Source organism: Candidatus Mancarchaeum acidiphilum, from assembly GCF_002214165.1.
GTDB lineage: Archaea > Micrarchaeota > Micrarchaeia > Micrarchaeales > Micrarchaeaceae > Mancarchaeum > Mancarchaeum acidiphilum.
The window spans coordinates 1-112,569 of sequence record NZ_CP019964.1 but is presented as its reverse complement, the minus strand read 5'-3'; the positions used below and the strand labels follow the sequence as shown (position 1 = coordinate 112,569).

General features: G+C 39.9%; 131 protein-coding genes, 7 tRNA genes and 2 pseudogenes (1 of these 140 only partly in view). 37 read left to right on the top strand and 103 right to left on the bottom strand.

Going from position 1 to position 112,569, the window contains the following annotated elements:
* From serS to Mia14_RS00680, 4 genes are all read right to left on the bottom strand, one after another.
* Positions 1-422: the 5' end (the start) of a serine--tRNA ligase gene (serS, locus tag Mia14_RS00695; protein WP_088819647.1), read on the bottom strand. 880 nt of this gene lie to the left of the window's left edge; only the first 422 of its 1,302 coding nucleotides appear in the window; its start codon is at positions 420-422; its stop codon lies off the left edge, out of view.
* Positions 423-477: 55 nt separating this feature from the next.
* Positions 478-978, bottom strand: coding sequence for a hypothetical protein (locus tag Mia14_RS00690; protein WP_088819646.1), 501 nt, complete (start codon positions 976-978; stop codon positions 478-480).
* A gap of 8 nt (positions 979-986) precedes the next feature.
* The gene (locus Mia14_RS00685; RefSeq protein WP_088819645.1) at positions 987-1,919 is read right to left on the bottom strand and encodes an AAA family ATPase; all 933 of its coding nucleotides are present in this window, start codon (positions 1,917-1,919) and stop codon (positions 987-989) included.
* A gap of 171 nt (positions 1,920-2,090) precedes the next feature.
* Positions 2,091-4,982: an S-layer protein gene (locus tag Mia14_RS00680; protein WP_088819644.1), complete on the bottom strand. Its 2,892-nt coding sequence runs from the start codon at positions 4,980-4,982 to the stop codon at positions 2,091-2,093.
* Positions 4,983-5,223: 241 nt separating this feature from the next.
* On the opposite strand from Mia14_RS00680, the gene Mia14_RS00675 reads away from it, so the two are divergent.
* Both Mia14_RS00675 and Mia14_RS00670 read left to right on the top strand, forming a co-directional pair.
* A tRNA-Leu gene (locus tag Mia14_RS00675) sits at positions 5,224-5,308 on the top strand.
* Between the two features lie 84 nt (positions 5,309-5,392).
* Positions 5,393-5,629, top strand: coding sequence for a hypothetical protein (locus Mia14_RS00670; RefSeq protein ID WP_088819643.1), 237 nt, complete (start codon positions 5,393-5,395; stop codon positions 5,627-5,629).
* Positions 5,630-5,681: 52 nt separating this feature from the next.
* On the opposite strand, the gene Mia14_RS00665 is transcribed toward Mia14_RS00670, so the two are convergent.
* From Mia14_RS00665 to Mia14_RS00655, 3 genes are all read right to left on the bottom strand, one after another.
* Positions 5,682-6,455, bottom strand: a complete 774-nt coding sequence (locus Mia14_RS00665) for a CCDC25 family protein (protein WP_088819642.1) — start codon at positions 6,453-6,455, stop codon at positions 5,682-5,684.
* Between the two features lie 40 nt (positions 6,456-6,495).
* Complete coding sequence (locus Mia14_RS00660) at positions 6,496-6,693, bottom strand: protein translocase SEC61 complex subunit gamma (RefSeq protein WP_088819641.1); 198 nt, start codon at positions 6,691-6,693, stop codon at positions 6,496-6,498.
* 183 nt (positions 6,694-6,876) lie between these two features.
* On the bottom strand, positions 6,877-7,428 hold the full coding sequence (locus Mia14_RS00655; RefSeq protein WP_088819640.1) for a hypothetical protein: 552 nt from the start codon (positions 7,426-7,428) through the stop codon (positions 6,877-6,879).
* Positions 7,429-7,615: 187 nt separating this feature from the next.
* On the opposite strand from Mia14_RS00655, the gene Mia14_RS00650 reads away from it, so the two are divergent.
* The gene (locus Mia14_RS00650) at positions 7,616-8,791 is read left to right on the top strand and encodes a tRNA sulfurtransferase (RefSeq protein WP_088819639.1); all 1,176 of its coding nucleotides are present in this window, start codon (positions 7,616-7,618) and stop codon (positions 8,789-8,791) included.
* Here Mia14_RS00650 and Mia14_RS00645 read toward each other — a convergent pair.
* The 3 genes and pseudogenes from Mia14_RS00645 to Mia14_RS00635 form a co-directional block, all read right to left on the bottom strand.
* A complete protein-coding gene (locus tag Mia14_RS00645) occupies positions 8,760-11,177 on the bottom strand; it encodes a hypothetical protein (RefSeq protein WP_088819638.1) in 2,418 nt (805 codons plus the stop codon). The genes Mia14_RS00650 and Mia14_RS00645 overlap by 32 nt on opposite strands.
* Positions 11,178-11,272: 95 nt before the next feature.
* On the bottom strand, positions 11,273-12,205 hold the full coding sequence (locus Mia14_RS00640) for a hypothetical protein (protein ID WP_088819637.1): 933 nt from the start codon (positions 12,203-12,205) through the stop codon (positions 11,273-11,275).
* A gap of 99 nt (positions 12,206-12,304) precedes the next feature.
* A pseudogene (locus tag Mia14_RS00635) lies at positions 12,305-12,595 on the bottom strand (zinc ribbon domain-containing protein); the annotation flags it as partial.
* A gap of 199 nt (positions 12,596-12,794) precedes the next feature.
* Between Mia14_RS00635 and ychF the strand changes: the two are divergent.
* Positions 12,795-13,970 (top strand): YchF-related putative GTPase, encoded by a 1,176-nt coding sequence (ychF, locus tag Mia14_RS00630; RefSeq protein ID WP_088819635.1) that lies wholly within the window; start codon positions 12,795-12,797, stop codon positions 13,968-13,970.
* Between the two features lie 3 nt (positions 13,971-13,973).
* Here ychF and Mia14_RS00625 read toward each other — a convergent pair whose 3' ends face one another.
* The gene (locus tag Mia14_RS00625) at positions 13,974-14,603 is read right to left on the bottom strand and encodes a hypothetical protein (RefSeq protein WP_088819634.1); all 630 of its coding nucleotides are present in this window, start codon (positions 14,601-14,603) and stop codon (positions 13,974-13,976) included.
* 117 nt (positions 14,604-14,720) lie between these two features.
* Here Mia14_RS00625 and Mia14_RS00620 point away from each other — a divergent pair, with 117 nt between their 5' ends.
* From Mia14_RS00620 to Mia14_RS00585, 8 genes are all read left to right on the top strand, one after another.
* Complete coding sequence (locus Mia14_RS00620; RefSeq protein WP_088819633.1) at positions 14,721-15,593, top strand: PD-(D/E)XK nuclease family protein; 873 nt, start codon at positions 14,721-14,723, stop codon at positions 15,591-15,593.
* Position 15,594: 1 nt separating this feature from the next.
* Complete coding sequence (alaS, locus tag Mia14_RS00615) at positions 15,595-18,273, top strand: alanine--tRNA ligase (RefSeq protein ID WP_157891409.1); 2,679 nt, start codon at positions 15,595-15,597, stop codon at positions 18,271-18,273.
* Between the two features lie 4 nt (positions 18,274-18,277).
* Positions 18,278-18,775: a CDP-2,3-bis-(O-geranylgeranyl)-sn-glycerol synthase gene (locus Mia14_RS00610; protein WP_088819631.1), complete on the top strand. Its 498-nt coding sequence runs from the start codon at positions 18,278-18,280 to the stop codon at positions 18,773-18,775.
* Positions 18,776-18,785: 10 nt separating this feature from the next.
* Positions 18,786-19,583 carry a spermidine synthase gene (locus Mia14_RS00605; RefSeq protein ID WP_088819630.1) on the top strand — a complete coding sequence of 266 codons (798 nt, stop codon included), beginning with the start codon at positions 18,786-18,788 and terminating at the stop codon, positions 19,581-19,583.
* A 108-nt stretch (positions 19,584-19,691) separates the two neighbouring features.
* The gene (locus Mia14_RS00600) at positions 19,692-19,970 is read left to right on the top strand and encodes a hypothetical protein (RefSeq protein WP_088819629.1); all 279 of its coding nucleotides are present in this window, start codon (positions 19,692-19,694) and stop codon (positions 19,968-19,970) included.
* 170 nt (positions 19,971-20,140) lie between these two features.
* Positions 20,141-21,304 carry a hypothetical protein gene (locus Mia14_RS00595; protein ID WP_088819628.1) on the top strand — a complete coding sequence of 388 codons (1,164 nt, stop codon included), beginning with the start codon at positions 20,141-20,143 and terminating at the stop codon, positions 21,302-21,304.
* Complete coding sequence (locus tag Mia14_RS00590; RefSeq protein WP_088819627.1) at positions 21,292-22,869, top strand: preprotein translocase subunit SecD family protein; 1,578 nt, start codon at positions 21,292-21,294, stop codon at positions 22,867-22,869. The genes Mia14_RS00595 and Mia14_RS00590 overlap by 13 nt, the downstream gene beginning before the upstream one ends.
* Positions 22,859-23,539, top strand: a complete 681-nt coding sequence (locus Mia14_RS00585; RefSeq protein WP_088819626.1) for an NMD3-related protein — start codon at positions 22,859-22,861, stop codon at positions 23,537-23,539. The genes Mia14_RS00590 and Mia14_RS00585 overlap by 11 nt, the downstream gene beginning before the upstream one ends.
* Before the next feature lie 49 nt (positions 23,540-23,588).
* On the opposite strand, the gene thrS is transcribed toward Mia14_RS00585, so the two are convergent.
* From thrS to Mia14_RS00570, 3 genes are all read right to left on the bottom strand, one after another.
* Positions 23,589-25,298: a threonine--tRNA ligase gene (gene thrS / locus Mia14_RS00580; protein WP_088819625.1), complete on the bottom strand. Its 1,710-nt coding sequence runs from the start codon at positions 25,296-25,298 to the stop codon at positions 23,589-23,591.
* Between the two features lie 284 nt (positions 25,299-25,582).
* Positions 25,583-26,083 (bottom strand): hypothetical protein, encoded by a 501-nt coding sequence (locus tag Mia14_RS00575; RefSeq protein WP_088819624.1) that lies wholly within the window; start codon positions 26,081-26,083, stop codon positions 25,583-25,585.
* A gap of 1 nt (position 26,084) precedes the next feature.
* Positions 26,085-27,218 (bottom strand): CBS domain-containing protein, encoded by a 1,134-nt coding sequence (locus tag Mia14_RS00570; protein ID WP_088819623.1) that lies wholly within the window; start codon positions 27,216-27,218, stop codon positions 26,085-26,087.
* A 472-nt stretch (positions 27,219-27,690) separates the two neighbouring features.
* On the opposite strand from Mia14_RS00570, the gene Mia14_RS00565 reads away from it, so the two are divergent.
* A tRNA-Lys gene (locus tag Mia14_RS00565) sits at positions 27,691-27,765 on the top strand.
* A 439-nt stretch (positions 27,766-28,204) separates the two neighbouring features.
* Complete coding sequence (pth2, locus tag Mia14_RS00560) at positions 28,205-28,567, top strand: peptidyl-tRNA hydrolase Pth2 (protein WP_088819622.1); 363 nt, start codon at positions 28,205-28,207, stop codon at positions 28,565-28,567.
* 48 nt (positions 28,568-28,615) lie between these two features.
* Here the strand turns inward: pth2 and Mia14_RS00555 are convergent, their stop codons facing one another.
* Positions 28,616-29,527 (bottom strand): branched-chain amino acid transaminase, encoded by a 912-nt coding sequence (locus Mia14_RS00555; protein WP_232780222.1) that lies wholly within the window; start codon positions 29,525-29,527, stop codon positions 28,616-28,618.
* 52 nt (positions 29,528-29,579) lie between these two features.
* On the opposite strand from Mia14_RS00555, the gene Mia14_RS00550 reads away from it, so the two are divergent.
* Positions 29,580-29,912: a methylated-DNA--[protein]-cysteine S-methyltransferase gene (locus Mia14_RS00550; protein ID WP_338025067.1), complete on the top strand. Its 333-nt coding sequence runs from the start codon at positions 29,580-29,582 to the stop codon at positions 29,910-29,912.
* Between the two features lie 46 nt (positions 29,913-29,958).
* Here the strand turns inward: Mia14_RS00550 and Mia14_RS00545 are convergent, their stop codons facing one another.
* From Mia14_RS00545 to Mia14_RS00525, 5 genes are all read right to left on the bottom strand, one after another.
* Entirely contained in the window at positions 29,959-30,315 is a 357-nt protein-coding gene (locus Mia14_RS00545) for a helix-turn-helix domain-containing protein (RefSeq protein ID WP_088819621.1), read from the bottom strand.
* Between the two features lie 319 nt (positions 30,316-30,634).
* A complete protein-coding gene (locus tag Mia14_RS00540; RefSeq protein WP_088819620.1) occupies positions 30,635-31,285 on the bottom strand; it encodes a helical membrane plugin domain-containing protein in 651 nt (216 codons plus the stop codon).
* Positions 31,286-31,291: 6 nt separating this feature from the next.
* A complete protein-coding gene (locus Mia14_RS00535; protein WP_088819619.1) occupies positions 31,292-32,527 on the bottom strand; it encodes an NAD(P)/FAD-dependent oxidoreductase in 1,236 nt (411 codons plus the stop codon).
* A 67-nt stretch (positions 32,528-32,594) separates the two neighbouring features.
* On the bottom strand, positions 32,595-33,026 hold the full coding sequence (locus Mia14_RS00530) for a bis(5'-nucleosyl)-tetraphosphatase (protein ID WP_157891408.1): 432 nt from the start codon (positions 33,024-33,026) through the stop codon (positions 32,595-32,597).
* Entirely contained in the window at positions 33,010-34,578 is a 1,569-nt protein-coding gene (locus Mia14_RS00525; protein WP_088819617.1) for an archaeosortase/exosortase family protein, read from the bottom strand. The genes Mia14_RS00530 and Mia14_RS00525 overlap by 17 nt, the downstream gene beginning before the upstream one ends.
* Positions 34,579-34,744: 166 nt before the next feature.
* Here Mia14_RS00525 and Mia14_RS00520 point away from each other — a divergent pair, with 166 nt between their 5' ends.
* Complete coding sequence (locus Mia14_RS00520; RefSeq protein ID WP_088819616.1) at positions 34,745-35,206, top strand: archease; 462 nt, start codon at positions 34,745-34,747, stop codon at positions 35,204-35,206.
* A 344-nt stretch (positions 35,207-35,550) separates the two neighbouring features.
* Here Mia14_RS00520 and Mia14_RS00515 read toward each other — a convergent pair whose 3' ends face one another.
* From Mia14_RS00515 to Mia14_RS00490, 6 genes are all read right to left on the bottom strand, one after another.
* Complete coding sequence (locus Mia14_RS00515; protein WP_088819615.1) at positions 35,551-35,913, bottom strand: zinc ribbon domain-containing protein; 363 nt, start codon at positions 35,911-35,913, stop codon at positions 35,551-35,553.
* 273 nt (positions 35,914-36,186) lie between these two features.
* Positions 36,187-36,258 (bottom strand) — tRNA-Asn (locus Mia14_RS00510).
* Entirely contained in the window at positions 36,249-36,953 is a 705-nt protein-coding gene (locus tag Mia14_RS00505) for a hypothetical protein (protein ID WP_088819614.1), read from the bottom strand. The genes Mia14_RS00510 and Mia14_RS00505 overlap by 10 nt, the downstream gene beginning before the upstream one ends.
* Before the next feature lies 1 nt (position 36,954).
* Positions 36,955-37,815, bottom strand: a complete 861-nt coding sequence (locus Mia14_RS00500) for a COG1470 family protein (protein ID WP_088819613.1) — start codon at positions 37,813-37,815, stop codon at positions 36,955-36,957.
* A gap of 43 nt (positions 37,816-37,858) precedes the next feature.
* Entirely contained in the window at positions 37,859-38,404 is a 546-nt protein-coding gene (locus Mia14_RS00495) for a hypothetical protein (RefSeq protein ID WP_088819612.1), read from the bottom strand.
* Entirely contained in the window at positions 38,405-39,631 is a 1,227-nt protein-coding gene (locus Mia14_RS00490; protein ID WP_088819611.1) for a response regulator, read from the bottom strand.
* Between the two features lie 188 nt (positions 39,632-39,819).
* Here Mia14_RS00490 and Mia14_RS00485 point away from each other — a divergent pair, with 188 nt between their 5' ends.
* Positions 39,820-40,365, top strand: coding sequence for a hypothetical protein (locus tag Mia14_RS00485; protein ID WP_088819610.1), 546 nt, complete (start codon positions 39,820-39,822; stop codon positions 40,363-40,365).
* A gap of 2 nt (positions 40,366-40,367) precedes the next feature.
* Here the strand turns inward: Mia14_RS00485 and Mia14_RS00480 are convergent, their stop codons facing one another.
* Positions 40,368-42,572 (bottom strand): PAS domain-containing sensor histidine kinase, encoded by a 2,205-nt coding sequence (locus tag Mia14_RS00480; protein ID WP_088819609.1) that lies wholly within the window; start codon positions 42,570-42,572, stop codon positions 40,368-40,370.
* 86 nt (positions 42,573-42,658) lie between these two features.
* Between Mia14_RS00480 and Mia14_RS00475 the strand changes: the two genes are divergently transcribed.
* The gene (locus Mia14_RS00475; protein ID WP_088819608.1) at positions 42,659-43,324 is read left to right on the top strand and encodes a fibrillarin-like rRNA/tRNA 2'-O-methyltransferase; all 666 of its coding nucleotides are present in this window, start codon (positions 42,659-42,661) and stop codon (positions 43,322-43,324) included.
* Here Mia14_RS00475 and gltX read toward each other — a convergent pair whose 3' ends face one another.
* Entirely contained in the window at positions 43,325-45,073 is a 1,749-nt protein-coding gene (gltX, locus tag Mia14_RS00470; protein ID WP_088819607.1) for a glutamate--tRNA ligase, read from the bottom strand.
* Positions 45,070-45,903 (bottom strand): hypothetical protein, encoded by an 834-nt coding sequence (locus Mia14_RS00465; protein WP_088819606.1) that lies wholly within the window; start codon positions 45,901-45,903, stop codon positions 45,070-45,072. The genes gltX and Mia14_RS00465 overlap by 4 nt, the downstream gene beginning before the upstream one ends.
* 198 nt (positions 45,904-46,101) lie before the next feature.
* Between Mia14_RS00465 and Mia14_RS00460 the strand changes: the two genes are divergently transcribed.
* A complete protein-coding gene (locus Mia14_RS00460) occupies positions 46,102-46,836 on the top strand; it encodes an FKBP-type peptidyl-prolyl cis-trans isomerase (protein ID WP_088819605.1) in 735 nt (244 codons plus the stop codon).
* Positions 46,837-46,941: 105 nt separating this feature from the next.
* Here Mia14_RS00460 and spt4 read toward each other — a convergent pair whose 3' ends face one another.
* The 3 genes from spt4 to Mia14_RS00445 are packed head-to-tail and all read right to left on the bottom strand — an operon-like array spanning position 46,942 to position 48,146.
* Positions 46,942-47,136, bottom strand: a complete 195-nt coding sequence (gene spt4 / locus Mia14_RS00455) for a transcription elongation factor subunit Spt4 (protein ID WP_088819604.1) — start codon at positions 47,134-47,136, stop codon at positions 46,942-46,944.
* A gap of 17 nt (positions 47,137-47,153) precedes the next feature.
* A complete protein-coding gene (locus Mia14_RS00450) occupies positions 47,154-47,753 on the bottom strand; it encodes a DNA-directed RNA polymerase (protein ID WP_088819603.1) in 600 nt (199 codons plus the stop codon).
* A gap of 12 nt (positions 47,754-47,765) precedes the next feature.
* Positions 47,766-48,146, bottom strand: coding sequence for a PIN domain-containing protein (locus tag Mia14_RS00445; protein WP_124216861.1), 381 nt, complete (start codon positions 48,144-48,146; stop codon positions 47,766-47,768).
* Between the two features lie 58 nt (positions 48,147-48,204).
* Here Mia14_RS00445 and Mia14_RS00440 point away from each other — a divergent pair, with 58 nt between their 5' ends.
* Entirely contained in the window at positions 48,205-48,627 is a 423-nt protein-coding gene (locus Mia14_RS00440) for a CoA-binding protein (RefSeq protein ID WP_088820597.1), read from the top strand.
* 20 nt (positions 48,628-48,647) lie between these two features.
* On the opposite strand, the gene Mia14_RS00435 is transcribed toward Mia14_RS00440, so the two are convergent.
* Positions 48,648-49,028 carry a DUF488 domain-containing protein gene (locus tag Mia14_RS00435; protein WP_088819601.1) on the bottom strand — a complete coding sequence of 127 codons (381 nt, stop codon included), beginning with the start codon at positions 49,026-49,028 and terminating at the stop codon, positions 48,648-48,650.
* Positions 49,029-49,198: 170 nt separating this feature from the next.
* On the opposite strand from Mia14_RS00435, the gene Mia14_RS00430 reads away from it, so the two are divergent.
* Positions 49,199-49,567: a cell division protein SepF gene (locus Mia14_RS00430; protein ID WP_088819600.1), complete on the top strand. Its 369-nt coding sequence runs from the start codon at positions 49,199-49,201 to the stop codon at positions 49,565-49,567.
* Between the two features lies 1 nt (position 49,568).
* On the opposite strand, the gene Mia14_RS00425 is transcribed toward Mia14_RS00430, so the two are convergent.
* The 6 genes from Mia14_RS00425 to Mia14_RS00400 form a co-directional block, all read right to left on the bottom strand.
* A complete protein-coding gene (locus tag Mia14_RS00425) occupies positions 49,569-50,297 on the bottom strand; it encodes an RNA methyltransferase (RefSeq protein ID WP_088819599.1) in 729 nt (242 codons plus the stop codon).
* Entirely contained in the window at positions 50,294-51,529 is a 1,236-nt protein-coding gene (locus Mia14_RS00420; RefSeq protein WP_198539381.1) for an RNA-guided endonuclease InsQ/TnpB family protein, read from the bottom strand. Before Mia14_RS00420 ends, Mia14_RS00425 begins: the two co-directional genes overlap by 4 nt.
* Before the next feature lie 201 nt (positions 51,530-51,730).
* A complete protein-coding gene (locus Mia14_RS00415) occupies positions 51,731-52,501 on the bottom strand; it encodes a CPBP family intramembrane glutamic endopeptidase (RefSeq protein ID WP_124216860.1) in 771 nt (256 codons plus the stop codon).
* Positions 52,455-52,613 carry a 30S ribosomal protein S27ae gene (locus tag Mia14_RS00410; protein ID WP_088819596.1) on the bottom strand — a complete coding sequence of 53 codons (159 nt, stop codon included), beginning with the start codon at positions 52,611-52,613 and terminating at the stop codon, positions 52,455-52,457. The genes Mia14_RS00415 and Mia14_RS00410 overlap by 47 nt, the downstream gene beginning before the upstream one ends.
* A 16-nt stretch (positions 52,614-52,629) precedes the next feature.
* Positions 52,630-52,932, bottom strand: a complete 303-nt coding sequence (locus Mia14_RS00405; protein ID WP_088819595.1) for a 30S ribosomal protein S24e — start codon at positions 52,930-52,932, stop codon at positions 52,630-52,632.
* Between the two features lie 11 nt (positions 52,933-52,943).
* On the bottom strand, positions 52,944-53,342 hold the full coding sequence (locus Mia14_RS00400) for a translation initiation factor IF-5A (RefSeq protein ID WP_232780220.1): 399 nt from the start codon (positions 53,340-53,342) through the stop codon (positions 52,944-52,946).
* A gap of 274 nt (positions 53,343-53,616) precedes the next feature.
* On the opposite strand from Mia14_RS00400, the gene Mia14_RS00395 reads away from it, so the two are divergent.
* The gene (locus tag Mia14_RS00395; protein ID WP_088819594.1) at positions 53,617-55,179 is read left to right on the top strand and encodes a M50 family metallopeptidase; all 1,563 of its coding nucleotides are present in this window, start codon (positions 53,617-53,619) and stop codon (positions 55,177-55,179) included.
* Positions 55,180-55,184: 5 nt separating this feature from the next.
* Here Mia14_RS00395 and Mia14_RS00390 read toward each other — a convergent pair whose 3' ends face one another.
* From Mia14_RS00390 to Mia14_RS00310, 17 genes are all read right to left on the bottom strand, one after another.
* Entirely contained in the window at positions 55,185-55,934 is a 750-nt protein-coding gene (locus Mia14_RS00390; RefSeq protein ID WP_088819593.1) for a metallophosphoesterase, read from the bottom strand.
* On the bottom strand, positions 55,931-58,618 hold the full coding sequence (locus Mia14_RS00385; RefSeq protein WP_088819592.1) for an ATP-dependent helicase: 2,688 nt from the start codon (positions 58,616-58,618) through the stop codon (positions 55,931-55,933). The genes Mia14_RS00390 and Mia14_RS00385 overlap by 4 nt, the downstream gene beginning before the upstream one ends.
* Before the next feature lie 226 nt (positions 58,619-58,844).
* A complete protein-coding gene (locus Mia14_RS00380) occupies positions 58,845-59,207 on the bottom strand; it encodes a 4Fe-4S dicluster domain-containing protein (RefSeq protein WP_088819591.1) in 363 nt (120 codons plus the stop codon).
* 82 nt (positions 59,208-59,289) lie between these two features.
* Complete coding sequence (locus Mia14_RS00375) at positions 59,290-59,982, bottom strand: 30S ribosomal protein S5 (RefSeq protein ID WP_088819590.1); 693 nt, start codon at positions 59,980-59,982, stop codon at positions 59,290-59,292.
* A 2-nt stretch (positions 59,983-59,984) separates the two neighbouring features.
* Positions 59,985-60,524 (bottom strand): 50S ribosomal protein L18, encoded by a 540-nt coding sequence (locus Mia14_RS00370; RefSeq protein WP_157891407.1) that lies wholly within the window; start codon positions 60,522-60,524, stop codon positions 59,985-59,987.
* A gap of 8 nt (positions 60,525-60,532) precedes the next feature.
* On the bottom strand, positions 60,533-61,006 hold the full coding sequence (locus Mia14_RS00365) for a 50S ribosomal protein L19e (protein WP_088819588.1): 474 nt from the start codon (positions 61,004-61,006) through the stop codon (positions 60,533-60,535).
* Positions 61,003-61,371, bottom strand: a complete 369-nt coding sequence (locus tag Mia14_RS00360; protein WP_088819587.1) for an eL32 family ribosomal protein — start codon at positions 61,369-61,371, stop codon at positions 61,003-61,005. The genes Mia14_RS00365 and Mia14_RS00360 overlap by 4 nt, the downstream gene beginning before the upstream one ends.
* 4 nt (positions 61,372-61,375) lie before the next feature.
* Positions 61,376-61,897: a 50S ribosomal protein L6 gene (gene rplF / locus Mia14_RS00355; protein WP_157891406.1), complete on the bottom strand. Its 522-nt coding sequence runs from the start codon at positions 61,895-61,897 to the stop codon at positions 61,376-61,378.
* 30 nt (positions 61,898-61,927) lie between these two features.
* Entirely contained in the window at positions 61,928-62,311 is a 384-nt protein-coding gene (locus Mia14_RS00350) for a 30S ribosomal protein S8 (RefSeq protein WP_088819585.1), read from the bottom strand.
* A 4-nt stretch (positions 62,312-62,315) separates the two neighbouring features.
* Positions 62,316-62,474, bottom strand: coding sequence for a 30S ribosomal protein S14 (locus Mia14_RS00345; protein ID WP_198539379.1), 159 nt, complete (start codon positions 62,472-62,474; stop codon positions 62,316-62,318).
* 2 nt (positions 62,475-62,476) lie between these two features.
* Complete coding sequence (locus tag Mia14_RS00340; RefSeq protein ID WP_088819583.1) at positions 62,477-62,995, bottom strand: 50S ribosomal protein L5; 519 nt, start codon at positions 62,993-62,995, stop codon at positions 62,477-62,479.
* 1 nt (position 62,996) lies between these two features.
* On the bottom strand, positions 62,997-63,680 hold the full coding sequence (locus Mia14_RS00335) for a S4 domain-containing protein (protein WP_088819582.1): 684 nt from the start codon (positions 63,678-63,680) through the stop codon (positions 62,997-62,999).
* A 2-nt stretch (positions 63,681-63,682) separates the two neighbouring features.
* A complete protein-coding gene (gene rplX, locus Mia14_RS00330) occupies positions 63,683-64,222 on the bottom strand; it encodes a 50S ribosomal protein L24 (protein WP_088819581.1) in 540 nt (179 codons plus the stop codon).
* A 9-nt stretch (positions 64,223-64,231) separates the two neighbouring features.
* Positions 64,232-64,630 (bottom strand): uL14 family ribosomal protein, encoded by a 399-nt coding sequence (locus Mia14_RS00325; RefSeq protein ID WP_088819580.1) that lies wholly within the window; start codon positions 64,628-64,630, stop codon positions 64,232-64,234.
* A gap of 1 nt (position 64,631) precedes the next feature.
* On the bottom strand, positions 64,632-64,922 hold the full coding sequence (locus Mia14_RS00320) for a 30S ribosomal protein S17 (protein WP_232780219.1): 291 nt from the start codon (positions 64,920-64,922) through the stop codon (positions 64,632-64,634).
* A gap of 155 nt (positions 64,923-65,077) precedes the next feature.
* Positions 65,078-65,467, bottom strand: coding sequence for a ribonuclease P protein component 1 (locus Mia14_RS00315; RefSeq protein ID WP_088819578.1), 390 nt, complete (start codon positions 65,465-65,467; stop codon positions 65,078-65,080).
* Positions 65,468-65,482: 15 nt separating this feature from the next.
* Positions 65,483-66,703 (bottom strand): DUF373 family protein, encoded by a 1,221-nt coding sequence (locus Mia14_RS00310; protein ID WP_088819577.1) that lies wholly within the window; start codon positions 66,701-66,703, stop codon positions 65,483-65,485.
* 157 nt (positions 66,704-66,860) lie between these two features.
* Between Mia14_RS00310 and Mia14_RS00305 the strand changes: the two genes are divergently transcribed.
* A complete protein-coding gene (locus tag Mia14_RS00305) occupies positions 66,861-67,232 on the top strand; it encodes a hypothetical protein (protein ID WP_088819576.1) in 372 nt (123 codons plus the stop codon).
* Between the two features lie 12 nt (positions 67,233-67,244).
* Here the strand turns inward: Mia14_RS00305 and Mia14_RS00300 are convergent, their stop codons facing one another.
* The 3 genes from Mia14_RS00300 to lysS all read right to left on the bottom strand — a co-directional run bounded on the left by Mia14_RS00300 (position 67,245) and on the right by lysS (position 70,224).
* Positions 67,245-67,499, bottom strand: a complete 255-nt coding sequence (locus tag Mia14_RS00300) for a hypothetical protein (protein WP_088819575.1) — start codon at positions 67,497-67,499, stop codon at positions 67,245-67,247.
* Between the two features lie 44 nt (positions 67,500-67,543).
* On the bottom strand, positions 67,544-68,698 hold the full coding sequence (gene priS, locus Mia14_RS00295; RefSeq protein ID WP_124216858.1) for a DNA primase catalytic subunit PriS: 1,155 nt from the start codon (positions 68,696-68,698) through the stop codon (positions 67,544-67,546).
* 71 nt (positions 68,699-68,769) lie between these two features.
* Entirely contained in the window at positions 68,770-70,224 is a 1,455-nt protein-coding gene (gene lysS / locus Mia14_RS00290) for a lysine--tRNA ligase (protein ID WP_088819573.1), read from the bottom strand.
* Positions 70,225-70,388: 164 nt separating this feature from the next.
* On the opposite strand from lysS, the gene Mia14_RS05110 reads away from it, so the two are divergent.
* From Mia14_RS05110 to Mia14_RS00275, 4 genes are all read left to right on the top strand, one after another.
* Positions 70,389-70,523 (top strand) — tRNA-Ser (locus Mia14_RS05110).
* A 94-nt stretch (positions 70,524-70,617) separates the two neighbouring features.
* On the top strand, positions 70,618-71,250 hold the full coding sequence (rpsM, locus tag Mia14_RS00285; RefSeq protein ID WP_088819572.1) for a 30S ribosomal protein S13: 633 nt from the start codon (positions 70,618-70,620) through the stop codon (positions 71,248-71,250).
* A gap of 11 nt (positions 71,251-71,261) precedes the next feature.
* Positions 71,262-71,843, top strand: coding sequence for a 30S ribosomal protein S4 (locus Mia14_RS00280; protein ID WP_088819571.1), 582 nt, complete (start codon positions 71,262-71,264; stop codon positions 71,841-71,843).
* 91 nt (positions 71,844-71,934) lie between these two features.
* Positions 71,935-72,345: a 30S ribosomal protein S11 gene (locus tag Mia14_RS00275; protein ID WP_088820595.1), complete on the top strand. Its 411-nt coding sequence runs from the start codon at positions 71,935-71,937 to the stop codon at positions 72,343-72,345.
* A 57-nt stretch (positions 72,346-72,402) separates the two neighbouring features.
* Here Mia14_RS00275 and Mia14_RS00270 read toward each other — a convergent pair whose 3' ends face one another.
* The 14 genes from Mia14_RS00270 to Mia14_RS00205 form a co-directional block, all read right to left on the bottom strand.
* Positions 72,403-72,939 (bottom strand): hypothetical protein, encoded by a 537-nt coding sequence (locus Mia14_RS00270; RefSeq protein WP_088819570.1) that lies wholly within the window; start codon positions 72,937-72,939, stop codon positions 72,403-72,405.
* 68 nt (positions 72,940-73,007) lie between these two features.
* Entirely contained in the window at positions 73,008-73,139 is a 132-nt protein-coding gene (locus Mia14_RS00265) for a TFIIB-type zinc ribbon-containing protein (RefSeq protein ID WP_088819569.1), read from the bottom strand.
* A 49-nt stretch (positions 73,140-73,188) separates the two neighbouring features.
* Complete coding sequence (locus Mia14_RS00260) at positions 73,189-73,563, bottom strand: hypothetical protein (protein WP_088819568.1); 375 nt, start codon at positions 73,561-73,563, stop codon at positions 73,189-73,191.
* Between the two features lie 3 nt (positions 73,564-73,566).
* On the bottom strand, positions 73,567-73,842 hold the full coding sequence (locus Mia14_RS05215; RefSeq protein ID WP_088819567.1) for an eL43 family ribosomal protein: 276 nt from the start codon (positions 73,840-73,842) through the stop codon (positions 73,567-73,569).
* Between the two features lie 5 nt (positions 73,843-73,847).
* Positions 73,848-74,618 (bottom strand): exosome complex protein Rrp42, encoded by a 771-nt coding sequence (locus tag Mia14_RS00250; RefSeq protein ID WP_232780228.1) that lies wholly within the window; start codon positions 74,616-74,618, stop codon positions 73,848-73,850.
* A gap of 20 nt (positions 74,619-74,638) precedes the next feature.
* Positions 74,639-75,382, bottom strand: a complete 744-nt coding sequence (locus Mia14_RS00245) for an exosome complex exonuclease Rrp41 (RefSeq protein WP_088819565.1) — start codon at positions 75,380-75,382, stop codon at positions 74,639-74,641.
* Positions 75,383-75,394: 12 nt separating this feature from the next.
* On the bottom strand, positions 75,395-76,006 hold the full coding sequence (locus Mia14_RS00240; protein WP_088819564.1) for a KH domain-containing protein: 612 nt from the start codon (positions 76,004-76,006) through the stop codon (positions 75,395-75,397).
* 4 nt (positions 76,007-76,010) lie between these two features.
* Positions 76,011-76,697: a ribosome assembly factor SBDS gene (locus Mia14_RS00235; RefSeq protein ID WP_088819563.1), complete on the bottom strand. Its 687-nt coding sequence runs from the start codon at positions 76,695-76,697 to the stop codon at positions 76,011-76,013.
* Between the two features lie 16 nt (positions 76,698-76,713).
* Positions 76,714-77,409 carry an archaeal proteasome endopeptidase complex subunit alpha gene (locus tag Mia14_RS00230; RefSeq protein ID WP_088819562.1) on the bottom strand — a complete coding sequence of 232 codons (696 nt, stop codon included), beginning with the start codon at positions 77,407-77,409 and terminating at the stop codon, positions 76,714-76,716.
* Positions 77,410-77,630: 221 nt separating this feature from the next.
* A complete protein-coding gene (locus Mia14_RS00225; protein ID WP_088819561.1) occupies positions 77,631-77,975 on the bottom strand; it encodes an Rpp14/Pop5 family protein in 345 nt (114 codons plus the stop codon).
* 3 nt (positions 77,976-77,978) lie between these two features.
* Positions 77,979-78,497, bottom strand: coding sequence for a hypothetical protein (locus Mia14_RS00220; RefSeq protein ID WP_088819560.1), 519 nt, complete (start codon positions 78,495-78,497; stop codon positions 77,979-77,981).
* Between the two features lie 12 nt (positions 78,498-78,509).
* Positions 78,510-79,727, bottom strand: a complete 1,218-nt coding sequence (locus tag Mia14_RS00215) for a Cdc6/Cdc18 family protein (RefSeq protein ID WP_088819559.1) — start codon at positions 79,725-79,727, stop codon at positions 78,510-78,512.
* Between the two features lie 112 nt (positions 79,728-79,839).
* A complete protein-coding gene (locus Mia14_RS00210; protein WP_088819558.1) occupies positions 79,840-80,142 on the bottom strand; it encodes a translation initiation factor eIF-1A in 303 nt (100 codons plus the stop codon).
* An 11-nt stretch (positions 80,143-80,153) separates the two neighbouring features.
* A complete protein-coding gene (locus Mia14_RS00205) occupies positions 80,154-80,570 on the bottom strand; it encodes a translation initiation factor IF-2 subunit beta (protein ID WP_088819557.1) in 417 nt (138 codons plus the stop codon).
* Positions 80,571-81,151: 581 nt separating this feature from the next.
* On the opposite strand from Mia14_RS00205, the gene Mia14_RS05105 reads away from it, so the two are divergent.
* Positions 81,152-81,252, top strand: a tRNA-Ser gene (locus Mia14_RS05105).
* 49 nt (positions 81,253-81,301) lie between these two features.
* On the opposite strand, the gene Mia14_RS00200 is transcribed toward Mia14_RS05105, so the two are convergent.
* Positions 81,302-81,550 carry a hypothetical protein gene (locus tag Mia14_RS00200; protein ID WP_088819556.1) on the bottom strand — a complete coding sequence of 83 codons (249 nt, stop codon included), beginning with the start codon at positions 81,548-81,550 and terminating at the stop codon, positions 81,302-81,304.
* A 123-nt stretch (positions 81,551-81,673) separates the two neighbouring features.
* Between Mia14_RS00200 and Mia14_RS00195 the strand changes: the two genes are divergently transcribed.
* The gene (locus Mia14_RS00195; protein ID WP_124216857.1) at positions 81,674-82,732 is read left to right on the top strand and encodes a LamG-like jellyroll fold domain-containing protein; all 1,059 of its coding nucleotides are present in this window, start codon (positions 81,674-81,676) and stop codon (positions 82,730-82,732) included.
* 9 nt (positions 82,733-82,741) lie between these two features.
* Here the strand turns inward: Mia14_RS00195 and mtnP are convergent, their stop codons facing one another.
* The 11 genes and pseudogenes from mtnP to trxA form a co-directional block, all read right to left on the bottom strand.
* Entirely contained in the window at positions 82,742-83,572 is an 831-nt protein-coding gene (gene mtnP, locus Mia14_RS00190; protein ID WP_088819554.1) for an S-methyl-5'-thioadenosine phosphorylase, read from the bottom strand.
* A complete protein-coding gene (locus Mia14_RS00185) occupies positions 83,572-84,837 on the bottom strand; it encodes a Glu/Leu/Phe/Val family dehydrogenase (RefSeq protein ID WP_088819553.1) in 1,266 nt (421 codons plus the stop codon). Before Mia14_RS00185 ends, mtnP begins: the two co-directional genes overlap by 1 nt.
* Before the next feature lie 358 nt (positions 84,838-85,195).
* Positions 85,196-85,405, bottom strand: a complete 210-nt coding sequence (locus Mia14_RS00175; protein WP_088819551.1) for an eL24 family ribosomal protein — start codon at positions 85,403-85,405, stop codon at positions 85,196-85,198.
* Between the two features lie 9 nt (positions 85,406-85,414).
* A complete protein-coding gene (gene rps28e, locus Mia14_RS00170) occupies positions 85,415-85,654 on the bottom strand; it encodes a S1 domain-containing protein (RefSeq protein ID WP_088819550.1) in 240 nt (79 codons plus the stop codon).
* An 80-nt stretch (positions 85,655-85,734) separates the two neighbouring features.
* Positions 85,735-86,082 (bottom strand): annotated as a pseudogene (gene rpl7ae, locus Mia14_RS00165) (50S ribosomal protein L7Ae); the annotation flags it as partial.
* 145 nt (positions 86,083-86,227) lie between these two features.
* Positions 86,228-88,420, bottom strand: coding sequence for an elongation factor EF-2 (locus Mia14_RS00160; RefSeq protein ID WP_088819548.1), 2,193 nt, complete (start codon positions 88,418-88,420; stop codon positions 86,228-86,230).
* Positions 88,421-88,432: 12 nt separating this feature from the next.
* Entirely contained in the window at positions 88,433-89,323 is an 891-nt protein-coding gene (locus Mia14_RS00155; RefSeq protein ID WP_157891404.1) for an uS7 family ribosomal protein, read from the bottom strand.
* A 5-nt stretch (positions 89,324-89,328) separates the two neighbouring features.
* The gene (locus tag Mia14_RS00150) at positions 89,329-89,757 is read right to left on the bottom strand and encodes a 30S ribosomal protein S12 (RefSeq protein WP_088819546.1); all 429 of its coding nucleotides are present in this window, start codon (positions 89,755-89,757) and stop codon (positions 89,329-89,331) included.
* 12 nt (positions 89,758-89,769) lie between these two features.
* Positions 89,770-90,084, bottom strand: coding sequence for a 50S ribosomal protein L30e (locus Mia14_RS00145; protein WP_088819545.1), 315 nt, complete (start codon positions 90,082-90,084; stop codon positions 89,770-89,772).
* A gap of 133 nt (positions 90,085-90,217) precedes the next feature.
* Positions 90,218-91,492, bottom strand: a complete 1,275-nt coding sequence (hisS, locus tag Mia14_RS00140) for a histidine--tRNA ligase (protein WP_088819544.1) — start codon at positions 91,490-91,492, stop codon at positions 90,218-90,220.
* Positions 91,493-91,521: 29 nt separating this feature from the next.
* Entirely contained in the window at positions 91,522-91,857 is a 336-nt protein-coding gene (trxA, locus tag Mia14_RS00135; RefSeq protein ID WP_088819543.1) for a thioredoxin, read from the bottom strand.
* Positions 91,858-92,083: 226 nt separating this feature from the next.
* On the opposite strand from trxA, the gene Mia14_RS00130 reads away from it, so the two are divergent.
* From Mia14_RS00130 to Mia14_RS00115, 4 genes are read left to right on the top strand one after another with little or no spacing between them, the layout of a single operon-like run.
* Positions 92,084-92,311 carry a histone-like protein gene (locus Mia14_RS00130; RefSeq protein ID WP_088819542.1) on the top strand — a complete coding sequence of 76 codons (228 nt, stop codon included), beginning with the start codon at positions 92,084-92,086 and terminating at the stop codon, positions 92,309-92,311.
* Entirely contained in the window at positions 92,304-92,861 is a 558-nt protein-coding gene (locus Mia14_RS00125) for a hypothetical protein (RefSeq protein WP_088819541.1), read from the top strand. Before Mia14_RS00130 ends, Mia14_RS00125 begins: the two co-directional genes overlap by 8 nt.
* A 60-nt stretch (positions 92,862-92,921) precedes the next feature.
* Positions 92,922-93,164: a PRC-barrel domain-containing protein gene (locus Mia14_RS00120; RefSeq protein WP_088819540.1), complete on the top strand. Its 243-nt coding sequence runs from the start codon at positions 92,922-92,924 to the stop codon at positions 93,162-93,164.
* 32 nt (positions 93,165-93,196) lie between these two features.
* Positions 93,197-94,495, top strand: a complete 1,299-nt coding sequence (locus Mia14_RS00115; RefSeq protein WP_088819539.1) for a signal recognition particle receptor subunit alpha — start codon at positions 93,197-93,199, stop codon at positions 94,493-94,495.
* Between the two features lie 25 nt (positions 94,496-94,520).
* Here Mia14_RS00115 and Mia14_RS00110 read toward each other — a convergent pair whose 3' ends face one another.
* On the bottom strand, positions 94,521-94,718 hold the full coding sequence (locus tag Mia14_RS00110) for a hypothetical protein (protein WP_088819538.1): 198 nt from the start codon (positions 94,716-94,718) through the stop codon (positions 94,521-94,523).
* A 240-nt stretch (positions 94,719-94,958) separates the two neighbouring features.
* Between Mia14_RS00110 and Mia14_RS00105 the strand changes: the two genes are divergently transcribed.
* Positions 94,959-96,053: an OBG GTPase family GTP-binding protein gene (locus tag Mia14_RS00105; protein WP_124216856.1), complete on the top strand. Its 1,095-nt coding sequence runs from the start codon at positions 94,959-94,961 to the stop codon at positions 96,051-96,053.
* Positions 96,054-96,068: 15 nt separating this feature from the next.
* Positions 96,069-96,515, top strand: coding sequence for a hypothetical protein (locus Mia14_RS00100; RefSeq protein WP_088819536.1), 447 nt, complete (start codon positions 96,069-96,071; stop codon positions 96,513-96,515).
* A gap of 6 nt (positions 96,516-96,521) precedes the next feature.
* Here Mia14_RS00100 and rpsB read toward each other — a convergent pair whose 3' ends face one another.
* The 12 genes from rpsB to Mia14_RS00040 all read right to left on the bottom strand — a co-directional run bounded on the left by rpsB (position 96,522) and on the right by Mia14_RS00040 (position 102,548).
* Positions 96,522-97,175, bottom strand: coding sequence for a 30S ribosomal protein S2 (gene rpsB / locus Mia14_RS00095; protein WP_088819535.1), 654 nt, complete (start codon positions 97,173-97,175; stop codon positions 96,522-96,524).
* A gap of 18 nt (positions 97,176-97,193) precedes the next feature.
* Positions 97,194-97,394: a DNA-directed RNA polymerase subunit N gene (locus tag Mia14_RS00090; RefSeq protein WP_088819534.1), complete on the bottom strand. Its 201-nt coding sequence runs from the start codon at positions 97,392-97,394 to the stop codon at positions 97,194-97,196.
* 56 nt (positions 97,395-97,450) lie between these two features.
* Positions 97,451-97,924, bottom strand: coding sequence for a 30S ribosomal protein S9 (gene rpsI, locus Mia14_RS00085; RefSeq protein ID WP_088819533.1), 474 nt, complete (start codon positions 97,922-97,924; stop codon positions 97,451-97,453).
* 5 nt (positions 97,925-97,929) lie between these two features.
* The gene (locus tag Mia14_RS00080) at positions 97,930-98,367 is read right to left on the bottom strand and encodes a 50S ribosomal protein L13 (protein WP_088819532.1); all 438 of its coding nucleotides are present in this window, start codon (positions 98,365-98,367) and stop codon (positions 97,930-97,932) included.
* Positions 98,368-98,380: 13 nt separating this feature from the next.
* Complete coding sequence (locus Mia14_RS00075; protein WP_088819531.1) at positions 98,381-98,722, bottom strand: 50S ribosomal protein L18e; 342 nt, start codon at positions 98,720-98,722, stop codon at positions 98,381-98,383.
* A gap of 17 nt (positions 98,723-98,739) precedes the next feature.
* Positions 98,740-98,837: transfer RNA gene (locus Mia14_RS00070), tRNA-Leu, on the bottom strand.
* A 4-nt stretch (positions 98,838-98,841) separates the two neighbouring features.
* Positions 98,842-99,408 carry a DNA-directed RNA polymerase subunit D gene (locus Mia14_RS00065; protein ID WP_088819530.1) on the bottom strand — a complete coding sequence of 189 codons (567 nt, stop codon included), beginning with the start codon at positions 99,406-99,408 and terminating at the stop codon, positions 98,842-98,844.
* 214 nt (positions 99,409-99,622) lie between these two features.
* A tRNA-Lys gene (locus tag Mia14_RS00060) sits at positions 99,623-99,710 on the bottom strand.
* A 116-nt stretch (positions 99,711-99,826) separates the two neighbouring features.
* Positions 99,827-100,963 (bottom strand): HD domain-containing protein, encoded by a 1,137-nt coding sequence (locus tag Mia14_RS00055; RefSeq protein WP_088819529.1) that lies wholly within the window; start codon positions 100,961-100,963, stop codon positions 99,827-99,829.
* Positions 100,960-101,385: a vitamin K epoxide reductase family protein gene (locus Mia14_RS00050; RefSeq protein WP_157891403.1), complete on the bottom strand. Its 426-nt coding sequence runs from the start codon at positions 101,383-101,385 to the stop codon at positions 100,960-100,962. The genes Mia14_RS00055 and Mia14_RS00050 overlap by 4 nt, the downstream gene beginning before the upstream one ends.
* A 146-nt stretch (positions 101,386-101,531) precedes the next feature.
* A complete protein-coding gene (locus tag Mia14_RS00045) occupies positions 101,532-101,951 on the bottom strand; it encodes a zinc ribbon domain-containing protein (RefSeq protein ID WP_157891402.1) in 420 nt (139 codons plus the stop codon).
* Positions 101,952-102,173: 222 nt separating this feature from the next.
* Entirely contained in the window at positions 102,174-102,548 is a 375-nt protein-coding gene (locus Mia14_RS00040) for a hypothetical protein (RefSeq protein WP_088819526.1), read from the bottom strand.
* A gap of 169 nt (positions 102,549-102,717) precedes the next feature.
* Between Mia14_RS00040 and Mia14_RS00035 the strand changes: the two genes are divergently transcribed.
* Positions 102,718-103,200, top strand: coding sequence for a hypothetical protein (locus Mia14_RS00035; protein WP_088819525.1), 483 nt, complete (start codon positions 102,718-102,720; stop codon positions 103,198-103,200).
* Here the strand turns inward: Mia14_RS00035 and Mia14_RS00030 are convergent, their stop codons facing one another.
* Complete coding sequence (locus tag Mia14_RS00030; RefSeq protein WP_088819524.1) at positions 103,201-105,480, bottom strand: glycosyltransferase family protein; 2,280 nt, start codon at positions 105,478-105,480, stop codon at positions 103,201-103,203.
* 185 nt (positions 105,481-105,665) lie between these two features.
* Here Mia14_RS00030 and Mia14_RS00025 point away from each other — a divergent pair, with 185 nt between their 5' ends.
* Entirely contained in the window at positions 105,666-107,237 is a 1,572-nt protein-coding gene (locus Mia14_RS00025; RefSeq protein WP_088819523.1) for an oligosaccharide flippase family protein, read from the top strand.
* A 54-nt stretch (positions 107,238-107,291) separates the two neighbouring features.
* On the opposite strand, the gene Mia14_RS00020 is transcribed toward Mia14_RS00025, so the two are convergent.
* The 4 genes from Mia14_RS00020 to Mia14_RS00005 all read right to left on the bottom strand — a co-directional run bounded on the left by Mia14_RS00020 (position 107,292) and on the right by Mia14_RS00005 (position 112,496).
* Positions 107,292-107,738, bottom strand: coding sequence for a hypothetical protein (locus Mia14_RS00020; RefSeq protein ID WP_088819522.1), 447 nt, complete (start codon positions 107,736-107,738; stop codon positions 107,292-107,294).
* A 61-nt stretch (positions 107,739-107,799) separates the two neighbouring features.
* Complete coding sequence (gene endA, locus Mia14_RS00015) at positions 107,800-108,972, bottom strand: tRNA-intron lyase (RefSeq protein ID WP_088819521.1); 1,173 nt, start codon at positions 108,970-108,972, stop codon at positions 107,800-107,802.
* A gap of 4 nt (positions 108,973-108,976) precedes the next feature.
* Positions 108,977-109,738, bottom strand: coding sequence for a diphthine synthase (gene dph5, locus Mia14_RS00010; RefSeq protein WP_088819520.1), 762 nt, complete (start codon positions 109,736-109,738; stop codon positions 108,977-108,979).
* Positions 109,739-109,748: 10 nt separating this feature from the next.
* Positions 109,749-112,496, bottom strand: a complete 2,748-nt coding sequence (locus Mia14_RS00005) for a DEAD/DEAH box helicase (RefSeq protein ID WP_088819519.1) — start codon at positions 112,494-112,496, stop codon at positions 109,749-109,751.
* Between the last annotated feature and the right edge of the window lie 73 nt (positions 112,497-112,569).

Here is a 112,569-nt window from a genome sequence, read left to right as displayed (position 1 = left end):
AGTATATCCTCATGGCTTTTCGAGGTTTTTCTTCTTATCTCTCCCCATTTCCTTATCTCCACGTTTTCGCTATCATCCTTTCCATAAGGGACGGACTTGTCAAGGACATTTGGCATATTCCACAGAAGGTACTTTATCCTGCTTTCCTTCTCCGGAAGCTCTTTCTCCAAATTTGCTATCTCGTCCTTCAGCCCGGACATCTGGCTGATCATTTCGGATGCATCTTCCCCTTTCTTCTTCAGCTCCGCTATCTTGAGGCTTTCCTTGTTCCTCTTCGCCTGGAGCTCCTGAAGGCTTGTGGACTTTTCCCTCCACTCGGAATCGAGCTTCACAAGCTCTTCGATGGGGTAATCGCTCCTGCGCCTCTTCAGAGATTCTTTTATCTCATCGAGATGGTCTCTTACATATCTAGTAGTCAGCATAAAGATCATACATATTTTTTAGCAAATTTATTTATTCTATTTGTATAGACTGGATTCAATCAACCTTCTGGACCAGCGTTGCCGTGACTATTCCTGGGAATCCTGTCTGCAAATTGGTGTAGTTTACTATCACATAGCCATTGAATATGCTTCCTATCGGCCTTGCAAACACAGTTCCATTATCAACGCAGTGAAGAGGGAAGCTTGAATTGGACCTGAACGTATAATTGTCCCCAATCCCAATCGTTATTTGATGTGGCAGCCTCACTATGTAAGCGGTTGAAACGTTGGTCGCACATCCGACCCCTGTGACATTAATAGGTGAGCTTGTCACCTGTTGAAGGTTTAGCGTGAAATTTCCACTCTGGTGGAGGTTGGTGCTAAGGCAGCTGTATCCTGCGGGGAATATGCACTCGTTGTGCGCAAGAGATGACGGGCTGAAGACCCCTAGTGCATATAGCACTCCAAGTATAAGGGCAATCACCAATATCGCCCATCCATAGGTCATAAGGTATTCCATTGCGGATTGCGCTTTAACTTTTTTATTATCGTGCATGTTCTCACTCAAAGATCATCGGTTGGTATATTTGCTATTATACCGTCTATTATTCCGTTGACTCCTATAGCGCCTGTCGCCCTTACTGCAATCCTGTGGCTTAGGACTGGCTTGGCCAAGTATTTGATGTCATCTATAGTTATCTCATTCCTTCCTTCCACCAATGCCAGCGCTTTGCCGCACTGCATGAAGCTGATCTCAGCTCTTGGGCTTCCGCCCATAACTACATGCATATCGGTCCTTGTCGCATCGACTATCTCTGTTATGTATTTTATTATCTTTTCGGGCATTGACACGGATTTGACAAGCTGCTGCATGCTCAGTATATCATCAACGGATATAACCTTGTTTACTGTCGTGTGCTCTTCGCTCTCCTTTATCCTCAGCATCTGCTGCTCTTCCTCCATGCTTGGGTAGTCTACCGCAACTCTCATGAGGAACCTGTCCGTAAGCACTTTAGGAAGGGAGGTAGTTCCTTCTATGTTCAAAGGGTTCTGCGTTGCCATTGCGATGAATGGTTTCGGCAAAGGCATTGTCGAGTCTCCCATAGTTACCTGCCTTTCTTCCAACGATTCCAAAAGGGCGGTAGTTGTCCTTGGGGGCGCCCTGTTAAGCTCATCTATAAGCAGTATATTGTTGAATATAGGGCCTTTCTTAAGCTGCACGTTGTTCTTGTCGTCCATATAAGTGTATCCGACTATGTCCTTGAAAGAAAGGTCTGGAGTACCCTGTATCCTTCCGAAGCTCGCCTGAACGGTTTCGGCCAAAGTCTTTGTCATCGTAGTCTTAGCGACTCCTGGAGCTCCTTCAAGCATTATGTGGCCATTGGCTATCATAGCGACAAACATCAGCTTTACGACGTCCAGCTTACCTGCTATGCGCTTCTTTATCTCAGTCTCTATCTTCTGGTATATATCCTTTACATCTACTGCTTCCATCATTAATATTACACAGTATAGTTTAAAATAATTAGCGTTAATTTGACGATTTAATTAGGGATAACGTTAAGAAGCATCGAGAATTAGCTTCATTTCAATAAGTTGAGAATTTATAAAAACCAGAAAGAGAAATTAGGAAAAGTTAAAAAAGAAAAAAAGAAGCCCTGAAACAAATCAGGACTTTGCTGCATTTGCGTAAAGATCTTCTATGAAGGTCTTTGCTGCAGACATTGTCTGGCTTGCATTGTATCCAGCTACCAATATCCTAGGTCCTCCCACTGTTGCAGAGCTTGGGTATGCCTTCACTATAGGTGCGCTTGTTGGAGTTACGCTTATGTTGTAAGCCTTCTGCAACTGTGCACTCAATGTGTTTACATATCCGCTTCCTACCAGTATCAAGGAGCTTGTAGGTGCAGCCTGTGTATCCAATATCACCAATCCTGATGGGCTTCCAGGCATTGTCATGTTCTCTATGTTTGTAGGCACATCTGCTACTGATGGTGTTGTTGTTACTGCAGAGCTCAGGTTGCTTATTCCTGATATTGTGTAGTTTGCATTGCTCACGGATATCTTTGCGCTGACGTTTGCTATTGTTACGTTAGGTATGTTTGTTGCTTCCCCTATTGAGTATGGTCCATAGGTCTTTGCATGGCTTACCACTGCTGTTACGTTTGTAGGTGCTACATAGAAGTTAAGCTCTCCTACAGATGTTGCCATGTCTACCACTGCACTCTCTGGAGCGATTGATGCAACCTTTGACCCTCTTTCAGTCACAAATCCGGCAGGTGCTTTTACACTGTTTTTCTGTGAAGACAGATAGGTCATGTTGTTGTGTGAGTACCCTGTTGCAGATGATGAATAATTCAGCTGGAACAGAGGTGTTGCATCTGCGCCTGCAGACGAGTTCAGTATTGCATATGACAAGCTGTCATTGTAGTTTGTGCTGCTTGGGACATCATACTCGTTCATTGTGTATGTGTAGTATGCTGTCTGTGTGCCATGCATTGTGTTGCTGTCCTGCGATCCGCTCAATGCAAAGGTTGTTGTTGGCTGGCCGTTCTGCTGGCTGTATGTGACACTTCCTGCAGATCCAAGTCCATATACTGAGCTTCCGGAAACTGGTGTCAGCAATATTTGTGCTGTTGGGATTGGAGCCAATACACCTATTGTGTTGCTTCCTGCCATCGCAGTTATTTCCATTCCAGGTATTGCTCTCTGTGGCTCTATGCTTGTAAGGTTATAGAAGTCCAATGGCGCTATCACATTTCCGCTAACTGAATTGAAAGTTACTGAAGCGGATGTTGGAGATACTGCACTTGAGCTAAGGTATCCTGTAAGCACTACGCTCAATGGATTTGTTGCTGAGATGTAGTTTCCAGGGCTTGAAATTGAAACCTCTGCTGCTGTGTTTGCAGGTGCTGTGTGGGCCGTGTCGTTCAACTCATATGGTGTCAACAGGTAGTTTACTGTGCTGTTGATCTGGCCATCAAAGCTGAATGCGTTTGATATTGAGCTCGATACTGACAATTCCTGTCCAGGCTCTGTTATGTTTGTTTCCAGAGCAGCAGCCCCCTTGTTGCTGTACTTTATGTTTGACACAGATGTCAATGTTGATGTTACATGGTCATAGTCTCCAGATGCCAATGAGGACCCTTCAAAATCCAGCTTCCATATTGCAGGGTCGGATATGAATGAGAATGACTGGCCTGGGTACAATGTTGTAGGTGTTGAATTGTATGCAACTATTCCTTCAAGCTCATTAGGAGTTCCGCTAGTTGATGAATTTGTCCACAATATGTCTGTGTACCATCCAGGAGCGCTTGTCTTGTTCAATTGTGCACCATCAGTTATGTTGTATACGTTTGTGTAAAGCTGTGTCTTTGCATAGCTTGCGCTTTCGAAAACGTCAGCTGCTGCACTCTTTACATACACATATATCTTGTGGCCGCTTACGTTGAACAGCTTTGTTGTTCCTATCTTTATTGTTGTTGAGTTTACCAGTGTTCCATTGTAGAATACATGGTAAATAGGCTGTGATATTCCTGAGCTGTTAGGTTCTGTAAATCCTGATAGTTCTACTCCAAAAGGTGTTGAATTCAAGAAGTGGTCAAGGTACAGTGTCGTTATAGGTGATACTGCAGATGCCAGTTCAAGCTTTCCTCCTGTTGTGTATGTGCTTGAGGATACAGTTCCTGAAGGGAGTGTGTAGTTTGCTATTGTCCAGTTCTTTCCCAAGAACATAATTGATGCATGGTTTATTGAATTGCTTGATGTGTACGCAGGTATAGGCTTGTTGAAGTTTATCTGGTATGCACCTCCTGCATTTACAAGTGCAAAGCTGCTGTTTGCCTGGTCATATACAGGGAATCCTGTAAGCCATAGGTACTCGTTCTCTCCATTTGCTCCATAATTGCTCAAAAGTGAAGGAAGGTTTGTGCTTGTAACTCTCATTATGTTCGCATCTGTTCCATTAAGGAATGATGAGAATGACACTCCACCTCCATTTGTTGATGCTGATACAGAAGTTGATACAGGTACGAATCCTGTTGCTGTGTAAGGGCTTGCTGTAGGTGATGCTGTAAGGTTGTATGTAGTTGGATATGCATCGACTGTTCCTACTGTCTTTGTTGCTGAAAGTGTGTTAAGCTTTATTCCTCTGTTGAATACTGATCCTATCAATGCACCAAATGAATAACTTCCGCTTACGTATGCAGAGCTTGACTCATTAAGCCATACCTGCTGGTCTGTAAGCTTGTATGCACTTGATGTTACGACTGGCTTCAGTACGCTCCTTGCCTGTGAGGCATTTATATTTACTGTCACTGGGGTTGTTGTGTACGCCAGGTTTCCTATTGCGGCTGCAATGTCTGCTGCTGCTACTCCATCAGTTATGCTTGCTGGGTAAGTTCCGTTGTAACCAAGTGCTATCTGCACAACTGGCTGCCCTGCTGAACTCACTATAGGCACACTTTGGAAGGATACTGGAACTGCAAACGCTAATCCCATTCCTAACAACGCTGTTCCGACTGCGACAGCGGCTACTCTCTTTGCATTTATATGCTTCATTCAATTCACCAAATATATTTAATCAAGTAAATGAAACAAAAGTATTTAAATCTATTTAAATACGTAAATAAACTTTTATTTGACAATTTTTAAAGTACGTGGATTGTCAAATCAAATTTCTTGCATCAACGTAAACTCAAGGATTTTCTTTGTTGCAGGATTTGTATTTTATTTTTATTCCATGTACCAGTAAGTATTTTAATATTTAATATAGATTACTTATAGACTTCTTGAGAATTTTGCAGGGATAACAAAGTCTGGCCAAATGTGCCAGGTTCAGGGCCTGGTCCCGTAGGGGTTCGTGAGTTCAAATCTCACTCCCTGCATTTATGCGTATTTTATGTTTCACTTATTGTGCATCGTTTTTTATAGCTTGCTTGCAGAATAGACTTTCAAATTTTGGTGATTTATTGAATTTTGCTACAATTTTAGGATATGCAGGGATGCTGATCCTGTTGGCGTCGATTTACCTGCTCGGGAGGAATGAACATAAATTAGGTTGGTCTACTCAGATAGTCGGTGATTTTGTGCTATTTGTGTATTCCATACTGCTTCAGCTTAATGTATTTATAATATTGGAGGCGGCGTTTACTATTGTGGCCTCATGGAATTTCATAAAACTTGTCAGGAATAGAGCCCGTAGATAGGAGTTCTTTTTTCTAGCGTAGATTAATATTGTTGCTTTTGCGGGTATTATTATTACTCCAGTGAGAATGTTCCTGCTGGAAGCTGTTGCATTATAGTATTAATATCATCGTATTTCAGTATTGATGATATCTTCTTTGCAGCATCCGATTTCTGTATCCTCCCAATTTCTATTATTACTCTCTTTATTTGCTCGGTGTTTTCAATGTGCAGGAATCGCTTGTAAGGAAGAACCTCAAGCTTCTCATTTTCTACAATGGCTACCAGCTTTAGATTGGTATTCCTGTACCATTCCCTCTCTCCTTTTAATAGGAAACTCCCAGTCCCCAATGAACCTTTGTTCGTGGATTTGCTTACTTGGTCGCGCCTCATGCAGTATACATCCACCTCTCCCTGCATCTTATTCCATGCGCTTGAATATGATGCCGAGAACTGAGCACATTCTTCCTTGTCATCTTTGGATGCATTCAATCCATCCTTTAGTATTACTACTGATGCGCCGAATATGTTTGCGTGGAAAAATAGGTCGTGGTCCTCAAAGTACTTTGAATTCAATAGCTCGTTCTGCTGTGCATCCCTTCCTCCTATGGCAAGCAGGTTGCCTGTAGTAAAAAACCAGTGGAACTTTTCGTACCATTTCTTCTCTTGCACTTTTATAATTTTGGTTTTGACTTCTGATTCTCTTGACTTCTCTTCTTCTGCCTTTGCTCTCAATGCACTTGTCGCCTCCTCGGCCCTTTCGATCTTGCCTTCAAGCCTTTTTGCTTCCTCATAATAGTGGTTCCCATTTTCCTGTGAGGATTTTGTAAAATCAAGCTTTATCTCCATCTTTGCACCTTTCGCTTATTGTCTTATAGCATGCCTGCGGTCACACCATTGACAATGTTCCGGTAACCAGAAGGGATATTATCACGGCAATTATGAATCCCACTACTCCCAATAGCAATATACCTAGTATTATTATCTTTGCGCTTCTGTCATATTCCCTGCTCTCTGGCTTGTAGCTTATATCTATAATATGCCTTGAATTTGATAAGAATGATTTGAATTTTTCATATACGTTCATTGGAACCTACCTAATCATTAGTATTTGTTTAATAACTTAAATTGTTTGTTTTATAATAGTTTCTATTATTGCCCTTGCATTTGACTTTCCTGCTATACTATTGAATAATTAGAAAAATACATTTAACAGGATTTATAACAGGATAGCCGACTCTGGATTGACCTAATAATACCCCTAGTATTATTAGTAGTCTACATCATTCTTTTTGCTGTTGATTATCTGGTCCTCTGCTCTCATCATGTCCCCGTATTTTTGGGCTGCAAGCCGATGCCTTGTGTATGGTTTTATGAAACCTACCTGTATTACCACGTATATTAGCTTCTTGTCGTCATCAGTAAGCATTGCATTTTCTTCGGCAGTTAAAGAATCTTCTATTATACTGATTACACTATCCCTCAAAGGTGCTGTAAAGTTTCTCAATTTCTCTATTCTTTCAGGGTCATCCTCTTTTACGTCATCATAATATTTTATTATATCCTTGAAGTGATTAATATAACGGTCTCTGTTGCTGGTGATGTAGTCCATCGTGCTTTGCACGGCTTTTGACACTACCTTGATTTTCTCTTCTGATAACGGCTTATCGTCATTTTCGGATTCTATTACACCAATGGCACGTTTAGTCAATTCGTCTTTGTTCTGCGTCATGTAATCGAATTCCTTATCCTTTTTAACGTATTCCTTCTCAAGCTCGCTCTTCCTCTTCTTTGCAGACCTCTTTTCGAAGTAAGTTGCCATGATAATCGTTAATCTTGTATTTTTTCAAATATATAATATTTGCTTTTATTTATTCATAAATGGAAATCGGTCAGGTATAATAATTTTTACCTTTCAATAAAATAACATTGGAATTGCTCTTTGATTTGACGTTTCCGTCTGCATAGAGCATAGTTATCCTTAATTTAAAATTTGTAAGCTGATTTAAATGCAGGAGGTTATAGTAGTTTATTTCGGGGAACTTTGGCTTAAAGGTAAAAATAGGCCAAATTTCATAAAGATGCTTAAGGATAATGTATTGGATTCCATTTCAGGGCTTAAATATAGTAGATTTGTGCCTCTTAGAGATAGGTTCCTTATATACATTGATGGATCGTCTGATACAGGTAGCATACTGGAAAAGCTTGGATATGTGTTCGGGATATCTAGATTTATAAAAGGAGTTATTACCGATAACAGTATTGATTCTGTACTAAAAGCTGCCTTAAAGTTATGCAGCAATGAGATAGGGCCTTTTAAGATATCTGCCCACAGGACAGACAAAAGCTTGGAGTTCACCTCTAAGGATATAGTATCCGCTTTTATAAATCAGGACAGTATAGAAGTTTCTAGGGATTCGGATAAAATTCTTTTCATAAACCCTACGAATATAGGCACTTTTGAATATCTAAATAAAGAAGTTTTCAAAGGCCTTGGTGGGCTTCCGGTTGGCATGTCAGGAAAAGCTGTCATACTGCTTTCAGGGGGGATAGATTCCCCTGTTGCATCCTATTATGCGATGAAGAGAGGGCTTGTCCCAATATACCTTCATGTACACGCATTCAACGACAACGGCAAAGCGGAGAACTCTAAGATGGGATTGATCCTTGAAACTCTTTCTAAGTACTACAGTAGGTTTAGGGTTTATTATGTACCCGCGTACATATTCCAACTTTCCATACTTGATGTGAAGCATTCGTTCGAGATTATATTATTCAAGCGCATGCTTTACCAGATGGCTAAAAAAATAGCTAAAAAGGAGGGGGCCAAAGTTATAGTGACAGGAGAAAGCTTGAGCCAGGTGTCATCCCAGACTGTTTCCAACCTTATATCTACTTCGCATGATGTAAATGACCTGCTGGTAATGAGGCCCCTGATAGGGTTAGACAAGCAGGATATAATATCAAAGGCCAAAGAAATAGGCACATACGATCAATCGATAATAAAGTACAAGGATGTGTGCTCCATGCATTCAAGAGATGCCGTCACTACGACAAGACTAAGTTACATAGATGAACTGTCAAATTCAGTCGGTATGGATGACATATCTGACAGAAGCCTTCTGAAGGCGGATGCCCTGGATTACCCAATCGTCAAGTTGAAGCGTTCGGATAGATTACCTTGAAAATCTTCGTGTCATCGTTGCCATAAACCATCTTTAGCTTCACTGACCCGTTTGCATCATAGTTGCACGCTGTGGAATTGCATAATGACTCAATTTTGACAAAATTGCTGTTCAGGAATTTTGGTCCTAAAAGGTATATGAACTGAGTCCCTTCAGCGGAAGTTTCGACATAAAGTGTTGAGTTTAAAGCTCCTGGCTCGGAGGAGTTTATAAGTATATGGTCAAAGTTTGATATATCATATATCAGTATATGCTTTATGTATTTGTAGCTTCTGCCTCCGGGAGTATATTCTATTGCGTAGCTTTTGTTAATGTCTGACGTATTATATATCAGCGCGGTGTAGAGATTTATGCTGGTTATGTTCATAAGGAAAACATATCCGTTGCTATATTTTGATTCTGTGCTTGAAGGAAACATTACGACTGAGAAGTTTTTCTCATTTCCTGCATAACCGGGGCTGCTTGAATTGGAAAGCAATCCCTCAACTTCTATTCCCCCTATCTCACTCCACCAATAATTCCTTGCAACTATGTAATCTGGATTATGCACAGAATTAAGGTACTGGATATCAGGTGAATCATTGAACAGGAATAAGGAGAATCCCTTTATAGATTTTGGGTTCTGGCCCCCTACACTGTCCATTACAGATTGCCTGTTTGCCCAGCCCTCTACTTCCGATCCATCTGGCCATACCGCTAAAACAGTTGAGTTTGAAGGGGTATTGTTCTTCATCCACGACAAAGCGCTAAGGAACTGGGAATTTATGTTGTCGGATGGAGCATTGGTTGCCGTCGTTGTAAACGCATACATCAGCATTATTATTATCAGTCCTGTTGCCAATCCATAATATATGTAGTTCCAGCTGCCAAATTCCTTGGTTATCCGGTATTTGCTTGCATTTATGCTATTGAATTTCCTGCTTATTACAATCCCTATCGAATAAAGGGCGTATGCAGAGAATACAGCAACTGGTACTGAGAACAATGAGCCGTACCTTGTTGCTTGAGACTGCAGATACCCTGTCACAAGCAAGTAGGATACCATTATCACAAACTCAGGGGTAAAGTTCCCTGTTATCCTCTTATATATGTTTTTGTATGAACTTGTCTGTGTTCTGCTTCCCAAATCGCTTGCAAAAAGCAGGTATGCCGCTACTCCTATGACAAATAGTATAATTTCTAGGTTATAACTGTCCCATATGAAAGTTGTTGTGGGTGGCGCTAGTTCTTGTATCGTTTTTTCCAATGCGGTTTGGGCAGAAACAAGGCCACCTCCAGAAGCTATTACCTTTATTACACTTGAAAAGGGGACCAAAATAATTATTGCCACTATTATTGCTATTGCCACTACGAACCCTGCTCTTGATATTGGTGACATTGATATTTTGCTTATAAGGGGATTTATTTTCTCCCCCGCGGCTGCTGCCTTTTCTCTGTAACCTATTATATATAGTGCTATTATTGATCCTATAACTAAAGGCAGGTAAAATACAAAAAACGAAGCTCCTGAAAGAAACTCTGGTACCCTTATTATTCCAAGTGCTTCGAAAATGTGCTCCATAAGATATTCTATTATTATCGTGGCCGCCAGGATAGAAGATATTTTCAAAGACTTTTTGTCACCTCTTATATATCCAACAGCCACCATAATTGCTATGGCCAGGAAGTATATCGCAACCGTGAATGGTGCCCCTCCCCATATCATTGTTCCAAATCCAAGCACGATTGATGTTAATACGGCATACTCAAATTCGGATTTTGCTGTTCTTGACCTATAGGCTTTTATTAAAAGAATAAATGCAACTATTGCAAATACTGATATGAATATGTCTCCCCTATAAACCAGTGCTGATGTTACAGATAAATTTGCCGGGGATACCGCTACCATCAGCATACCCAGCAAGCCAAGAACTTTGCTTTTTGAAAGGTATTGCATCAGGAAGTATATTGCTATTGCATCTAGGAGGGCAAAAACAAGAGGTATATCACGCATTATCGTATATAAGCTTACCCCAAGCCCTTTAAGGATTATGTATGGGTATAAGCTTACATAATAGCCTCCAAGCCTGTTTGATATATAGTTATGAGTAGGGAAACCGGAGTAAATAAGGGTTTCAGGTATAGTATAATTATGGAGAATTGCCTGTTGTAAAACCGCATACTTGTAGAATCCATCTGGCGAAAAGAATCCTTCGTACTTCATCATTCCGGTTCTCAAGTATATTGTTAAAATCAATATAAGCAGAAATAAGATTGCAATTATTAAGTTTTGATTCCTTAAGACACCTTCTTTGAACGATGGCTTTGGAATTTTTACTGCGCTCTGACTATCTTGGGTCGTGTTAGTAGAGTTTATATTTTCCAGTATATTGGGTTTTTCGTCCAAGGAATCACTTTGAGAAACCATAACAATAGTTATTCAAGAAAAAGTATTTTATAACCTTTTATGCCTAGCACATGTTTTTGGCAGGGATAAACTGCTTAATAATCCTTGAATGCGTTGCTTAAGGTTTCATAGAATTCATCAAACTTTTCCATTTCTACATCGCCTTTGCGGAGTATCCTGCGCACCTTGTTGCGATTGTTGCCCAATTTGCTGCTTATTTTATTTATGTTGTCGGAATAATTGGTATACCTTGCCATATCAATATCTTCAGGAGGGTTGTAATTGTTGCTATAAACGCTTATTTTATCTGCAACCAGCTTTTCGCTTGCCTTAAGCAGTTTCATTGCGCCTTGAAGTACTGAATCAAAATCAATAAAGTCCTTCGAAAACAGCATATATAAGGACACAATTTCAGGGATTGCCCTTTTATCCTTATATACAAGAGGATTCAATGAAGTCGCAATGCTGTACTCGGGAGGCTGCAGCTTCACCTTTATTGATTCTTTCCCTGAACTAGACTCATAGGATATTTTGGCATTAATGGCATCATTGAACATATTCTCGTATACAGGTATTGGTCCTATATTTCTCGTGAATATGTCTATGTACTTGTCCCTGTCCGGAACCTCAGTGTCTTTTATTACGCTAAATAAGGAATAATATATTACCTCTTTATATGAACTTAGCCCTTCGCAGACTGTCTTTGTGTTATCTATCATGCGGAATGTTCCAGATTTGTGGTTATTAAGTATATAATTAACATCCGATTCTTTTGCAGCTATGTCTATATCATCTGATGGGTTCAAGTACCCTGCCAGTTTTAATGGAGTTTCAACCTTCCTTTCTCCGCCTCCTACTAGAACTAGCTTTGGGCCTTTCCCTGCTATAAATTTTACGTAATCGAATTCATTTTTAAACTGATTCCCCATTATTGAAGATCCATTAGGATAAATTAGGGAATTCCCCTTATACTCCAACTCAGTGACTTTGTTCTTGTAAACTTTTTTGTCCTTTGATACCATAACCATTCCTCCTTTACTTAGCGTGCGTTTATATATTAATAAGTTTTGTGTGACATCCTCCCACATGCAAGCGGTGTGGGCTTCCAGGCTGGTTACGATTTGTCGTCATGATGCCACCGTTATAGTTCTTGCTTCATTGGCAACTGCCTCTCTTGCGTAAGGTCTTATGCCGTCTCTGCGGGCTTGACTTCCTGAATGCCCTTTGGTAGTTGAACTAATTAAGTTCAAAGCCCTTTTGAGTATGTTCTGCGCAGCATTCACATCCCTGTCCATTGACATCCCCCACTTTTCACAGATGAATGCCATTTGGGATATGGATATACTTTGCGCATTGGCACATTTGCTGCATGCCATTGATGTATATTTGGGATTCACTTTCATTGCCGCACAACCAGCACTTTCAGCCTTTTATTGCGGCAATTGCATGAAATTTACCCAAGAATCATCTGTGTGGATTTTACGCCACATTTGATAAGGTCAATATTCGTAAGGTTTGGTTATTGGGAATGCTAGCAATTTTGCGGATATAAATAAATAATATCTGTTTGCTATATATTTTTGGTTTCTTGTTAATGATTATTCTTAAGATGATAAAATGTTAATAGGCATAATAGGAGCCCCAAACAAAGGCAAAAGCACATTGTTCTCTGCATTGACAATGCATGATGCACAGGTTGCAGATTATCCGTTTACAACAATAGATCCCAATAAAGGCTTGACTTATGTTGCTGTCGAATGCCCAGAAAAGAGGCTTGGCACAAAGTGCAATCCAAGGAACTCTCTCTGTGTTGAAGGAACAAGGTATGTCCCGGTTAATATAGTTGATGTTGCAGGACTTGTCGAGGGGGCAAGCGAAGGCAAAGGCATGGGAAACCAATTTTTAAACGACCTTTCTATAGCAGATGCTTTGATGCTTGTGGTAGATGCCAGCGGCAGGACGGATTCTTCAGGAAACCCGTGCAGCAACTGCAATCCTGTTGATGATGTGAATATGGTAAATGATGAACTGCACAAGTGGCTTGCAGGGATTATAAAGAAGCATATCAAGGCGATATCCAGAAGGGAGGATGGAATAGATGCCCTTTATGAAATCCTTACAGGGATGAAAATAACCAGAGCAGAGATTGAAGATACGATTAATGAACTAAAGCTTTCTTCGTCAAGGATAAATTGGGATGATGCACAGATCTATAAGTTTGCAGAGAAGCTGATAGAGATTTCAAAGCCCGTTTTGGTCGTGGCAAATAAATATGATTTGGATACGGCTACCGCGAAGGCGAATGTAGAATCATTAAAAGAAAACTTCAAGGATGTTGAATGGTGCTCCGCAGTTATAGAGTATGCGCTTAGGAAGGCGAATGAAAAAGGCGTGATAAAGTATTCACCTGGTATGAAATCATTTGAAATTCTAAATAGCGAAATAAGCGAAGACCAGAAGAAGGCTCTTTCTTTTATGGCAAATTTCATAAAGGGAGAAGGCACACATGTACAGGATGTAATCAATTATATCGTGTTCAAGCTGCTTAAGGAAATCGTAGTATATCCCGTTGAAGACGAGAATAAATTCGCAGACCATTTCGGCAATGTGCTTCCTGATGCAATATTGGTGCCCGAGGGGTCAACGGCTTATGACCTTGCAATGAAGATACACACGGACATAGGAAACAATATGCTTTACGCGGTTGATGCTGTGAAGAAGGTAAGGTTAGCCAAGAACTATGTACTGAAGGACGGAGACATAATAAAAATAGTGAGCGCTGCGAAGCGTTGAAATTCATATATGGTGGCGTGCGGACCTTAGGAAGTTGATTACAGCACCTACGATTATAACTATCAGTATAGGAATTCCAATGATCATTGTGCTAAAGTTGCTCACAGTTATCTTAGAAAGAAGGTTTGAGGTATAGTACAGTATAAGGTATATTATGAGCACAGCTATTGAGTATATTATTGAAGCGTATATTGAGTTTATCAAAGATGCCTTTATAGATTTCAGCATATTGGGCCTAGCTGTCTTGTTGCCAAGCCATGCACCAACTATTAGTGGGAATATAAAGGTGCCCGGAAGGTAAATTATATAGTATCCTATTTTATACATTATTGACTGTACGGGCCCGAATATGCTTAATGTTGAAGCTATTATAAGAACAATACCTACTACCATCGCCCCAATCCACAATGTCAGAGGTCCGCTTATCTCTCCTTCTTCTGTGAAATCTGTTTCGTAGGATTTCTGTTCGTATACGTTTGACAATGAACTAGGTGAAGGTGGAGGCGTGTAATTTGGGGGTTTAACATTGTTTTTTATTGCAGAATTCCCCTCATACGGGCTATTCACCACTCCTGAAACATCTACATCGTCAAGTACATCATTGCCTTTTGGCTGGTTCTTTTTATTAGCCATATAAGTAAAATAGAATAATAAAGTATAAAAGCATTGATTTTGATATTATCCTAAATGATGAGTGAGATGATCGCTGAGCGAATTTCGCTATGAAGACAAGTAGGCAGGCTGATTGAATTGAATGCTTTAGAGAGACTGCATAAGAGCAGCGTAACTGCAACGGACATAGCATCCCAATACTGGTGCGAGAAGCAGATGGAACTCTATAAGCTAAGCAGGGCCAAGAAGGCGACAGCAGAGATCAAGAAGGGCAAGGCAATACATGAAATGATGGAAAATGAAGTAAACGTTCCTATAGAATTGAACCCTAAAAGCTATGGAGATTCTCTGTTCAAAACCTTATATACTACTTATAAGTCATTGGAATCTCTTGGTAAAACTGACAGGGCAAGGGAGATACAGATCTATGGATCTTTGAACGGGTTTAGGTTGGTTGGCAAGATAGACGAAATAAGGATTCTCAAAGGGCAAGCGGTAATAATAGAGGACAAGACAAGGTCTTCTGACAGAGTCCCTGGAGAAGCTGAATTGATCACGCATAAGGTCCAGGTTATGACATATAAAAAGATGTTTGATGACATCTCCAATGGATCCTATACTTTTGATGATTTTAAAAATACCTATGGAATAGGCAGGCTTAGGCTTACCGATGATTTCGTCAAGCAGCTTTCCGATATAGGTTTGGATGATGAGCAGAAATCTTTCGATTACGTATCGAATAAGGTATTTGAGCTTTACAGAAAGGTCAATACAGGAAGCAGCCTTTACCTAAGGTACATAAACCAATTTACAAAGGAAGAGATAAAGGTATTGAAGTTCCAGTACAGCAGCAGTGAGATATCGAAGATGCTGGAATTCTCTTTGAGGTATTGGAAGGGAGAGAGAGATGCGCTTCCCGTCCCTTATGAAGAGAAATGGAAGTGCAACCACTGCATGTTTTTCGGAAATGACTGCAAAGTCTGGTGGCCGCAGAGAAAATTGGGTGAATGAGATGCTGAACAAGAATAGCTTAAGGGAGGAATTTTCCAAAGATTACCAAAAATATTATTCAACGAAATTATTCGAGGAAAAGGGATTTGTAAGAAAGAAATGCAGGGAATGTGGAAAATATTTCTGGACTCTTGACAAATCCCGGGAGCTTTGCGGTGATTCGGAGCACGAGCCTTATTCTTTCTTCAAGGATTCTCCTAAAAAGATAGGATATGTTGACTTCTGGAATAAGTTTGCGGAGTTCTTCAAGGAGAACGGGCATGTGGAAATAGAAAAATACCCCGTTGTGAGCAGGTGGAGGCCGGATCTTTACTTCACGATAGCGAGCATACAGGATTTCCAAAGGATAGAAGGGAATAAGATGGGATTTGAGTATCCTTCAAATCCGTTGATAGTGCCTCAAATATGCCTTAGGTTCAATGATATACCAAACGTGGGTGTGACCGGAAGGCACCTCACCTCATTTATGATGGCGGGGCAGCATGCATTCAATTATCCGTCCGAAGGATATTGGATAGACAGGACCATTGAGCTTAATTACAAGTTCCTTACTGAAGTGCTTGGCGTGGACAAAAAGAAACTGACATATATAGAGGATGTATGGGCAATGGGTGACTTCTCGGAATTCGGACCAGACCTTGAGGCTTTCGCAAATGGGCTTGAGCTTGTGAACAATGTATTCACCCAGTTTTCCTATTCTGAAGGCAAGGTATCCGAGCTAAAAGGCAAAGTGGTTGATGTCGGCTGGGGATTTGAGAGGCTGCTATGGTTCGCATCTGGTAACTATACACTTTACGATGCGGTATTCCATAGGGAATTAGAGTATTTGTACGAAAAAACCGGATTCCACCCAAACAGGGAGACCTATGCCAAGGTCGCAGGGATATCCGGACTGATAGATATTGGAGAGGACAAGGAGGGGCAGAAGAAAGAGCTTGAAATAATAAAAAGGAATGGGATAGATGAAAAGGAATACTTGGAAGAGATAAAGCCTGCACAGGCACTGTATGCTATCGTCGACCATACCAGGACACTGCTGTTTGCGATACATGATGGAGCGCTCCCAAGCAACGTTAGCGGGGGATACAACCTCAGGATAATACTGCGCAGGGTCTTCGATTTCATGGACAGGTACGGATTCAAGTTCGATCTGATGGACCTGTTCAGGATGCACTGCGAGGACCTTGAAGGGCTGTATAATGGGCTTGAGGACAGCCTGGATGTCATATCAAAGATAGTGGATATTGAAAGGAAAAGATATGACCAGATGAAATCTAAATCTGAAAGGATAATCAAAGGGATCATTGACAAAAACGAGGAGCTTGATAGGGGAAGGATAAAGGTCTTATATGAAAGCGAAGGCATAACTCCAGAGTTCATAGAGTCATACAGCAGAAGAATGGGCCACTTTATAAGCGTGCCCGACAATTATTACGAGAGCATAATAAAAGGGGATTTTGTAGAAAAGGAGAAAAAGGTGAAGAAGGTGTCAATCGATACCGATGGGCTCCCAAACACCATTAAGCTTTTTTATGATTTCGACAACATGTCCGACTCGAAAGTGCTTAGGGTATCGGGCAACTATGTAGTGCTCGACAGGACACCTTTCTATGCCGAAGGCGGGGGGCAGGAGGCGGACCACGGAACCATGAATGGAATAAGAGTGGTCGATGTACAATCTGATCTTGGCGTAATAGTCCATAGATTGGAGAGCCCTCCGTCGTTCAAGCAAGGCGACTTTGTGAGGTGCGTAGTTGACATGGACAGGAGGATAAGGCTTATGGCACACCATACTGCCACACACCTGATAAGCGCGGCTGCAAGGGATGTTCTGGGCAAGCATGCATGGCAGGAAGGGGCACACAAAGGTGAGGAAAAGGCGCATATAGACATCGCACATTTCGAGAAGCTGGATGACAAAGAGATAAGCGAGATAGAGATGAAAGCTAATTCATATATATTCCATGGAATTAAGGTCAGCCTTCATGATATGAACCGTGGTGATGCTGAATCCAAATTCGGTTTCTCTATCTACCAGGGCCATGGAGTGCCTTCAAGCAGGCTCAGAATAATAGAGGTTGACGACCTAAATGGAAACCTTATAGATGCCGAAGCTTGCGGGGGCCTGCACTTGATAAACAGGGAATCCCTAATAGGTCTGATAAAGATTATATCGACATCGCGCATACATGATGGCGTTGACCGGATTGAGTTCACGGCAGGGCCCGCATCGCTTGATTACGTAAGGTCTATTGAGAACAAGATAAAGAATGTTTCGAAGATGACAAATATTGATTCTGACAAGCTGGAAACAGGGATATCGTCAAAGATTGCTGAGTTGGAGGCAGTTGCAAAATATTCAAAAGAGCTTGAGGGCAAGTTGATATTGGCTGAATCCGAGAAGCTTGCGAAGGAAAAGGATTTGGTTTTGATAAAGGAATTCACGGATTATAGGAAGGAGATGCTTAGGGCAATAGTTCTTGATGTAACCAATAGGTCCAAAGAGAAAATGGTTGTTTTATACAACAAGGAATATGAAGTCATAGCCTGTGCAGGAGAGGATTCAGGAGCAGATGCCTTAGAATACCTAAAGAGCTATGCTAGCAGCAATTCCTTTGATTTCCATGGAGGAGGATCAGCCCATATAGCGGAGGGCAAACTGTTTGCGCACAAGAAATGATTTCATGAACTATCTTGTAGATATTATTTTGTACCCTATAATTTATATACTGCCTGCGTATGTGGCCAATGGGGCCCCAGTATTATTCGGAGGCGGGAAGCCCCTGGATTTCGACAGGAAAATAAATGGAAAACGTATATTTGGCAACCACAAGACAATAAGAGGAACGGTGTCAAGCCTTATTGCAGGAATAATAATAGGGCTGTTAGAGTATCCGTTCCTGCATTATATGCTTGGGATTGCCATACTTCTTGCAGTTGGTGCGAATATAGGAGATCTTCTGGGCAGCTTCCTGAAGAGGCAGATTGCATTCAAGCCAGGCAAAAGCGCCCCGATCCTTGACCAATATGGTTTCTTTGTGCTTGCATTACTTGTTGCACTTCCCTTGGGCCATCTTCCGGATATATATGGAATTATCTTCTTGGTAATACTTACAGGGGTAATGCACCCTTTGACCAACCTTGGCGCATATCTGCTTAAACTCAAGGAAGTTCCTTGGTGATGATAGGATTATGGGAATTTTAGACGATATAAGGAGCAGCCTTTTTGGAGAAGTCATATACAGCCACAATGGCGGCCGGAGAATAAGGATTGTGAGGAGGTATACCGATATCGTCCTTCTGGTAGACGATGTGCCGTTCTCAAGGATACGCGAGAATTCGGTATTCGTTGACGGTTATTGGGACTTTTTCATACTGCTTCCCCTCCTTTACGACAATCCAAAATCACTGATGATAGGGTTGGGGGGCGGCACTGTTTTATACCAGTATTACAAGGTTTTCCGAAATCCAGATATAGAAGCGGTGGACATAGACAAAGACATGATAACCGCAGAGAACAGGATGCTTGACAATCAGATAAAGGCGAAGGTTACGCTTGAGGATGGCGCTGAATTCCTGCACAACACAACAAATACCTATGACATAGTAATACTTGATGCTTATAACAATTACAATATGCCCGCTGTATTCCTTACTGAACAGTTTCTATCAGATGCCTACGACAAGATGAGCGAAAATGGAATATTGGCGATCAATTACATACCTATAGAGGAGAATTCAAAGATATTGAAGCTCGAATCCTCGAAGAGATACAATATCTACATGATTTACATGAAAAGCTCTGCGAACCAGATACTTTTGTTCTCAAAAAAGCTAACAAAGAGACAAATTCTAGTCGAGCTCGAAAGCAAGCTTAAAAGGAGCAATAGCACAATAAATAGTGTTGAAATTAAAAGCTATATAACAAGCGCTTACGAGCATATGGTAGGTATAAATGTGAATGATGGGCGGCATAAAACAAATTTATAAATACCTTTATAACTAATCTTGAGATTGAAAGGAGTTTGCTTAAGCTTAAGGGGCTTAATTGGATATATGTATAAGGTTGGCTGAATTTCAAATTAGCATTGTGATACAATGGTGGAAAAGGAAAAACGTATAATTGTGGAGATTGATCCTGCAAGGGAGTATAGCAGGAGGCTGCATTATCTGGAAAAGCATTCAAGGTGGGAAGCGTTCAAATCGGTCTTTTGGGGGGTTTTCATATTTGTTGCCGGAGCTATACTTGTTTATACCAATGGGATAATACAGACCAATGTATACTTCGGATTTATGATGATGCTGTTTGCTGTGTTCCTAATGATATATGGATTGGCTGGGGCGCTTCACCATAAGCTTATGAAAACGTATGGATGAAAACTTGCACTGAATATTAAGATTAACGATTTGCGGCAGGCAGAATTGGTATAGTTATATATACCTTTTTATTACAATTTTCTTATTAATTATATTCTAAAGGGAAGTGACAGAGTTTTATTTAATTAATACCGATTAAGCATTAATTTGCATTTTTTAGGAAAGATCACATGTTCAACATATATACGTATAAAAATTACAAACTTTACATTATAGTTCCATTGATATTGCTCCTCATAAGCCTGTTTTTTATACCAAAGATAATATTAGATACGTCTTTAACCGGAGGAACCACCGTGCAATTTTCCACTGCAAACTCCATAAATGTAAAATCTTTGACCAGCTCAATAGACGCTCTTATACCAGGAACAACTGTAACAGTCTCTAAAATCGGTGGGTTAAACCATATATCGTTGATAGCCCTCCCTAATAAAAGCATAACTTCAGGCCAAGCCGAATTGCTGAACCTGACATCCTTATACTCGAACTACTCAAGCTATAGTGCGGACATAGCAATAATAAGAGGAAACCTTACCGCAAGTCCCGGTAATGTCACAGATGAAAACCAGCTTGTGAATTATACGGGTAAATTGTCTTCTACCATTTCCAGCATGGACAGCACCCTTGATCTGGAACTGCATTACTTCTCGCCTTTCATAACCCCTAGCAGTTATATATTCAACTCAACCAATGCCACATCAATGATAGACATTGGAAGGAACGCCGACAGCAATGCATCATCCGCTTATCAGTCCGGATTGATAGCAAAAATAAGGTCGGTCATACCTTTTTCGACTTATTCTTACGACAGTGTAACCCCAACTTTAGGTGCATACTTCTTAAGCAAAGTTATAGATATTATAATAGCCGCTTTTATAATAGTAGCAATCGTTGTATTTATAATATTTAGGACACCCATACCATCATTTGCAATAGTGTTCGGCGCAGCGAATGACATGATAATAGCTTTAGGGGCAATGGGATTGTTCCACATAGAGCTCGGAGTTGCATCCGTAGGAGGGCTTTTGATGCTTATAGGGTATGCTATAGATACGGAGGTATTATCATCGGTAAGGGTTCTTAAGAGGACAGACGGGACCAACGAGGAGAGGGCATTCCAGTCAATGAAGACCGGGCTCACAATGACAGGTGCTGCAATAATAACATTCGGCATACTATTCATAGTATCATACATCGCTTTTGTCCCTACATATATAGAGATAAGCGGCGTGGTGCTGTTCGGTCTTATAGGAGATATTTTCACTGCATGGCTTGGGAACACTGCAATGGTTCTATGGTACAAGAATAAACGGGATTCAAGATGGCAAAGATAAATGGTTACCTTACAGACAAGCGTATACTGGTGCTTGTAGTTATAGCTATAGCCCTGCTCGCATTGGATATCCATTATGGGCTTCATTTCGGAATAAGCTTTGAGGGAGGAGTGCAGATACCAGTGCAGTTGGCCCACCCTGTCAACAGCACCACAATGTCTGAGCTCATATCGGTGCTTGACCAGAGGGCTTCAACCTTTGGGCTTAGCGAAGTCACAGTTGAGGGAGTGGGGGATTCTGAGATATATGTCACAGTGCCAAAAGCGGACAACAGCACAATAAACAAGACTATCTCAATATTGGATAGCCAAGGAAGATTTGATGGAGTAGTAAACGGAAGATTGGCTGTTTCAGGTTCTGATATAATAAGGGATACAATAGGGCAGGTCCCTCCCGCAATATCCGGGAAAAATGTAACTTGGGCAGTCACATTCTCTACAACACAATCCTCTGCTACAAGTTTTGCGAAAATAGTATATGGTGATGCGAATTACCCATTATACATGTTTTTGGACAGGCCTTTGAATGCGACAATACTCATAAATTCATCAATACTTGGGAACGCCACTGATGCGATATCCAGTTCAACCGCACTCTCAGCTATGAAAACCGCTTTGACCCTTGGCAATAGCACTATACCTGTCATCGCGGTGTCAAATTCAAACGCAAGCATAGCTGGAGCCGAAAGCTTCTACAAGAGCAATATCGGCAGGTACAAGGTTGTATATGCAAGCTACAACTTGAACAAGTCCTTGATAAGCTATATAAGAAGCCTTAATTACACAGTAAACTTGGAAAGCAAGAAGAACATGACACCCGCTTACAGCATTATAAATGCAAGCACGACTGTGCTTGAGACCTGGCCTTTGGTAGGGCTTCTCTCCGCGCCACTGTTGAATCCTGAGATAACAGACGGGAATGTTACAGAGGATTACGAGATTTCAGGAGAAGCTCCAACTACATTGCCTCTTACCGCAAAAACCGCTTACGCTACAAACGAGTCAAAGACAATAGCAAGCATATTGAGCGGAGGTGCATTGCCCGTCAGCATAATAGTTGGCACACCAACAACAGTTCCGCAGACGCTTGGTGCCGATTCGTTTGAGATAAGCTTTGTTGCGTTAGGGCTTGCTATAATATCGTTGTCCGCATTCATAGCAATAAGGTACAGGAGGATATTCTTAGTCGGACCAATATTGCTGACCACTTTCATGGAGCTGTTCATAATACTTTCAATAATAGGGCTTATAGGCACTATAGACCTTGCAGCATTTGCGGGGATAATAGCAGTAGTTGGTACTGGAGTTGATGCTCAGATAATAATAACAGATGAAATGCTTTCAAACAGCGGCCAGACGAGCAATGGAAAACTCCTGTTAAGCCATGCGTTCTATATCGTATGGATGGATGCCGCATTGCTGGTAATAGCGATGCTGCCATTGTTCTTCTCAACCTCGTTGGTGACGATTGTCGGTTTCTCTGAAGCGGCAATAATAGGGGTCATAATGGGCATTGCAGTGACAAGGCCTGCATACGGAGCGATAATAAGCAGGCATTATTCATGAATTCAAAGGTGTTTTTATAACTAAATACTGCCCTAAATGCAATAGATCAAGTGATGACGTCAGGTTCATTGGACAATTCTGCGAATACTGTGTAATAGACAGGATAGGGTCGGATCTGCCGAAAGAGATAAAGATACCTTTATGCAGGTCCTGCGGAAGGATAAAGACGCACATAGGCTTTGTCGCATCCAGCCCTGATTCTCTGGATGACGCGGTGAGGTTTTCAATACACAGGCCGGATTTTGAGGTATCACTTGTGAGCTATGACAAAGCTACCTCCATAGCGGTTGTGCAATTTGAAAAGGAGGTTGAAGGAGAGCCAGTGCAGTTCACAAAGGATATAGAGATAAAGTTCACAAATATACTGTGCCCGCTATGCAACAGGGAACGCTCTGGTTATTACGAAGCGGAGATACAGCTTAGGGGGATATACAGCAAGCTCAGTGTAATGGAAAAGCGCATCCTTGATTTTGTGAACAAAAATGGCAGTTTCGTATCACAGATAAAAGAGGATAAGAACGGAGTCAACATATATATCGGAAGCAGGGATGTCGCAAATGCTTTCTTCCAATCGAACAAGAAACTGAAGCCTATAAAGTCTTATGAGCTTTATGGACTGAAGGCAGGAAAGAGAGTATATAGGAACATCTATTCATTGCGCTTTGAATAAACAAAAAAAATCCATGCACGAATAAAAAATAAAATCAATCCTCTGAAGATCAAAGTTCATTTGACCTTGAGGATACCTTTTCATTGAGGCCGCTTATGAAGTCGTCGAGCTTTACATTGTTTGATTGAATTCCCGACCTGTCTCTTATAGATATGGAGTTTTTCTCCATTTCCTTTTTACCTATAATCAACAGGTAAGGTATCTGCTGCAGTTTGCCGTCCCTTATCTTGTACTCTATAGTCCTGTCCGATATATCCAGCTCCGACCTTATATCCTTGTCCTTCAGGGTTTTGTATATATTAGATGCATATTCGTTTGACCCTTCTGAAAGGGACAGTACCCTCACTTGAATTGGGGAGAGCCACAGAGGGAACTTCCCTTGGTAATGCTCTACCATTATCGCTGTGAAGCGCTCGAGGCTGCCCAATATTGCCCTGTGTATTATTACAGGGGTGCGGGACTTGCCTTCATTGTCCGTGTACTCGAGCTTGAAGTTCCTTGGCAGCTGGTAATCGAGCTGTATGGTCGCGCACTGCCATAGCCTGCCCATGGAATCCTTTATGTCAAAGTCTATCTTAGGCCCGTAAAATGCACCATCTTTATCTTTTATATCGTATTTAATTTCGTTCTCGTCAAGTGCATCCTTAAGCGCTTTTGTGGCTCTGTCCCATAGATCAAGGTCACCCATATGGTCATCGGGCATTGTAGAAAGATTTGCATGATACTGCATTTTGAATATTCCTCCGTACACCTCCTTTACAATATGGAGAAGGTCTGAGATTTCGTCTTTTATCTGGTCCTCCCTTGCAAATATGTGGCCGTCATCCTGCGTCAGCCCTTTCACCCTAAATAATCCGCTGGCCACCCCGCTTAGCTCGCTTCTATGCAGCTTGTCAAATATGGCGGTTCTCCAAGGAAGATCCTTATAACTCCATTTCCTTGTCTTGTAAATTAATATGGTTGATGGGCAGTTCATCGGCTTTAAGCTGACATCTCCTATCGATGAATTGAACATGAACATATTTTCCTTATAATGCTGAAGATGGCCGCTTACTTGGTAAAGAGCGATGTTGGTCAATTCGGGGGTCGAGATCTCTTGGTAGTCGTGCTGGTACTCTATGTGCCTCATCAGGTTTATCAGCTCTTTATATATGGTAAAGCCCTTTGGGTGCCAGTAGACCATTGCGGGAGACACTTCCTGGAAGCTGTATAGATCCTGCCTCTCTCCGATTGTCCTATGGTCCGTATCAGGCATGTTGGACCAGTCACTCTTCCTTACTATGGAAGTGTCTATCTTTAGCTCGTGCTCCACCAGTTCCGACTTTACCTCGTTGCCTTTTTCCATATTGTTGCTGTACGAATGAGACTCCTCTGCCAATGGGTGACCTTTTATGTCAAGCATCAGCTTCTTGTTCCATCCGAAAGGCGCTGACACTACCTTGATAGAGCTCTCTTTTGAGGCTTCTGCTCGCATTGCCTTAAGTATATTGAGGGCGCTTTCCAATCCTGAAAGCTTATCGCTCAGATGCGCATATGGGTAGATGACTAACACTTTCTCCTTTTCTTTTTTTGCGAACTCCAGGGATTCCTTTACGGCCATCTTCCCCACGTCCTCGTCGTCCCCTTTTTCTATAGACACCAGCATCACGACCGCATTGCTCTCTTCTACGACTGCGTCATCTGATTCCTCATATACGCTCGCTTCGGGCTTTACCGGCTTGTAACTTATCTTATCCACGTCCAATTGAAGTACTTTCATATTATTCACCAAATAGGATTGCCATTTTGAAAATCTGTTTACATCCTGAATTATTAAAGTTAAAATTTAAAAATGCATTTAGGAATCCAGTTTCCGTAAAATAGATTGCCTTGCCAATATATAAGGATGAGCTTAACGTTCTGCTATTCAGCAGAATTTTACTGTTTGGAAGGAATCTACCATTTTTACCATCTTATATGAATCTTCTATTGCTTAAGCTTTTAAGCTTTTTGTCTAACTGCATGCCACAACATTTTGCATGCAGTCTTTCCTAATTTCCCTAATTACGTAGGGCTCACGTATACACAAGTCTTTGATGGCATTCCAGGGCACGAATTGACAGCGCTTATGTTTATCAGGTACTCACCCTGGGGCGATATGCTGCTCAGAGTAGGGGAGCCTTCTATGCGGACGGGGCTGTATGCTGTGACATAATCGTCGCCTGCGTCTGTTCTTACCACGAATATCACTTCATGGCCTACCGTATTATTTATTCCGCCCACGTATATGTTATCAACATCAGGAGGCACACTCACCAGCACAAGCTGCTTGGCAGGATATCCTTGAGAACCAACAGATACTGCCACGCTTGCTATCTTGCTCGCTACTGACTGCGCTTCAGTGGTTGATAGGGTAGAGGATGAAGATGCAATTTGCAAAAACGCCAATATAACTATTGGCAGAAGAATTATCAGGCCGAAAGAGAGGGTTATGAGAAGCTCTAAGCTTGACTGCCCCTTTTTTGAATGCAGTGCACCTGTGCTTTTGTTGAGCCTATTCATCATATCATATCTCCTTGAAATAATCCTTTACGTTTTCGCTTTTTTCTTTAGCCTTTAATATCTGATCATTCAGCTTTTCCAATGCCTCGCTCAATGTCCTCTCCAATCTGTAATCGCTGTAATTTACCTGCAATGAGCCATATTTTTCAGATAGCAGCTTCATCCTTACCTCATACTGGCTTTTCCCTATTCTTTTTATAGTTGCGGATATGTAACGTATTCCTATATCCTTTATTTTGCTTATTTTATAGCTAAAATTCTTTATTTCTGACAGTATTTCATCCTCATATATATAGGTGGACTCATCCAATCCCGATATAAGTATGCTTGGTGAAACCTCTTTCTTGTTTGATGTAAGGTACTCCAATATGTCTGTGCTTGTTACAATTCCTATAGGCTGGCTTCCACTGGTAACCACTATAGGCTTATTCTCGTTTTCAACCATTAGGCGTACTGAATCCTGAACACTGCCGCTTTCCTTAATCATTACGGGATTCGTATTTACATAGTCTTTTACAGGTATGTTTGATGGGGAATATTTATTGTTCTCTATTGCTGGGGACCTCTCTTTTATAACGACATTGTTGATTATATCTTCTGATGTTATTATTCCATAGAACTTGCCATCATCTAATACACCTAACGTGCTCATATTTTCATCTTCCATGACTTTCTTTGCTTTCGCAATATCGGTCTTAGAATCGATCACTGCCATTGGGGTGCTCATTATGTCCTTCACAAGGACATCCTTGATATCGCTTCTTGACAGCAGGATTTTAAATAGAGTGATCCTGTCTATTATCTTGCTGACTTTTCCTTTCACCATATATGGAAGGGCGATGCTGTGCGATTTGTAAAAATACATTATTATATCAGAAAGCGCTGTTTGGTCATTCACTTTTGGCGTCCTTACAACAAACCTTTCGGCACTTAAGCTCCTTGGAATTTCCAGGTCTATCTTTTCTATGGCCTTCTTGTCTATTATTCCCATCACTTCATCGTCCTTGTTGATTATTACAGCGCCGAACTTTGATATTTTTGGGATTAAATCGGACATTTTATCAGTGTAATCCGATACTGGAACTTCTTTCGCTAATTCTTCAGGTATCTTTATTTCGTCATTTATTGAATCCATCATTACACCTAAGTATTTAACGATATTTAGGATTATAAAGGTTTCTGAACTTAAGGCATTTTGGTCAGCCCTTGGAATGGCAAGACACAATCACTTTATAAATTTTTCTTCTGAATTATTACATATTCCAACATTGCCAGGATGGCAGATCGGCTATGCAGCCGCCTGCAGAGCGGCTAAGGAGGGTTCGACTTATAATATCTTTTGATATCATACGAAATTCCCTCTCCTGGCTTGCAATTATGAAATAATAAATTTTTATAGGTTAATTCGGCTATGGCAAGCAATTGTTTGAATTTATTTTAGAAAAATAGTTTGGAAAAGCGATGTGTCAACGAAAAGAATTTATAGTTATGTTAAGAATAAGGTTATATAACATTTCTAGGCTTAGATGTTGGATTTAAAATATCCTAAATTACGCCTATAAAATAAGTTAATTGAATACCATATATTCAATTGCAATATACCTCTCTATGGACCCGTAACTCAGCTTGGCCAGAGTGGGAGGCTTTTAACCTCTAAGTCGTGGGTCCAAATCCCACCGGGTCCGCTTGTGCTTATTAGTCAAAGGCTTTTTGCGCCGTTGATATCATAATGTTCTGTTGGACCTGCTCCAAAGGAAGTCCTGATACGTTTTTGACACATTCCAAGCTGCAATAGTGCCCGCCTTCATAACAGTACACTTGGCTGAACTCATGGAAGTCCCTTTGGCATAAATCGCATAAAAATATTTTTGTATGGCATATACTGCATTCTAACATATATATCATCTTTTATTTCAATTACCTTTCATTTTTCAGATATTTAAATTATTGTATTGACCAGTTTATTCAAGGCAGCCATGTAATAATGACTTTTGATTAAGGACAGCCACAGGATAAAAGTATATAATTGTGCTTGCATTATTTATTATAAGAATCAGGCAATTCTCTTTATATTGCAGCGGAGTTTATGGTTTTGGGGTTATGCATATGCAGGGGTAATTAAAAATGAACGGAAATGAGATAAAACAGGTTATAATAATAAGATCAGATTTTAATATGAGCAAAGGCAAAATAGCTGCACAGGCGGCACATGCTTCGCTTATGAGTTATTTTGAGGCCGTTAGGCAAGATGATAAGATAGCGAAAGAGTGGCTTGATGAAGGAGAGAAAAAGATAGTCCTTAAAGTGAATGATGAAACCTCACTTATTAAGTTGTATGAAGCGTTCAAGTTCAAGAGGATACCATGCGCACTTGTCCATGATGCGGGATTGACTGAAGTTCCGCCAAACAGCAAGACAGCGCTTGGGATAGGCCCTTGGTATAGCAAGGACCTGGATGTCATTACAGGAAGGCTCAAGCTGCTCTGATTTGTTTTTTTTGATTTGGATACAATCTTGTTTAATTGGGCTGTTCGTTCATGCTTTGGTGAGCCATTTAAGGTATTCCTTATTCCTTCCCCTAGTTATATCCTGATAGTATTTTGATATAGAGGTTGTGACATCGCCTACTTTTCCTGACCCTATCTTTATGCTGTCCACCTGTATTATAGGAGTTATCTCTGCTGCGGTCCCTGCAAAGAAAATCTCATCCGCCGAGTAAAGCTCTTCTCTGCTTATCCTGCGTTCCTCAACTTCGTAGCCAAGATCTCCTGCAAAATGCAGTATAGAGTCCCTTGTTATACCGAGCAGTATGCTTTCTGATACCGCCGGTGTTATAAGCCTGTTGCCCTTAACAAGGAATATGTTTTCGCCAGGACCCTCAGCTACATAGCCTTTGGAAAGCATTATTGCTTCATCAAACCCTACCGAATCTGCCTCCGTGCTTGCCAGGGTTGAATTTATGTAATTGCCGCTGGCCTTGGCCTGTACCGGAAGTATTGATGAGTTTATTCTCTCCCATGAAGATACCTTGCATCTTATGCCTTCGGATACGCCTTTGAAGTAGGCGCCAAAAGGAATTGCAGCGACAAATACACTGACTTTCTTCCCCTTTACGGATATGCCTATGGAATCGTCGTTGTAAAAGGCGAATGGGCGCACATACATGTCAGTGGAAGGATTGTTCGCACGCACTGTGCTAATTATCGCTTCGGTTAATTCCTTTGCTCCATAAGGCTGCTTTATTGAATAAATCATCATACTGTTTAAGAATCTTTTTACATGGTCATCCAGCCTGAATATATATGAGCCTTTGTCTTCCGACAAGTATGCTCTTATCCCCTCAAATATTCCAGTGCCATACTGCAATGAATGGGTAAGTATTGGCACTTTGCAATCTTCATAATCCCTGATTTCACCATCTAGCCAAACTTTCAAGTTCTTTTCCATGGTAATCAATAATAATAGGACAGCTAAATTTATAGTGGTTTTGTGATTATTTATGGCAAGTTCAGATTGTAAAGGAAGTGATAGGATAAAGCGGATGCTCGGTAAATATGGATTGACAGATTTCCAAAAGCGAGTTCTCTTGTTTGTGTGTACCATACCTAAAGGTAAAACAATGTCTTATAAGGAAGTAGCCGTTGCAATAGGCCATCCTAATTCTTATAGGGCAGTTGGCACCGCATTGAAGGAAAACCCTCTTCCTATATTAATACCTTGCCACAGGGTAATAAGGGCAGATGGAAAGTTGGGGGAATACAGCAACGGAGGCACTGATGCCAAAAGGAGAATTTTGAAAGAAGAGGGCTATATAGGCAAGCCAGCAGCATAATGCTGCTGGCACACCACACCATATCCAAGCTTGAGGTTATCTGTCATCAGTATTCAGAATAACTGTCTTCGTCAATGAATTTGCTGGCGAATTTGTTTATTATTTTCATTTTTTCTGCACTGAACCCTTTGTATATCTGAATGCCTTTTTCGGTCAAACGGAGCGCTTTCCCTTTTTCGCCTTTTGCCGCAAAATCCACTAGCCCCTTCTCCTTTAAGCGCCTTAAGTCATACCACATAGAGCTTTTTGGAAATCCATACATCTCGCTTAAGTAAGATACGAAGCTTGAAGCACTGTCTATATCATCCAGACCTATCTCTATTATAGTCAATTGCTCTTTTTCAGGAAGTTTAGACGGTTGTACGACTAAAACCTCCTTATCAAACTCTAAACTAGATACCATCCGCCTCACATAAACCACCAAAAAATTAATAATTTATGCAGGCAGATGGAGGATGTATGACTTATTGACTGTGTTAATGCAAAGAATAGCTGTGTGGTATCTGTCAGGGCTACCGCTAAACATGGAAGACCAAGATTTTACGGCAAACATGTTACCCTTTTCCACAATATCACATCTAATCAATTTTCGAGTCCAATCCTCAAAACCTTATTTATAACTGAATAATATTATTTAAACTTAGGTATTTAAATTTATTGTACAAGTTCTTAGTTCCACGTAGTATTTTTAACGTGGAACCTTACAAACTACATACAGCGGATCAACTCTTGTCATCTGCTTTTTGGGTAGTGCTGTTAGCACTGCCTAAGCTTTTCAGCAGGTAGAACACAATACCCAAACCTTTTTGTGTATCCTTATCTCCCAGTTCATGTAACATACCGGTCAAACCTTTTACCGGAGGGATTGTGCCGTTTTCCATATAGGTTAGAGCGGAGCTTAGCACATCTAGGTATTTTGGAATCGCGCTTAAGTCTAATTTACTTAATGAATTTAGAATGGGTTTTGCATTTGCTATAAGGTTCATTGTGAAGTCGTTTGATATAAGCCCCATAACCGCATTTATGACCTCGTCGTCTTTTAGCATCCCTATTACTGGATCCAGTAAGCCTACTTTCTGCAAAGCTGAAAGTATTGTTGCGAGATTTGCAATTGCGCTCATGGTGTCTTTATCCGCGATAATTCCAACCAGCGGCCTTAGCTGGTCCGCTTTAGCCCTTAATGCTACTGCTTCGTCACTCTTGATTAAAGTAGATATTGATTCCATGGTGTCTTCAGTGTCTAATACTTCGCTCATATAGTCAAGCATTCCAAGATCGTCAAGCTTCTTTATCATCTTGAGAGCTTTGGTAATGCTAGGTGCATATTCAGGATCAAAAGAGTTTTCAGAATTTACAGGATTATTTTTCAACATTATAGCTCACCCACTTCCTAGATATTTATCAAGAACCATATCCCCATTGGTCCACATAAAATACTTAGCGAAAAGCTCTTTCTTTATATGATTTGCAGGAGATGCCTGCACTATGCTCTTATCCCCCCCATAGAGTGTTGTGTCATCGATTGATATCGCTGTATTCTCCAATGGGTTGTCTGCTATGCATATGATATCAGGTGCATACGAATCTATCTTTGTTGGCACTCCAAGCCTGTTGGCCAGATCCTGCATTGCTATCCTTGCAGTTTGCGTTGCAAGTGCTCCAAGCTTTGGAACAGTCATCTGGTTTGAATCGCCACAGGAGTATACATTTGGATAATTTAGGGACCTCATATGCTCGTCTGTCACCATGAATCCACCATCGTCAAACAAGTCCGAGGTCGAATTCTTGACTACATCGTTTGCCTCATAAGGTGGAAGTATTATTGCCAAGTCCGCTTTTATCTCCTTTCCGTCATCGCTTATGATTTTGTCCTTATCTATCTCTTTTATCTTGAAATTCCAGACCATGTCGAATCCTTGGTTTGAGTACATTGTTTTTACTATGTTCCTAGATTCCTTTGATATATCTGTGAGTATCTCTTCACCAGGAGAGAAAATTGTTATGTGTGTTTTATCCAAAACACCCTTTTTCTTAAGGAATGGAGGTATCATCAGTGACAGTTCAAATACCGGTCCTTCACATGCTGAATCTATCTTGGTTGACCAATTCTTTGGATAGTTGCCTCTGGGTGTCAATGTTCCTTGGTAAAATAATCCCGATCCTATGGCTATATTGCCGCCTTCAAATTTTTCCAACCTTGCATATAGAGCTTTTGCCAATTCTGGCTCGCATGCGCTTGCACCATATTCATTCCATCCTTTGATATGTTCTATTCCGAGTTTTGCCCCGAGCGCAAATACTAGGTAGTCATATTCTATTGCTTCGTCCTCCGTATCTTTTGTTGAATAGCTTACCTTATTGCTCTTGGCATCTACTCCGGTTACCCTTCCCAATATGAAGTTTATCCCTTTTGCGGTTAATGCAGAATTCAAGTCAACTTCGTAATCTTCTGCCTTTGCAATTCCTATACCCACGTGCAGCATGTTTGGCCTAAAGGCAGAATACGGAGTATCATTTATCAATGTTACATCTATACTGTCTCCAAGCAGCCTCTTTGCGGTATATGCAGCAGTCAAACCTGCAAACCTTCCCCCTAAAACAAGCAGTCTTACCATATTACCATACCACTTGTTAATGGAATAGTAACTATTTAAGCATTGGGATAATGGTTATGCAGATAACCTACCTGCATGCTCTCTTATTGATTATGTAGTCATATGCTATCCTTATTGTTTCTGCTTCGTCCTTGAATTCTATTTTCTCCAATGCCTCCTTGTAGCCAAGCCATTCATATCCTACATGCTCTTTGGAAATTTTAACCTCAATGGCAGGATTAACTTTAGACATAAAGAACATGACAGATTTTTTTATTTCAGAGTTGCCATTCGCAAAAGTGTACGTGTCTATGTAACTAAAGTCAGGATCCATGGATTCCACCTTTATCCCAGTCTCTTCAAAGGTCTCTCTTATTGAAGCTTGCATCTCTGTTTCTCCCTTCTCTATATGGCCCTTAGGCATATCGAGCCATCCTTCTGCACGCCTTAAGAATAAAAATACCGGGGATCCACTAATGCACTTATATATTATTATGCCTCCATCATCCATATGTTCCATTGCCTGCACCATCTATTATTTTATAAGCCGCACAAATATATCTTCCCTTATTGCTATTGCCATTTATGGTGTTGTATATTAATGAGTCAAACCTGTTTTGTATTGGTAAATCGATATTGCAACTTGTAAAGTTTTTTGTGGTTGCTAACAGGTAGTTTATAGTGACGTATCTGCTCTGGTTTTCTTCACTGATCTTATATGGTATTGACAGGAGATTTGAGTAAAAAACTGTACCGTTTGATACCTCCTTAGCATAGTGAAGAGTGATTCCGTTGTTCAGAATAACACTGCTGCTTTTGATGGTTTTTGTATTTCCGAGTTTGAGGATTGTCGGAACAGATAAGCCTGCTTCGTCATAGGATAACGCATTTATTAGGGAGTTATTGGAAAATGTCTTGTTTGTCATTGTGAAAATTTCCAATGGCTCGCTTCCTGCAGACCCGTTAACCTGGCCTACGTATAGTATGGTCATATTTGACGCCTCCAAGGGCTGCATAAACTGGACTTCGGACATGTTTGGCACAGCACTTGCAAATGAGATTGGATTGTGCTGTACTGAAGATGTTATCGGATAAGACAAGAAAATGCCAATTATAGAGATTAAAGCAATTACAATAACCATGTATCCGCTTCTAATCAAAGAATTCTTTAGATTCTGGAAATTTGTTTTGGATTTGTTATTATTCAACTTTGGTATGCTCATCCCAAACTTTGACGCCACAAGTATCATGACTATTATAACTATGTCAAATATTAGTTCTCCGAAGAACAAGTGCAAAGTTAATATCGCTGCACTCAATCCATAGTATATCCAAATCAAAGATATTAGAAACATCCTGAAAAAATTAAGAAGTAGGAGGAACACGACCGAGACCACTATCCACAAGGCTCTGTGAGACAGCTTGCCATTGTAAAGATAACCTAAGGGCAGCATAAACATCATAATAGATACGAAAGCTCCTATATCCGCACATGTTGATGCGATTGATATTTGATATCCTAGAGGTGAAGTTATGACAAGCCCGACTCTTACCAGATTTGGGTCGAATAACTTTATTCCAGAGAATATCAAGGATGCATTAAGATACGTAAACGCCAGATTCTCTTTTAAAAGAGGGAGCAGCAGGACAGGGGATGCAAAAAGAGAGTATATTATTACAAACTTGAACTTTTTTATGTTCTTAGAGCCGAATATTATAGAAGTAAGTGATATAATTACTAAAGGCAGGAGCAGTGCGTCTATTCTATATGACATAAACCCAAATGACATTGCGGCTCTGGCATAAGCAAATACAGTCAAATACAGGATGAATACCGCAATCCCTATTGCATAATCATACCATTTCCTGCTTATGTGTATGTCTTCTTTAATGCTGAACAGGATCGTTAGGGGAAGCATAAGCATTACTACTATTATGTAGCTTGCTTGGTTTGTATCCGATATCACAAAAGATGTTGATATTATTGAGCTCAGTTCTATGATTAAAAATGAGATGAGTAGGACTATAATCCCAAATAATTTGTTCGTTTTGTAGTCAATATCGCTTTTCATTTCCAACACTTAGTCCTCAGCCGATATGGGTATCATCACAATTCAGCAGTTACTCTTTTCTTCATAGGACTTATATTATTTAGGATTATAAAATATATACATTTTGATTGTTAGATTATATGTTAATGAAATCAGCAATTGTTATTTCGTTTGCAAAAGGGTTTTTATGAGGTTTAAAAAATTTGAGTACCAATCGCACACTGCGGATGTGGAATTCCTAGCTTATGGGAGAAGCTTTGAAAAGGTGTTGGGCAATTCTATACTGGCAATGGCCAATACAATAGCAAATACTAGAAGGATCAATGCAGATGCAAGAAAATGGGATTCCATAAAGGTCTACCACATAAAACTGACAGAGAGATCTGAAAAGGGCTCTTATCTCGATTTATTGTGGTATGTTCTTCAAGACGCGCTTTCTATAGCTGATTACAGGGGCCTTTTCATATTCAGGGTGTCTTCCATTGAAATGCATAATGGAAAAACCAAGGATAATGTAAGAGTGGAGCTTGATGCTGTGAAAAAGCAGGACAAGTACTCATACATAGAGGTCAAGGGAGTATCCAAGTACAACATGTCACTAAAGTTTGCAGATGGAGTTTACAAAGCAGATATAGTAATTGATGTCTGACAAGGCAATAAAATACTGCATAATTTATGCTACCTAAATTTTCAGAAGCCCTAGCTTTTTGGCTAATCCTTCAAAAACAAGGTGTTTCTTCTTGGGGCTTAATTTAAAAACCGTTTTCATTATCGCATAATCCGTAATTGTAAGTATATAGTTAAGTTTTATTACACTGTCCTGGTTGCTTGTTCCTATGTAAATATGCGTACCACACCATTTGAAGATTTGTAGTTATTCCTGCTATAATTATATTTCATAATTCCTCCGATAACACCAACGCAGGTATGATCTTTGGACCTTCTATATCTGTGACATCCTCCCACCCGTAAACGGTGTGGACTTCCTCTGCGTCATGCAATCACTGCATCCAACAAAGGATGTGTTTTATCGGTTCTCAGTTCCTCGAAGACTGCCTCCTGTTGAGGTCTTACATTTTCTCCCTGAGTGTGACTTCCCCTCTGTCCGAGGGTAGCTCTATTGAGTATGTTTATCGATGCGTTTATGTCTCTGTCCATTTCCAGTCCGCAGATGTTGCAGCAGTATATTCTGTCCTTGAGAGTCAACTTCTCCTCCCCTCTCTTTATATAATGACAGCTGCTGCATTCCTGCGTCGTGTCTCTTGGGTCAAGATTTAGGATTGTCCTATTATAAGTCTCTCTGGAGTATTTCTTTATTTGCTTAAGTGCCTTAACAACGGATTTATTTAGTTGCATAGTGGTTGTTTCTTGTGAAATTGTATAACACCTATAGTCAATATATAATATGTTATGTTTAAGCCTTTTTCCTTTTGGATTTTTATATCGAGATATCGTTATATAGCTAACTATATTACGCGTACGATTGCTAAAGCAATATATCAGATATTGGCTTCTTGATTTTCTATTACTTGTATTTCTTCTATTACTTGTATTATTTGCTATCAGGCAGCACAGTGTCACATATCAAAATAAATAGCTTGACGATTAGGATTGATTGTAAAGCACAAGCGCCCGGAGTAGGGATCGGACCTACGACCTACTGATTAACAGTCAGTCGCTCTACCACTGAGCTATTCGGGCTTAAAAAACTTGAACGGCTCTGCCAAATTCACAATCCTGACGTGTATTAAGTTATCGGTAGAAAAGTTATTATTTATTTCTATGCTGTCAGAGTTATAATCATATTTAAAGAATCCATTGTCCTCTTTTAACATCTCTTCTGGAAGCTTTGAGAAGAAAAATGTGCTGTTATCGCTGCCATTCATTAGGTTGAATGTTCCTATATAAGGCTTCTTGCCATAATTGAAAAGGTAAATCTTCCCTATGGAGTTGTCATCTGAAAAACGATTGATTGCGGCTATCAGCAGTGCTTTATAGGATTCAATTTCAACCATGTTGACCGATCCCTGCTTTAGCTCTGATTCCTTAAAAGGGTTTGATAGCATGCTAGCTATGCTTATTATATAGTTGTTGTACATGTCAGTATTGTCCTTTTTTGACGACATTTCAGGCTCCAAATCTTTCACTGGGTTGTATATTATGAAATTGCTTATTTTATCCGTATCATAATAGTATAGTATCTCAGTTTCATTTATCCTTTCGCCCTCGGCTATAAGCCTGTATCTCTTCCCTTCCTTCATGGATATTGAAGAGAGGAAGTTCCTGCTGAAGTCACATGACGACTTGACAAAATCCTTTAATGAAGCCAATTTTACATATGCTACTTTCATCTGCTTCTTTTTATTTGAATTTTTATCTGAATTCTTTTTGGGCATTTTACATCACTTTAACTAAAACCCCAATCAGGTACATTACAGCATCGACTGGGGCATATATTATTGGGAACAATACGGATCCTGATCCTATTGAATTATAATCTGTAAACAACGTGCTTCTTGCGGTTACACTTATATTCTCTGATTCGTATACTTCGGGGCTGGTAGCCGACCTAACGTATAATGACATTGTGTATATTCCTGGTGCATCTACTTTCACGGGATAAGCGAATTCATTGCTGCTTCCATGCTTTGATATTACTGATTGGGTAAAATTCCAGCCAGGCACGCCTGTTGATCCTATTATGAATGGATTATCTGAAACTCCTGTATTGTTTATTATAACGTAAACTATACTTGCCTGCAGAGGGTTTATTTTTATGCTGGTATAAGGTAGATACAACTTTATAACATCTTTGGAGACATTTATTTCTGCATGTATTTTTGGCTCTCCTATGCCTGCTATGTCCCCAGAGTTAACTGCTTCTAATGTGAAATTGTAAATTCCGTAACTTGCATTTGAAGCTGCTTTTATCTTTACCGAAGGCTCATTTATATTGTAGGAGGAATTTTCTACCACCCACCCCTTTGGCAATCCATATGCTACAAAATGGTTCCATCCTAAGTTTATGGATTTATTATTTTTATTTAGGGATGTTGAGGATATAGTTACGTAGAATGTTTGCCCTGGTGCGACTTTGCCAAGGTAAACACTGCTGTTCGCATATAAGATACTGCTGTATGGTTCAATCATTCTTACATAGGAGGGCTGCAAAGATGAGTTTTGGGCTGATTGCGCTGATATATATCCTAAACCTGACATTACCAGCAATGCGAACATCAATACAATCAATTTTTTCATTATATCACGAGACCGATAAGATTCTTTTTTGATTTTTTATAATTTACGTATATTTAATTGTCAAATAGGCAACTTCCTGCTTTATGTATGGCCTATCAGAATTTTCCATTGTATAATTTAAAACTACATAACCCTTAAAGATATTTCCTAATTTTCCTGTAGCTAAAGAGCTTTTCCCACCATAGCATTTTGCTTCTAACGTTGTGTAATTATCGCTATATTCAATGCCCCCATTTGGGATTTCATAACCGTTGGGATAGAATTGAGGGGATGCAGCAGGGCCTGTAATATTTATGTTTCCGTATAGAGGAATTTGGTTGGTTGCGTTCTCCAATAATGTGGTGCAAGCAATCCCATTTATCCTTATCGTGCTTCCTGTTACCTGAAGTATGCGCATTATTATAGTCCCATTGGTTGATAGCAAGGAAGGAAGGCACTCAAATCCCGGAGAGGGGGTACAAGAGGTTGGAGTTATACTTGGCGAGAATATTCCAGATGTAAAAATTATGTAGATGGCTATTGCTATTACTAAAAATGCTATTCCATAGGACACCAAGAAGTCCAATGCCGCCTGAGATCGCTTGTACATTTATTTCTCTTCCCCTTTATCGTTGTTTACCTTCCCTACTCTAAGCTTTATACCGTTTGCATCCCTTGTTATTATAACATCAAGATCCTCCCTTCCAAACAGTTTTTGCAATTCGTCATATGTGTATGAACCCAAATCCCCGCTTTTCTGGTCCTTGCCTATCAATATTTTTTCTCTTCTCTCCTTAATCAGCTCTTTTGGAGCTTCACGATATGTCAATGCAAGTTTTGGGATTTCGTTAGACTCGAATATGTTGTCCAGATTAAGGTCTATCTGCCTGTATCCTATATCCTGGACTACAAAGGTAAGCACTGCATTAAATTCCTTTTGGGCAGCCTCTACTGCCTTGTTAACGTCGTCTTCCATGCCTGCTATCACAAAGGAGTCGCTATTAAGGAAACCAACGAATAGGTCTTTGTTCTTTATTAGGTCTTGAAGCAGCTGGGATATTAACCTCAATAATATTATGGCAGAGTGCTCTCCGAACCTATTTGCATAAGGCCCAAGGTTCTCAATGCTCAATGTACCTATCTTGTACTTCTCACCTTGCTTAAGTGACCTTTCCAGCTCTGCTGATATCCTCTCTTCGTCCGGCAAATCTATCAGTGGATCAAAGCGCTTTCCCTTTTTCTTCAAGAACAAAGTCACCAGTGTGCGCAATTCAAGAGGATCAAAAGGCTTCTTTATGTAATAATCAGCCCCGTTCTTTATTCCTTTAAATCTATTGCTTGTAGGGTCCATGGCAGAAACAAGGATAACTATTGCTGAAGATAGTTCAGGATCACTCTTAACCCTTTCACATATCTGCATTCCGTCTATTACTGGAAGCATTAGGTCAAGTATTATGAGATTTGGGTGTATCTTTTTTATTAGTCCTAATGCTTCACCTCCATCGTATACTTGTGTAATGTCGTACCCCTTTCCTATTGATATTGACATTAGCTTGTTTATGTTTTTATCATCCTCTACTATCATTATTTTGCTTATTCTCGGTTCATCATATAAAGAGTAGTAGGTCATTATCCCGCCACTGCTCCTTGATATTATTTTCTTGTCGTTTTCAAGATTCTTCAAAGTTTTGTCAAGTTCCGAATCACTTATCTCCTTTTCAAGTGCATCTTTTATATCATGGTAAGCTATCTGCTGGTTGGTATTTATAACATTTAACACTTCATCATAATGTGAGCTCTTCTTGTCAGAATTAGTCTCTTCTCCTATGTTGGCCAATATTATCACCTTTACAAAAGATAATAGCTTTGCATTTATAAAAACATTTCTATTTGCTATATGGCAATGTTTTGCTCGTATTAACACATAAATTTAATTTGATTCTTTCTTGCATTGGTATAACGAAATGTATTTATAGTTATATAGATAATCTTTTTCTGTATTCATTTCTAATTGATGGTGCATTTATGGTTGATAAAAAAGAAAGCGATGCTGACAAATTGCTAAATAATCGCAATCCCACTAAAGTTAAAAAGGGTCAGAACAAGCTTGGATCGCCAAAGCTTAAATCAAAGAATAAATACAATAATATGACTTATGGAATCGCAATTCTAGTTGTGTTGATAATTATTATAGTAATTGCAGTCGCAGCATACTATAATACCGGGGTTTACAAGGGAAATGTGACATTATCAATAGGCACTTCAAAAGGGATTGTTTACAGTATAAATAATTCTGAATATTCGATATACCTTTATAGCACAAACTCAAAATCCAATACTGCTGATGTTTATATTACAAAATCCCCTATATTCATAAACAAGCCTATCGAGGTGAATCTTCCTGTTGGTACATTAGTACATATAAATACATCAGGAAAATATGCAAACCTAATAATAAAGATGACCAGTGTTAGCAGTGACAATGCGACACTAAATATATATCCCGTCAGCCCAAGTTTGGGTATATCTCCTGATTATTCCCATATAACTTATAATGCAACATTCGGCTGAGATTAAGCCTTATTTGAAGCCTTGTTCTTGTAGGTTATCGGAAGAGTAAACCAGAATTTAGTGCCTTTTCCTAGTTTGGAGTCAAAACGTATCTTGCCGCCATGAAGCGATACTATATCTTTTGTTATTGCTAATCCTAGACCTGTTCCAGTTCCATCCGGCTTTACTAGCCCTCTTTTAGGGGCTTGGTAGAATTTCTTGAATATTTTCCTTTTGTCCTCGTCACTTATCCCTATCCCGGTATCATTTACCTCAAATTGAACTGATTTGCGTGATTTCTTGAATATCTTTACTGTGATCCCACCTGATTCAGTGAACTTGATTGAATTCCCTATAAGATTTACCAATACTTGTATAAGCCTGTTTAAGTCGGCATCTATATTTGGCACATCATAAGCTATATCCCAAGTAAATGACAATCCCTTGTTCTTAGCTGCTTCCTCCATGGACTTTATGCTAGGGTTTGAGTAGAGCTCCTTTAGGTTAACCTCTCTTACATCCAGCTTTACCTTGTCTGCCTCCAACTTCGCCGCATCGAGGACTTGTGATATTATGAGCATAAGCCTATCAGATTCTTCAAGTATTGTATCTAGATAACTGGCTTGGTCTTCATTGATCTGTCCGAATTCTCCGTCTTTCATCAGCTTGGCAAATCCCTTTATATTTGTCAGAGGGGTCTTAAGCTCATGGGTTATGTCATATATGAACTCTGACTTTAGGTCACTTGCACTCTTGAAGTGCTTTGCTTGGATATCTGATTTGTGAAGTTTGCTCTCCATGTCTTGGAGCTCCCTTTTAGTCTCCAAGCTATGTATTATTAAAATATATTTTTGGCTGGATTTGTCATCAATCCTTCTTATTGAGTAAATTACAGGTATTGAATCTCCATCCCTTTTTATCATGTTGGAGCTTATCGAGTTTATCGGCTCCCCTTTGCGGATAAATGAGAAATTTGTATCGAAAGTTTCTAAATCTCCCTCGTAGTATATCGATTTTATTTCCTTTCCTATTAAGCCGGATTTATCCGGATAACCAAGGTTTTTTACAGTGGGATCATTGCAGTCTTCTATATAGCCAAATTCATTAACCTTTATTATCATGTCCGTTGTTGTGTTTATGAAATCGTCTAAGGTATTATCAAGGTTTTCTGCATACAGCTCTTTCTCTATGTTGGTTATCATCGCCGCATAGCCCATTGAACATTTTTCTATTGATATCCTCCCATTTATTGACTTGTTTGGGAATTCAATTTGCAAGGTAGATTTGAAGGACTGCTGATTTTTTAGAGACTCGTCAATCAGCTTTCCATTAGCCTCTCCTACGAAGCTATTTAGGTTTTTTCCGGTCAACAGGTCATGTATCTCATTGAACTTGTCATATAGAGATCCTGCAAAATTTCTTATATCCAATTTATCGTCCAATATTAGAATCAAGAATTGGTTTTGCAGGTTGATTGCGGAATTTATAGAGCTAAGTAGTTCATGCTCTGATTGATCGATTAATGTTATATGTATCAGAGAATCCCTTATCTTGTATGAGTTTATTCTAACAGGTTTGCCATTTTTTATTGCTTTCTGGATGTATTTTCCATCTGTAAGATCATACAGGTCCGAAAAGTTCACCCCTATTGCGCTTGCTATTTTCTTGTCCTCTGGATAACTTCCTATTAGATTTACGAATTGCTTATTGAACTTCAGGATATCTCCTGCTGAGTTGACTAATGCCTGAGGGACTGATGAGTTAAATGATGCATCAAAGTAGCTTGTTATCCGCTCTACTTTCTTCTTTTCAGAACTATAATACAAGTTAAGACCAAAAAGGGTGACGCTCAACTCTATAAGGCTTGATATGTCTGGGGTGAATTTATTTGGATGTGTGGAAAACAGGTTTACTTCTCCTATAACCCTATTGTCCACCTTTATTGGTGCAATAAGACAGCTGCTATACCCATTATTGCGGTAGTTAAGCAATTCGGGGAATGCAGAATACTCATTTATTTCGTTGTCTATGTAACTTTTCTTCGTGTTGGAAATGTAAGCTTCAAGTGAGCTTTGGTTGAATCTTTCAGTATCAAACATCTTTACAGTTATATTCTCTATGCCAAACATCCTGGAAAGATAGTCCTTTAAACCATACTCAGTATCTGTAGTATTTGTAAGATTGATCATGTCTGCCAGAAATTTGTTTATGAATATATCTTCCACCATATTAAACACGATTATAGATTTGAGAAATGCGCTAATTACAAATAGTTATATTAAATTTTTATACCTTTATTTTTTAAGGTAGTTTTATGGAATTTATTAATATATCAGATAGCATATTCAAAGTAGATGGCAGGCTTGCGACGAAAAATCTTATAACCGGTCACCGTGTATATGGAGAGGAACTAATACAAAAAGACAATATAGAATACAGGCTCTGGAATCCTTACAGGAGCAAATTGGCAGCCGCAATACTGAAAGGGCTTAAAACCATAGCGATAAAGGGAGGTACACACGTGCTTTACTTGGGTGTGTCAACAGGGACTACCTCGAGCCATGTTAGCGATATAATAGGCGCTAATGGAAGACTGTATGGTGTAGAGATATCGAAAAGGAGCATGCGTGAATTTTTGAATCTGTGTGAACTGAGGCACAATATGCTTCCCATATTGAGCGATGCTATGGCAATAGATAATTACAAAAATCTCGTAAAGGAGGAAAGCTGTGATGTGATATACCAGGATGTCTCCGCAAGAGACCAATCAGGTATACTGAAAGCAAACAGCATTTTCCTAAAAAAAGGCGGCATTGCTTACTTCATAATAAAATCACAAAGCATTGATGTCGGCAGGAAACCTGAGGATGTTTTTGAAGACGAGCTTCGAAAACTAAAAGATGTTTTTGACATAGTGGAAAAGATAGACATTAATCCATTTGACAAGCTTCATATGTTTGCCGTTCTAAAGAAGAAATAATCAGCCGGAAGTAAATATAAAATCGTACTTGCCTTCGCTTATCTTATCTAGCCGGCAGTAACCGAATTTTTCAAATAATACTATATCCCCAACTTTTAATTCGGTTGCATATCCTTCAGCATATCCTTCCACGTATTTGATGCTTTCTGGTATATAATTTTCGGCTTTGTCTACTATTTCTCCAGGTATTAGAATAGAACTTGCAGCCTTCCCGTTGTAAGGTGTCCATGTTATTATTTTATCGAAATGTTCTTTGCCGTCCAAGGCTTTGGCGGTTACTTTCTTGTCTTCTATTGATACCAGCTGCAGATTTATAAAATCCTTTAGCTTTACCGTGCTGCCTATTGCTAGATCGGAAATTGAATTTTTTGATATGTAAAATTTATCGTCTTTGGGGTACTCCCTGTATGCTGGATTTTGCTTGTCGTTAGGGTTGAGTTTGAGTTTTGGTGCTGCATCAATTCCATCTACTTGTAGCTCGAGTGGATTGGAGATGAAAAATAGGTGGGGCACTGTTGGCTCTAATATCCTCTTGTTTTCTGATAAAAGCATATCCATCTTTACTGTTGTATCATTTCTGCTCATTCCAAATTTAAGGATGAAATTCTTTATAGCTTCGGGCAGTATTCCTCTTCTTTTCAATGCAGATATCGTGACTAACCTTGGGTCATCCCACTCCTTTATGTATCCCTTGTTTATAAATTCCCTTATAAGTCTTTTCTTCGTTATAGTCCCCTCTATATTCAGCCTTGCTTCATAATGGATGCGTGGTTGCCTTAACCCCAAACATGAAATTAGTTTTTTGTCTACTGAATCCCATACCTCGTACTCTTTGCTTCTTATCGCATCGGTTATGCCATTTATAGAATCTAGGATTGGTGTATTCATATGGTAAGTCGGCCAAACTGAATACTTTGTGCCTTGCCGGTAATGGGGCGCTTTATTTATCCTAAATAATGTTGGGTCCCTCATCGCAGAATTTTCTGATTTCATATCTCCCTTAAATCTAACTATCAGCTTTCCTCCTTCCACATCGCCACTTATCATCTTTTCGAAAAGCTCCCTATTTTCTTCTGTGGGCCTTAGCCGATCTTTGCATTCGATTCCATTGCGCCGATTATTGTTGATTTCTTCAGGGCTGCAGCCGCATACATATGCGTTGCCATCAGTAATAAGTTTCCTCCCGTAATCGTATATCTTATCTATGTTGTCGCTTGCATAGTATTCTTTGTCAAACTTTATCCCTAGCCAGGCAGTGTCCTCCTTTATGCTTGAGATATACTGCTCCTTGCATTTTTCTGGATTCGTATCGTCCCAGTAGAGGTATATTTTGCCGTCGTAAAGCTTTGATATTTCGTCGCTCAATATGCACTGTTTGGCATTTCCTATATGTATATATCCACCGGGTTCTGGAGGAAATCTGGTAATAACGTTGCCTTTCTCGGCACCTTCTATTTTTATATTTGCTTTTGATGTGGTTTCTAACTTCTCTTGGTATTCTTTTTCGAATATGTCAGCATATTTAGAATATTCTCTATTAATATCCTCTTTGCTCATTGCATTGACGGAATTGACTACCTCATTTACTGTGTCCTTCAGCAATTGCATATCTTTCTTTGACTCTGGCACTTTTGATATTGCCTTGCTTAGTACACTCCCAAAATTAGCTTTTCCATAAGAAAATGCATTTTTAATTGCGTACTCGTAAACTATATCTCTTAGATTCACCATGAAGGTTACCTTGTTCATTCTATAGGTTTAAGCACCACTTGGTAAGGTTTGTCATTATCTGTAACAGTAGCTATTATACTTACTGGTATAGTGCTATTGACTGCTGATATTGAAACGTTATCTAGTGTGTATAAAGTAGTGGCGTTGAAGTATATCCCTATATCTCCATATTTTGACGAGTACGTCATTGGGACCGCATCAACCGTTATGGTTGGCTTTAGTATGATTTTATTGCCAAATTCTTTTCTTAATGATTCGGTTATATTATTTACGCTGCCGACTTTTATGATATCATACCCATTTTTAATTGGATACTCGTCATTTATTCCCAATGCAATAAAGGCAGACGCTAGATTGCTGTTTAAGCTGGTTAGGTTGGATGCACCTGTGACATTCTCATACACATATAATGAGGATGTATAATTTCCTATTATATTTACCAACGCATCTGATTTTAGTATGATTTCATTGCCAAACTCTTTTTTCAAAGTCTGGGATGCAGATACTGCACTTCCCGTTAATCTTAGATAATATCCATTTGGCAGGCTGGTCTCTCCATAGCTTGGTATTACATTTAGGGCTGATGACAAGCTGCTATTTAAAGAGGTTAATTTCGATGCATTAGTTACATCTGTGGTATTCTCATAGACGTATAGCGAAGAGGTATAATTCCTTATTATAGCATTTGCAGATCCAAAAAATGGCACAGGTTGTAATTTCACTGCAGATTTTGATGGGGCTGTAGGGGTTGTTGAATTGAAGTCGGAATTCAGATAAGAGCTTATGAATGTCATAGCTATGACTATTGATACAACCAACATTATGACTTTCTTGCTTTTTTCATTCATATGGCAATGCACCTAATAAGGGTTTACGACATTCTCTTATCATAAGTTTAAATATTTATAAATTTGTTCAATCCTGTATAACTCTTAGGATAATTCAATACATTTTTATAAATGCGATAATAAGATTTAAATAGGATGTCATAAGAATATTTATGACTTTAATTAATAAAAGTCTTTGTTTTGCAGCAAGTGATTAATATGAGTTTCAAGGAAAAAGATTTTGTAGAGATAAATTATACAGCGTATGATGCAGAAAAGGGAAACGTCCTATCGACAACTTACAAGGACAAAGCTAAAGAGGCAGATATTTACGATGAACATGTTAATTACGGGCCTACCTTGATAATATTGGGGTCGCATGCAGTCGTACCAGGATTGGAAAAGGAATTGATGAATATGAATGAAGGCGAATCTAAGACCTTCACGTTAGAGCCAAAAGATGCTTTTGGAGAGCGCAGGAAGGACCTTATAGGTGTAATGCCAATCTCCCAGTTCAGGGAGAATAAGATAGACCCACAGCCGGGAATGCAGATAAATCTCGATAATTCAGTAGCAACAGTGGTAAGTGTTGGCTCAGGCAGAGTAGTAGTTGACAGGAACCACCCGGATGCAGGAAAGAGCATCAAATATGAGGTTGAAGTTGTAAGACAGCTTAAGGATGAAAAAGAAAAGATAGAGGGGCTTGCAAAGACCTATAGTGTACAGCCATCGCGTGTAGAGAAGGAAGGTGATAAATTTGTGCTTTATTATGATCCAAAGTTCAAGAAGAATGCGGATTATTTTATAGGAAAGGCAAACGCTTTGTCGGCAATATTTGCTTATGTGGATGGGATCACTAAGATGAATGTGGTCGAGGAATACGAAAATTCTGCAGAAAGCAATGCAAGTGAGGAAAACAGCGACACAGAGCACAATGAAGAAGAAGCAAGCTAATTTCAGAAGTTGATTGATCCCTGAAAGGCAGGGATTTAATTCTTATTTTTATATATAAATCCAGTTTATAAGGGAAGAAATCCAATTCTTTAAATGCTTTAAAAATCAGTCCCTTATGCTAATTGCATATACCCCATTTGTTTTTATATTGGATGTTTTGGCCAATTCTGATTTATCTACATTTAGCATTATTATATAACCGCTCCATTTTGAAGTCAAATCATCAGAGCCACATATTGGGCACTTTGAGCTATGGCTGCTTATTATAAACTTGCAATTTCTACACGCTAATTCATCCATTTTCAATACCTCTTTTATTACTTTTTAGAAGATTTTGCTGCAACTGCTGGCTTTCCCCCCTTTGGAGATTCCTTTTTCTTTGATCCAGCCAAAATCCATTCAACCTTGCCCAATCCATACGGCTTCATGGTTAATGCTATCCTTGAATCCTTTATAGATTTCTTCATACTTATAGTTGATATCTTTGTGTATACAATATCGTCTTTCTTAAGCGACTTGCCGCTATTCTTTGATACAAATGAATTTACCTTCTTGTCCAATGAGATAAAATCGTCAGTTATCTGGGATACGTGGACTAATCCATCTATAGGCCCCATCCTTACAAATGCTCCAAAATCGACTAGCTCTGTAACTATTCCTATGTCTACTTCATCTACCTCTGGTTTGTATGTCAATATGCTGAAGTTCACTTTATGGTGTGTTGAAGCATCTCCAGGATATATTATTCCATCGCTGATGTCCTTGATTCCATAGATGGCCAGTACTATCCCAACATCAGGATCTAGCAGGCCTTCATATTTTTCCTGCAATATGTGTGTTGCCACCTTATTTATATCATTTCCGAATTCAGATGGAGGTAGCTTAAAATTATCAGTTACTGAGAAAACTTTATACATTTTTTCACCAAATTATTTTAAAAAGCATTTAATTGTAGACTTTTTGACTGTTATTTTTTCTGATTTTATCCTATTATAGATTTCTGTGTCGTTGGTAACTATTACCTGTCCAATGCCCTGGGTCTTATTTTCTAAGGCATGGTTGTATATCCATTGATCAACGTATTCATTATTGTTATATACTTTAACCTTTTTATTTTTAAGTATTTCTATGGCAGTTCTTGCCGCTATTGAATTCCCCCCATTTCCTTTTGATATTCCTTCTAATTCACGTATTACCCCTTTTGAAACACATATTTCAGCATTAGGGATTTCGCTATTTATACGGCTTATTATATCACATTTATTTCTGGCGCTGAATACCAATGAACTTGTATCTATTATTACTTCCATCAGCATATTATTTATAAGATACTATTAAATGCATTTTTATACACTAGATATTGATTTGATGGAATTTGGCAGTGATGATGAAAGAGAGAGATTTATATTAGGTAATTTCAAGGTTATAGCTGTTGTTGGCTGTTCACGGGAAGAAGGGAAACCTTCACATGATATTCCTAAATACATGCAGGAGGCGGGTTACAAGATAGTGCCTGTAAATCCTAATGCTGATGAGATACTCGGTGAAAAATCCTATCCCTCTTTGCTTGATATACCATTTAAGGTAGATGTCGTTGACGTCTTTAGGCCTGGATCTGAGGCATTGGAAATTGCAAAAGAGGCACATTCCATAGGCGCAAAAGCACTTTGGCTGCAGGAAGGCATATTCAACGAAAGTGCTGAGAAATACGCTGAGGATAATGGGATTCTATTTGTCATGAATAGGTGTATGATGAAGGAGCATGTTAGGCTTATAGAGGGAATAAATTAAATTACAAATTAAGGATTAGATTATTTTTCAGGATATGTCAATGATTGAATCTTTTTGATCCTGATATTCAGTTGCTCCATTAATACTGCTGCATTGTTTTTATCAGGATCTTTTGTTGCATATAAAAGGGTTATTGGGTCTGTTGTCATCGCTATATCCAATAATTTATCAAAAACGGGATTTGTTTTTAATTCACTTATATATCGTTTTTTGAATTCGGGCCACTTGTCTGGTTCATGGCTGAACCACTTCCTTAAATCATCACTGGGGCCAACATTTTTAAGCCATAAATCTATATTTGCACTGCTTCGCCTTACTCCACGTGGCCATAATCGGTCTACGAGTATCCTAGTTCCATCATGGATATCTATTCTATCGTATACCCTCTTTATTTTAATCATTGGTTTAATATAAATAATTAATATTTTTAAACTTACTGGTTAACCGGTTATCTTGCCTGAATTATCGCTCTATATGGTTTAGGCTTGCATTGATATCGGTAGTCACTCGTAAATAGAAAGTATTAAAAATAATAATATGCAATATCAAATAGGTATATAGTGGTGATTATATGAGTCTATTCGGCAAGCTAGGGAAGGACCTTGGAGTTTCAAAAGAGATAAATATAGAGGATTACATGAATTCTCAAGAGATGGAAAATGTAGATGTTTTAAACGAACCTGCAGATTTCTATGTTAAACCCCTTAATCTAGAGAGTGAAGATGATTTGGCTGCAATTGAGGATGAGCTTAACAAAAAGAATATATTGCTTTTAGATATATCTTCTATGTCGGCAAGACCTAAAACATTGAAGGATCTTGTGGACAAGATAAAGGATTACGTAAACAAGATAGATGGAGATGTTGGTAGGATTGATACTGGAAAGATAATTATCACTCCTGCAAAGGTTAAGATAATCAAAAAGAAAAAACCTCAATAATTTATTTTTTACTTTTCCTTTTTGTAAATGCTGATTTTAATGTGTTTACTTCTTCTTTTGTAGGGTAAGACCTTTTTATTATATGCATGAAAACAGACGCTACTTTCGGTTTATTCCTGATATGGTGGTTATTCTTTAAAAACTCCTTGAAAAGATAGCTTACAGAGGTTATATCTTTTGTATTGGCATATTTTGTACTTAATAAATTATCATCAAACTTGCCTTTGGTCAACTCATATAGTATTATTGAGACTGCATGGGATATGTTCAATGTCTGGTACTCTTTATTCCCAGGAATATAGATGGATGCATCGCAAAGCCCCAATTCTTCCTTTGTCAACCCTGTGCCGTCCCTGCCTATTATTATTGAGGCATTGCCTAGCGATTTGAAATTTTTCTTAAATGAATCTAAGGAGTATATATTGCTCTTTGCTTCCTCTGCTTTGTGCCAGATTGCGGTAGTGCCTATCACAAAGTCTGAACCTTCAATTGCATCATTCAGACTTTGGTATATCTTTGCCGACTCAAGAAGCTCCCTTGCGTGTTTTGAAAACCTTATGGCCTGCTTGCCTAAATGATTGCATTTTGGATTGACTAACCTAATCTCGCTTATTCCAAAATTTTTGGCCGCTCTTGCTATATAACCAAGGTTAATCTGGTATTCAGATCCTACCAATATTAATGTGACATCCTTCCACCCGCAAGCGGTGTGGGCTTCCTCTGCATTCATGCAAACACCGCATCCCGCAAAGGATGTGTTTTATCGGTTCTCAGTTCAGCGATGCGACTTTTCAGTTCCTGTTGAACCGCAGAGGCCATATCTCCCTGAGCGTAACTTCCCCTCTGTCCGAGGGTAGTTGCTCTGTGCAATATGTTTATTGATGCATTTACATCTCTGTCTAACTGCATACCGCATCTATTGCAGTTGTAGACTCTGTCTTCTAGAGTCAGCCTTTCGCCGCCTTCCCTTATGCAGTGGCAGTTGCTGCATTCCTGTGTCGTGTTTCTTTCATCTACACTTATTACCTTCATGCCGGCACTTTCAGCCTTGTATGAGAGCATTTGGATGAACTTGTTCCATGAAGCATTATAGATTGCCTGCGCAAGATTATGGTTTTTTGCCATGTTTTGAATGTGCAAATCCTCTACTGCGAATGAAGTATATCCTGAATTTACCAATTTGTTAGAAAGTTTGTGGGAGAAGTCATCTGATTGCTCTGTAACGTGTTCCCATTCCTTTTGTAGATGATTCTTTGCATTTTCCCTTCTTTTGCTGCCTTTTTCCCTCTTTGCAATTCTTCTTTGCCATCTTGCAAGATGCTTTGCCCTCTTCCTCACAAACCTTGGCTTCTCTATCTTCATTCCAGATGACATCGCAATAAATGAATGCAAACCCATATCTATTCCGACAGGGTTTGTGTCCTCCAATTGCGGAATCTTTATTTCGTTTGCTGTGGTGAAGATGGCGTAATAATCCTTTCCTTCCCTTTTTATTGAAAGAGTCTTGATTGTGCCTTCAATCTTCCTATGCAGTTCTATTCTCATTGTGCCTATCCTCGAGACTCTCAGCCTGCCCCTCTTTATCGAGAAAGACCCATTGTACTGAGGATATGTTATTGACTTGTACCGGTCCCTTGACTTGAACCTCGGGAATCCTGCCTTCCTGTTTCCTTCCTTTATTCTCCTGAAGAAGTTTTGATATGCCTTGAGAAGCCTATATTCAATCTCGCATCTCGTCTGCGAGTATAGTTTCAGGTATCTCTTGTCATCTTGGATTATTTCTTTGACGAACCTGTTGAACTGTGCCATTGAGGCTTTTGCCTCTCCATTCTTATAGGATTCAATGGACTTCTCCAGAATCTTGTTGTAGAACTGCTGCGCAAGGATTAGCCTTTCATCTATCTCAGACTGCCTTTTAGTATCTGGATAGATCCTGAATTTATAGGCTCTTGTCAGTTCCATTGCCATTCACTTTCTTATGTATTTATTTCTTGAAACTTTTATATCTTTTTGTCTTGCGGTTCGCTTTCATCCCACCGCTAAAGCAGGTGGGATTTCACGCTCACTTTGTTAATATCTATTTTAATCATCTTGCTTTTAGTATTTTAATTGATTTGCCTGAAGCACACTTAAATTATTGCTTTTATATTGTCAAATTAGGGATTAAATTACAAAAAGCAATATTATTGTAAGCATATTAACCAATATATGCCCTATTATTGATATGTATAACGACTTGGTCCTTTTAAAGGCATAACCTGCCATTAAACCAAAGATAAAAGCAAACAGTATCTCAGATATTGAACCATAGCCAAAATGCAGTATCGCGAATAGAAATGCACTCTGTATTACACCTATCCTTGGCACCAAAAAACCGCGGAAAAGAATTTCTTCATCTATTGGTGCTACAGTGAATGAAAAAATCAAAAAGTATAAGGGCATTCCGGAAAAAACCTGCTTTACATTTGTGGGAAAAGATATATGCAAATATGCAGCTATTGAACTGAACGCAAGATCCAATCCCATAATTGCAGCAAATAATACAATGCCTATAATGATGTATTTGAAGTTTAACTTATCCCTTGATAAGCCTAAGGATTTTATTATACCGCTTATATTATTTCCCTTGGCCATCATATATGATATTACTATAGATGGGAACAGAAGAGATATGGATATAGTAGAGATTATATCAGCTGAGTTATTGCTTAATATTGAATCGTAATACAGTACAACTGATGCAATTGCTATTGATATAAGCAAAATGGAAAAAAAGTAGAATATGTATCTTGCCTTATAAGAATCCTTGCCCTGTTTCTCGATTGCTTCATTAGGGCAAGCTTCATTGTGATTAGGTTTGCTGCTTTCCAGAGGCAAATCGGAGCGATTACTCCTTCTTTTCGCCTTCTTTGTGCTTGAATTCTGTGTATCCACATTTACCACAAGCGTATCTGTCTTTATGGGAAGCCATTTTTGAGTTGCATTTAGGGCACATCTTTCCTGATGAATAAGCTTTGAACTTCTTATTTTCTTTATCGTTTGCCATTTATACCACTGATTATTTATTTTTCGCCTTCTTTTTTAGCGTTTTTCTTTTCGCTTCTTTTAAGTATGTAATCTCTCTCATACTTATCGATGTCTTCCTTGTTGCTGTAAACATGGGCCATCCCATTTAGCCTTCTCATTCCAGATTCCTGGCTTAGATTAACTATTACAGTCATATCCGGAAGTGCATTAATCTTCTTGCAAAGTTCCTCTTTTACTACCTCTTTTGAGGGTGTTGCGTCATAACCGATTACGTTGAAGGTTACATTTTTCCTATTAAATAATTCATTGTCTTCATTCTTTGCTATCTTTAATTCCATTAAATTCACCTTTATACTGTTTTTGATATTGCCCTCTTTCCCATTGCCTCCAATATTTCAACTTCGGAACCTGCGACTACCTTACCGTCTAGTTCCTCAGGTATTGGCAGATCATAAACTTCATAAGTTTCAGAATCCATAATCTGCGCAGAATTTCCAGATATTGATACTACTTGTGCTTTTTTCTTCTTTATTACTGGCACATCAGCATCTGCATCGCTTGGCTTCAACAAGGTCTTTTTGCTGCCATCGAATATTCCCATTGCGGTAACCCTCATTTTTGCAGATCCGTGCTTTCCTGGAGAGCTCGTTTCTATATCTACCACTTTGCATGGCACTCCGTCTATTATTATATACCTTCCTACGTGTATATCCTTCATAGTCATCTTCATTATTTCTCCGTCCGCCATAAAAGCACCATAAATTCATGTTTATTATCTTTGCTAATACTCGTATTTAAAAATACGACTTATAGGATTGACACTAAGTTATGCCATATAAATTATAAATACCTTTTGATTGGCGTAGAGGGAGGTTTTTGATTGGTAATTGCATTTATTCTTTGGATATGGCCTTTTTGCTTGGTGCACTTTTATTATAGATCTGCAACAGAACAAAATAGTAAATCATAAATAGGTTTAACTGATTAAAGATATTTAGCTTATTTCTAGTTGAGTGGTTCAGTTGAAAAAGGATAAAAATACCAAAAAGATAAATCGCCAAGATGCTAAAAAAGAGGTATCTGATAGTGCTGCTGGGCAAAATAATGCTAAATGGCATTTAAAATCCTTGTGGGCTAGGACATTGGCGTATGTTATACTGCTTGTAGTGTCTATGTTTATAATTTATAGGCTTTACTATGCTTCGTATCTTGGACTGATACTGCAATGGGTATTGGCAATAGCTACGTTGATAATCAGCGGGATCATAATAACAAAGGTAGATGGGCTTAATGGAGGTTATGGGATTTACCTTCTCAAGACTAAGAGAGGCTTGAATGCCATCAGGAAGATTGCATATTCCAATGAAAAGTTTTGGCAGCTTTTTGCTGCATGGGGGATGATACTGGGATTCGGAGTGCTTTCATACCTAATTTTAGGAAACAAGATAAGCAAGAAGATGTATGCATTTGGGCTTATATCTCTGATAATCATAACAATGTTTGTCTTGCCCTATATGAGCTATGCTGCCACGTTTATAAACCTTCCAAAGCTTAGCAGCCATGTAGACTTCATAACATCCATCAAAGTTCCAGGATTCTTCACCTTGCTTTATGACTTGGCACACGAGTCGCCTGTGCTGGTAATACTTAACATAATAACAATTTCTACGGGGTTTGCTGGATATGTTCTGAGTTCTATATTGTATAATGCAGGAGATATAGTATATCTTGTAATCAAGTCTATAGAAATATCTTCGGTAAAACCTCTTTCCTCCGGAATTCCTGGCGTGGCTCCCGTTATACCAGGGATTGACCTGCCATTGGTAGCAGGCCTCATTGCATTGGCACTGCTATTGGTTGTACATGAATTCTCCCATGGCATACTTGCGGCACTATCAAAGGTAAAGCTTAAGTCCATAGGCCTTCTCATGCTTGGAATCTTGCCTATGGGAGCATTTGTAGAGCCCAATGAGGATGAAATTGCCAAGCTTGATAATCTTTCACAGAACAAGATATCTGTTGCGGGGGTGTCCGCAAACTTCCTCTTCATGATCATATTCTTCATACCTATGATACTTATGCTCCCTTATGTGGTAAACCATATATACCATACAAATGTGGTGGTAGTTGGCACAATGAAAGGGTATCCTGCGTATGGTGTGGTAAAGAACAATTCGGACCTGCTTTACTGGAATGGGCTGAAGGTTAAAAATTTGACAGAGCTTGAAAATGATGCTTCCAAAACCTATCCAGGAGAGCTTATCAATATAGCTACCAGCACTGGCAACTATAGTTTGGTAGCTAAGCCTTACAACAAGACGACCTCTTTGATAGGAATAGAGGTAGAACAGGTAACGGAGCCTTTGACAAATACGGTATCCAAAAGTGTTATATTCTTCTTTTACACGCTATTCGCATTGTCATTCATGCTCAACTTCCTTATAGGTGCGGTAAACCTGCTTCCGATACCAGGATTTGATGGCTGGAGGATTTATTCCACATCAATAAAGGACAAGAGGAAGATACACCTTATAATCGCAATAATAATAATTGCATTAGTGGTAAACGTATTGCCGTGGTTCTGAATTTTTCAGAACGTCCCTTTTTTTATTATTTCAACAGTTCCAAAATCCATGGTTGAGCCATAGCCTACTGGATATGCCTCCATAGAGTCAATGTCTATGTCCTTGAATAGAGGGGATAAAAGCTCGTTCTTAGGGACTATGTTTATGTCTGTCCCTCCTGAAAAGTAGCTCATTGCAGGAAGCACAAGTATGGGCTTGCCTTTGTATTTTCCGTATAAGAAGCATTTTAATTTCTCCTTGGCGCCTGCCTCTGTATAAATGCTTATCGCTGGATGCTCGTGCCCCATTATCAATGTTGATGATTGGATTAGCTTGTCTTCGGCAGGCAATTCCTCGCCGTGAAGGAAAAGATACTTTCCTATAAGAGTTTCCTGCCTGTACACTTTAAGGTTGAATGTATCTTTGTACCTTTCTACGAAATTGTCGTGGTTTCCTTTGATAAGCGTAATCGAAAGCCCCAAATCCTTCAGAAAATGTATCAGTTCAAATAGCTCGTTGAACTCTTCTACATCGACATCGGAAAAATCATTCTTGATATCCCCATCAACTATTATGTTTTTGGCTGATGTGGACTCGACCGCAGATTTTATTGACTTCTCTATAGACTTTAGATTTGCCTTTGGGACAAGGATGCCCCTCTTTGCCATCACTCCTTCATACCCCAGATGAAGATCTGCAACGGCCAGTGAATCCAACGAGTGCACATATGCTATTGGCAACCCATCAACAAGTTCTATATCGTTTGTTACCCTCAAATTACCTTCCTCTCATAAAGCCTGCTCATTACCAGCTTATGCAGGTGCAGCAGGTAATCCCTTCTGTCTTTCATCATGACAACATCCGAATGCGCGTGTGTAAGCATCATATGTGCAAACGGCGATGGTGAAGGTGTCTCTACCATCCTGTACTTTATTGAGCCTTTCTTTATCCTCTGCAAAAGCGCTTTGGTCCTTGGCAGGTCCATCATGTCATTGAATATTTCCCTGTAGGTTTCCTTTATTATCGGGAAATTCGGATCAATCTCCTTGAGGGCTTGAAGTATGAGGTTTGAATTTATCTGCTGCCTTAGGACAGACATCTTGTTGCCTTTGTAGTTCCTCAATATCATAAAGCTCCTGGCTGCAATCTGCCTGAACTTGCGCTTCATAAGCTCGGTATTCTCTATGTTCTCTGAAAGCACTTTGTATGGATCTGCGTCCACCATATTGCGCATCAATTCGTCAAGAAGCTTTTCTGAAACTGCACGTGAACCTGTAAGCAGTATGAAACCGTTGTCCGTGACCATTGTGCCTATATCCTCATTCATCATTTCTCCAAGGATCATGGCTGACAGCCTTGATAGCGTATCGTTTATCCTTCTGCCGTAAAGCGAATGGAATATTAGGTAATTTTCCCCTTCAAGTTCATCGGAAGTCGACTCTATCAACAAAAGGCGGTCATTTGGTATTTCCCCTATGAAAAGCAGTTCTTCCATAAAGTACTCCAATATCGCGTACTTGGCATAGCTGTTTATTGGAAGCTTTGACAGGACCTCGTCCGCATCTTTTGGGAGCGTCTTTCCCTTAATAATTTTCTGGAGCTTGGCCTTGCTGTACTTTGTATAGGGTTTTATCATTTCGGTAAACCTTCTCCTGAATTCCCCTATCTCTACTGCAAGCTCATAGCTCAGAGGTAGGGTCTCTGAGAACCATGGTGGTATTGTAGGGGTTTTGCTGTCCGCTTTTGATACATAGCAGCTCATTCCTTTCGAGTACTCGAACTGGTATAGCTTGCCGCCCAATGTGAATATGTCACCGGGCTTGAGGCGCACCAGGAAGCCTTCCTCCAAGTTGCCTATCCATTCTTTTGTGCCTTTCAGGTATACGGATATTGCAACGGAATCCGGTATTGTGCCTATGTTTAGCATGTATATTGGCTTTATGTACATTCCCCTCTTGCCGAATTCCTGTTTCTCCTCCTCGTACCAGATCTTCCCGTATATGCGCCTGCTTTCCAGGCCCACATAATTTCCTGCAAGATAGTTTATCAATGATATGAAGTCCTCTTTTTCAAGGGTGCTGTATGGATACGCCTGCCTTACGACTTCATATGCTTCGTCAACCTTCCACACTTTGTTTATCGCCATACCTACTATATGCTGGGCCAGGACATCCAAAGGGTTCATTGGTATTGAAAATGAATCAAGATGGTGCTTCAGTGCAGCATATAGCATTATGCTGCATTCAACCAGATCATCCCTGTTTACAACTATTATCTCTCCCTTCGCTATCTCCCTGAAAGAATGCCCTGACCTACCTATCCTCTGTATGGCCCTTGTCACGCTTTTTGGAGATCCGAGCTGCACCACATTGTCTATATCCCCTATATCTACTCCAAGCTCTAGACTTGTTGACGAGACTGCACATTTCAGGTTACCTTTCTTCAGGGATTCTTCGATGTTTATCCTAGACTCCTTCGAAAGCGAGCTGTGGTGCGCGCCTATGTCCGCGTCCGTATACTTGAACCTTCTTTTTAGGTTGAACACGACCCTTTCTGTTCCGCTTCTTGTATTTGTAAATATTAGCGTTGTCTTGCTTTTCTTTATTATGCTGTTTATCTCATCGTATATTGCAGTTTCAACTTCTTCTGGCGGTGTGTATAGAAGGTCCTTCACCGGACTTATAGATTTGACTTCAAGCTTTTTGCTCCATGATGCATCCACTACATAGCACTGCCTTGGGACACCGCCTTTTAGCCCAACAAGGAACTTGGCAGCTTCATCTAAGGGATATAGGGTTGCACTTAGGCCTATCCTGTTTACATCCTTCCCAAGCTGGTTGACCAGCCTCTCAATTGATAAGGAAAGATGAGCCCCTCTCTTGTTGTTGGCCAGCTCGTGTATCTCATCTATCACAACATATTCCAAAGAATCTAAGTTGTGCAGGAACTTTTCTGAATTCAGCAGTATCGCCAAACTTTCTGGTGTGGTAACCAGTATATTTGGAGGGTGCACAAGTTGCTGCCTCCTCTCCTTTGCGTCCGTGTCCCCCGTCCTTACACCTATGGTGACGCTTTTGATGTTCTCCTTGATTATCTCCAACCCTTTGTCCTTCTTTATGGTCTCGTATATGCCTTCAAGCGGTTTGGTCAAGTTTCTCAATACGTCATTGTTCAATGCCTTTAGTGGTGATATATAGAGGCAGTAGATCTTGTTGTCCAACCTATTTGACAATGACCTGTTGAACATGTCATTTAATATAGAGACAAATGCGGACATTGTCTTTCCGGAACCTGTCGGTGCGGTTATCAGTACGTTTTTATGTTCGCTTATCAGCTTGAAGCTGAACTTCTGCGGAGGAGTAAGCTCGGAAAAATTGGATGTAAACCACTCCCTGACATACTTATTCAGAACGGATAAACTTTCTTCGTCACTAAATGGTTTTTCTACGAATTCTATCATATTAACGCTCTTTTCTACTGGTTTATAATGCAGGCATCTTGTTAAACAGATGAATAAATTGCTGTCGGAACTTGATTGCCTCTGGCAGCTAAGATTTATGAATGTTATTCATGCATAAATAGGTTTTTTATTTTTTAACTCTTTGTGTTAAAAATCTTTCCTTGTATATAAAACAAGGGCAAAAATCGAGGATTAGTGGATTAAATGAAAAATAAAAGAAGAAATATCAAGCGTATATAGACTTGTACTCCGTTCCTGTATCGTCCTTTATGGTTATGCATTCGCCTTCGCATTCGATCAGGCAGGCCTGGCAAAGTATGCATGCTTCTCCATTAACCGCTACGGACATGCCGCCACTTGTGCCATCATTGTCATCGGCAAAATGCCTGTGGCCATCATCCACGTCTTTCCATTTTTCGACTACTGCAGGATCGCTCTTTCCTTCCCACTTTTCGTTTTCGGGAGCAGGATCTCCTCCATTAATCTTGTCCTTGTCATTCCTGTTCATTAACTCAAAAACTCCCACAGGGCAAACATCCTTGCAGTGCTGGCAACCTGTGCATTTTGGTTTATTTACCCAAACTTCCATATTATCATCTTTAATAGCTATTTACATTTTTAGCATACATATATAAAACATACAAGAATTAATTTGTATTTTGATATCGTAATTACTCGCTTTCAGCTGCCTGAGGCTTATATGCTACTTCCTCAGGTGTAAGGTTCTTCATGCTTATTGTGCTTTCAAAAGCCCTCTGGACCGCTAAAAGAGTATTGTACTTTGATCTTGTCCTCCCACGAGAGAAACTCCATATGTCTTTTACTCCTGCTAACTCAAGCATCTTCTTTACAGGGGCGCTGGCTACTATACCCAATCCTCTTGGGGCGGGCTTCAGTGTAACCTCAACGCTGCCGCATTTTCCTACTGCATTGAATGGAAGGCTGTGGGATGTACCGCAGGTGCACTGCCATGACCCACATCCTAATACAACAGGTATAACGTTCATTTTTGCGTTCTTGGTTGCATTGTCTATTGCTTTCTTTACTTCAATATCCTTTGCAGAACCAACACCTACATGACCTCTCATGTCCCCGACAACCACAGTAACCCTGAACTTCTGCTTTCTATTGTTCTTTGTCATCCTCTGTACGCTTGATATGTCGATTACTTCGCTTTTCATGTTTGGGAGCAAGGAGTATACAATTTCTATTTCTTCTATTTTCTTGCCTGCATTGAATATTTGCTCTATTGAGGTGACTTTCTTCTCTTTTACATCTTTTCCTAACTGCGTTTTAGGGGCCCATTCTTCTAGGTTTACAAGATCTGATTCATTATCCCTGTTGTTTCTTCTTCTGAACGCCATTATTATGCACCATTGATTTTAGACTTTACCTCCTTGAATGATTCAGGGAGGGTTTTAACATTAAGCTTCTTTTCAGAATAGCTGGAGAATAATTTTTCCTTAGATGCGTCTTCCTTTACATAATCAGCTATGTGCTTTCCGGAAATCCTGTCCTTGTCCACTTTGAAGCTGCCTATTACTTTAAGGCCGCCTTCTATGCATCCTTCAGCCGCAGCGAATATAACCCCATTTTTCATCGGCTTGTACAAACCCATGTCAAGAAGCACTTCTTTTGAGAACCCCAATTCCTTGGCCTTCTTAGCCATCAGAACGCCCGCCAAATATGCAGTAGGCAAGTTGCTGTGAGACACCCATCCGAGTTTCTCAAGCTCTTTTGAGTTGACCGTAGTAAGTACTTTATCTCCATCGACTTTATAGTCAACTAATTCAATTATCACGTGCCTGTTAGTCTTCCTTATAACTAATCTTGTCTTATCTCCTTTGAGCAAGCCAAGCCTTTTGCGATAATTGGTAATTGAATCTCTTCTCCTTCTTGCTATCATATTAATCATCACACGTGTTTAAGCTTATTGTACATCTCGTCGTCAATATTTACCCCGTCCCCTTTCATGTGGTTCAGGAGCGATGCCTTGCTATTGAATGACCCTCCTTTTACAAGCGCATAGAACTTTTTGAAAACTTCATTATCTATGACCTTGTCTTCCCTCATCTTCTTTATTATCCTGCGCTGGGCCCTTACCTTCTTCATGTACAGATCGCCGGTCCTTGCTTTTAGAGTACCTCTCTTTCTTCCAGGACCTCTGGCCCTGCCTTTTTTCCTCTTCTTTGATAGCAGCTTTCCATAAAGGCTCTGCACTTTCTTCTTTGGCTTGGCATAAACCTCGCCCTTCTTTATCATGTCCCTTACGTCCTCCCTTGTTATTGCTTTGGTTGCGGATTCGATTGCATCTTCCTTTATCCTTATTGAATTTTTACCCCTTTTGAGCAAGGAGCTTGCAACACGCTTTGTAAGTTTTACGCTCATTGTGAAACACCATTTACAACTTTAAGATTGCTCTTTTGGGCAATCTTGGTAAGTGCGATTTTTTTCTTCCTGCCTATAGGCTTTGCCAAGATTATATCGACATTTTTCTTTGAATCTACGATTCCCTTCAATTCAGTTTCATTGTGGACAAGCTCTGCCCTCTTCCCTGATGCCCTGATTCCTCTTATTGAATCCGGATTTTTGTACCCTATCGTAGGCTCAGCTCCTGCAAAATTCTTCTTAACCCTCTTTTTGCTGTCTATACCCCTCTGCTTCCTCCATCTCTCAGGTACCCTTTTCCTGTTCTTGGAATTGAAGTTTGGTACGTTGAATTTTGGGTGCTCTTTCTTTTTTAATTGTGCCATAAAATCACTCTATAGAGAAATAAATTCCATCTTGGAATACTCTTTCATCTTTATTTTTTACCTTTGTAGTTGTCCTGAAGTTGGCGGCAGTCTGCATCACGTCGTCCAATTTAGTTCCGTATATCTTAAGGGTCTTGTCTTTGATTTCAACTTTTGAATCCCCTATGATCCTGCTTTCCCTTGCAGTCCTTTCTCCTAGCATATTCTTGATTATGAGCTTTTTTCCACTAATCTCCAATGTCATAGGGAAGTGGGCGAATACTGCTTCCATCTTCGTTTCGTAGTACTCATTCACGCCTTTGATGTCATTCCTGATCTCGCTCATGAAAGTCTTAATCGCAATTGAAGCCTTCTTGTCCAGCTTTTTGAAATTTGTCTTCTCTATTACTATCTGGTTTTTCTCCAACTTTACATTCATCAAGCTTTCATTGAACTGCCTCTCGTTTGAACCGAGCTTGCCAGTTATCTTTAGAGTATTTCCAGATTCTTCAACCTTTATTCCTTCTGGGATATCAATCGTATACATAATTACCATCAAAACCTTTTAAACTTGAATTTAGTAGATGTACATTATCAAGGATCCACCTATATTCTTGGCTCTTGCCTCCTTGTTTGTCAACAATCCTTCCGTTGTGGAGATAACAAGCATTCCAAAATCCTTGCTTGGTATGTACATTTCCTCGTATTTTGTCATGTTGCTCTTTGAAACTGTGAATCTTGGCTTAATTACACCAATCCCGTTAATTTTATTGGAAAGTTTTATCTTTAAAAACTTTTTGTACCTTACAGAAAATTCTTCAAAACCCTCTATATAATTATTGGATTTAAGTATTTCGAGTATGGATTTTATCAGCTTGTTTGAAGGCACATCGCACTCCACTCTGCCTATCCTCTCGTTTGTCTTGATTGTATTAATCGCGTCAGCTACCTTGTCTACCATTTAATCAACCATATTTTCTGAAATTTAAACTTTTTGCAACCTCCCTGAAGCATCTCCTGCATATGTAGAGGTTATGAGACCTTATAAGCCCTCTGCTAGTGCCGCAAATCTTGCACTTGCGGATTCCTTTGCCTTTGTATTTTTCTTCTTCTTTAACTTTCATAATTATTCGCCGATTGATACTTTAAACTTATTCTTGACAAATTCAGTTATCTCTTCATTGCTTATCTTCTTGTGGTGCTCTCTTATCTTTCCTCTCTTTATCTTCTTGTCAGCTACCCTAAATCCTGGCCTCTTAAGAGCTACATTTACGTTCATACCAAGCATCCCTATTGATGGATCATACTTGATACCGTTTATGTCTATATACTCCCTTATCCCGAAGTTTATTGTATTTGTTGTTATTGCTTTTGGTTTGAGCTTGTTATCTGCTGCTTCGAATAGTTTTGGCAGAAGGGTGCTTGCATTTTTGCCCCTCAATGTGACAAATGCACCGATCTTTGTGCCTTTTGAGATCTTGAATGTTGGATTCCTTCTCTTTGATAAGCTGTCCGCTGGTTTCATGTGCGTTATCTTCTCCAATAGCCTCTTTGCATTATCCTGAAGCTTTGAATCGCTTCCGCTGCCGATATTTATGACAACCTTATCTATCTCAATATCTTTCATCGAATTTTTATCGGACATATTAGCTCATCGTTATTATATTTTTTTCCAGGGTTTCAAATATCTCTCCTTTATCGTCTTTTATTATTACAACCTTCCCGGTATGGATATTACCTGGTTTTATATCCTCTATTGAACCGGATGTTGCTACGTGTACACCGCTTACTACAGTGCATTTTGCACCTTTCTTCATTTTTATTACTTCGATTATCTTGTTGTTGGAGTCTATCTTGACCGAGTCCCCAGGATTTATCTTTCCTGCATTTTCTCCTGCATCTATAACTGTCCCGCTGTTAAGGCGAACCCTTATTTTATTTCCTTTGAACTTGTCCTTCCCAACTACTTTGTAGATAAAGTGCTCTGGTGCCTTGGTTTCGTTGAATGATATATGGCCGAACTTGTCTATAGAAACAAGATAGTTCGCTTTTCCTATAGATATTACATCGTTTAACCCTATTGGGAATTTCTTCTCTTTTATCGTCTTTCCGTTTACTTTGATCTTTCCTGATTTTATCACTTTTGCTGCATCACTGTAATTGTCAGAATAACCCAACTTCTTTATTGAATCCTCCAATGGGGCTACACTGTACAGGTTATGCCTTCCTGGAAGAGGCCTTGCTACATAAGTCTCTTCTTTTCTGCTGATATTAAAGAACTCTGGTGCTGCCAAGCTCTTTATATGATTGGTACCTCCTTTTTTTGCCATGATTATACCTCATTTTTATCGGCTATGGCCGAACTTTCACTTTCTTCGCTTTCAGGTTCTTTGTTTTGGACCTCAGTTGAATGGGACTCTTTTGATTCTGACTTTTCATTATTTGCAGTTTCGCTGCTTGATGGAAGCTCCTTCTTGACTGGTTCTGCTTTTGGTGCAATTACTTGTTTGAGCTTCAGTTTTGATGCCCTGTATTTATCGCTCAGGTTTAGTTCTATTATAGATACATTGCTAGCTGTTACAGGTATGTTCATTTCCTTCCCTTTTGCGTTCTTCCTTTTCAATGAATCTAGATAGATAAACTGCCTCTTTGTATTCACCACGGTGACCTTTCCTGTCGTGCCCTTGTGTGATCCTGTCATTATCTTTACTGTATCTCCTTTGCATATCTGGACTGCCCTCTTATTAAGCTTGTATTTTTCCCTTGCAGACTTGTTTAGGTTTGCGTGAACGAAGTGCTGCTTGAGATGCATAGGCGCCTCGTGCCTGAATTTAATCTGCTTTCTTGGCTGACTGCTTTTTAACATTCCCATAAATATCACTTAAACTACTCTTGAAGCTATACCTGCTAGCTTGATGTTCTTCTCGATCACTTCACGTGCCATTGCTCCTTTTACTTCAGTTCCAACAGGAAGATCGCTTTCCGTTATAAGTATTGCCGCATTGTCTTCGAATCTCACGTGGATCCCATTCTTCCTCCTCAATGGGTGCTTTTGCCTTATTATAATTGCCCTTACCTTTTTCTTTCTATATGCAGGAGTACCAGTCTTGACACTTGCCATTACTATATCCCCTATTCCCGAATTGGCCAATCCTCCTCTCCTTCCGGATTTGCCTATCTTGTTAATTATCATTAGGGTTTTTGCCCCACTATTGTCTGCACACGTAAGTATGCTTCCAGGTATCAATGTTTTCGATACTTTTCCTATTATTCCTGCCATCTCAATCACCAGAGACCTTCTTCATTACTACAAAAGCCTTTGTCTTGCTAACTTTCCTGCATCCTGCTATCAAAACTTTGTCTCCTGTCTTTATATTCATGCACTCAGGACTATAGGCATGTATCTTTGAAGTTTTCCTAAGAGACCTTTCATATTTGTGCAAGAATATTGTGTACTCTCTTTTGATTATAGCAGTCTTTGCCGCTTTTGTGCTAACTACGATACCTTCAAATTCGGCTCCGCGAGTCTTTAAATTGCCGTGTATTGGGCATTTAGGGTCATTGCATTCCAAGTTAATCACTTTTTAGTTTAAAATTATAAATAAAACCTGTAATTAATTCTGTAGGATTATTTAAATACTTTGCTGAATAAGGGCAAAGTGTAATTTTAATTGCAATCTTACATACAGCTTTTACAAATTAGTAATAAAATTATAAATACCTTTTGTTAGTGGACCTGCTTGCTTAAGTTTTTCCGTATCCTGTAAAATTTAAGGGACTTTTTGGTCCTCTCATAGCTTCTGAACCCTATCTCTTCTCCTTTCACCTTGAATGAATTTTTTAGTATATGGAATTTGAATGTGGCTCCTTTTTTGGGTATTGTCTTGACGCTGCCATCTTTGCACTTGATCTGCAATATGTTTTTGGTTTCCTTAAAAACATGTCCTTTGATTCCTGCCCTCTTTTGATCTACGCTCTTGTAAACAGATACCCTTAATCCTATCAATTCTTCTAGGACTATATTTTTATTGTTGTAACTTCTGTAAATCTCATTAATCTCATTTGCTATGTCTGCTTTTGTGACTGAACCTTTTTCTTTAGGAGAAGCCTTATTCATATTTCTCAACTGTAGCTACCTTATTATTACTCTGTCGGATATCCCGACTATGCGGTCTATGTCAAACGTAAGCGTCAGATTGTAGTCGGTCTTTACTGACATCTTGCTTTTCCTTATATTGATATTATATACCTTTCCTATATAAGTTCCCAACTCATTTATCACAACCTTGTTCTTAAGCTTTAATCCTTTAACCACATGCCGTTTAAATGAGAAAGTCAATTCCGTAACTGCATACCCTATTATGAATGCCAAGATCGCATACCCTATCAGCTGCGAGAAGTAAATCTGCCCTATTATCCATGCCGAAAATACATAGACTAATGAAAGCGTAATGACCGAATATCCTATATATACACCTTGGTTTATCACTCTATAATACATGTGGAGATTGTTTAGGTCTATTATCCTGCCTATTATGTAAAGTACTATGCTTATCGGGAAAAGTAGAAGTATCCCCTCTATGCTGTATGCATAGCTTACAGGAACCGAATTACCTGATGTTATGCTTGATATATAGCTGCTATACCCAACTATCAGGCTGGATATCGCAAAAAGTATAGACGCGATATAAAAGATGAAACTTATCCTCTTTATGCTCATCCCAAGACTTGTAAATGAATCTATCAATATCGTATCTGCTCCAATACCTTTTATTATCAGGTAAAGCCCTATTAGTACAAACGGAAATGCAATGCCTAGATGGAAATAGTATGATATGGAGAAAAGCAGTATCAATATTGCGGGTATCCCAAATACTATTCTTGCATAATGGGGCTCCTTTAGCTTCTCCATTATGGTAAAATACGTATTTTCAAACCCTTCTGCCTGCTTTATTCTTACGTAGTCTACACTGTTTACTTTTAACCTTGTCTTTAAGATAGGCAATACACGGTTGTCGCTGGCACCATCAGTGACAAGGACGCATGCATCAACTTTAAGTTCATTCATCAACTGGTCTATCTGCCTCGATATCTCTTCGTCTGCTAAGAAGTTCTCAGTCACAGCCCCTGTTATCTCGGCTACATAAACTTCGTAATCTTTCTCCTTTAATTCATCGTATTTTTTGACAGCTTCAAATAGGGTGTTTCCATCGCTGTCCAATGGGTCAGCCAATGTTAGCTTTGCTGCTGCATCAAGCACTTTTTCCCTTCCGACGACTGGGCCGTTTATCCCAGTTTTTTGGAATAAATCATTGTCTATATCGACAGCAAGCACCAACAATCTATCTGACATGCGAATTCATTATAAAATAGCATTATACATTTAAATTAATTTAGTTATTTAAAGGTTATAAGTCCAATGCTCCAGAGTACTGCTTATTTTTACAAAAGATAAAACTTTGCAATATTAACATTTTTATTTTATAACCTGGTTATATTGTTGTGATTCAGTGGAAGATAAAATAAATAACAGCTCTGAAAGCAAGAAATTGGATAAAGATTATGTCGTCAACCATCTTGTATCATGTTTCACAAATGCAAATAAGGAAATGTCAGATGCATTGAACGAAAAGGTTCCCGACGACGAGCTCAATGCACGGGTAAAGATATATTTGGGGGATGTATTCAGGAAATGCAATGTGGATTTCAAAAATCCTACAAAGGGCGGGATAAAGAAAGCAATGGAGGAATGCAAGAGCAACATAATAAACACACTCGGGGAGGAGAGAGGGACCGAGCTGGTCAACAAATATTATCCAGAAATGGATAGTGTAGTTGAAAGGATGAAAGATAATGATTCAGATCCTGAAGAAAAAGAGTGAATGTTTCATTATTCAATTTATCTTTTTGTATTTTGCATCATATGCGTTTTTATCTTCAGGTTTTTTGTATTCAATGAAAAAATGTTTTCTAATTCTGTGCTTCAGATAGAATAAAAGCAGCACCAGCACTAATATTATTGCTGCAAATATCAATATGTGCTCTAGGATAAATATAACCGCTTCGACTATTATAACTATGAAGACAATTACCATAAGCAGCAATATGAATAGCAGTAATCTGGACCCTATTAATATTTTGTTCATCATGTTCAATTTGAGATTCGCCTCAAAGGTTATTTAGATTTTTTGGCTTAGTCCTCCGCAAGGACTGCCACGCGCTTGAGCATCATGTAAACGGCTGCAGCAAGACCTACTTCAACATCTTCATCTTTGTAAGGGCCATAGCTCACATCTCTTACCCTTAGCTTTGGCACACTGATCGCATGTATCTTTACTGTGCGGTCCGAAAATGCCAATGCATCCTTCATCGGATCGAACCCCTCCAATGCCCCTATAGATTTTATCTTCCTTGCTATCAGCCCAGTATCGCCATGCAGTGTATTGGGCACCCTTAGTATATGTGATGTGTCATTGGTCACATTCTTGTCTATAGCATCGCTTTGCTTTATTGTCATATTGGTAATCACGTTATTCCAAAATTCGGATTTCTTAGTTATCTTGACCTTGTCCCAGTTCCCCGCCTCTATCCCAGGTATTACCTTTGCCTTATTCCTGACAAGCCGGCGGCTGTTTGTAGAGTCTATTCCAAGCAGTTTTAAGGAATTCTCTCCAGAGTTCAATGCACCGACGACCCCCCTTGCTATCCTTCCGCCCCATCCAAAATCGGACAGCTTGGGTCCATCCAAGTGTGCACCTCTTTCATTTATTGTAGGGAAAAATGCTTCTATATCGATATTATTACCTGATATGTAATCGCTCATCTCCTTCCTTTCCTTTGAATTGAGGTTCATAACTTCATCGGATATTACATGGATGTGGTAACCCCTGTTACCGCTGAAGTTTATCCTTATCTCATTTTCGGAAAATCCAAAATCGGAGATGAGGAAATCTTCTATTAGCTTCAACGCTTCATCTTTTACTGCGGTGAAGCAATTGTCGCACACCCATGAGCTTCCGTGTTCCTTTTGGCAGGATAGATGCAGATCGTTGGAGTCAAGGTCAAAAACAAGCTCGGCTCCCTTCCATCCTTTGGCCTCCATAGGTCTTGCGGCGGGCCTTTCGTATAAGGAAGGGGAGCAGGATGCAAAAGGAGGCGCATTTGCGACCAAGTAATCCTGCAGCTGCCCCTTGTCCTGAAAGGCATGATGCCTTGTTGTTATCTTGCTTTCAAAGCTGCCGAACCCGAATTCCCTTTCAGAGAGGTGGTCTACATCTATCTTTACCCTGCTGTAGTACTTCCTTATCAAAGGCGTCACGAAATCCGCGACCTTCTGGTCCAATGGCATCTTTATCAATTATTATGTCTTGAATTATTTATTTATGCTTTTGGAAACCGGAAGTTGCTGCATTGTGGGGGCTAAACACCATTCTGCTTCTCGGTCTTCACTGCAGGGAAGGTTATCACTTCCTTTATAGAAATGTTGTCCGTCAGTATCATGGCAAGCCGGTCTATTGCGATCCCGATTCCCGCAGTTGGTGGCATTCCATACTCGATGGCCTCAAGAAAGTCCTCGTCTATAGGCGGTGCTTCTGGATCACCTTTCTTCCTCTCCTTGTCCTGCTCCTCAAATTTCTTTCTCTGCTCTATTGGATCCGTGAGCTCGGAGTAGCAGTTCGCATCCTCCTTGCCCGCCAGATAAAGCTCGAACCTTTCGCTAAGCTTGTTATTTCCACGTTTGTCCTTTGTCAATGGGGACATGTATGCAGGGAAATCCAATACGAAGACAGGATTGAACAGTTCGGGCTTTATGTATTTGTCGAATAATGCATCTGCAACATGATATGAGTTCTTCATAGGTATATCAAGATTCTCTCTCTCTGCAACCTCCTTTGCTTCCTTGTCTGTAAGCTTTGATACATCCACTCCTGTTTTCTCATTCAGCACTTCTACCCAGTACAGCCTTTTGAATGGCGGGGTGAAATCCAGCTCCTTACCTTGGTATTTTATCTTGTATGAGCCAAAAAGGTATTTCACCATCCCGCTGAGCAGTTCCTCAGTCATTTTCATATAGTCCTCATAATCCTTGAACATCTCATATGCCTCTATCTGCGTGAATTCGGGATTATGTGTTGAATCTATGTCCTCGTTGCGGAAATCTTTTGAAACCTCGTATACCTTCTCAAATCCACCAACAATTAGCCTCTTTAGGTAAAGCTCGTCAGCTATTCTCAAGAACATATCCTGGTTTAGGGCATTGAAATAGGTCTTGAAAGGTGATGCGTTTGCACCCCCATATGTGGGCTGCAGTATAGGAGTTTCAAACTCCACATATCCTCTTGAATCAAAGAAATCCCTCATGTATTTCAGTATCTTGGACCTTGTAACAAAGAATTTTCTTACTTCTGTATTTGAGATTAAATCGAGATACCTTTTCCGGTACCTCAATTCAATGTCCGTAAGGCCGTGGAATTTTTCTGGAAGAGATAGCAGGCTTTTTGAAAGCACTGTAATTTCCTTTGCCGCTATGCTTATCTCACCCCTTTTGGATTTGGTCACTTTGCCTTCGACTCCCGCAAAATCTCCAGTGTCAAGGTTTTCCAATATCTTCAAAGAGGATTCTGAAGAGAAGTTTGGTGCTGCCATAACCTGTATCTTGCCTTCACCGTCCAGTAAATCAAAGAAGTACAGCTTTCCCATATGCCTTAATCCTATTATCCTCCCTGCGGCGGTAACGTCTGTATCTTCCAGTTTGTCAAAATTTAGCTTTATTTCCTCTGAATGGTTGGTTACCTTGTATGAATAAGGGTATGGATTAATTCCCATGCTTTTCAGTTCGTTTAACTTGTTGAGCTTGTACTCTTCTGCCATCATTACACCTTGATATTACAATGAAATTTTAAAGTTATATTAACCTTTTGTTTAGATGTAACCGGACCAATTAGGGCAAGTAATGAATTTTTCTAAAAAGGCAATCCTAAAAATTTATGGGGTTTGTTAGTAAAGTTTAAATAATATTATTATTAGATTAATAGTAAGCCAGGATGGCGGAAACCGGTAACGCGTACGCCTGGAGTTCATACCTGTAAGCGTATGGCCTTTCTAGGCCTTCTGGGTTCAAAAGCTTCATTTGTAAATTTCTTATAAATAGGCGGAATATCCCAGCCCTGGCGTATAATTTAAGGATAAATTAATAATATTATAGGTTAAATATTGTTATATAATTTTATAGTTTTATTTAACAGTTTCATCAAATGGTGAATATTTATGTCAGAACAAAAAAAAGATGTCAATAAAGCAGAGAAACCAAAGGCTGAAGCTCCAGCAGAGCCTAAGGCAGAAGTTAAGGCAAAGCCCCAGCAAAAACCTGCAAAGCAGGTAGAGCCAAAGGAGAAAAGATATGATGAGAGGTCAGCAAGGAGTGCATCAATAATAAGGCTTTCGGGAAAGGACATACCGGGAAATCTTAATATAGAGAACGCAATCATGAACATACGAGGAATAGGCTTCACAATGGCCAATGGACTGCGTTATATCATAGATAAAAGCTTGAATATACCTCCAGAGACAAGGCTTGAAGATTTAAACGATGAACAGCTTTCAAAGTTGGAAGAAGTAATAAAAGACCCTGCAAAATTCGGGATTCCTGCATTCTTGCTTAACCGGAACAAGGATATGGAAACAGGAAAGGACCTTCATGTAGTTGGGAACGATCTTGTATTTGCTACAAGGCAAGATATAAGCAGGGCGGTTACCTTAAGGACATGGATAGGCTACAGGCACCAGTACAACCTGAGAGTAAGAGGACAGCATACACGCTCTACAGGAAGAAGAGGGGCAACCGTAGGGGTTACCAAGAAAGCAAACAAGCCTGCAACATCATCTTCATCTAAAAAATAATAAGTGATTAATTGGGAGCACCAAAGAGAAATAGAAGGAAATATGACAAGCCTAGAGATATGTGGAGCACAGCTAGGATAGAAGTAGATTCAAAGTTTATAAAGGAATTCGGGCTTAAAAATGAAAAGGAACTGTGGAAGATACAGACTGAGCTTAGCAAGCTTAGAGGAAATGTAAGGCTTTTGCTTTCCGCACCTGAATCCGAAAATATAAATAAGATTTCTGATAGTATCTTGAGCAAGCTGGTTAAGTATGGCATAGCTGCTCCAGGGGTAAGCTTGGAGAAGGCCTTGGACTTGGATGAAACTGCGTTCCTTGAAAGGCGCTTGCAGTCTTTGGTATTCAGGAAGGGACTTGCAAAAAGCATGGCCCAGTCAAGGCAGCTGATAACCCATGGATTTATAGCAATAAGCGGAAGGAAGATAGACAAGCCAGGATACAGGGTATCTGTTTCGGAAGAAGACAAACTTGGGTATTACAGGCCAATCAACCTTGAGGCCGCACCAAAGCATGAGGAAAGTCGTTCAGACTTGAATAATGAGGCTAAGGAAGCGGTTGCTTCTGAAGAGAGCCCGGCAGTTGTAAGCGAATAAAATCAGGTGTATTTATATGGCTAAAGGAAAAAAATTAAAAACAGATGAAGGCAAAAAGAACAAGGGAGAGGAGTCTTACGAAGCAAAGGCCATGGAAGCCCTTACCGTGAAGGAAAGGCCGCAGAGGCTTGCAGTTGCACACGTATACTCGTCCAAGAATGATACTATAATAACCCTTACCGATATGAGCGGTGCTGAAACCATAGCGGTTGGAAGCGGAGGTATGATTGTGAATGCTGATTCACAAGAAGGTTCGCCTTATGCTGCAATGCAGGCGGCATACAAAGTAGCCGCAGATGCAAAGGAGAAAGGAATTACCAACATAACTATAGAGATAAGGGCACCTGGCGGACACAACTCAAAGACACCGGGGCCAGGAGCACAGGCAGTTGTAAGAGTATTGGCCAGAAGCGGCCTTACTATAAACGGCATATCGGATGTTACTCCTATACCTACGGACACGACAAGGAGGGCTGGAGGTAAGAGAGGAAGAAGGGTCTGATCTTCTTCTGCTCATTTGATTTTCTTATTCTCGTTTTCCAGATTTTTTATATGCTTTTTAGTTCTCTAATGACACTGATATATTTATAGTGCTGGCATTTGGCCCTGTTTCTATTTCCTTGCTGTACCTAAGCGCTACTATGTAGTCTGGCAGTGCGGACGTGTTCAGATTAACGAATGGACAGATATTTCCCTTTATGCATATAGGGGACGCAGATCCTGTGAAGGAAAGATTGTAGAGGGACAAGGGCTTTAGCTCATTAAATAGTATAATTTCATTTGGCAGAGGGCAGGGCAATCCTGTAGTTGACTCTGAAGGGCATGCAACACCCGAAGATGATCTGTATATTGGAATGGAATCGTTGATTCCAGGGCCTTTCAGGTTAAGTGTGCCTATAATTACCATATAAGGATCAGATGTTATATTTGCCCTGATAGAAGAGTTATAATTATGGTAAAGGTAAATGGTGTCGGTCTTGTAAATTGTTGTTGGCAGGTACACTTTCAGCGCTATGAATATAAGGAAAGCTAACGCTATAAAGAGCAATAAAATTATTATGAGCAGTGCCTTTCCAGCCTGCTGCTTGTTGTCCATTGAATACCCTTGATACTCAATGTTTTTAAAACTTTCATTAATTCAGGACTAGGTTGGGACCGAAAAAATCAATCGGTCGATACTTCTCTTGGTATACTTGGCCTTTTCTTTATAACTATCCTTGAATTGCAGTAGCTGCATGCTATGAAATTCTCATTGTAATCTACGTCCCTGCCGCAATTTGCACAAATATAGTCCATTTTTATACCTCTATCAGATTTTAGCACTAATTATCTTTCGTGATAATATTTATACCTTAGTATTCTTCTTAAGCCACTTTATGAATTCCTGGTGTACGTTGGATTTTGATGTATCTATTACCCTTATCTCAATCTTCCCTGAATAATGCTGTTCGTCTTTCAGTTCTATTGAGGAAGAATACTCCTTCATTTGTGAGAAATGGACTTCCATCCAATGTATTCTGCCGTCAAGGTAATCATCCAATACCTTCCTTGACATAGGAAGTGAGGAAAAAGAGAATATTATCCCACTGCACCAATAAAGCGGAAGGGTGCCTGATGGCGTTACCCTCTCCCTTTTAAGGTCTTCGAGCTCTACCTTTACTATTTCATGAACGATAATTTCATGTATAGGGGCATATGTAATAGATATTTTGTTTTCCAAGGCTTACACCTGCTTGGAGCTGTCCTGCACTGCCGTGCGCTGAGACTTCCCGACCGAATCAAGAGAGTGCTTGGAAATCGCTCCCATAGCTGTGGTGAATGTATAAGCTCCTCCAGCATAGATCTTGCCGCAATGCCTGCATCTCCATATAGCAGTGCTTATCCTCTCTACCGAGTTCTTTCCGCAGGACTCGCATTTATAAAGTGCTATCTTCTGCTGTGTTACTGCCCTTTTCCTTTTCCTTATTGTAGCTCCGTATCTTATATTTCCGCTTGACATATTAATCACTCTTTTATTATAAGCCCTTTCAGTTCCTTATGTTTATCAAAAGAAATATCTATAAGCTTATTTATTTCCTCCATCGTAAAGCTCCCTGAAAGGCCCTTCTGCATGGCCCTTATCTGTGTGTCATCAACCTGTATGGTAAGCCTTGCATTCATCGCGGATTCCTCATTCTCGTTCGCGTCAAGGAACAATGAATCCCCGATTTTTGCGAATGTTGTTGAAGTTACCACATTCTTTATGCTTAATTTTTTGTCCCTCTTTTCATAATTGGCTGAACCGTCCTTGTATTCCGGCACTCTTGCGTTGGTTAGCGCTGCCATCGCGGCAATGCTTGCCGCATCGAGCATGTTTCCACTGTAGTTGAGCACGTATACGTCTACGTACACGCTCCACACTTTCCCCTCTTCTATGAAAAGGCTTGCAGGGTCTATTGACACCGCAGAGCGAATCCCTCTGTCGGTAACCCTTGACAGCTCTATTTCTTCAGGCGAGGGAGGCCCGGATTCGTATTCCGTGGCCGCCATAGGCAATATCGTAACGGACACTATCAAGTTTCCCTCATTTGGCGTATCATCATGGGGCGATTCAACTACCATCTTCACCCCTGCAATCACTCTTGTATCCCCGATATCTACCTGCGCAGAGCCTTCTGCGTGCTCTATGATGCCCTTGGTTATCTTTATCTCTCTAAAGCTAAAGGCGTCTCTTGAATCCTCGCGCTTCCCTTCTTCGGAAAGCTTCTTTACATAATTTGATTTCATCTTAGACATTGCATCCAAATAAATACACCTCACTTCTTTTCATATTTCGCGGATACGTCCTCATAGGACTTCTTCAGCGCATCCTTCTGTATCTGGGATATAGTCTTCCCGGCTTCAAGGACCAGCTTCTCCGCCTCCTTCATCTGCTCCGGTGTAACCCCACCGTCAAACTGCAAAAGCAGCACTTCATTATTCCTTGGCGAAATAGCGAAAGGTATATCTGCATCGGAATAATTGTCTTCTATCATATTCACATCTACTGCCATCTTGTCCTCGATCCTTGCACCGCTTACCGCATAGACAAGGTCCTTCATAGGTATGCCCGCATTTGCCAATGCAACTGAAGCTGCAGTTATCCCTGCTGCTCTCGTTCCTCCATCACTTTGAAGTATCTCTATGTCTATTTCTATCACAGAATTTGGAAATTGTGAAACCTCAACTATGTTGGAAAACACATCAGAGGTCACTTTTGATATCTCAACTTCTCTCCTTGATGGAGCCGACCTTCCGTGACCATCAAGCCCGGAGAAGGATGCCATTGAGTACTTGGCCCTTATAACCGCTTTCTCAGGATCTGCCAGATATCTTGGCGCTTCTTTTGGACCGTAGACTGCTGCAAGCACTTTGTTATTGCCCCACTCTTCATAAGCTGAACCGTCAGCGTTCTTCAATACTCCCGCTTCTATCTTCAATGGCCTGAGCTCATTGAAACCTCTCCCGTCTATTCTTTTTCCATTGATTATCAATTTTGGTTTATTTAATGATGATGCCAAATTACCACCTTGTCATTCCTTATTCTCATTCTCAAGCATGTCTTTTATCCTGTCAGTCAATCCAGGCACATGCGCTTCTGACTCTATTCTAAGCACCGCATCTATCGCCTTATTGGCATTTTCACCTTTTATCCAAACATAGCCATTCTTGCCTACAGCTATCTTGGTCTTTGTAAACGAAGTCAGCTCGTTTATCATTGTGTTCTCTTTGCCCATAAGCCTTGGTATCTTTGCGGTATTGATGTGCATTAGTATTCCATCTTTGAGAAGCATGGCCCTTTCTAGCACAACTGTTGTCTTGTGCTCTATTTCTTTTACTGTTGCCTCTACTATATCTCCAACATAAAATCTCTGCCTCTCCCTTCTATCTGTGAGCAGAACACCTTTCACAAGAGGGTTTATCTCAACGCTGTATGAGCCGTTTCTTCCGATGTCGCTTATTACTCCTATTACCTTGTCATCAATGTGCGGCACCCATACGGATTTGAGAGGTATCAAGGATTTTGATGATTCGTCAAAAAGCCCAAGCACCTTTGAATAAGTCTTATCATTATCTATGTACGAACAGCTCAATTCTGTAGGCGAATTAAGTATCATTTCGCCAGGAAAAACAAAACGTCTCATCAAATCACGTTAAAATCTTTGTAACAGCTTTACCTTGTGTAAGCTTATTTATTTTGTCGAAAAATTCGGACTGCATTCCTGCAGGGAACTCAACAGCTGCCTGCAAACTGCCATCCTTGAGCCATTGCTGCGATTTTATTCCGTATTCCTTCAGGACTCCATAGCATCTGCTTGCGTATTCCGGAGGTATAGAAACTTCTATCTTTGCAACTGCAAATTTTATTGGCAAAATCATGTTTATCTTTTTTATCACTTCTTCAATCTGTTCACTTGCGCTTTTGAATGGATCTATTGAAACCCTTGCCTCGCTCATAGCATTTTCGACTCTTAATGATGGTGTGGGTGCGTTTGTCCTTGGATCTATTGCATTCCTTGCTATTATGTTTATTATCTGCTTCCTCTTGTCTTCTAGGAGCTTGTTCTTTTGCTCTGTTGTTATAGGGACATTGCCTTTCCTCAATATCTTATCCACTATTGTTGGCAGTTCTGTTGTGCCAAATGCCTTTTTGAGCTTTTCTTCACTCTGCCTTTCACCCTTCCTTGCATCCTTGAAAATCTCCTCTGTCTCAAGCACTGTGATGGGGTCCTTTATTTTATTTGTTATATACTGGTATGCCAAGTCGGCATCCACCAATATTTCAAACTCGTCTTTGCCTACACCATATTTTGCTATGACTATTTTAGATTCCATTAAAGTCACTTAAAGATCAAAAGTAAGACTCTATAGTTTTTTGATCAAAAAACTTGAATCCCTTGCCTTTTGAAATTGTTGATATCTCTAGGTTGTTTGAATCCAGCTTGTTTTCATTTATCTTCTTTATTATTGAAACTGCAAGCTTTATCGCTTCATCCAACGCCATTCCATCCTTGTACTCCTTGGATAGAATCTCCGTTGCGGTCTTTTTGCCCGATCCTATTGCATCAGCCTTGTATCCTGCCAAAGCACCTGCAGGGTCTACTTCGAATAGCCTTGGCTTTGTATCAACGCCTCCTACAAGAGTTGAAACTGCAAAAGGCCTTAAGCCCCCATACTCTGTAGCTGTAAGCATCTCCTCTGCCATTTCCCTTGCCAACGTTTCGACAGGCTCTGTCTCGTCGTATATCATCCTATGGCTCTGGGTCTTTTCCCTCATCATGCTGACAAGGTGCAACCCGTCAGATATCATTCCGCTATATGTAGCACATATATACGGATCTATTTTGAAGATCTTCTGCAATGTTTCAGGCACTACCAAAGATTCATTGATGTTCCTGTGGGCTGCAATGACAACCCCTGCATCTGCCACTATTCCTATAGCGGTTGATCCTTTTTTAACTGCTTCCTTGGCGTATTCAACCTGAAAAAGCCTCCCATCTGGACTGAACATAACCCCTCTGTCATATGCTTGTATGTTTGGATACATCTTTTCACCTAAATAAAATACCGATTCTCGACTTTAAATCAAAGATTGCAAAATGCTTTATTAGAATCCTTATAGCTTTTGCATTAAGTCTGTAGATTAATTTAAAATCAATGGAAGTATATGTATATAAAAGTATAAAAAGGTATTCAAACCTTATTTCACCCGAAGGTAATTTTGTTGCTTTTTATTATTGGCAACTCTTCGTTTTTTGGGATATAAATTCAGAGCTTCGATTTGTAATAGGTTTTTATGGATTTTATAGTTCCAGAGCTTTTAAGAGTCGTAAAAGAAACGGGAATGTTGTTAACCTTGTTTATAAACGCCAATCCTATAACACTATCCCTGAATCCATTAAGGAGCACCTTCAATATGAATGTCTTATCGTCAAGGATGGCTGCAACTTGTGGATTGGCATCCGAATAATGTACATCTCCAAGCTCAAATAATAAGTACCTGTTCATCAACTTTGAAAACGCTTTGCCTGGATCTTTGGTATACTCACTCCCTAGCAGTGCCTTTATTGTTTCAGAAGACTTTACCAGTACATACCTGTGCTTCTCCCTCATCCTTCATCCCTCTACTATGATATCCTTTAAATTGGTTATATGCTCTTTGGCATGATCGGGGTTTGAAAAGACAAGCTGGGATATATACAAAAGCTGCATCCTGGAGTATTGGAGCACCGGATTTTCTGCAAATGTGACTATTGAGAACTTTATCCTGCTTGATTCAAGGTACCTGACCATCTTGCGCATGAACAGCAGGTCTCTCTGCCTTGAAAAACCTGAATCCGCAAGCAACTTATTTATTGAAAGTATAAGGAAGTTGTCATTTTGTGAAAGGAACTGTATGAATTTTTTTTCCAAAACATAATCATTTAGTAGCACTCCTGATGCACCTTCCCTCATCCTTGACATCAGTCTTTTGAAATCCGAATTGTAGACTATTGATCCGCTGAAATCCCCATTGTTTGATGATACATCAAGTAATTTGACATCAATCCCTGCCCTGAATATTTGGTTAAATCCCAAATCTCTTGGGGATATTCCTAATGGTGCATAATCAAAATTTGCTAAATCATAATACAATATAACACCGCATTATTTTTCATCTGGGCTTTTAGGGTCTGAAACGCTGAATAGATCGGATTCGATCACTTTCTTTATCTTCTTCGATGGATATATAAGCTTTATAAGCTTTGTATGGCCCCTTATGCCTTTTCCGGATTCAAATGATGATATTAGCCCATAGGTCTCCAGCTCCGATATGTAATTGCGGTACCATCTCTCGCTCTTGAATGTTTTGTGAAGCCCTTCCGCCAGTGATTTGTACCTGCTGTAGATTTCGCCGCTGAATATGTAAGTGTCTATTCCATCGCTAAGTTTCTTGTATGAACCTCCGCTTTCCGCTATAAGCACTATGGAGTATAGGACAAGCTTTTGGTCATATGGAAGTGTTGATATTAATTCATAGACCGCATCTTCTCCGGCCTTTTGTATTGCTTTTTCGGCATCTGCCATCTTTACGGAATCCTCGTTGTTTAGTTCTGCATATTCTCCGGCTTCCGAAAGGACGTTCAATGAGAACCTTGCATCTCCGCCTTCCTTGGCTGCCGCAGCCGCAATGTAGTGCAGAACTTCATCCGATATCGCATTTTCCTTAAATCCCTCAATTACCCTATCTTTTATTATTGCATAAAGCTCATTTGCATAATATGATGGAAATACCAGTTCCGATTCGTATAGGGCAGACAGGCTGCGGGGATCAAGGTCGTCCTTGAATGAAACGTTGTTTGATATCCCTATTATGCTTACCCCGCCGAACCTTATATCGCTGTTTATCCGTGTTAAGGTATATATTAAATCATCAAGGTCTTTTACCATATCTATTTCGTCCAATGCTATTACAAGGACTTTTGTGTCCTCTTCCATCCAGTTTATGAGCTTCTCATATAAGTCAACGGTGCCAAATCCCCTCTTGGCATAATTTGGCAGATGGTCGCTTACAATCTTGTTGAGCACCCTGTATCTTGAATTGTATATCCGGCAGTTTATGTAGGATATTTTAGTCTTTATATTTGGGAGCGTACTTATCTCGTTTATCACATATTTTGTGCAAGTTGTCTTTCCGGTGCCGGTCTTGCCATAAATAAATAGATTCCTGCCTTTTTCGCCTTTCAGGGAAGGGGCTATTGCTTTTTCTATGTCGTTTATTTCTTTCTCCCTGAATATAAGTTTCTTTGGTATATAATGCGGAGAAAGCACCTCCCTGTTCTGGAAGATTTTTGATTCTGCTAATAGATCGTTCAATGTTTGCATGTGCCCCCCTTATTACAGTTCAAACTCTATGATTAAATTTGAATTATGTTATTTAAATTGTTTCCATGAAATGGAATAAAAAATTAAAAACAAATTATGCCTTTTCGAAGGCTTATATATAATTTTTAGAATGCAGCTTATCTACATCCATTATGCTGTATTTCCATATTATATCCCCTCTTTTATCGCTCTGGACAGACCACGGTTGTATCAGAACGGTATCTCCTTCCTTTATCCAGAATCTACGCCTGAACCTGCCAGGTATATCGCAAAGGCGCTCTTTGCCATCTGCACAGTTCACTATGAACTTTGAGGCCCCAACAACTTTTGCGACTTTGCCTGCTGTCTCATTGCCTTTTGGAATCCTCAATTGAGGTGGAGGAGAGTTTGGATTGCTTTTTCTATTATACATCATTATACACCTTATCAGTAGCTCTTTAGGCTATACCTTGCACCACACGCCTCGCATACTAGATAGTACATCCCATTCCCCGCATTCTCCAGATGGGTATCGGGCTTATGGCATTCTCTGCATATAACATACACATTGAAATACCTCTCCAGCTTTTTGTTCAGATCTTCTTCTCTGAATTTTCCAGTGATGACCAATCTTTGGTCCTCCAATGACGTAGGGACTCCCAATTCCTTCTCGAAGTATCTTGATATCTCTTCTCTTTTCCTCCTTGCCCTGTCTGCTATTGCATTAATGTTCTTGATTATTGTCTTGTTCCCTTGTATCATTGAGTCTACCTTTGGTATGACAAAATCTTGGTGCTCTTCCTCCAAGTTGGGTAATTTCGAGAAAGCATTATGCAATAGTTCTGTATATTCTTTATCTTCCAATTAAACACCTATCAATTAGCTTGAAACGTCACTTACTAATTGTTGTTCTAATTATATATATATTTCTATATCGGCTGTCTGATTGCGGCACCTTCCTAAAAAGGCTTGCTTTAAAGTTTAATTATCAAAAAAGTTAAATTATTGCATGTTCCTTATAGTTACGGCAGATAGGCCGGGGAGCTAAGGGTTCTCCGTTCGCAAATCCCTTCAAAGGCGGGCTTACATGTCGGTCAGGTATATAAGGGAATTAAAAAAGAGTGCAAAGAAGTGTTGAGGCTCTGCCCTAAACGATAACCTGGTATGTGAATCAGGCCAGGCCGGAAGGAGCAACCTTAAGCATATTGCGGATTAAACTGCGTGCAATTAGGTTATGCTTTTAGGATACAGGACTGAGTGGATTTGCATAACACCTTTTAATTACTTTACATGCTTGATCGGCTTCTGCCGTCTTTTAGGTTTTGTATCTTGGAACTTAAACTAAAGGTATTTATAGTTATATAGGATAAAGTTTATTTACTGAATGCGATAATAACTTGTTTATCTTATTTGGGTTTTATGCGAATTTGAGTCATTCAATAAATGCCGGGGTAGCCTAGTGGTACTTTAAAAGGCACTAAAGGGCGGCAGCCTGCTAAGCTGTTTGGCTTTAAAGCCTTCGCGAGTTCGATTCTCGCCTCCGGCGCAGTTTATTTTTTGAATACAGAAGATAATTGTGCACCTGTTCCTATATTTCAGATATCTATGAAGCTTATTGGTACCCTATTATCATTTATTGTATTGTAGCGCATAAGCTTGTCTATAGAGTCCAATGAGGATGGGGCTGCCAGACGGGGAATGATAAAATAGTAATTAGTCCTGAACCTATAGGATTTGATAAAAATGTAGTCCTTGGTCAGCAAAAACCCAGTTACATGGAACTTATTATCCCTGAGCAGCTTGTTGATAAAATATAGCTTGTCATCGACATTCATATTATCCATTCTCAATATACTTTTACATCCTCTTTATTTATTGCTTTCTAAGTTTGTGCAGTTTCAAAAATTTCCGAATTTAAACTCAATGATTAAATATATTAAACTACAATAATTATCACTGGTGGATATGTGGACTGGTTAAGATCTAAATCAGACATGGCGCTTAATTCTAAAAAAAGATTGTCGACTAATTATAAATCGCAGAGCGCTATGGAATACCTTATGACATATGGGTGGGCCATTTTAGTTATAGCAATAATACTTGCTGCATTATATACTTTAGGGATATTCAATCCGCTCACGTTTGAGCCAAGGCTTCAGCCAGGGGGCTGTTACGTGGAAAGGCCTTATGGACCGGGCCAAGCTTCTGGGCTTTCTTTGGTTGGTGAATGTGGATACCTGCTGCCTAAATTTGTAGGAGGGTTTAATGGAAAGGACAGCAATGTGAGCGCATCACTTACCACTTTGGAGTACCTTAATACGGGAAAGTTTTCTGTAAGTGCTTGGATTTATGTTAATGGCCCTACTTCAATGGGAGAGCAAATGCCAATATCAATAGGCGATGATGTCTGCTCTAGTACATATGGTCCTGAAGACAATGGAACTATACTTCTGGCTGCTCCCGCATATCCTGCTTCAATAAACTTGTTTTATTCTCCTTCGACTGGTACACCTGTGGTGTTTGACTCTGGAAACCCTGATTACTTCAAGGCAGCTGCTTGCGTTTACAATAAAACTTATGGCGGTGCGCAGTGGGCGTATACAAATTACCCTTTTGGGCATTACAAGGCTTGGTACTTCGTCGCAGAAACCTACAATGGCACTTATCTGGACCTTTACATAAATGGCAGATTAGTCAATAAAACTTACGCACCGGGCTATACAAATCTCCCTACCAATTACATTTCTTTGGGAAATATGGATTCCCCGCTTATGTCCGGCAGGTTCTGGTTCAACGGATCAATTTCGAATGTGCAGATATACAATGCTTCATTGGGCTCTGCTGTGATATCGGACATGTACGATGAGAATATAGCTGGCGCTCCGGTTGATTTGATTAATCTGGTATCATGGATACCGCTTAATGGGAACGAAAACGATTATTCGGGGAATACGGCAGGCGGGAAGTTCTACAGCGGAAACTTCAATGGAGGATGGGTAGACAACTACAACTACTTTGACAGATGAGCAGGATTCTTACATCTTGTTCATGAATGCATTGTCAAGGACATGTGAGCAGCTGCATCCTCTTTTTTCTGGTATGTCCTTCGCAAGCGAATCTAAAAGCAGCCTTAAGCTCTTTATGCCTTCTGCGAACTTCCTATTTACATCATCGGTTGTGACAGGATTTATGTCCTCCCTGCCCTCCAATCCTGAATCGTAATCTGTCACTATGGCGATAGAAAAGTAGCACATTGCTTTTTCTCTTGCTAATGCTATCTCAGGGTATTGTGTCATGTTGATTATATCTCCCCCTAAGGACCGGAACATCTTTGATTCTGCCTTGGTCGAGAACCTTGGGCCGTTTATGGTTACCACTGTAGCCCCATCAATGTAATTTATTCCAAGATTGTCTGAATCATCTATTGCTATTGAACGTATCTCTTCGCAGTACGGATCCGCGGTACTTATGTGGGCTACTTGCGGCCCGTCAAAGAAGGTCTCTTCGGAACGATGTGTGGAATTTATGAATTGGTCTGGGAATACAAATGCTCCTGGCTCTATCTCTACACTTAGCGAACCGACTGCGGTCGTAGAGATGATTCTTTCGACTCCAAGCTGTGCAAGTGCCTCTATATTAGCCCTGTAATTTATCTTGTGCGGAGGTATGGTATGGTTTATTCCGTGCCTTGGCAGAAATGCTATATCCCTGCCATTTATCTTGCCTAATGAGATCTTGCCGCTTGGACTTCCATACTTTGTCTGCACTTCAACTTCTTCGGTCTGCCCTTCAAAAAGTGAATAGAGCCCAGAACCGCCGATTATCGCTATCTTTGCATTGGAGTGCACAGGAATTGCTTCTGCCATCAGTACCATCCTCTTAGTTTCATCGCTTTTGCCACTCTGTCAACAGCTATTATGTAGGCTGCATTTCTTGGGGTTATCTTTGTGCCTTTTGAAAGGTAATCCTCCTGAACCTTCATCATATCATAGAAGGATTTTGTTATTATTGTATCGAGCTTGGAATATACCTCTTCTGCTGTCCAATAGTATCCTTCATTGTTCTGCACCCACTCGAAATACGACCCTATCACGCCTCCGCTGTTTACCAGGAAATCGGGAAGGTCCAATATTCCTTTGTCGAATAGGATCTTGTCGGCATCAGGTGTCACGGGCCCGTTTGCTAGTTCTAATACTAATTTTGCCCTTATCTTTCCTGCATTCTCTGCAGTTATCTGGCTTTCTATCGCTGCAGGTATTAGTATGTCCACATCGCTTTCCAGTAGTTCTTCATTCGTGAGCTTCTTTCCGCCTTCGTATCCCTGCACTGAACCGGTTTCTTTCTTTGCCTTCTCGAGCTTATCCAGATCAAGCCCCTTTTCATCGTATACTGCTCCCTTGGAATCGCTTATTGCTACAACTTTGGCTCCGAAAAGTTTCTTTGAAAGAGTATAAGCGAACATCCCGGCATTTCCGAAACCTTGAACTGCAATTTTGGCTGTCTTCAAATCAATATTCAGCTTCTTTGCCGCTTCTCTGAGCACGAACATGGCCCCCATTGCAGTTGAATCGTTCCTTCCTTCTGACCCTCCTACCTCCAATGGCTTCCCTGTTATTGTACCGAATTCATTATGGCCTACAAGCTTGCTGTATTCATCCATCATCCAAGCCATGATCTGGGGAGTCGTATAGACGTCAGGGGCAGGGATGTCTATTTTAGGGCTTACGAATGCCCTTACCGCTCTTATGTAGCCTCTTGAAAGCTGCTCCAGTTCATTCGCGGTCAATTCTTTTGGATTGCAAATGACGCCTCCCTTTGCACCTCCAAAAGGAAGGTTTGCAAGGGCACATTTCCATGTCATCCATTCAGAAAGCGCTTTTACCTCGTCAACTGTTTCTGTTGGGTAGAATCTTATGCCTCCCTTCATTGGCCCTCTTGCATTGTTGTGGTGCACCCTGAAGCCTTCAAAAAGCTTGACGGATCCGTCATGCATCTTTACAGGTATGTGAACGGTTATTATCTCAAAAGGTTCCCTTAATATTTGGTGCGCATTTTCATCCAAATTCATTATCTTTGCAGCTTGGTCAAGCTGTTCCTGTGCTATCTTAAAAGGATTAAGTTCTTCTGCCATATCAATCACGATTCTATTTTTGCGTAAAAAAATAAAAACTGTTTGTAGATTTGCGAGAATTTGCCTATATCTTATGCTTGCGGCATTTAGGGTTGCGGTATGGCTTTGCATACTGAATAATATAGGATATTCACCAGAGGTGAAATTTTTAGTACATCGGGATGTGTAATTGAAAATTAGTTGAGCAGGTCCGTATCCCTGCTTTCTCTCTTGTTCTTTCGGTGTAGTATAAAACGCCTAGAACCAACCAAAAATGAAAAAATAAGAAACAGAACGAAGAGCTTTGATGTTATCGGCACTTTTCCCGATTTGCTCGAGCCTTCGTGAAACCTTTTGCTTGCGGGCATCGTGCTCCCGATCATTTCTGCTCTTTGGCTTCTGCTTTTATGACCCTCGAGAGATCGGTTTCCTTTGCCTTTGAGGATTCTTTCCTGTTGTATTTTCTCCTTAGCACTATGCTGTTGACATAGCACCTATTGGAGCAGAAATAATTTACCTTTCCAGTCCTGAAAACGTATAGTATTCCTGTCCCTTTCTTTATCTCTTTTGAACAATAGGAGCACTTCATAAAAATCCCTCATTTTACCTTTATCTCTCTCGCTTCTCTGCTTGTATCTGGAAGCCTTATAACATCTCCTGGCTTTGCAGGGCCTATCATATTTCTCCTTATAATCCTGCCCTTGTCCTTTCCTTCAAGTATCTTGCACGATACCAGGTATACTTCCCCATACATCCCAGTCTTGTGCTTCATGTCTATGCTGACTATTTCAGCAAGGAAACCTGAGAACTGGGGTGCAGGCAATTGAGATTCTGACATTATAATCACTCTTTCTTCTCGGATGCGCTTTCTTTCGCTTCCTCCTTCTTAGCCTCTTTTGCCTGAGACTCTTTCTTCTCGGAGGACTTTCCGGTGATCTTTGAGATTATTGACTTCAAGCTTGATTCTGCACTTCCTGCATTTTCTACAGATACTGCAGAACACTGGACGTTAAGCCCTATTGCCTTTCCAAGATCTAGCTTGCTTGGTACCTCTATGAACGGTACCTTCTTGTCTTCGCAAAGCTTTGGAAGATGGGCTATTATCTCTGCAGGCTGAACATCGGACGCATAAGCCACGAACATGGCCATGCCTCTCTCTATGCTCTTTGTCGTCTCATTGACTCCTTTCTTTATCTTCCCCGACTGCTTTACCGATTGTAAAGCTTCGTATGTATTATCCAAAATTTCTTTTGATACCTCGGCCATTTTTACACCTTAGATCTAACTTCATTGGTTAGCATAAATTTATGAAATAGTGAACGCAGGCTGTTTAAGCCTTATTCCGCATTTATAAGTTTGTTATTCACTTATAAATACCTTTCGTTCACCTGCCCCAGAACATCCTATTCCCTCATTCGAGGAAATCGGATGCCTTTGGAGGCTCTGGAGGCTGTCCCTTCCTTGACCTTATCTCTCTTACTATCTGTGGCTGTATATTTGTAGGCAGCTTTTCAAATCCTGCAAACTCTGTGTACCAGGTAGCCCTTCCTTGGGTAAGGCTTCTCATATCATTCGAAAACCCTTTAAGAGTATCTGCAACCGGCATCTTTGACACCAGCTTTACATCTTCTCCTACCTGTGTTATCTCCTGGACCTGCCCCCTCCTGCTCTGGACGAACGTTATCAACCCGGACATATAGTCCTGAGGCGATTCGATTGTATATATCTGCATAGGCTCGAGAAGGAACACACCTGCTTCCAGCATTGATGCGTATACACCGTTCCTTGATGCAGGAATTACCTGTGCAGGCCCTCTGTGTACTGGGTCCTCGTGTATTGTTGCGTCAACTATGCTGATGAGTACACCTGCGCATTTCTCTCTTGCCAATGGGCCGTCCTTTATCGCTTCCTCGAATCCGTCTATCAGAAGCTCCATTACCTCGTTCATGTACTGGACTCCGTGGGTCATATCTGCAAGTATGCATTTGTTGTAGACGTCTACGGTGTTCTTTGCAATCGCCCTGTCCAGCCCCGCTGAAACAAGGTCTTCTATTGCAGATTGCCCTTTGGGCTTGCCTTCTCTTATTATTCCATCATCTATCGCTTTCTGGACAGAATCTGGAAGAGGCTCGGCAGTCATGTAAAATCTAGAATGCCTGTTTGGAGTCTTGCTCTCAACAGGGCCCGCCTTCTGGGCTATCGTCTCCCTGTAGATTACTATAGGAGGGCTTGAGATTATCTGGATCTTGAAATTGTCGCGCAGCTTGGTTTCAATTATCTCAAGGTGCAGCTCTCCCATACCACTTACCAAGTGCTCTCCTGTCTCCTGGTTTATTTCTACTTGTATAGTCGGATCCTCTTTTGACAATTCCCTCAATGCCTCTATAAGCTTTGATGTATCCCTGGAATCCTTGGCTTCTATCGCTTTTGTGACTACAGGTTTTGAATAGTGGGTTATCTGATCAAAAGGTTCTATTTCTTCTTCGCTTAAGGTATCCCCTATGCTAAGGTCCTTTAAGCCTATTATGGCAGCTATGTTGCCTGCAGGTATCTCATCTACGATAATCCTGTCGGGGCCCATGTATATCCCTACCATCTGTACCCTTTGGGTTGAGGCTTGGCCTGAGATGTGGACTTCAGTACCTTTCTTGATGGTCCCTGAGAATATCCTTGCCACGACCACTTCTCCGCTGTGCTGGTCATATGTTAAGTTGAATACTACACCTACCGCTTTGCCATTGTCGTCGACAAGAGACATGGACTTTCCGATTTCGCTGTTCATATCTCCTTTCCATATATGAGGTATTCTGTATGATTGTGCAGTTTTTGGGCTTGGCAAATGGTCTATTATCATAGCCAATACTGCTTCATCTATAGGCCCGACTTCCTGCAGCTTCTTTTCGTCACCTGCTGCAGTCAATGCGAATATGTCCTTGAATGTTGTATGGTACTTTTCCATTATGAGCTTTGATATCGCCCATTTCTTGTAAGCCGAACCCATTGCAACGCTTCCGTCTTCCACGCTTACTTTCCATTGGCCTTTGAATTCCTCGGGCACATTCTTGTCTATAAGCCTGTTTATGCTTCCTATCAAGGCGGATATCCTTGCGAATGTGTCTTCGGGGCTGAGCTTAAGTTCGGTTAGAAGCCTATCGACTTTGTTTATGAATAGAACTGGCTTTGCTTTTTCTTTCAACGCCTGCTTTAGCACTGTTTCAGTCTGGGGCATTATCCCTTCTACGGGATCTACAACAAGAATGACTCCGTCTATTGCACGCATTGCTTTGGTAACACCTCCGCCAAAATCTACGTGCCCGGGGGTATCTATAAGGTTTATTATGTAGTCCTTTCCGTTATAAGGAAAACCTAATGATATGTTGGCAGACTTAATAGTCATCTTCCTATCCTTTTCTATAGCCTCATAATTCGTGTACAATGCATCTCCTGCAGCCGCCTTTGATATAAGGCCCGCCCTTGCCAGCAATGAATCTGTCAATGTAGTTTTTCCATGATGGACGTGTGCTATGATTGCTACATTCCTTATCTGGTCTGTATTCTTCATTATCTTTACTATTTCTTCAACAATATACTCTTTTCTTACCATTAAAAAGCACCATCATTTTGCACTTCTAGCCATACGCTCTATTTCGTTCTTTCTCTTGATCGAATAGCTGTTTATATCATTTCTTGATGCAAGTATTATCTCCGAAGCAAGAGCATCGCTTATCTTCCTTTTATTGTCGAATGCCCCTATTATTGAAGCAGTTGCAATATTCCTCAAAGCGATATCGAGCCTGCGGCTTGCGCTTACATCCACAGATATGTTGGATACCGTACCTCCCTGCCTTATCCTTGTCGTGTCCTCTATAGGTGCACTGTTCTCCAATGCCACTATGAAGATGGCCAGAGGGTTCAGCTTTGTCTGATTGTGGACATTGTCAAAAGCATCCTCTATTATTTTCATTACTTTTATTTTCTTTCCCTGAAGCCTTCCTTCGGTCCTTATGGTGTGGCCTCCGATCCTGCTTCCTGTACCTCCCCTCATTAAGGAGTTTTCGAGCCTTTCTACCACGTTAATGTTCGCTTTTGAGAATGGCTTGCCGCTTCCTCTTCTGTATGTGAGAGGGTTGACCATAGGCTTTAGATTTATGTAATTCCTAAGGCTGAGATCGTCCACTGAAACGTCATAATCGTATTTATTGAAGAGCTTTATCTTGTTTATTGAAGAGCTCTTTTCGGATTTCTCTGATTTTTCCTTTTCTTTTTCTGATTTGGCCTCTTCTTTCTCCTCTAATTTCTTTTCTTTTCTTTCTTCGGCCTTTTCTTCTAGCTTCTCTTCTTTTGCTTCTGCTGCTTGCTCCTTCTTTGATTCTTTTGCTTCTTTTGCAGCAGGATGTTCATGTTTCTCTTCGGAAGCTTTGGATTTAATCTCTGGCTTCTGCTCCTTTTCTTTCTCCTTGGATTTGGATTCCTTGGAATTTTTAGTGTTCTTCTTATCGACAGGCATGGATATCATCTCTTTGGCTTCTGCTTCTTTCCTTTGGCTACAAGCCTAAGGTTGGCACCGTTTACTTCTACTACCTTGTACTTCAATCCAGGTATGCAACCCATCTGTCCTCTCTGCGACCCACCGAGGCCCTCTATTGTAACTTCATCGTGCTCGTCCACGAAGTTTATTGCGCCTTCATTTGGCACATATGCGCCAACCACTTTGCCGTTCTTTATGAGCTGTACTTTGACGCATTTTATCTGTCCTGAATGAGGTTGCTTCTGTTCTACGGAGTACTTCTGCAGGACAAGTGCTTTTGCACGTGGGTTTGTACCTACAGGATCGTATTTAGCTTTAAGCTTCAATTTCCTTCTCTTCAACCATTTCTTAAGCATACGCTGATGCTTCCTTTCTGTAAGCAATTTTCTAGCTGCAAATTGACCATTTGGCATGTTATAACACCTTTATTTATCGCTCTTTTTTTCGAGCCCTTTTAAAATATCGGAAGCACCTGGATTTATGATTGACAATGCGGATACCGAGAAAGGTTTTCCGCATAGTGAACCAAGGTCCATTGAATTCCCCTCGAATAACTGCACGCTTATCTCTGCGACCTTTGCCATGTGCTGGATATCTTCAAGTATGTCGTTATCATTCACTTTGGCCAATATTATAAGCTTGGCTGTATTGTTTTTTATAGAACCAATAACGCTGTTTAATCCCAATGCCGCCTCTCCTGTATCTACAGCAAGACGGATATTATTTGTCGATTCAGTCATAATTACACTTCCTATTATGTTTAAGTTAGAATGCAAATTACCAATAGAGCAATATGCCTACTTATGTTATTATTACAATGCAATACCTTTTAAAACTAACGTTTTATTAGGCTTTAACGTGCTGTTTTTAAGATTATTTGGTTGTGGAAGCTTTAAAAAACTCACTTATCTTTTGAATTTCCACCAATGTTTCCGTGCCGGATTTCATGTCGCGTACTTTTGCTTTTCCTGATTCTTGCTCCGACGGCCCTATGAATATTGTATACTTGAATCCTATTGCATTTGAATATGAAAGCTGGTTGGATAGATTTCTGTCCGAATCGTTTAGATCCACCTTTATTCCATGTGATCTCAGGTCATTGGCGATCTTCAATGCATATTGATAATTCTCTTTTTTTATGTTTGAAATGAATACCTCTGCTGGGGTTATCTCCTTTGATTCCTGGAATTTTAATACATCCAGAAGCCTGTCAACCCCAACGGCAAATCCGACAGCGCCTATTTGTTTGCCTCCATAGTTTGATATCAGATTGTCATATCTGCCTCCTCCCCCCAATGCCGCATTTTCGCCGCTTGTCTTGAACTCAAATACTATGCTGGTATAATAATCAATACCCCTAACGGTAGAGAAGTCAATGGAAGGGATTGCTTTTATTCCGTAGGACTCCAAAAGCAAAATGGTATTCTCAATCTCTGAGGCAGGCTCCTCTCCAATTAAGGATTTAATATAATTTAATTTTTCAGTATTGGTACCCTCAAATGATATCAGCTTTATTATTTCATTTACCTGCTCTTCTTTTAGCTCACTTTCCTTTATCAGTTCCTTTACTCCTGTGATGCCTAGCTTATCGATCTTGTCTATTGCACGCATTATTTTTAACTGGTTCTCTTTACTGATTTTCAGTTTTGCAAAAAATTCGTCAAGCATCTTTCTGTCGTTTATGGATATCTTGTAGTCCACTCCAAAAGCTTCGTAGACTTTTGATGCGGCTGCTATAATCTCGGCATCCGCCTTTACGCTATCCCCTCCTATTATATCGATGTCTGCTTGGGTAAACTCACGATATCTGAGCCTTTGGGGCTCGTCCATCCTCCAGACTTCGCCAATCGAGTAACGTTTGAATGGCAAGGGCAAGTTAGAGTGCATTATGAAATATCTCGCCAATGACACGGTCTGGTCATACCTTAAGCCCAAACCCTCGTTTTTTAACTCAAAAATCAGCTTGTTCTCCTCTCCTATAGATTCCTTTGCACGCAGGAGCTTCATTGATTCCAGCTTTGGGGTGTATATACCCATAAACCCGTAAAGCTGGAAGATGTCCTCTATTCTTCTCAGCATTTTGCTACGGAACAGCGCCTCATTAGGCAGCATGTCCCTGAATCCCTTCGGAAAAGGCAGGTCAACCATCAAAACATCTTATTCAAAATTCAAAATATTCAAATATTTTCGTCTATCCATTTCTTTAGGACCGCTTTTGGCACCGCACCTACATTTTCCGCTTTTACCTCTCCGTTTACTACTAGAAGGGATGTTGGGATGCTCATTATATTGTACTGCGCCGCGATGTCTTCATTGTCGTCCGCATTCAGCTTTACGAATTTTACCTTTCCATTGTATTCCGGTGCTACTTCCTCTATTATAGGTGAGAACATCCTGCATGGCCCACACCATTCGGCCCATACGTCTACAACGACAGGCACCTTGGATTTTAGGACTTTCTCTTCAAAATCTCCGGAGTTGACTGCTTCTACCTTGTTTTCTTCTGCACTCATTTTTATCACATATAATATATTTTTGGGTTATAAATATTAAAATATTGCTCTAAAAAATTTTATTGGAAATCCATTATTGCAGAGCTTTTGCATATGCTATTTTGCCTGTACGCTCAAAAGCAAAGGTTTATTTATTTTGAATCTATAATAAATCGGATGATGAGTTTCGCGTTTCTGAGCTTTTGCAATGAAGAAGATCTTGAGTGCTGAATAATGGTTGATCACAATGCCTATATCCAAAAGGACCATAAAAAATTATGTCAAGGAGAAATACAAGGTAAGGATCAGCGATGACGCGATAGAAAGCATAATAAAGTTCTTGGACTCGCAGGCGGGAAAGATAGCCAAGGAGGCCGTGAACAATGCGAAGATAAAGAAGCATGCTATGATAACGCATGATGATATTGAACAGGCTATAATTAAAAATTCTGTAAAGGTGAAGAAGATTGAGTGAAAGTTCGGGGGAAGCTTTCATAAGCGAGAGCCCCACACATAGTATAAAGCTTGAGTTTTATTCTGAGGGTACTGGGATGGTGACCATGGTTTGGGAACCGGTGGAAGACGCCATATTGCAGACATTGTTCGATTTGACTGGTGGAGTTCTTGACCAGAAGCTGATCGAATCGGATGGGAAATCGGCCAGGGATTTCGCAGACGGATTCATAGAGGCCAATGGCCTTGAGGATGTCAGGGAATCGGTATACGAGGACGTAAAGCTTGACAAAGCTTGCCCGAAATGCGGCTCAAAGGATCTTTCAAGATCGGAAGCAACCCTGAAAAAAAGCAATATACCAATAATACCTACCTATATATGCAAGCACTGCAATGCGAAAAGCTACTACCTGACCGACACTTACCTTAAGGACCTTGTAGAGAACCACAAAGACCTTTTTGATGAGAACGAGCTCAAAGAGCTCAATAATGACAAAGCCAAGCTCCTGGAAAACATGCAGGAGTACATAAGCAGGATATTTGCGGTCAAAAAAATTTACAGAATAAAATAATTACCCCTTATTTTATAATAGGTTTATAAACCTTAAAAGATAAAGTTATTCAGTGATAAAATGCTTACATCCGATTTGTATGGAAAGGAGATAATAACGAACACGGGGCACAAGCTTGGATATGTTGAAGACATAATATTGGACATGGAAAGCGGCAGCGTCAACAGCTTGATGCTGGTAAAGCTTGAGGATCTTGCAAGCGGCAAGAGCAAAGGAGAGGAGTTCAAGAAGAACACCGTCAATTATGAGAGGGTAAAGAACATATCTGAAAGTGTTATAGTCGGAACGGAGAAGATAAAATAAGCATTGCTTAAATTTTTTAATGGTAAATTCAGATGGATTTTGGAGATTCTTTAAGGAAGGCTTTGGCAAAGCTGACGCATTCGACCATAATCGACGCTAAGGTTATAAGGGAGTTCAACAAGGAGCTACAGAAAACCTTGATAATGGGAGATGTTGACGTTGAATTAGTGCTTGACCTGACAAAGAGGATAGAGGAAAAGGCATTGAAGAGCAAGCCCCCTGCAGGAATCCCCTCTAATGATTACATAACCGATATTGTATACAACGAACTTGTAAGTCTCGTAGGGGATAGGTACGAGCCAGAGCTCAAGCGCCAGAGAATACTGCTTCTAGGACTCTATGGATCGGGAAAAACCACTACGGCTGCAAAGCTTGCAAGGTTCTACCAGAACAAAGGGCTCGCTAGCGGAATAATTTGCTGCGATACCACTAGGCCTGCCGCTTTCGAGCAGCTGAAAACCCTTGCAGAGCAAGCAAATGTTGGTTTCTTTGGGATTAGGGGCGAGAAGGATGCGAGAAAGATAGTGGCAGAAGGGCTCAAGGAGCTGAAGGACAAGCCTGTAATAATATGCGACACAGGAGGCAGGAGCGCCCTTGACCCGAATCTTATAGATGAGCTAAGCGGAATAACCAAATCCTTCAACCCAGACAAAAAGGTGCTTGTCATAAGCTCGGACATAGGGCAGGTTGCGGGCAAGCAGGCGTCGGAGTTCAATAATTCCGTAGGCATAGACGGTGTGGTAGTCACAAAGATGGACGGCTCATCCAAAGGAGGAGGGGCGCTAAGCGCAACGAATGCCGCCAAGGTTCATGTAATGTTCATAGGCACAGGGGAGAAGCTCAATGACCTTGAGCCATTCAACCCTGATGATTACATAGGCAGCTTGTTAGGCATACCAAATATAAAGAAGCTGATTGACAACGTCAATGAAGCCGTCAAAGAGGCAAATTTGAATCCGGACGAGGTAAATGCCGAAAAGCTCAACTTCAATACCTTCTACAGCCAGCTTAAGACCCTTAACAAAATGGGCCCTCTTAAAAATGTGCTTAAGATGATGGGTGCGGTTGACGCCCCGAAGGAGCTTATAGACCAGAGTGAGGAGAAGCTCAAGAAATACAGGGTCATAATAGCCTCTATGACCAATGATGAGAGGAATGATGAGAAGCTCCTTCACAACCCAAGCAGGGTACACCGCATAGCTCTAGGAAGCGGCACTGCTGAAAGCGATGTCAGAAGCATGATAGCGGACTTTAACAAAATGAAGAAATCGTTCAATATGCTTAAGAACAGCAGGGATATCCGCAAGATCTTCCCCGGGTTTAACAATTGAAATTTAAAAATCAAAAATTAGCGTTTCATTTGCTCTTCTTTTTCGAAGATTTGGCCTTTTTGGCTACAGTCTTTGACGCTGGCTTTTGTGCCTTTTTGGCTTTTGGCTTAGAAGCTGCTTTCTTTGGCTTTGCCATGCTTGTTGCCTTTTTTACTACTATTTTAGCAACCTTCTTAGCTGCCTTCTTCGTAACTTTTGATTTTTTCTTTTTTGTTTCCGTCATTTTAATTCACTTTTCAGTTTGGAATTTATAGGTAAACTATTTAAATTTAATAAATTTTAGTTGATATCATAATGTATATAATTGTAGATAAATAAACATTTTTATCTGTTGAAAATTCAATTTTGATATCGTGATGCTCCGAAAATAGTGCATCATGAATTTGCTGTCTTTGCTTATAAATTTTTGCGTCTAATAATTAATGATTTTGAATAATGCTTGAAAAACAGGATAAAGATATGCATGGAGACGAAGGATAAGCTTGAGGAGAAGCTTGAGGAGCTGAAGGACGAATACGCCAAGGTAAAGGACAATAAGGCCACTAACAAGTATGTAGGAAAGCTGAGGGCAAAGATAGCTTCGATAAAGAAGGATATAGTCATAGCAAGCAGGAGGAGGCACGAAAAAGGCTTTTTCGTAAAGAAGACAGGAGACGCGACGATAGTTTTGATGGGGTTCCCAAGCACTGGAAAATCCTCGTTGCTCAATGACCTTACGAAGTCCAATTCCAAAACCGCCGAGTATGCCTTCACGACTATAGGCATCGTCCCGGGAACATTGAATTATAGGGATGCGCACCTGCAGATACTCGACATGCCTGGAATAATAAACGATGCGCACTTGGGAGCGGGAAACGGGCTTAGTGTAATCGCACAGATGCATGTTGCGGACCTTGTTGCATTTGTGGTAGATGCACAGCAGCCCAGCCAATTGAAATACCTCATAAATGAGCTCAATGCGCTGCACATATACATAAAGGAAAAGCCGGAAATCATAATCATAGAGAACAAGAGCAATGGGCTATCCATTATAAACAAATCTTCGTTGAGGTTGGACCATATAAAAGAGATATTTAATGGATTTGGGATATACAATGCTGATGTAAGGATTTACTCCGAGTTGAGCGAAGATGAACTTATAGGCTATGTGTCCCATAGCTCCACTTACCTAAAAGCGATTGTGGTGCTGAACAAGATTGATCTTGTCAAGGACTATGAGAAGGTTGCCAAAGAGATAAAATCCCAATACCCGATGAAGGTCGTTACCGTCAGCGCATTGAATAGGATTGGCATGGACAATTTGAAATGGGAGCTTTACAGCGCCTTGGATTTGATAAGGATTTATATAAAACCTAGGATGTCTGATGAAAAGTCCCCTATCACACTCGATAAAGGATCTACGGCTTACGATGTGGCAAAGATGCTCCACAGCGAATTTGCCGATGAAATAAAGTACGCTTATATAACCGGCCCAAGCGTTAAATACCCTAACCAAAGGGTGAGCATAAAGCACAGGCTTGAGGATGGTGATATAGTGACATTCGTAAAAGAGAAATAGTTTTGTGGTGATTTTATGTCTATAAAATATTGGGAGTTTGAAGATGCGCCATTCAAGGAGAAGATAAAATCTCCCCACATAGGTGATATATCTAGATTGTTCTTTGACAATGAGACAGAGGCATATAGATTTTCATTGCTGCTGCTTGCGATAAAGAAGGGAGGCAAAGTAAGATTGAAGGATATGCCAAAGGAAGTTCCAATAGCAACCGCCAAGCGTTACTTGGAGTATGCAGTAAGGCTTGGATTGGTAAAGCACGAGAGCTCGTATTATGAGCTGACTGACAGATACACCCAACCATTTAGGAATATAGCACTTTACATAAAGGCATGGATGTCAGACAACTCTGAAGAGGATCTGCTCCAGCAATTCGCTACAGCGAAAATGGAGAAGCAGGATAAAAGAGGGGGAAGGACTGGCCAGAATGAAAAAGATATAGGAGATAATAAAGAAGAAGAATAAATAGGATTAGATGTTTTCCGAACTGATGTTTATTTCGCTGTCAGCGGGGTTGGCTTCGACTTTCAGCTCGAAGTCGTTTATTGTGTACTTGAATTCCTCGTTTGTCTTTATGATCCCCTTGTTCTTCAGGAATTCGCGTGCAAGAAGCATGTAGACAAATGCGAGTGATTTTCTCCCTCTGTTATTGCATGGTATTACAAGGTCCACGTCCCTTGTCATATTATCTGTATCGCAGAGTGCTATTATAGGCACGCCTATTTCGCTTGCCTCCCTCACTGCCTGTTTTTCGTTCCTTGTGTCGCTTGCAAAAAGCACTGCAGGCTCCATGAAGTTATCCCTGTAAGGGTTAGTGAATATTCCTGGGGTTACTCTGCCCTTTATGAAGTTCGCATTTATGATTTCGGAAAACTTCTGGGCAGCTGCAACCGCATATATCCTTGATGCGGTTACCACTATTTTCTTTGGATCGTATTTAGACAGCATTGATGCCGCTACCTTTATCCTCTCATCAATAGTTTTAAGGTCAAACAGGTAAAGGCCGTCTTCTCTTACCTTATATATGAATTTCTTTGTTCCAGGAGTCTTGACTTTTGTTGCTATGTGGATTCCTGATTCTAAATAATCATTTTGACTTGCAATACTAAATTCTTCTTCAGACATCTATTCACCATTTTAAATCTATTTTCTGCTTGATTCCATGAACTCTTCAAGGAGGTCGTTGTTGCTTAAGAACATACGCCTGCAGCAGTACCTTTTTACCCCAAGCTCATCAAGCACTTTTCCGGGGTTTTCGTTTTCCTTATTAACCCTTTTGTCATATTCTTCCCATTTGTCGGCTACTACTGCCCCACATGTAAAGCATCTTATTGGCATCAACATTGTAATCACTTATCTTTTGAAATCCAGAACACCACAGCATAAAGCTGCAGCGGCAATCATCTATAGGATGTCTGGAATCTTGCTCTGGCTTTTGGACCCAAGAACTTCTTAGGCTCTACCCTTCTTGGATCGTCTATCAATAAATTCCTGTTGTAATTTAAGTATTCTCTCTTTATTTCGGCACTTCCAGAATATTCAACTATCGCCTTTGCTATTGCACTGGCGCACGCCTGGGCCTGAGAACTCACACCTCCCCCATGCACATTCACGCTTATAGAAAGCTTATTGCAAATGTCCTTTGTCATATCTGAGAAATTTATAGGAGTCAGAACTTCATCTTTTATAAAAGTTGGCTCTATCGTGTCTATCAGCCTTCCGTTAATCCTTATTGTTCCTGGGCCATTCTTAACCGATGCCCTTGCTATGCTTCTTTTCCTTTTGCTCTTTGATATGGCTACTTTTACCTCTTTCTTTGAACTCTTTGCGCTTGAGGATTTGCGCTTTGACGTTTTTTTAACTGCTTCTGGCATGATTATCAACCTTTATTATAACCCAATAGCTCTGATAGCTCTTTTATAGTTATATAACCTGAATACAGGCTTTTTGGATCTTTCATTGCTATCTTCTCTATCTCATTCCCCTTGAACTCTTCCGGCAGGCCCATGTAAACTTTAAGATTCTTGTAAACCTTCCTTCCTGTTGCCCTGCTATAAGGAAGCATACCTCTTACAACCCTCTTTACTAGAAGATCGGATCTTCTAGACCAATAAGGAGAGTGCTCTGGATTGCCTTTCTCTTGAAGATTTAATCTTGTACGGTATTTTTCTACTATATCGTTCTTGTGCCCGCTTATAATTGCCTTTTCGGCATTTACTACTATTACATTGTCGCCTTTTAGAAGCTGCTTAGCTACAGTTCCTGCCATGCGCCCTAGTATAAGACCAGTGGCATCTATAACTTTATAACCCTCCATCTTGATTACCTTTTTATCTTATAATGATTATATTTTTAAATTTTTTAAATTCGTTAAGATCATAAATTTTTGACCCTGCTTTCTGTAGCTGTTCCTTAGCCTTGTCAGAAAAGTCAATTGCGGTTATGTTTACCTTGTGGTCTATTTTTCCAAAAGACAATACTTTTCCAGGCACGATTATGTTGTCGCCTTCCTTGGTGTATCTATTAAGCTTGTATAGATTCACGGTTACTCTTTTCCTTTTAGTTACACTAACCATCTTGTTTATCTTCTCCCAAAGCTCCTTATGGTCTTTTTCGCCTTTTGTGCTTGTTAACCATTCTTTTATGTCGTCTCTTTCAACATTAATTTTCATTCTTTCACCTTAATAAATGCAGGGGGTGAGATTTGAACTCACGTAGTCCTAAGACACAGGATTTCTAAAATTGATCCTTAGTCCTGCGCATTTGACCAAGCTCTGCCACCCCTGCGAGTTCATTTAGAGATCTTGGAAATGCTTTTTATCTCATCTTCTAATATGTCTAATGCTCTTATTATTATATCTTTTGGTAGCATCTGTCCGAAAGATTCGATATAAAATTTAAATGAATTGTCATTCATCTGCTCATACGTTACTAGGCCTGGCTGGAACTTTGCATGTTTTACGGCAGAACCTAGTACCGCTTTTCCATCAATCCTCAGCCTTTGCTTCTCCGCCAATTTCATAATTGGTATATTCTCTATAGCAACTTTAACGTCGGGTTCTGTTGTCTTAAGGTCATTTGAGTAAACGGTTAGGGGCCCTTCAGCTTCTAATGTGAACATCACTTCGTCTGTATCCTTATAGCCGCTTGGAGTGGTTATAGGTACCAATCCTATTCTGTGGGCGATATATTCATCAAACATTGCGCTTGAATTTTCGTAGAATGTGACTTTGTCTATTGCAAATGATTTAACGCCATTCATCGCTACCCTTCTGATGGCATTTGCAAAGGCATTTGAAACACCAGCCAGAGTAAACTCGAATACTTTATTATTATTTTGAGAGATATCTATATCCATTTATTCACTTCTTGCATTTAATCTTTCCAATAAACAGAAAAACCCAACTAAATCTAAGTATTTTATTGATAATCAAATTTTAAATATCTATTGCTATTTATTCATGTATCTTTTGTATTATATAATAGTTGCTATTGCTTATTCAATTTTGAATAGTAATCAATTAATTGTTTCCTGTATATTGCCCTGCTACAGTATCCTTGAATAATGAAAACGGGCTCAGGGGGATTTCCATAGGTTATTTTGGACCCCCGACCTACTGATTAAGAGTCAGCCGCTCTACCAAGCTGAGCTATGAGCCCAATAAAACTCGTTAAAGTAGGATAGGGCAATATATTAACTATTTATGCACAAACTTATAAAAACTAAATAGTAAATTTAGATGGTTTTTTGAGCACTTTGATTGATAAGCGATTGCTTATTCTGAATTTATGAACTCTTTTACCAACTTTGCTATCTTCTCTTTATAGTTTTTATCGCTTGCCACAAGAAGGATTTTCCTTTCTCTTAATAGCTTGCTTAGGGTATTGAATATATAGGAATATTCGCTTAACTTTCCTATCTTTTCATTCCCCTTACCGACTATTATTATGTCATCATCGGCACCGCTGAAGCTTATAAGCTTGGATATATAGCTATTGTATGGAATCCCGTTTGATTCAAGGTACTCGTTTAATTTGGATAATTGGCTTTCATCAAACTTTGCCTGGCCTATATCTTCATAAAATGCCCTTTTGAAAACATCCCTCCTTAAAATCCTGTCTATCAAATCAGATCCTTTGTACTGGCTTAATTTATATAGTGCTTCAAAATCCCTCATCTTTACAAATTCTTCTGCTTTGATGTACCCATCTTCCACGGCGGAATCGGCCGCTTTTAGGAACATTGATTCAACTATTGAAATTGTATGATGCATGTATACGGATTCGTACATGAAGTATCTTGTTATGAAAAATGATTCGGCATTTACTATGCCATTCCTGTAGATTGCCGGTTTTCCATCAACGTAAGCCATGTTGTGCTCAAGCCTGCTGTAATCGATTATACCCAATGCAACCCCGGTATTATATGAATCATGCAGCAGGTAGTCTATCCTGTCAGAACCTAGTGGGCCTGTAACCAGCTTGCCTTTACCTTTGCCTGAGAAATACTCCAGCACCTTATTAAGGGAAACTGTCGAATCCGATATTATGTCTGATATGCTGCTTTTCTTTATTATTTCATATCCGAGATCTTCATGGCTTTTGCCAAGGTATTTCTTTGCAATGGGTTCGGATTGGTGAGAAAATGGCGCATGGCCTATGTCGTGCAGCATTCCGCATAAGGATAGCTCTTCATCCTCTTCCCCGAATACACTCTTTGATATATCTTTTGTTATCTTCATAGTCCCTATAGAGTGCTCAAACCTGCTTCCGCTTGCGCTGGGAAACACGAGTGAACTAAATCCTCCTTGCTTGACGTATCTGAGCCTCTGGAAATTAGGATCATCTATTATTTTCTCTTCCAACTCCGATATCTCAATATCCTTAAAAACAGAATCTCTTATATTCATCATTTACCACTTGTTGCACTCTGGTTTCTCAAAATGTAATATAGTATTGCTACGCTCAATATTATGATTGTATCTAGCAACGTGCAATATATGCATATTTTTCCAATCAATGACTGTGCTATGATAGAGTATGCGACACCTAACGCACCGAACGCTATCCATAGGTATGGCACAAAAGTACGCTGAAGCTTAGTGTATAATGTTATCACTAAAGCTACAATTACCCAAGTAAGTCCAAGAATCGCAAGTGGTATGCCTATTACTGTCGCATACGAACTTGACAATACCACTCCACAGTTTATTATCCCCGTATCTGGGCATACCAAAGATTTGGGGCTGAAGTATATATATGATTCATATATCTCGTCAACTATCCCCACTATCAATAGAATTATAAGTATGTATTTTAATTGGCGCAATTCCATATAGACCATTTTTTAAATTTTTTAACTTTGGCTAACGGTTTAAGAGTATTGATTTTAACCAAGACCTATTATTATTTTTATGGTAGTTATGTGACATCCTCCCACCTGTAAACAGTGTGGGTTTCCAGGGTGGTTATGATTTGTCGTCATGATGCCACCCATATAGTTCCTGCTTCATAGGCAACTGCCTCCCCCGCGGAAGTTCTTATGTCGTCTCTGCAGGCTTGACTTCCCGAATGCCCTTCGGTAGTTGGAATGATGTAGTCCAAAGCCCTTTTGAGTATATTCCGTGCCGCATTCACATCCCTGTCCATTGACATCCCGCACTTTTCGCAGACGAATATCCTTTGGGATATTGACATGCTTTGCACATTGCCACATTTGCTGCATGTCATTGATGTGTATTGAGGATCTACTTTCATTGCCACGCAACCGGCGCTTTCAGCCTTGTATTGCAACTTTTCAAGAAGCAGATTGTAGAGTTCCTTTGAAAGATACATCTGTCTATTCAGAGTTCTCTTCTGTTCCTTTGAAGGATATGCACGATATTCGTATGCAGTTTTCATACAAAACATGTATATTTTATTATCTGTATTTATACATGTTGTGGTAGCTTATATCCCACCGCTGAAGCGTGTGGGTTTTACGCCAAATTTGATAAGTGTACTGAAATCGCATCCCTTAATTGCAGAGCTTGTTACAGGCAGCGGATTAGTTTAAATCGCCTGCCTGCGAGATGTATAAAAGCAGGACAAGGACTGAAATATGTAACTTGTTTTGAGAAGCTTTCATTCATTGCCTCCCTGCCTAAGCCACCATTCCTTATATCTCTTTTCCTTTTCTGATTTCTCTTTTTGGTATGCCTTTTTGGATTCTTCGTTCTCAATTCTCTGCATTGCTTTCTCTTCTTGGATCCTTTTGTACTCTTCGGGCTTCAGTTCTTTGAGTATCTCATTGTATTCATTAGAATAGCTGTTCTCTAGAGCCTTCTTATAAAGGGCTGATTGAAAACTATTGGGGCCTTCGCTTACAAAACGTTCGAGCAAAAGCAGGTCTTCTGCTTTTTTCCGGTCGCTGTTGTTGCTTAAACTTGATTCCTTGATTACCATTTTCACAAAATTTGATTTTGGCTCATAAAATTCCTTTTTATCTTTTGTTTCCATGTTATCACAAGAAACTATTACAGCATACGTTTTTATTTTTATTCAATGCAATTTTTACTTTTGAGTGGATTTTTGCAATAAATCTCATAGTGCTTTGAAATAGGCAACTACACAAAACCAAATTATATAAGCATTCGTTGTCCTTATACCTGATATTTAAGGGATGCATATGGAAGATGTGGATTTTATAAATTCGTTATTGAAGCATAGCTTTGCATTTAGACTTTACAAGCGTAAATCAAGTTTCGAAATAATATTTGATCAAGCGGACCGATTCAATAAACAGAATGCGAAGAAATATGAATTTGTGCTTTTATTGAAGCCTTATTTATCGGATGATTATCCAGAGCTTGTGTTCGCATACATAAATGCGTGCCTATCGTTCAAGAACAAAACAAACAGGTCAAGTTCAATACCGCTGGAGATGCTTATATATTTATCAGGGGCAAAAAGCATAACAGAAGCAATATCAAAATTGGGGGCAGACAAAAAAGGCGAGTTCTTAATATTTTCCAACAGCTTAGATACATTGGATACTATGGAACGGGAGGGACTTATCGAATGCAGGGAAGAATTGAAAAATAGAAATATAAATGCAGAGGATCTGCCTGCCCTATCTAATATAGCTAAAAACAAACTGGAAGCTACGTAATTATCCGTGTTTTATACTTATACCGGATATCCCTATAGTGGGCTTTCCATTATCGCCGTATTCGGTTATCTCAAAATAATTTCCATAGGGTCCTGAAACCAATGGCACTGTAATGTTATAGGTGTTTAAGCCTGCGGTAATGTTCAAGGATCCTTTATATATCACATCCCCATTTCCGCCTTCGATGCTAATCTGCAACGGAACAGTTGAGTTCACCAAAGATTCTGCATTTATACTGACTGTGCTATTGATGTTGGTGTTGTGCCCATATATGCTCCCATTTACAGTTGTTATGTTTATATATGGAGCGTATACGACCAATTCGCCTTTGCTTAGGGGGATCCACACCTGCTTGGTTTGGTTGTCTACCTTTATTGATTCCCCCTCCCAATATTTTGATATTGGGTATGATACATAGCTTCTGTAAACTGATTGGTATAGTGCTGGCAGTGTATAGAACGCTATTGTGCTATTGCTATTGTATACTATAGATTTGCTTCCGAATGTTTTGTATAGGTAATCCTCTAAGTATCCCAAGGTACTCAGGTTGTAGGCTCCTTTATTTACAGTCACGATTGCGGTTTGGTAATTATAAAGCGTCAGTAGAGTTTGGTTTGTGTAATTTTCCACTATTGGGGATTGGTAATCAAAAGTTCCATTTTCCTCCAATGTTTGAGCTTCGCTTATTAATGGTATGACTTCCAAGGTTTCATTTTCTGAGGTATTGCTTCTTGTTACATATCCACCTATAAGAGGTTTGTCTGCCAATGCCGACTGGTATGTTGCTAGCCCTGGGTATTCTGCAGGAGACGCCGAGTAAGAATTTGACAGTGCAGGAAGTATGAGTATTGAAAAGTTTTTGGTGCTATTGCTCAAGCTCCTGTAAAACTTGTTGGGGCTTACATGTGTTGATATCACATTTATGTAATTTGAAGTAATTGGCAGGCCTACGCTTCCGATTAAGAACAATATTGAGATTATTGCTATTGCTACTATCTTGCTGTTCTTGCCCTCAAAGAACTTTGTTTCCGACATTGCCTTAATGCCAAATGCTGCCATTATCGCTATCGCTACGCTGAATATTGCAAAAAATCTGTCAGGCTCCCTTATAACCTTAAGCAATGGAATTTGGTGGTATATAAGGAACAAACCTGGCACCGTAGTCAATCCAGGGACTGGGAACGAAGAGCTTGTTACGGCTGTACCTATTTGTATATATGGTCCGAGAGCCAGCCAGCCGAATAAGAATGCTATTAAAATCCACAATCCCATATTTTTCCTGTACTTGTAAATCGCAAACAGTGAAAGTATAATCACGGTATATCCTATATAAGCGGTGTGTTCAGATGGATCAAAGTAATATAGTGCACTGTAAAAGCTTCCAGATCTATTGAATAATCCATTATAGTAGCTTGGTACAAAAAATTCCAATATGTTGTCGCTCCATATGACATTGTGAGGTATATTGTCAAGGCTATAGGTGCTTGCGCCGCTTTTGGAAGTAAGGAACTGCACCATAGGCACTATAAAGAATGAAGTTATAAGGAGGAATATTACTACGGCTAAGATAATTGAATAAAAAAATCTTTTATTTACAATTATTTTCCTTTTTGATTTAGAGATCCCATACCATATTAGGATGATTAGCGCAGCCAATACTACCATTATTACCTGCTCTATAAATTCCGTAAATAGTAATAGCGCAAATGCTATTGATAGGTATATGCCTTCCTTGTAAGAGGGTTTGTCCATCAGCCTGAACAAGAAATATAGAGTCAAGGGTATAAACCCTAAATTGACATAGTCAATGTGCATTAATCCCTGTGCAAAGTGGAATGCGCTGAATGCATAAACTAAACCTGCAAAGAAAGCCGCATATTTGTTTTTAACCAAATAATCCGCAAGCAGGAACATTGCAAGCCCGGTAAACGTAAATCCTATTATAAGACCAGATGTGTAAGAGAATATTAACCCAAACGCCTGGAATGGCAATGTTATAAGCCCCATAAAAGGTGACATTGTCTGCGTTATCAAATCTGACCCTATTGGATAGAACAGCATCTTTGTGTAGTATATTGATTTTAAATTCGCTATCGAATAGCCGATATGCCAGAAATCCCACAGGTTCTGGTATGCATCCCCTCCCGTCCCTGCGGATAAAGTAGAAGGGTGCAGGATGAACGGATAAAATATTATCAACGTCACTATGAAGTATATGAACGTAGCAATCCCCGCAGGAGATTTGACTTTACTGTATATATCGTTTAGTTTTATGCTCAAAATATTACACCTGTAAGTAATAGCAATAGTATTCAATGGAAAAAATTTATAAAGGTGCCAGGTTTAAGTAATGATTTTTTGTAATTTCTATTTTATTTTCTATTGCTAAGCTAATAATGCTTATGTAATTATATTAAATTGTATTTGATAAAATTTATTCAATGCAAATATAGAATGGTGCCTTGATGAGTAGTGAATCAAGCGATATGTCCGCCGCGGATCTTGGCAGCAGTGCTGCAGGGATGGCAAGTATAATAATGCTGAGCAAAGTGCTTTCAGTAGCAGTACTGGGAGTGTCATTTATATTTATATCTAGGATGCTTGGGTCAAGCGTATATGGAATATATGTGCTTGCTACAGCAATAATCGGACTGTTCGATGCAATTGGGAATTTCGGAATAGGCAGTGCATTTAACAAATTCATATCTCAGTATAAGAGAAATCCGGAAAAGGTAAGTGCAATATTATCCAGCGGATTTCTAATACTCATTTCGGTTGGAATTGCACTCTCATTATTGACTTTTATATTCAGTGGGCCTATATCATATTATGCATTGCATACAGCAGAATACAATTACATTGTAAAATTCATAGCTATTGCCATACTGGCTTCTATGCTGTTTGGTGCATCGTATCCAATACTTATAGGTATTGGGGATAGGAGGGAGGCAGCAATCTCTGTCCTTACGGAGGCTTTGGTTCAAGGTGTTCTGAGCGTGGGGTTGATAGTTTTAGGTTTTGGAGTTTTAGGCCCTATAATTGGGTTGATTGCCGGATACCTGTCCTCATTCTTTGTAACAATCTTTTTCCTTAAACTCAAAATGGTATACAAACTGGTAATACCATCCAAGGCTGACTTGCGGCAGATATTCCACTTCTCATTGCCGATAGCAGTGTCAAATATATTTAATACTTTGGCGGGCAACTTGTCGACTGTTGTATTGGGGATATTGACCACCACAATAGTGTTGGGTAATTTTGGGATTGCCTCCAAAATAAATTATATATTTGATATTATACTTGGCTCTATATCGTTATCCCTGCTGTCCGCATTTGCTATTGCTTCAAGCACAAAGAAGAATAAATCGAGATTGGGGGTGATGTATAGCTATTCCTTATTTATCGCAGTAGTCTTCATTTCCCCAGTAATATTTTATATGGCATTGTTTTCTACACCTTTGGTAAACCTGCTTTTTGGATTCACTTATAAGGTTGCCCCTCTTTACATTTCTTTGATAAGCATAGGAGTATTGATAAACTTTTCCGCCTCTCTCGCAAGCACTATGCTGATGAGCATAAACAAGGTAAAACAGATAATGAAGAACAATATTATAATATCAATAATAGAGATAGCCATTATGCCATTTGCAATATATAAGCTCGGAGGCGAGGGCCTGATTATACTTCTATTCTTGGTGGCTCCTGTTGTAAATAATTTCTTATTCTTAAGAAGTGCGCATCGCTATATAAAATTCAATATAAATATTTGGAAGATTTCAAGAGTCGTAATATCTGCACTGGTATCCGCAGGCATGGCATTCGCAGTACTTCAATTTTTGCAGTTTGGTTCCTTGTTCAGGGTAATCGCAGGTATAGTAATAATTGCCTTTGTTTACCCTCTATTTATAACCGTTTTCAGAGGGGCTGAGGACCAGGATTTAGAGAACATTAAAAAGTTCACCAAGGATATTCCGGTTGTACGGCAGTTTATGTCCCTGATAATACTTTACAACGAATCAATTATTAAACGCAAGTAGATTATTTTTGATTTTCCCTAATGTTTATCTCCGCAGTAGGGCATTTTAGATTAGCTATCTAGCGCTTCTGAAAAGGCTCTCTTTCAATAGCACTACAGAATTTTCATAAGCATCCATCATTTTGGCAGTTTCCTTGGAAATTCCTATGCTATCGTCACCCCTAAGCATCTCGTATATCCTTGCCTGCTTTTCACTTTCTTTTTGGCGATCATTAAGCACATAAGAGGCAGTCATCAAAAATTCATATTTGCTTGAATTTTCCTTGTCCATTACCTTTGCTGTAAAAACCTTGCCATCTATTTTTTCATTTGGTGTAAGGAACACCAAAGATTCACTGTAAAGGTTCCTGTCACCAAAAAGCTTTGAATACGTAAGGTTTTCAAAACCTACATAGTATTCCTTTACCTCATTGTCTCTTATAACTAGAACTTTGCTGAATTTTATTTCAGATCTCATATCCTTATCTTCCAAAACCTTAACGTTCTTTATTAAAGTTACCATATCGACACATTTTGCTTTTGCTGGTATTATATTTAAGCTTTTCCTGCAATTTAGCCAATGGTCATGGCTGCATCCAGTCTATCTCGTAGTACTCGTATCTGCTCATAGGAAGGTTTATTTTCCGTACCTTGTAATAAGTCACTGCTGTTTCCCTATCCATGATTGCAATTATAAGTTCTAGATTAATTGATTGTGACTTGCTTATTATAGCGGATAACTCACTGCCTCCAATATATTCGTTTTCACTTAGCGAAAGCATGCTGTATTTAGGGTATACTGTTTTAGGGTCTTCAATCTTTCCCTTCTCCCTGTGATAAAGTATAAAATCTATGTCAAGCTTCTTTGCACGGCTTTTGCCTGGAATTGCAAGTATGAAGGTTTTCCTTACGGAATGGGCGACCCTTATGGCTCTTGCCCATTCTGATATTAGAAGTTTGCTGTTTCTTGGAAAGACGTGTAAGACGTGCCTTGAATGTACCCATTCGGAATTCTGGTTGGTTGGATTTGCTCCGGGGAAGTAAATCCTGAAATGTGTACCGAACTTGAATCCTGTTTTCACTACGTAGCCCCTTTTCCTCCAATCCTTATAAACTGAGTATAGCTTGCGGAAATCGTCCCTCATGCTCACTCCTGCTTTTATTATATCCGACCTGCTGTAGCCCTCCACAGAAAGGCGTTTTGAGTCCATCAGGAAAAGGGTTTCGTATATATCCAGTTTGTTCAATGACCCATGGTCGGCTAGTTTGTAAGTCCCATATTGGCCAAACCATTGAGTGTCATAAAGGTACTTCCCTATTGATTCGTCCTTTATTATAGTTACCATATCATAGGGGAAAAATATGCCTGATGCCATGAACTTCTTAAGCTTTAATTTTTCCGCGGGATATGTCTTAACGCTTATTGGCCTTTTTTCCTCGGGCAGCTGAGTTATGCGCCATGGGGGAACTATAATAAGACCTCTATCTCTCCAGTCTTTATATGTAAAATAGCGTGCCATGAATTTCTTTGATTTTCTGTTCTTGTGGGCTAATTGCACAAAATCTATATACTTCCCTTTGGCGGTTACGCACTCGCTATTCCTGACATCCATTAGGTAAAGGGCTTCCTCCGGTATTAAACTTAACCTGCCATTTTTAAAATCTCCTATAAACCCATTCCTTAATATGTCTATTGTCGACTGGTCAGTTGAATATGCAGAATGGTTCTTTGAATCGTACCTAAGCATCAGGGCCATTTAATCATGCCTTCTCTATTTTACTTATCCATTCTTCTTCAAGATTTGACAGTTTGGCAAGGAGTATAATAGTATTCATCCCCTTGATTTTTGCGGTTTTTAATTTGGCGAATGTATACAGCTTAATCTTTCCATTTTCTGTCCCTATATTGTTCAGTACCAAAAATTTGGTATCCTCAGATATTATCTTTTTCTTGTAATGTTCCTCCGCCTCACTGAGTATGAATGCAACTTTCTCTATAGGCATTGTGCTCTGCCTTTCGTAATCATAGTCAAGCAGCATTATAGAATGTAGATTGTGATCCATATTGCCTTTTATTGTCTCGTAAAATGAGATTGGATGATAGTGCTCGGACCAATTTGCTATCGTACAAACTGGCCCTATCCTGTAAAAATCAAGACCGCTCTCACCCATTGAAACTGATAGTATTGAAGTTGAATGTATTACCTTCGTGCCGACACCAGAAGCTGATGCTTCCATCAATAATGTTTTATGGGTTGTTGCTATAAGGGGATCTCCATTGATCAGAAGCCCTATATCTTCTTTAGCTGCTTGGTTTATCAGTATTTTGGCGTTTTCTTCAAGATCTGTGCGGCCCAATTGATCTATTTCCTTTTCCAATATCTTTGATAAGTCCTTTAGTTTCTCTTCCGTTAAGTTGCTTGTGTAGGCTTCTGCATATAATTGTTTGCACCTCCGGCAGGCTTCCAAGCCCTCCATTGTAACATCATAATTTGATAAACCTACTCCTATAAGATACAGCATGAAACCACCATTATACGGACCAATATTTCTTGTTCTTTATAAACTGTTTTTGTGCTTCTATCAGATCGACGAAGAATTTTTCTTTGCTGGTCCTTTGCATAAGCAACGCCCTGGCAGCAGTCCTGTGCCCTACCCCATATGTTGAAAGTGCTGCCACAGCCCTGCCTCCATACGAATAGACCAAATCTGCATCTGCCATCATACTCATACGAACCCTTTTATCCGTTTCAGTCAACTCTTTCTTCTCTTTGATTTTCTTTATTACATTTATATAACCATTTGTATTTATTGTTACCATAGGGCTTTGGCAAGTTGGACAGAGTATCCTGCCTTCATCTATTATCTCCGAAAGATTTCTTTTGAATTCAAATCCGCAATAAGTGCATATTAGATTGGCTTTCTTGTCCAATGTATATTTTGAAAAGGAATTCACCAATTCGTCATTTGGCATGAGCGGCATTATAAGCTCCTTGTTATAGTATGCGGACTTTAGGATTGCTTTCGTAAGTGGCGATTGCTTTTTAATATTTTTGAATACCACTTCCGCATTTCTGCTGTGTACTCTCTTGAAAAATCCTATCAAGTTTTTAATATCAAAATAATTCTCTATTATTTCCCTTAGTGTTTCTTCATAAACGGGAGAGCCTATCAAAGTCGATATTATGTGTTTTGTAAGGCTCTTGCTCATTACTGCGTCTCTGTCTATTATGCCAAATATCTTTGCTACCCTTGTAAATTTGTACCTGAAGAAATCTGTCTCTGTTATAGATTCCTTGAGCTTTTGGTATACACTCACAGGATCAATTCCGAGAAGCATGCTTTTTATTGCAATTTCATCAGATACATCAAAAAAGATTAGGTAGGGGGAGGATTTGATGTTAATGCTATGGCCTGCATTCATTGTCAGGTACTTTGCTATCAGCCTTGAGAGGGCATCGTTTGCAAGAGTCCCAAGCCACGTATATAGGATAGTGTAGTTATCGTACATCTCTACCATTACTTTGTCACTTGATGGCTTCCAGTGCTCTGCTTGGTCCTCTATGAATTTTTCAGCTTTTCCGTATAAGGACTTGTCTATGTAGTTGCCTAATTCATTTCTTCCTATTATATCGCGCATGCGTGATGCCACGGAATAGCTTACAGGTATGTCTTCCCCACTCCAATCAGGTATAGCTGCATCAAGATTTGATGACGGTTCGACAACTATCGTGTCCTTGTCTATGCTTATGACGCGCCAGGGGAGACCTTTTGTTATAAATATAGAATTCTCATCTATATTGTTCGATACAAACTCTTCATCCAATGTTGATATTATTTTGTTGTTTGCTATATTGCGAACCCTGTACCTGTGCGAATCGGGTATCACACTTAAATGATCGTAATAATACATTCTTGTCCTGCTCGTAGCCACCGCGGTCTTTCCATCAAACCCTATAAGCTTGAGGCTGTCCATAAATCTGAGGTTGTTTTCCAGCGCGGGCTTCTCCATAGTTAAGTAATTATAGGACCTGCGCACTATAGTGTAAATTTCATCAATTGAGCACGAATTCTTATCTAATATTATCCCACATACTTGGTTTGCGAGCACGTCTAAAGCATTTTTCTGCACTTCGAAGCTCTCAAGCTCCTTTGCCTTTAGATTGTCTATCACTGCCACTGATTCTAGAGTATCGACAATTCCTGTGGATATTATTGTACCATCCGAAGTTTTGGATATTGAATGTCCGCTCCTTCCTATTCTTTGTGCTAATCTTAGGGATTGTCTTGGAGAACCATACTGTATTACCTTGTTTATGCTTCCTATATCTATTCCTAGTTCAAGAGAGCTTGTAGCTATTATGCTTTTTATTTTATTGTCCCTGAAACTGTTTTCTATTTCAATTCTCTCGTCCTTTTCCAATGATCCATGGTGAACACCTATGCCACCGAAAGGGTGTATTTTATCAAGGTAAAGAAGCTTGCTGCCCAATGCCTCAACAATCTGCCTTGTGTTTGCGAATATCAGTGTGGATGAGGATTCTTCTATCTCATCAGCGATGCACTCTAGCCGGGCAGCGGAAGGTTCATCCAAACCAAACTTGTCGATTATCTGGCTCATGTTGCCTTTTGGTTTTTCCGGCATCTTTATTGATATGGAAAAATTTTTACCTTCAGATATCTGTGCTATTTTGCATTCTCTAAGGCCTGCCAGGTACCCTTTGACCAAATCAGGATTTTTTACCGTTGCACTTAACCCGACTCTTTGAAAATTTGGTGCTTTCTCTTCAAGCCTCTCAAGCCCTAAAGATAGCTGTGCACCTCTTTTATTGAAATAGAATTCGTGTATCTCGTCTATAATCACAAATTTTACATTGGCAAGCTTTACTCCCATGCCCTTTGTGGGCAGCATGCTCTGCAGTGATTCGGGAGTTGTAACAATTATATCTGGGGCACTACGCACCTGCTTCGACCTCTCAGAGTTGCTTGTATCTCCATGCCTTACTCCTATTGTCAACCCTGCCAAATCTGCCATCCATCGAAGCCTGCCTAACATATCCCTGTTAAGAGCCCTAAGCGGGGTTATATAGAGTATTTTTATCCCTTCACCATTTATCTTCGATGCCCTATCTATAATTGGAAGCACCGCCGCTTCGGTCTTCCCTGAACCTGTTGGAGCGATTACCAAACAGTTGCTGCCTCCGGCTATTATTGGTATTGCCTTTTCCTGTATAGGCGTGAATTTCTGGTATTTGGATATAAAATTTTCATAAATAGACATGTACACCAATGCAGTTGCTTTCAATATGTTTATTTAGAAATGTTTAAATATTTCTAATGTATGTTTCTTTTCA

Excerpts from the sequence above, each read along its gene's own strand:
- Mia14_RS00690 (WP_088819646.1), bottom strand. The coding sequence starts at position 978 with ATGCACGATAATAAAAAAGTTAAAGCGCAATCCGCAATGGAATACCTT.
- Mia14_RS00685 (WP_088819645.1), bottom strand. The coding sequence starts at position 1,919 with ATGATGGAAGCAGTAGATGTAAAGGATATATACCAGAAGATAGAGACT.
- Mia14_RS00680 (WP_088819644.1), bottom strand. The coding sequence starts at position 4,982 with ATGAAGCATATAAATGCAAAGAGAGTAGCCGCTGTCGCAGTCGGAACA.
- Mia14_RS00665 (WP_088819642.1), bottom strand. The coding sequence starts at position 6,455 with ATGGAGATAAAGCTTGATTTTACAAAATCCTCACAGGAAAATGGGAAC.
- Mia14_RS00660 (WP_088819641.1), bottom strand. The coding sequence starts at position 6,693 with ATGAACGTATATGAAAAATTCAAATCATTCTTATCAAATTCAAGGCAT.
- Mia14_RS00655 (WP_088819640.1), bottom strand. The coding sequence starts at position 7,428 with ATGGCAACTTACTTCGAAAAGAGGTCTGCAAAGAAGAGGAAGAGCGAG.
- Mia14_RS00650 (WP_088819639.1), top strand. The coding sequence starts at position 7,616 with ATGCAGGAGGTTATAGTAGTTTATTTCGGGGAACTTTGGCTTAAAGGT.
- Mia14_RS00640 (WP_088819637.1), bottom strand. The coding sequence starts at position 12,205 with ATGGTTATGGTATCAAAGGACAAAAAAGTTTACAAGAACAAAGTCACT.
- ychF (WP_088819635.1), top strand. The coding sequence starts at position 12,795 with ATGTTAATAGGCATAATAGGAGCCCCAAACAAAGGCAAAAGCACATTG.
- Mia14_RS00625 (WP_088819634.1), bottom strand. The coding sequence starts at position 14,603 with ATGGCTAATAAAAAGAACCAGCCAAAAGGCAATGATGTACTTGACGAT.
- alaS (WP_157891409.1), top strand. The coding sequence starts at position 15,595 with ATGCTGAACAAGAATAGCTTAAGGGAGGAATTTTCCAAAGATTACCAA.
- Mia14_RS00610 (WP_088819631.1), top strand. The coding sequence starts at position 18,278 with ATGAACTATCTTGTAGATATTATTTTGTACCCTATAATTTATATACTG.
- Mia14_RS00605 (WP_088819630.1), top strand. The coding sequence starts at position 18,786 with ATGGGAATTTTAGACGATATAAGGAGCAGCCTTTTTGGAGAAGTCATA.
- Mia14_RS00600 (WP_088819629.1), top strand. The coding sequence starts at position 19,692 with ATGGTGGAAAAGGAAAAACGTATAATTGTGGAGATTGATCCTGCAAGG.
- Mia14_RS00595 (WP_088819628.1), top strand. The coding sequence starts at position 20,141 with ATGTTCAACATATATACGTATAAAAATTACAAACTTTACATTATAGTT.
- Mia14_RS00590 (WP_088819627.1), top strand. The coding sequence starts at position 21,292 with ATGGCAAAGATAAATGGTTACCTTACAGACAAGCGTATACTGGTGCTT.
- thrS (WP_088819625.1), bottom strand. The coding sequence starts at position 25,298 with ATGAAAGTACTTCAATTGGACGTGGATAAGATAAGTTACAAGCCGGTA.
- Mia14_RS00575 (WP_088819624.1), bottom strand. The coding sequence starts at position 26,083 with ATGATGAATAGGCTCAACAAAAGCACAGGTGCACTGCATTCAAAAAAG.
- Mia14_RS00570 (WP_088819623.1), bottom strand. The coding sequence starts at position 27,218 with ATGATGGATTCAATAAATGACGAAATAAAGATACCTGAAGAATTAGCG.
- pth2 (WP_088819622.1), top strand. The coding sequence starts at position 28,205 with ATGAACGGAAATGAGATAAAACAGGTTATAATAATAAGATCAGATTTT.
- Mia14_RS00555 (WP_232780222.1), bottom strand. The coding sequence starts at position 29,527 with ATGGAAAAGAACTTGAAAGTTTGGCTAGATGGTGAAATCAGGGATTAT.
- Mia14_RS00550 (WP_338025067.1), top strand. The coding sequence starts at position 29,580 with ATGGCAAGTTCAGATTGTAAAGGAAGTGATAGGATAAAGCGGATGCTC.
- Mia14_RS00545 (WP_088819621.1), bottom strand. The coding sequence starts at position 30,315 with ATGGTATCTAGTTTAGAGTTTGATAAGGAGGTTTTAGTCGTACAACCG.
- Mia14_RS00540 (WP_088819620.1), bottom strand. The coding sequence starts at position 31,285 with ATGTTGAAAAATAATCCTGTAAATTCTGAAAACTCTTTTGATCCTGAA.
- Mia14_RS00535 (WP_088819619.1), bottom strand. The coding sequence starts at position 32,527 with ATGGTAAGACTGCTTGTTTTAGGGGGAAGGTTTGCAGGTTTGACTGCT.
- Mia14_RS00530 (WP_157891408.1), bottom strand. The coding sequence starts at position 33,026 with ATGGAACATATGGATGATGGAGGCATAATAATATATAAGTGCATTAGT.
- Mia14_RS00525 (WP_088819617.1), bottom strand. The coding sequence starts at position 34,578 with ATGAAAAGCGATATTGACTACAAAACGAACAAATTATTTGGGATTATA.
- Mia14_RS00520 (WP_088819616.1), top strand. The coding sequence starts at position 34,745 with ATGAGGTTTAAAAAATTTGAGTACCAATCGCACACTGCGGATGTGGAA.
- Mia14_RS00515 (WP_088819615.1), bottom strand. The coding sequence starts at position 35,913 with ATGCAACTAAATAAATCCGTTGTTAAGGCACTTAAGCAAATAAAGAAA.
- Mia14_RS00505 (WP_088819614.1), bottom strand. The coding sequence starts at position 36,953 with ATGCCCAAAAAGAATTCAGATAAAAATTCAAATAAAAAGAAGCAGATG.
- Mia14_RS00500 (WP_088819613.1), bottom strand. The coding sequence starts at position 37,815 with ATGAAAAAATTGATTGTATTGATGTTCGCATTGCTGGTAATGTCAGGT.
- Mia14_RS00495 (WP_088819612.1), bottom strand. The coding sequence starts at position 38,404 with ATGTACAAGCGATCTCAGGCGGCATTGGACTTCTTGGTGTCCTATGGA.
- Mia14_RS00485 (WP_088819610.1), top strand. The coding sequence starts at position 39,820 with ATGGTTGATAAAAAAGAAAGCGATGCTGACAAATTGCTAAATAATCGC.
- Mia14_RS00480 (WP_088819609.1), bottom strand. The coding sequence starts at position 42,572 with ATGGTGGAAGATATATTCATAAACAAATTTCTGGCAGACATGATCAAT.
- Mia14_RS00475 (WP_088819608.1), top strand. The coding sequence starts at position 42,659 with ATGGAATTTATTAATATATCAGATAGCATATTCAAAGTAGATGGCAGG.
- gltX (WP_088819607.1), bottom strand. The coding sequence starts at position 45,073 with ATGAACAAGGTAACCTTCATGGTGAATCTAAGAGATATAGTTTACGAG.
- Mia14_RS00465 (WP_088819606.1), bottom strand. The coding sequence starts at position 45,903 with ATGAATGAAAAAAGCAAGAAAGTCATAATGTTGGTTGTATCAATAGTC.
- Mia14_RS00460 (WP_088819605.1), top strand. The coding sequence starts at position 46,102 with ATGAGTTTCAAGGAAAAAGATTTTGTAGAGATAAATTATACAGCGTAT.
- spt4 (WP_088819604.1), bottom strand. The coding sequence starts at position 47,136 with ATGGATGAATTAGCGTGTAGAAATTGCAAGTTTATAATAAGCAGCCAT.
- Mia14_RS00450 (WP_088819603.1), bottom strand. The coding sequence starts at position 47,753 with ATGTATAAAGTTTTCTCAGTAACTGATAATTTTAAGCTACCTCCATCT.
- Mia14_RS00445 (WP_124216861.1), bottom strand. The coding sequence starts at position 48,146 with ATGGAAGTAATAATAGATACAAGTTCATTGGTATTCAGCGCCAGAAAT.
- Mia14_RS00440 (WP_088820597.1), top strand. The coding sequence starts at position 48,205 with ATGGAATTTGGCAGTGATGATGAAAGAGAGAGATTTATATTAGGTAAT.
- Mia14_RS00435 (WP_088819601.1), bottom strand. The coding sequence starts at position 49,028 with ATGATTAAAATAAAGAGGGTATACGATAGAATAGATATCCATGATGGA.
- Mia14_RS00430 (WP_088819600.1), top strand. The coding sequence starts at position 49,199 with ATGAGTCTATTCGGCAAGCTAGGGAAGGACCTTGGAGTTTCAAAAGAG.
- Mia14_RS00425 (WP_088819599.1), bottom strand. The coding sequence starts at position 50,297 with ATGAATGCAGAGGAAGCCCACACCGCTTGCGGGTGGAAGGATGTCACA.
- Mia14_RS00420 (WP_198539381.1), bottom strand. The coding sequence starts at position 51,529 with ATGGAACTGACAAGAGCCTATAAATTCAGGATCTATCCAGATACTAAA.
- Mia14_RS00410 (WP_088819596.1), bottom strand. The coding sequence starts at position 52,613 with ATGGCAAACGATAAAGAAAATAAGAAGTTCAAAGCTTATTCATCAGGA.
- Mia14_RS00405 (WP_088819595.1), bottom strand. The coding sequence starts at position 52,932 with ATGGAATTAAAGATAGCAAAGAATGAAGACAATGAATTATTTAATAGG.
- Mia14_RS00400 (WP_232780220.1), bottom strand. The coding sequence starts at position 53,342 with ATGGCGGACGGAGAAATAATGAAGATGACTATGAAGGATATACACGTA.
- Mia14_RS00385 (WP_088819592.1), bottom strand. The coding sequence starts at position 58,618 with ATGATAGAATTCGTAGAAAAACCATTTAGTGACGAAGAAAGTTTATCC.
- Mia14_RS00380 (WP_088819591.1), bottom strand. The coding sequence starts at position 59,207 with ATGGAAGTTTGGGTAAATAAACCAAAATGCACAGGTTGCCAGCACTGC.
- Mia14_RS00375 (WP_088819590.1), bottom strand. The coding sequence starts at position 59,982 with ATGGCGTTCAGAAGAAGAAACAACAGGGATAATGAATCAGATCTTGTA.
- Mia14_RS00370 (WP_157891407.1), bottom strand. The coding sequence starts at position 60,524 with ATGATAGCAAGAAGGAGAAGAGATTCAATTACCAATTATCGCAAAAGG.
- Mia14_RS00365 (WP_088819588.1), bottom strand. The coding sequence starts at position 61,006 with ATGAGCGTAAAACTTACAAAGCGTGTTGCAAGCTCCTTGCTCAAAAGG.
- Mia14_RS00360 (WP_088819587.1), bottom strand. The coding sequence starts at position 61,371 with ATGGCACAATTAAAAAAGAAAGAGCACCCAAAATTCAACGTACCAAAC.
- rplF (WP_157891406.1), bottom strand. The coding sequence starts at position 61,897 with ATGTATACGATTGATATCCCAGAAGGAATAAAGGTTGAAGAATCTGGA.
- Mia14_RS00350 (WP_088819585.1), bottom strand. The coding sequence starts at position 62,311 with ATGGTAGACAAGGTAGCTGACGCGATTAATACAATCAAGACAAACGAG.
- Mia14_RS00345 (WP_198539379.1), bottom strand. The coding sequence starts at position 62,474 with ATGAAAGTTAAAGAAGAAGAAAAATACAAAGGCAAAGGAATCCGCAAG.
- Mia14_RS00340 (WP_088819583.1), bottom strand. The coding sequence starts at position 62,995 with ATGTCCGATAAAAATTCGATGAAAGATATTGAGATAGATAAGGTTGTC.
- Mia14_RS00335 (WP_088819582.1), bottom strand. The coding sequence starts at position 63,680 with ATGGCAAAAAAAGGAGGTACCAATCATATAAAGAGCTTGGCAGCACCA.
- rplX (WP_088819581.1), bottom strand. The coding sequence starts at position 64,222 with ATGGGAATGTTAAAAAGCAGTCAGCCAAGAAAGCAGATTAAATTCAGG.
- Mia14_RS00325 (WP_088819580.1), bottom strand. The coding sequence starts at position 64,630 with ATGGCAGGAATAATAGGAAAAGTATCGAAAACATTGATACCTGGAAGC.
- Mia14_RS00315 (WP_088819578.1), bottom strand. The coding sequence starts at position 65,467 with ATGAATAAGGCTTCTCCTAAAGAAAAAGGTTCAGTCACAAAAGCAGAC.
- Mia14_RS00310 (WP_088819577.1), bottom strand. The coding sequence starts at position 66,703 with ATGTCAGATAGATTGTTGGTGCTTGCTGTCGATATAGACAATGATTTA.
- Mia14_RS00300 (WP_088819575.1), bottom strand. The coding sequence starts at position 67,499 with ATGATGAACAAAATATTAATAGGGTCCAGATTACTGCTATTCATATTG.
- priS (WP_124216858.1), bottom strand. The coding sequence starts at position 68,698 with ATGCCATTGGACCAGAAGGTCGCGGATTTCGTGACGCCTTTGATAAGG.
- lysS (WP_088819573.1), bottom strand. The coding sequence starts at position 70,224 with ATGATGGCAGAAGAGTACAAGCTCAACAAGTTAAACGAACTGAAAAGC.
- rpsM (WP_088819572.1), top strand. The coding sequence starts at position 70,618 with ATGTCAGAACAAAAAAAAGATGTCAATAAAGCAGAGAAACCAAAGGCT.
- Mia14_RS00275 (WP_088820595.1), top strand. The coding sequence starts at position 71,935 with ATGGAAGCCCTTACCGTGAAGGAAAGGCCGCAGAGGCTTGCAGTTGCA.
- Mia14_RS00270 (WP_088819570.1), bottom strand. The coding sequence starts at position 72,939 with ATGGACAACAAGCAGCAGGCTGGAAAGGCACTGCTCATAATAATTTTA.
- Mia14_RS00265 (WP_088819569.1), bottom strand. The coding sequence starts at position 73,139 with ATGGACTATATTTGTGCAAATTGCGGCAGGGACGTAGATTACAATGAG.
- Mia14_RS05215 (WP_088819567.1), bottom strand. The coding sequence starts at position 73,842 with ATGTCAAGCGGAAATATAAGATACGGAGCTACAATAAGGAAAAGGAAA.
- Mia14_RS00250 (WP_232780228.1), bottom strand. The coding sequence starts at position 74,618 with ATGTCTAAGATGAAATCAAATTATGTAAAGAAGCTTTCCGAAGAAGGG.
- Mia14_RS00240 (WP_088819564.1), bottom strand. The coding sequence starts at position 76,006 with ATGAGACGTTTTGTTTTTCCTGGCGAAATGATACTTAATTCGCCTACA.
- Mia14_RS00235 (WP_088819563.1), bottom strand. The coding sequence starts at position 76,697 with ATGGAATCTAAAATAGTCATAGCAAAATATGGTGTAGGCAAAGACGAG.
- Mia14_RS00230 (WP_088819562.1), bottom strand. The coding sequence starts at position 77,409 with ATGTATCCAAACATACAAGCATATGACAGAGGGGTTATGTTCAGTCCA.
- Mia14_RS00225 (WP_088819561.1), bottom strand. The coding sequence starts at position 77,975 with ATGAGGGAGAAGCACAGGTATGTACTGGTAAAGTCTTCTGAAACAATA.
- Mia14_RS00215 (WP_088819559.1), bottom strand. The coding sequence starts at position 79,727 with ATGCAAACATTGAACGATCTATTAGCAGAATCAAAAATCTTCCAGAAC.
- Mia14_RS00210 (WP_088819558.1), bottom strand. The coding sequence starts at position 80,142 with ATGATGTATAATAGAAAAAGCAATCCAAACTCTCCTCCACCTCAATTG.
- Mia14_RS00200 (WP_088819556.1), bottom strand. The coding sequence starts at position 81,550 with ATGGATAATATGAATGTCGATGACAAGCTATATTTTATCAACAAGCTG.
- mtnP (WP_088819554.1), bottom strand. The coding sequence starts at position 83,572 with ATGGCAGAAGCAATTCCTGTGCACTCCAATGCAAAGATAGCGATAATC.
- Mia14_RS00185 (WP_088819553.1), bottom strand. The coding sequence starts at position 84,837 with ATGGCAGAAGAACTTAATCCTTTTAAGATAGCACAGGAACAGCTTGAC.
- Mia14_RS00175 (WP_088819551.1), bottom strand. The coding sequence starts at position 85,405 with ATGAAGTGCTCCTATTGTTCAAAAGAGATAAAGAAAGGGACAGGAATA.
- rps28e (WP_088819550.1), bottom strand. The coding sequence starts at position 85,654 with ATGTCAGAATCTCAATTGCCTGCACCCCAGTTCTCAGGTTTCCTTGCT.
- Mia14_RS00160 (WP_088819548.1), bottom strand. The coding sequence starts at position 88,420 with ATGGTAAGAAAAGAGTATATTGTTGAAGAAATAGTAAAGATAATGAAG.
- Mia14_RS00155 (WP_157891404.1), bottom strand. The coding sequence starts at position 89,323 with ATGCCTGTCGATAAGAAGAACACTAAAAATTCCAAGGAATCCAAATCC.
- Mia14_RS00150 (WP_088819546.1), bottom strand. The coding sequence starts at position 89,757 with ATGCCAAATGGTCAATTTGCAGCTAGAAAATTGCTTACAGAAAGGAAG.
- Mia14_RS00145 (WP_088819545.1), bottom strand. The coding sequence starts at position 90,084 with ATGACTGAATCGACAAATAATATCCGTCTTGCTGTAGATACAGGAGAG.
- hisS (WP_088819544.1), bottom strand. The coding sequence starts at position 91,492 with ATGGTTGACCTGCCTTTTCCGAAGGGATTCAGGGACATGCTGCCTAAT.
- trxA (WP_088819543.1), bottom strand. The coding sequence starts at position 91,857 with ATGAGTGCAGAAGAAAACAAGGTAGAAGCAGTCAACTCCGGAGATTTT.
- Mia14_RS00130 (WP_088819542.1), top strand. The coding sequence starts at position 92,084 with ATGCCTATATCCAAAAGGACCATAAAAAATTATGTCAAGGAGAAATAC.
- Mia14_RS00120 (WP_088819540.1), top strand. The coding sequence starts at position 92,922 with ATGCTTACATCCGATTTGTATGGAAAGGAGATAATAACGAACACGGGG.
- Mia14_RS00115 (WP_088819539.1), top strand. The coding sequence starts at position 93,197 with ATGGATTTTGGAGATTCTTTAAGGAAGGCTTTGGCAAAGCTGACGCAT.
- Mia14_RS00110 (WP_088819538.1), bottom strand. The coding sequence starts at position 94,718 with ATGACGGAAACAAAAAAGAAAAAATCAAAAGTTACGAAGAAGGCAGCT.
- Mia14_RS00105 (WP_124216856.1), top strand. The coding sequence starts at position 94,959 with ATGGAGACGAAGGATAAGCTTGAGGAGAAGCTTGAGGAGCTGAAGGAC.
- Mia14_RS00100 (WP_088819536.1), top strand. The coding sequence starts at position 96,069 with ATGTCTATAAAATATTGGGAGTTTGAAGATGCGCCATTCAAGGAGAAG.
- rpsB (WP_088819535.1), bottom strand. The coding sequence starts at position 97,175 with ATGTCTGAAGAAGAATTTAGTATTGCAAGTCAAAATGATTATTTAGAA.
- Mia14_RS00090 (WP_088819534.1), bottom strand. The coding sequence starts at position 97,394 with ATGTTGATGCCAATAAGATGCTTTACATGTGGGGCAGTAGTAGCCGAC.
- rpsI (WP_088819533.1), bottom strand. The coding sequence starts at position 97,924 with ATGCCAGAAGCAGTTAAAAAAACGTCAAAGCGCAAATCCTCAAGCGCA.
- Mia14_RS00080 (WP_088819532.1), bottom strand. The coding sequence starts at position 98,367 with ATGGAGGGTTATAAAGTTATAGATGCCACTGGTCTTATACTAGGGCGC.
- Mia14_RS00075 (WP_088819531.1), bottom strand. The coding sequence starts at position 98,722 with ATGAAAATTAATGTTGAAAGAGACGACATAAAAGAATGGTTAACAAGC.
- Mia14_RS00065 (WP_088819530.1), bottom strand. The coding sequence starts at position 99,408 with ATGGATATAGATATCTCTCAAAATAATAATAAAGTATTCGAGTTTACT.
- Mia14_RS00055 (WP_088819529.1), bottom strand. The coding sequence starts at position 100,963 with ATGATGAATATAAGAGATTCTGTTTTTAAGGATATTGAGATATCGGAG.
- Mia14_RS00050 (WP_157891403.1), bottom strand. The coding sequence starts at position 101,385 with ATGGAATTGCGCCAATTAAAATACATACTTATAATTCTATTGATAGTG.
- Mia14_RS00045 (WP_157891402.1), bottom strand. The coding sequence starts at position 101,951 with ATGAAAACTGCATACGAATATCGTGCATATCCTTCAAAGGAACAGAAG.
- Mia14_RS00040 (WP_088819526.1), bottom strand. The coding sequence starts at position 102,548 with ATGGAAACAAAAGATAAAAAGGAATTTTATGAGCCAAAATCAAATTTT.
- Mia14_RS00035 (WP_088819525.1), top strand. The coding sequence starts at position 102,718 with ATGGAAGATGTGGATTTTATAAATTCGTTATTGAAGCATAGCTTTGCA.
- Mia14_RS00025 (WP_088819523.1), top strand. The coding sequence starts at position 105,666 with ATGAGTAGTGAATCAAGCGATATGTCCGCCGCGGATCTTGGCAGCAGT.
- Mia14_RS00020 (WP_088819522.1), bottom strand. The coding sequence starts at position 107,738 with ATGGTAACTTTAATAAAGAACGTTAAGGTTTTGGAAGATAAGGATATG.
- endA (WP_088819521.1), bottom strand. The coding sequence starts at position 108,972 with ATGGCCCTGATGCTTAGGTACGATTCAAAGAACCATTCTGCATATTCA.
- dph5 (WP_088819520.1), bottom strand. The coding sequence starts at position 109,738 with ATGCTGTATCTTATAGGAGTAGGTTTATCAAATTATGATGTTACAATG.
- Mia14_RS00005 (WP_088819519.1), bottom strand. The coding sequence starts at position 112,496 with ATGTCTATTTATGAAAATTTTATATCCAAATACCAGAAATTCACGCCT.